Annotated in this window: 94 protein-coding genes, 6 tRNA genes, 1 rRNA gene and 1 pseudogene (1 of these 102 running past the window's edge); 30 read left to right on the top strand and 72 right to left on the bottom strand. The window is 45.5% G+C overall.

The window, feature by feature from the left end; translation table 11 throughout:
* The 14 genes from fliF to MM817_RS09205 form a co-directional block, all read right to left on the bottom strand.
* On the bottom strand, positions 1-1,533 hold the 5' portion of the coding sequence (gene fliF, locus MM817_RS09270) for a flagellar basal-body MS-ring/collar protein FliF (RefSeq protein ID WP_241714067.1). The gene continues 6 nt to the left of window position 1, outside the view; 1,533 of the gene's 1,539 nt are visible here — the first part of the coding sequence; it begins with the start codon at positions 1,531-1,533; its stop codon lies off the left edge, out of view.
* A 27-nt stretch (positions 1,534-1,560) separates the two neighbouring features.
* Positions 1,561-1,854 carry a flagellar hook-basal body complex protein FliE gene (gene fliE, locus MM817_RS09265; protein ID WP_241714066.1) on the bottom strand — a complete coding sequence of 98 codons (294 nt, stop codon included), beginning with the start codon at positions 1,852-1,854 and terminating at the stop codon, positions 1,561-1,563.
* Positions 1,855-1,863: 9 nt separating this feature from the next.
* Complete coding sequence (gene flgC / locus MM817_RS09260) at positions 1,864-2,298, bottom strand: flagellar basal body rod protein FlgC (RefSeq protein ID WP_241714065.1); 435 nt, start codon at positions 2,296-2,298, stop codon at positions 1,864-1,866.
* Positions 2,298-2,759 carry a flagellar basal body rod protein FlgB gene (gene flgB, locus MM817_RS09255; RefSeq protein ID WP_241714064.1) on the bottom strand — a complete coding sequence of 154 codons (462 nt, stop codon included), beginning with the start codon at positions 2,757-2,759 and terminating at the stop codon, positions 2,298-2,300. The genes flgC and flgB overlap by 1 nt, the downstream gene beginning before the upstream one ends.
* A 286-nt stretch (positions 2,760-3,045) precedes the next feature.
* Positions 3,046-3,825 carry a GTP-sensing pleiotropic transcriptional regulator CodY gene (gene codY, locus MM817_RS09250; RefSeq protein ID WP_241714063.1) on the bottom strand — a complete coding sequence of 260 codons (780 nt, stop codon included), beginning with the start codon at positions 3,823-3,825 and terminating at the stop codon, positions 3,046-3,048.
* A 15-nt stretch (positions 3,826-3,840) separates the two neighbouring features.
* Positions 3,841-5,217 (bottom strand): ATP-dependent protease ATPase subunit HslU, encoded by a 1,377-nt coding sequence (hslU, locus tag MM817_RS09245; RefSeq protein ID WP_272879876.1) that lies wholly within the window; start codon positions 5,215-5,217, stop codon positions 3,841-3,843.
* Between the two features lie 12 nt (positions 5,218-5,229).
* Complete coding sequence (gene hslV, locus MM817_RS09240; protein WP_241714059.1) at positions 5,230-5,766, bottom strand: ATP-dependent protease subunit HslV; 537 nt, start codon at positions 5,764-5,766, stop codon at positions 5,230-5,232.
* A 22-nt stretch (positions 5,767-5,788) separates the two neighbouring features.
* Positions 5,789-6,694 carry a site-specific tyrosine recombinase/integron integrase gene (gene xerA, locus MM817_RS09235; RefSeq protein ID WP_241714057.1) on the bottom strand — a complete coding sequence of 302 codons (906 nt, stop codon included), beginning with the start codon at positions 6,692-6,694 and terminating at the stop codon, positions 5,789-5,791.
* An 84-nt stretch (positions 6,695-6,778) separates the two neighbouring features.
* Positions 6,779-8,095, bottom strand: coding sequence for a methylenetetrahydrofolate--tRNA-(uracil(54)-C(5))-methyltransferase (FADH(2)-oxidizing) TrmFO (gene trmFO / locus MM817_RS09230; RefSeq protein WP_241714055.1), 1,317 nt, complete (start codon positions 8,093-8,095; stop codon positions 6,779-6,781).
* A 36-nt stretch (positions 8,096-8,131) separates the two neighbouring features.
* On the bottom strand, positions 8,132-10,225 hold the full coding sequence (gene topA, locus MM817_RS09225) for a type I DNA topoisomerase (RefSeq protein WP_241714054.1): 2,094 nt from the start codon (positions 10,223-10,225) through the stop codon (positions 8,132-8,134).
* Positions 10,226-10,338: 113 nt separating this feature from the next.
* Positions 10,339-11,502, bottom strand: a complete 1,164-nt coding sequence (dprA, locus tag MM817_RS09220; RefSeq protein ID WP_241714052.1) for a DNA-processing protein DprA — start codon at positions 11,500-11,502, stop codon at positions 10,339-10,341.
* Between the two features lie 235 nt (positions 11,503-11,737).
* Positions 11,738-12,637: a succinate--CoA ligase subunit alpha gene (gene sucD, locus MM817_RS09215; RefSeq protein WP_241714049.1), complete on the bottom strand. Its 900-nt coding sequence runs from the start codon at positions 12,635-12,637 to the stop codon at positions 11,738-11,740.
* Positions 12,638-12,649: 12 nt separating this feature from the next.
* Positions 12,650-13,807: an ADP-forming succinate--CoA ligase subunit beta gene (gene sucC / locus MM817_RS09210; RefSeq protein WP_241714047.1), complete on the bottom strand. Its 1,158-nt coding sequence runs from the start codon at positions 13,805-13,807 to the stop codon at positions 12,650-12,652.
* A 155-nt stretch (positions 13,808-13,962) separates the two neighbouring features.
* On the bottom strand, positions 13,963-15,177 hold the full coding sequence (locus MM817_RS09205) for an MFS transporter (RefSeq protein ID WP_241714046.1): 1,215 nt from the start codon (positions 15,175-15,177) through the stop codon (positions 13,963-13,965).
* A gap of 188 nt (positions 15,178-15,365) precedes the next feature.
* Here MM817_RS09205 and MM817_RS09200 point away from each other — a divergent pair, with 188 nt between their 5' ends.
* From MM817_RS09200 to MM817_RS09190, 3 genes are all read left to right on the top strand, one after another.
* Entirely contained in the window at positions 15,366-15,788 is a 423-nt protein-coding gene (locus MM817_RS09200) for a hypothetical protein (RefSeq protein WP_241714044.1), read from the top strand.
* Between the two features lie 278 nt (positions 15,789-16,066).
* Positions 16,067-17,635 (top strand): YifB family Mg chelatase-like AAA ATPase, encoded by a 1,569-nt coding sequence (locus MM817_RS09195; protein ID WP_241714042.1) that lies wholly within the window; start codon positions 16,067-16,069, stop codon positions 17,633-17,635.
* A gap of 124 nt (positions 17,636-17,759) precedes the next feature.
* Positions 17,760-18,677, top strand: a complete 918-nt coding sequence (locus tag MM817_RS09190) for a patatin-like phospholipase family protein (protein WP_241714040.1) — start codon at positions 17,760-17,762, stop codon at positions 18,675-18,677.
* On the opposite strand, the gene MM817_RS09185 is transcribed toward MM817_RS09190, so the two are convergent.
* From MM817_RS09185 to MM817_RS09130, 12 genes are all read right to left on the bottom strand, one after another.
* Positions 18,674-18,955, bottom strand: coding sequence for a YneF family protein (locus MM817_RS09185; RefSeq protein WP_241714038.1), 282 nt, complete (start codon positions 18,953-18,955; stop codon positions 18,674-18,676). The two genes, MM817_RS09190 and MM817_RS09185, sit on opposite strands and share 4 nt — an antisense overlap.
* A gap of 26 nt (positions 18,956-18,981) precedes the next feature.
* Positions 18,982-20,031, bottom strand: a complete 1,050-nt coding sequence (locus tag MM817_RS09180; RefSeq protein ID WP_241714036.1) for a ribonuclease HII — start codon at positions 20,029-20,031, stop codon at positions 18,982-18,984.
* Positions 20,032-20,063: 32 nt separating this feature from the next.
* On the bottom strand, positions 20,064-20,912 hold the full coding sequence (gene ylqF / locus MM817_RS09175; protein ID WP_241714034.1) for a ribosome biogenesis GTPase YlqF: 849 nt from the start codon (positions 20,910-20,912) through the stop codon (positions 20,064-20,066).
* Between the two features lie 65 nt (positions 20,913-20,977).
* Positions 20,978-21,322, bottom strand: a complete 345-nt coding sequence (rplS, locus tag MM817_RS09170; RefSeq protein WP_241714032.1) for a 50S ribosomal protein L19 — start codon at positions 21,320-21,322, stop codon at positions 20,978-20,980.
* Positions 21,323-21,469: 147 nt separating this feature from the next.
* Positions 21,470-22,222, bottom strand: coding sequence for a hypothetical protein (locus tag MM817_RS09165; protein ID WP_241714030.1), 753 nt, complete (start codon positions 22,220-22,222; stop codon positions 21,470-21,472).
* Positions 22,219-23,886 (bottom strand): hypothetical protein, encoded by a 1,668-nt coding sequence (locus MM817_RS09160; RefSeq protein ID WP_241714021.1) that lies wholly within the window; start codon positions 23,884-23,886, stop codon positions 22,219-22,221. Before MM817_RS09160 ends, MM817_RS09165 begins: the two co-directional genes overlap by 4 nt.
* Positions 23,883-25,085, bottom strand: a complete 1,203-nt coding sequence (locus tag MM817_RS09155) for an O-antigen ligase family protein (protein ID WP_241714019.1) — start codon at positions 25,083-25,085, stop codon at positions 23,883-23,885. Before MM817_RS09155 ends, MM817_RS09160 begins: the two co-directional genes overlap by 4 nt.
* A gap of 75 nt (positions 25,086-25,160) precedes the next feature.
* On the bottom strand, positions 25,161-27,452 hold the full coding sequence (locus MM817_RS09150) for a glucosaminidase domain-containing protein (RefSeq protein ID WP_241714017.1): 2,292 nt from the start codon (positions 27,450-27,452) through the stop codon (positions 25,161-25,163).
* Between the two features lie 76 nt (positions 27,453-27,528).
* Positions 27,529-29,019, bottom strand: coding sequence for a hypothetical protein (locus tag MM817_RS09145; RefSeq protein ID WP_241714015.1), 1,491 nt, complete (start codon positions 29,017-29,019; stop codon positions 27,529-27,531).
* 45 nt (positions 29,020-29,064) lie between these two features.
* Positions 29,065-29,562 carry an acyl-CoA thioesterase gene (locus MM817_RS09140; RefSeq protein WP_241714013.1) on the bottom strand — a complete coding sequence of 166 codons (498 nt, stop codon included), beginning with the start codon at positions 29,560-29,562 and terminating at the stop codon, positions 29,065-29,067.
* A 123-nt stretch (positions 29,563-29,685) separates the two neighbouring features.
* The gene (gene folB, locus MM817_RS09135) at positions 29,686-30,072 is read right to left on the bottom strand and encodes a dihydroneopterin aldolase (RefSeq protein WP_241714011.1); all 387 of its coding nucleotides are present in this window, start codon (positions 30,070-30,072) and stop codon (positions 29,686-29,688) included.
* 40 nt (positions 30,073-30,112) lie between these two features.
* Positions 30,113-31,399: a BaiN/RdsA family NAD(P)/FAD-dependent oxidoreductase gene (locus MM817_RS09130; protein WP_241714009.1), complete on the bottom strand. Its 1,287-nt coding sequence runs from the start codon at positions 31,397-31,399 to the stop codon at positions 30,113-30,115.
* 135 nt (positions 31,400-31,534) lie between these two features.
* Between MM817_RS09130 and MM817_RS09125 the strand changes: the two genes are divergently transcribed.
* Entirely contained in the window at positions 31,535-32,695 is a 1,161-nt protein-coding gene (locus tag MM817_RS09125) for an aminotransferase class I/II-fold pyridoxal phosphate-dependent enzyme (protein ID WP_241714266.1), read from the top strand.
* 39 nt (positions 32,696-32,734) lie between these two features.
* Here the strand turns inward: MM817_RS09125 and MM817_RS09120 are convergent, their stop codons facing one another.
* The gene (locus tag MM817_RS09120; RefSeq protein ID WP_241714007.1) at positions 32,735-33,766 is read right to left on the bottom strand and encodes an S-layer homology domain-containing protein; all 1,032 of its coding nucleotides are present in this window, start codon (positions 33,764-33,766) and stop codon (positions 32,735-32,737) included.
* Between the two features lie 417 nt (positions 33,767-34,183).
* On the opposite strand from MM817_RS09120, the gene MM817_RS09115 reads away from it, so the two are divergent.
* From MM817_RS09115 to MM817_RS09095, 6 genes and pseudogenes are all read left to right on the top strand, one after another.
* The gene (locus MM817_RS09115) at positions 34,184-34,396 is read left to right on the top strand and encodes a hypothetical protein (RefSeq protein ID WP_241714005.1); all 213 of its coding nucleotides are present in this window, start codon (positions 34,184-34,186) and stop codon (positions 34,394-34,396) included.
* The gene (locus MM817_RS09110) at positions 34,389-34,655 is read left to right on the top strand and encodes a spore coat protein CotJB (RefSeq protein WP_241714003.1); all 267 of its coding nucleotides are present in this window, start codon (positions 34,389-34,391) and stop codon (positions 34,653-34,655) included. The genes MM817_RS09115 and MM817_RS09110 overlap by 8 nt, the downstream gene beginning before the upstream one ends.
* Before the next feature lie 201 nt (positions 34,656-34,856).
* Positions 34,857-35,798, top strand: coding sequence for a manganese-dependent inorganic pyrophosphatase (locus tag MM817_RS09105; RefSeq protein WP_241714001.1), 942 nt, complete (start codon positions 34,857-34,859; stop codon positions 35,796-35,798).
* A 292-nt stretch (positions 35,799-36,090) separates the two neighbouring features.
* Complete coding sequence (locus MM817_RS16960) at positions 36,091-36,222, top strand: hypothetical protein (protein WP_272879872.1); 132 nt, start codon at positions 36,091-36,093, stop codon at positions 36,220-36,222.
* A 245-nt stretch (positions 36,223-36,467) separates the two neighbouring features.
* Positions 36,468-36,656, top strand: a pseudogene (locus MM817_RS09100) (glutaredoxin family protein); the annotation flags it as partial.
* A 133-nt stretch (positions 36,657-36,789) separates the two neighbouring features.
* Positions 36,790-37,911, top strand: coding sequence for a GerAB/ArcD/ProY family transporter (locus MM817_RS09095; RefSeq protein WP_241713999.1), 1,122 nt, complete (start codon positions 36,790-36,792; stop codon positions 37,909-37,911).
* Here MM817_RS09095 and MM817_RS09090 read toward each other — a convergent pair.
* Genes MM817_RS09090 through MM817_RS09080 form a run of 3 tightly spaced genes read right to left on the bottom strand, consistent with a single transcriptional unit; the run spans position 37,848 to position 40,707 of the window.
* The gene (locus tag MM817_RS09090; protein WP_241713997.1) at positions 37,848-38,423 is read right to left on the bottom strand and encodes a hypothetical protein; all 576 of its coding nucleotides are present in this window, start codon (positions 38,421-38,423) and stop codon (positions 37,848-37,850) included. The genes MM817_RS09095 and MM817_RS09090 overlap by 64 nt on opposite strands.
* Positions 38,420-38,596 (bottom strand): hypothetical protein, encoded by a 177-nt coding sequence (locus MM817_RS09085; RefSeq protein ID WP_241713995.1) that lies wholly within the window; start codon positions 38,594-38,596, stop codon positions 38,420-38,422. Before MM817_RS09085 ends, MM817_RS09090 begins: the two co-directional genes overlap by 4 nt.
* 29 nt (positions 38,597-38,625) lie before the next feature.
* A complete protein-coding gene (locus tag MM817_RS09080) occupies positions 38,626-40,707 on the bottom strand; it encodes a type IA DNA topoisomerase (protein WP_241713993.1) in 2,082 nt (693 codons plus the stop codon).
* Positions 40,708-40,874: 167 nt separating this feature from the next.
* On the opposite strand from MM817_RS09080, the gene MM817_RS09075 reads away from it, so the two are divergent.
* The gene (locus tag MM817_RS09075; RefSeq protein ID WP_241713992.1) at positions 40,875-41,105 is read left to right on the top strand and encodes a hypothetical protein; all 231 of its coding nucleotides are present in this window, start codon (positions 40,875-40,877) and stop codon (positions 41,103-41,105) included.
* 3 nt (positions 41,106-41,108) lie between these two features.
* Here MM817_RS09075 and MM817_RS09070 read toward each other — a convergent pair whose 3' ends face one another.
* From MM817_RS09070 to MM817_RS09040, 7 genes are all read right to left on the bottom strand, one after another.
* Positions 41,109-42,389 carry a sensor domain-containing diguanylate cyclase gene (locus MM817_RS09070; protein ID WP_241713990.1) on the bottom strand — a complete coding sequence of 427 codons (1,281 nt, stop codon included), beginning with the start codon at positions 42,387-42,389 and terminating at the stop codon, positions 41,109-41,111.
* Positions 42,390-42,446: 57 nt separating this feature from the next.
* Positions 42,447-42,932, bottom strand: coding sequence for a glutathione peroxidase (locus MM817_RS09065; RefSeq protein ID WP_241713987.1), 486 nt, complete (start codon positions 42,930-42,932; stop codon positions 42,447-42,449).
* Complete coding sequence (locus MM817_RS09060; protein WP_241713986.1) at positions 42,919-43,860, bottom strand: EAL domain-containing protein; 942 nt, start codon at positions 43,858-43,860, stop codon at positions 42,919-42,921. The genes MM817_RS09065 and MM817_RS09060 overlap by 14 nt, the downstream gene beginning before the upstream one ends.
* Before the next feature lie 270 nt (positions 43,861-44,130).
* Entirely contained in the window at positions 44,131-44,613 is a 483-nt protein-coding gene (locus MM817_RS09055) for a helical membrane plugin domain-containing protein (RefSeq protein WP_241713984.1), read from the bottom strand.
* On the bottom strand, positions 44,606-47,566 hold the full coding sequence (gene fdhF, locus MM817_RS09050) for a formate dehydrogenase subunit alpha (RefSeq protein ID WP_419723380.1): 2,961 nt from the start codon (positions 47,564-47,566) through the stop codon (positions 44,606-44,608). Before fdhF ends, MM817_RS09055 begins: the two co-directional genes overlap by 8 nt.
* A 445-nt stretch (positions 47,567-48,011) precedes the next feature.
* Positions 48,012-49,448, bottom strand: coding sequence for an MFS transporter (locus tag MM817_RS09045; RefSeq protein WP_241713979.1), 1,437 nt, complete (start codon positions 49,446-49,448; stop codon positions 48,012-48,014).
* A gap of 78 nt (positions 49,449-49,526) precedes the next feature.
* Entirely contained in the window at positions 49,527-50,594 is a 1,068-nt protein-coding gene (locus MM817_RS09040; RefSeq protein ID WP_241713977.1) for a rod shape-determining protein, read from the bottom strand.
* A 275-nt stretch (positions 50,595-50,869) separates the two neighbouring features.
* Here MM817_RS09040 and MM817_RS09035 point away from each other — a divergent pair, with 275 nt between their 5' ends.
* The 3 genes from MM817_RS09035 (at position 50,870) to MM817_RS09025 (ending at position 53,452) form a co-directional block, all read left to right on the top strand.
* Positions 50,870-51,439, top strand: a complete 570-nt coding sequence (locus tag MM817_RS09035) for a manganese catalase family protein (protein ID WP_241713976.1) — start codon at positions 50,870-50,872, stop codon at positions 51,437-51,439.
* 159 nt (positions 51,440-51,598) lie between these two features.
* Entirely contained in the window at positions 51,599-52,723 is a 1,125-nt protein-coding gene (locus MM817_RS09030) for a M20 family metallopeptidase (protein ID WP_241714262.1), read from the top strand.
* Between the two features lie 12 nt (positions 52,724-52,735).
* Positions 52,736-53,452, top strand: coding sequence for a creatininase family protein (locus MM817_RS09025; protein ID WP_241713974.1), 717 nt, complete (start codon positions 52,736-52,738; stop codon positions 53,450-53,452).
* 189 nt (positions 53,453-53,641) lie between these two features.
* Here MM817_RS09025 and MM817_RS09020 read toward each other — a convergent pair whose 3' ends face one another.
* From MM817_RS09020 to MM817_RS09000, 5 genes are read right to left on the bottom strand one after another with little or no spacing between them, the layout of a single operon-like run.
* Positions 53,642-54,856 (bottom strand): ABC transporter permease, encoded by a 1,215-nt coding sequence (locus MM817_RS09020; protein WP_241713972.1) that lies wholly within the window; start codon positions 54,854-54,856, stop codon positions 53,642-53,644.
* Positions 54,843-55,682 (bottom strand): ABC transporter ATP-binding protein, encoded by an 840-nt coding sequence (locus MM817_RS09015; RefSeq protein WP_336605161.1) that lies wholly within the window; start codon positions 55,680-55,682, stop codon positions 54,843-54,845. The genes MM817_RS09020 and MM817_RS09015 overlap by 14 nt, the downstream gene beginning before the upstream one ends.
* Positions 55,679-58,084 carry an HlyD family efflux transporter periplasmic adaptor subunit gene (locus MM817_RS09010; RefSeq protein ID WP_241713962.1) on the bottom strand — a complete coding sequence of 802 codons (2,406 nt, stop codon included), beginning with the start codon at positions 58,082-58,084 and terminating at the stop codon, positions 55,679-55,681. The genes MM817_RS09015 and MM817_RS09010 overlap by 4 nt, the downstream gene beginning before the upstream one ends.
* On the bottom strand, positions 58,074-59,372 hold the full coding sequence (locus tag MM817_RS09005; protein WP_241713960.1) for a sensor histidine kinase: 1,299 nt from the start codon (positions 59,370-59,372) through the stop codon (positions 58,074-58,076). The genes MM817_RS09010 and MM817_RS09005 overlap by 11 nt, the downstream gene beginning before the upstream one ends.
* A gap of 4 nt (positions 59,373-59,376) precedes the next feature.
* Positions 59,377-60,051, bottom strand: coding sequence for a response regulator transcription factor (locus tag MM817_RS09000; RefSeq protein ID WP_241713958.1), 675 nt, complete (start codon positions 60,049-60,051; stop codon positions 59,377-59,379).
* A gap of 273 nt (positions 60,052-60,324) precedes the next feature.
* Here MM817_RS09000 and MM817_RS08995 point away from each other — a divergent pair, with 273 nt between their 5' ends.
* Genes MM817_RS08995 through MM817_RS08985 form a run of 3 tightly spaced genes read left to right on the top strand, consistent with a single transcriptional unit; the run spans position 60,325 to position 65,899 of the window.
* Entirely contained in the window at positions 60,325-60,810 is a 486-nt protein-coding gene (locus MM817_RS08995) for a MarR family winged helix-turn-helix transcriptional regulator (protein WP_241713956.1), read from the top strand.
* 47 nt (positions 60,811-60,857) lie between these two features.
* Positions 60,858-62,768: an efflux RND transporter periplasmic adaptor subunit gene (locus MM817_RS08990; RefSeq protein ID WP_241713954.1), complete on the top strand. Its 1,911-nt coding sequence runs from the start codon at positions 60,858-60,860 to the stop codon at positions 62,766-62,768.
* On the top strand, positions 62,765-65,899 hold the full coding sequence (locus MM817_RS08985; RefSeq protein WP_241713952.1) for an efflux RND transporter permease subunit: 3,135 nt from the start codon (positions 62,765-62,767) through the stop codon (positions 65,897-65,899). The genes MM817_RS08990 and MM817_RS08985 overlap by 4 nt, the downstream gene beginning before the upstream one ends.
* A 146-nt stretch (positions 65,900-66,045) precedes the next feature.
* Here MM817_RS08985 and MM817_RS08980 read toward each other — a convergent pair whose 3' ends face one another.
* Positions 66,046-66,462 carry a DoxX family protein gene (locus tag MM817_RS08980; protein WP_241713951.1) on the bottom strand — a complete coding sequence of 139 codons (417 nt, stop codon included), beginning with the start codon at positions 66,460-66,462 and terminating at the stop codon, positions 66,046-66,048.
* Between the two features lie 369 nt (positions 66,463-66,831).
* Here MM817_RS08980 and MM817_RS08975 point away from each other — a divergent pair, with 369 nt between their 5' ends.
* Positions 66,832-67,155: an antibiotic biosynthesis monooxygenase family protein gene (locus MM817_RS08975; RefSeq protein WP_241713949.1), complete on the top strand. Its 324-nt coding sequence runs from the start codon at positions 66,832-66,834 to the stop codon at positions 67,153-67,155.
* Between the two features lie 96 nt (positions 67,156-67,251).
* Here the strand turns inward: MM817_RS08975 and MM817_RS08970 are convergent, their stop codons facing one another.
* Entirely contained in the window at positions 67,252-67,740 is a 489-nt protein-coding gene (locus MM817_RS08970; protein ID WP_241714258.1) for a DUF5110 domain-containing protein, read from the bottom strand.
* A gap of 686 nt (positions 67,741-68,426) precedes the next feature.
* Between MM817_RS08970 and MM817_RS08965 the strand changes: the two genes are divergently transcribed.
* Complete coding sequence (locus MM817_RS08965) at positions 68,427-72,614, top strand: AAA domain-containing protein (RefSeq protein ID WP_241713947.1); 4,188 nt, start codon at positions 68,427-68,429, stop codon at positions 72,612-72,614.
* A 676-nt stretch (positions 72,615-73,290) separates the two neighbouring features.
* On the opposite strand, the gene MM817_RS08960 is transcribed toward MM817_RS08965, so the two are convergent.
* Together MM817_RS08960 and MM817_RS08955 are read right to left on the bottom strand one after the other, a co-directional pair.
* Positions 73,291-73,584, bottom strand: coding sequence for an SLC5/6 family protein (locus MM817_RS08960; protein ID WP_241713945.1), 294 nt, complete (start codon positions 73,582-73,584; stop codon positions 73,291-73,293).
* A gap of 272 nt (positions 73,585-73,856) precedes the next feature.
* On the bottom strand, positions 73,857-74,381 hold the full coding sequence (locus tag MM817_RS08955) for a GNAT family N-acetyltransferase (RefSeq protein ID WP_241713943.1): 525 nt from the start codon (positions 74,379-74,381) through the stop codon (positions 73,857-73,859).
* 181 nt (positions 74,382-74,562) lie between these two features.
* Here MM817_RS08955 and MM817_RS08950 point away from each other — a divergent pair, with 181 nt between their 5' ends.
* A complete protein-coding gene (locus MM817_RS08950; protein WP_241713941.1) occupies positions 74,563-74,763 on the top strand; it encodes a hypothetical protein in 201 nt (66 codons plus the stop codon).
* Between the two features lie 169 nt (positions 74,764-74,932).
* Here the strand turns inward: MM817_RS08950 and MM817_RS08945 are convergent, their stop codons facing one another.
* The 5 genes from MM817_RS08945 to MM817_RS08925 all read right to left on the bottom strand — a co-directional run bounded on the left by MM817_RS08945 (position 74,933) and on the right by MM817_RS08925 (position 81,239).
* Positions 74,933-76,252, bottom strand: coding sequence for an MFS transporter (locus tag MM817_RS08945; RefSeq protein ID WP_241713940.1), 1,320 nt, complete (start codon positions 76,250-76,252; stop codon positions 74,933-74,935).
* A 218-nt stretch (positions 76,253-76,470) separates the two neighbouring features.
* Positions 76,471-77,571, bottom strand: a complete 1,101-nt coding sequence (gene nagA, locus MM817_RS08940; protein ID WP_241713937.1) for an N-acetylglucosamine-6-phosphate deacetylase — start codon at positions 77,569-77,571, stop codon at positions 76,471-76,473.
* A gap of 70 nt (positions 77,572-77,641) precedes the next feature.
* On the bottom strand, positions 77,642-78,376 hold the full coding sequence (locus tag MM817_RS08935) for an SIS domain-containing protein (protein ID WP_241713935.1): 735 nt from the start codon (positions 78,374-78,376) through the stop codon (positions 77,642-77,644).
* A gap of 17 nt (positions 78,377-78,393) precedes the next feature.
* A complete protein-coding gene (locus MM817_RS08930; protein WP_241713933.1) occupies positions 78,394-79,800 on the bottom strand; it encodes a sugar phosphate nucleotidyltransferase in 1,407 nt (468 codons plus the stop codon).
* A gap of 17 nt (positions 79,801-79,817) precedes the next feature.
* A complete protein-coding gene (locus MM817_RS08925; protein ID WP_241713932.1) occupies positions 79,818-81,239 on the bottom strand; it encodes an APC family permease in 1,422 nt (473 codons plus the stop codon).
* A gap of 193 nt (positions 81,240-81,432) precedes the next feature.
* Here MM817_RS08925 and MM817_RS08920 point away from each other — a divergent pair, with 193 nt between their 5' ends.
* From MM817_RS08920 to MM817_RS08910, 3 genes are read left to right on the top strand one after another with little or no spacing between them, the layout of a single operon-like run.
* Positions 81,433-82,188: a PIG-L deacetylase family protein gene (locus MM817_RS08920; RefSeq protein ID WP_241713930.1), complete on the top strand. Its 756-nt coding sequence runs from the start codon at positions 81,433-81,435 to the stop codon at positions 82,186-82,188.
* A 50-nt stretch (positions 82,189-82,238) separates the two neighbouring features.
* Positions 82,239-83,090, top strand: a complete 852-nt coding sequence (locus tag MM817_RS08915; RefSeq protein ID WP_241713928.1) for a MurR/RpiR family transcriptional regulator — start codon at positions 82,239-82,241, stop codon at positions 83,088-83,090.
* Between the two features lie 21 nt (positions 83,091-83,111).
* Positions 83,112-84,206, top strand: coding sequence for an ROK family protein (locus MM817_RS08910; protein ID WP_241713926.1), 1,095 nt, complete (start codon positions 83,112-83,114; stop codon positions 84,204-84,206).
* A gap of 158 nt (positions 84,207-84,364) precedes the next feature.
* On the opposite strand, the gene MM817_RS08905 is transcribed toward MM817_RS08910, so the two are convergent.
* Genes MM817_RS08905 through MM817_RS08890 form a run of 4 tightly spaced genes read right to left on the bottom strand, consistent with a single transcriptional unit; the run spans position 84,365 to position 91,056 of the window.
* A complete protein-coding gene (locus tag MM817_RS08905) occupies positions 84,365-85,954 on the bottom strand; it encodes a class I adenylate-forming enzyme family protein (RefSeq protein WP_241713924.1) in 1,590 nt (529 codons plus the stop codon).
* 6 nt (positions 85,955-85,960) lie between these two features.
* Positions 85,961-86,536 (bottom strand): acetone carboxylase subunit gamma, encoded by a 576-nt coding sequence (locus MM817_RS08900; protein WP_241713922.1) that lies wholly within the window; start codon positions 86,534-86,536, stop codon positions 85,961-85,963.
* A 12-nt stretch (positions 86,537-86,548) separates the two neighbouring features.
* Complete coding sequence (locus MM817_RS08895; RefSeq protein ID WP_241713920.1) at positions 86,549-88,852, bottom strand: hydantoinase/oxoprolinase family protein; 2,304 nt, start codon at positions 88,850-88,852, stop codon at positions 86,549-86,551.
* A complete protein-coding gene (locus MM817_RS08890) occupies positions 88,849-91,056 on the bottom strand; it encodes a hydantoinase B/oxoprolinase family protein (protein ID WP_241713918.1) in 2,208 nt (735 codons plus the stop codon). Before MM817_RS08890 ends, MM817_RS08895 begins: the two co-directional genes overlap by 4 nt.
* A 187-nt stretch (positions 91,057-91,243) precedes the next feature.
* Between MM817_RS08890 and MM817_RS08885 the strand changes: the two genes are divergently transcribed.
* From MM817_RS08885 to MM817_RS08875, 3 genes are all read left to right on the top strand, one after another.
* Positions 91,244-92,410 carry a helix-turn-helix transcriptional regulator gene (locus MM817_RS08885; RefSeq protein ID WP_241713916.1) on the top strand — a complete coding sequence of 389 codons (1,167 nt, stop codon included), beginning with the start codon at positions 91,244-91,246 and terminating at the stop codon, positions 92,408-92,410.
* A gap of 84 nt (positions 92,411-92,494) precedes the next feature.
* Positions 92,495-93,418, top strand: coding sequence for a phosphogluconate dehydrogenase (NAD(+)-dependent, decarboxylating) (gene gnd, locus MM817_RS08880; protein WP_241713913.1), 924 nt, complete (start codon positions 92,495-92,497; stop codon positions 93,416-93,418).
* Positions 93,419-93,522: 104 nt separating this feature from the next.
* Entirely contained in the window at positions 93,523-94,554 is a 1,032-nt protein-coding gene (locus MM817_RS08875) for a LacI family DNA-binding transcriptional regulator (RefSeq protein ID WP_241713912.1), read from the top strand.
* Here MM817_RS08875 and MM817_RS08870 read toward each other — a convergent pair.
* Positions 94,537-96,048 carry a gluconokinase gene (locus MM817_RS08870; RefSeq protein WP_241713910.1) on the bottom strand — a complete coding sequence of 504 codons (1,512 nt, stop codon included), beginning with the start codon at positions 96,046-96,048 and terminating at the stop codon, positions 94,537-94,539. The two genes, MM817_RS08875 and MM817_RS08870, sit on opposite strands and share 18 nt — an antisense overlap.
* A gap of 57 nt (positions 96,049-96,105) precedes the next feature.
* Entirely contained in the window at positions 96,106-97,389 is a 1,284-nt protein-coding gene (locus MM817_RS08865; protein ID WP_241713908.1) for an MFS transporter, read from the bottom strand.
* Between the two features lie 405 nt (positions 97,390-97,794).
* Here MM817_RS08865 and MM817_RS08860 point away from each other — a divergent pair, with 405 nt between their 5' ends.
* Complete coding sequence (locus MM817_RS08860; RefSeq protein WP_241713906.1) at positions 97,795-99,942, top strand: cation:proton antiporter domain-containing protein; 2,148 nt, start codon at positions 97,795-97,797, stop codon at positions 99,940-99,942.
* Between the two features lie 105 nt (positions 99,943-100,047).
* Here the strand turns inward: MM817_RS08860 and MM817_RS08855 are convergent, their stop codons facing one another.
* Together MM817_RS08855 and MM817_RS08850 are read right to left on the bottom strand one after the other, a co-directional pair.
* On the bottom strand, positions 100,048-101,406 hold the full coding sequence (locus tag MM817_RS08855) for an MFS transporter (protein ID WP_241713904.1): 1,359 nt from the start codon (positions 101,404-101,406) through the stop codon (positions 100,048-100,050).
* 410 nt (positions 101,407-101,816) lie between these two features.
* The gene (locus tag MM817_RS08850; protein WP_241713902.1) at positions 101,817-103,076 is read right to left on the bottom strand and encodes an MFS transporter; all 1,260 of its coding nucleotides are present in this window, start codon (positions 103,074-103,076) and stop codon (positions 101,817-101,819) included.
* 351 nt (positions 103,077-103,427) lie between these two features.
* On the opposite strand from MM817_RS08850, the gene MM817_RS08845 reads away from it, so the two are divergent.
* Positions 103,428-103,619: a Spo0E family sporulation regulatory protein-aspartic acid phosphatase gene (locus MM817_RS08845; protein ID WP_241713900.1), complete on the top strand. Its 192-nt coding sequence runs from the start codon at positions 103,428-103,430 to the stop codon at positions 103,617-103,619.
* Between the two features lie 204 nt (positions 103,620-103,823).
* On the opposite strand, the gene MM817_RS08840 is transcribed toward MM817_RS08845, so the two are convergent.
* Positions 103,824-105,209 (bottom strand): MFS transporter, encoded by a 1,386-nt coding sequence (locus MM817_RS08840; RefSeq protein WP_241713898.1) that lies wholly within the window; start codon positions 105,207-105,209, stop codon positions 103,824-103,826.
* Between the two features lie 267 nt (positions 105,210-105,476).
* Here MM817_RS08840 and MM817_RS08835 point away from each other — a divergent pair, with 267 nt between their 5' ends.
* Positions 105,477-106,271, top strand: a complete 795-nt coding sequence (locus MM817_RS08835) for a G1 family glutamic endopeptidase (protein WP_241713896.1) — start codon at positions 105,477-105,479, stop codon at positions 106,269-106,271.
* Between the two features lie 90 nt (positions 106,272-106,361).
* Here the strand turns inward: MM817_RS08835 and MM817_RS08830 are convergent, their stop codons facing one another.
* From MM817_RS08830 to MM817_RS08810, 5 genes are all read right to left on the bottom strand, one after another.
* Positions 106,362-107,315, bottom strand: a complete 954-nt coding sequence (locus MM817_RS08830) for an ABC transporter permease (RefSeq protein WP_241713895.1) — start codon at positions 107,313-107,315, stop codon at positions 106,362-106,364.
* Between the two features lie 64 nt (positions 107,316-107,379).
* Positions 107,380-108,261, bottom strand: coding sequence for an ABC transporter permease (locus tag MM817_RS08825; RefSeq protein WP_241713893.1), 882 nt, complete (start codon positions 108,259-108,261; stop codon positions 107,380-107,382).
* Between the two features lie 75 nt (positions 108,262-108,336).
* Positions 108,337-110,082, bottom strand: a complete 1,746-nt coding sequence (locus tag MM817_RS08820; protein ID WP_241713892.1) for a peptide ABC transporter substrate-binding protein — start codon at positions 110,080-110,082, stop codon at positions 108,337-108,339.
* A 171-nt stretch (positions 110,083-110,253) separates the two neighbouring features.
* The gene (locus MM817_RS08815) at positions 110,254-111,219 is read right to left on the bottom strand and encodes an ABC transporter ATP-binding protein (protein WP_241713890.1); all 966 of its coding nucleotides are present in this window, start codon (positions 111,217-111,219) and stop codon (positions 110,254-110,256) included.
* A complete protein-coding gene (locus MM817_RS08810) occupies positions 111,216-112,196 on the bottom strand; it encodes an ABC transporter ATP-binding protein (protein ID WP_272879867.1) in 981 nt (326 codons plus the stop codon). The genes MM817_RS08815 and MM817_RS08810 overlap by 4 nt, the downstream gene beginning before the upstream one ends.
* Before the next feature lie 255 nt (positions 112,197-112,451).
* Here MM817_RS08810 and MM817_RS08805 point away from each other — a divergent pair, with 255 nt between their 5' ends.
* Positions 112,452-114,467 carry an acetoacetate--CoA ligase gene (locus MM817_RS08805; protein ID WP_241713888.1) on the top strand — a complete coding sequence of 672 codons (2,016 nt, stop codon included), beginning with the start codon at positions 112,452-112,454 and terminating at the stop codon, positions 114,465-114,467.
* 173 nt (positions 114,468-114,640) lie between these two features.
* On the opposite strand, the gene MM817_RS08800 is transcribed toward MM817_RS08805, so the two are convergent.
* The 7 genes from MM817_RS08800 to MM817_RS08770 all read right to left on the bottom strand — a co-directional run.
* Positions 114,641-114,715 (bottom strand) — tRNA-Cys (locus tag MM817_RS08800).
* Positions 114,716-114,724: 9 nt separating this feature from the next.
* Positions 114,725-114,797: transfer RNA gene (locus MM817_RS08795), tRNA-Phe, on the bottom strand.
* A gap of 36 nt (positions 114,798-114,833) precedes the next feature.
* Positions 114,834-114,906 (bottom strand) — tRNA-Met (locus MM817_RS08790).
* An 8-nt stretch (positions 114,907-114,914) separates the two neighbouring features.
* A tRNA-Thr gene (locus MM817_RS08785) sits at positions 114,915-114,990 on the bottom strand.
* Between the two features lie 4 nt (positions 114,991-114,994).
* Positions 114,995-115,069, bottom strand: a tRNA-Gln gene (locus MM817_RS08780).
* A gap of 7 nt (positions 115,070-115,076) precedes the next feature.
* Positions 115,077-115,160, bottom strand: a tRNA-Tyr gene (locus MM817_RS08775).
* A gap of 61 nt (positions 115,161-115,221) precedes the next feature.
* Positions 115,222-115,343: ribosomal RNA gene (locus tag MM817_RS08770) — 23S ribosomal RNA — on the bottom strand; the annotation flags it as partial.

The following is a 115,343-nucleotide window of genomic DNA, read 5'->3' as shown; positions in this document are numbered from 1 at the left end:
ATCAGACAACCAGGTCCGTAATAATGAAGCAAACGCATCCGGTTTTTTCACCGCCAACTCCTGTAACTGTTTAGACAATGTCACGTCTTCAGGCTCTGGCGGAGGACTTGTTAAAGATGCAACAGACAGAGAATCTAATGCATCATCTGTAAGTCGTTGACGATTGCGTGAACGCATCACCAAAAATGTCGTTAACCCACCACCGAGTAGCAATAATGCTGCAAGTCCACCAAATGCCAGCGGAGAGTTGAAAAAGTTTGGTGCAACAGGTGTATTTCCTTGTCCTGGGGCAAATGGTATGCCAAGTACAGTTACACTAGGAGAAATCTTCCCCGTCGCCTGTTGACCCATAGAAGTAAGAACATAGGATTGAATGCTTTGCGTCAAAGCGCTTGTCAACTTAATGGAATTCGCATTGATTAACACACTCACTGTATATCCTTGTATTTGCATAGGATCAAATGTTGTCGATGTATCCGTATAACTATTGTCGTAATTATTTGTAGACGAACGATCAGCAGATGACGAACCAGATCCTGAACCAGATGTGCCATAGGTAGGAATATTAGGATTTTGTGTGGCTTGTCCTGCGATACCACCCGCACTACTTGAAGCACCACCAGTGCTAGAAGACGATTCCGCCTGGTCAGATAAGATCGGACCTTGTTTGACAATATGTTGTTGCTGTTTCACAGCATTAAAAGTGACGTTAGCATGCACGACAACTTCGACGTTCCCTGGGCCAACTAGTTTGACTAAACTAGACTTTAATTCACTTTCCATCGACTGCTCAAGAGCAGTACGCATGTTCAATTCATTAGTTAATTGGCTTGAGGCTCCGATACTAGCGGCATTCATTGAAGTTGAAGATAGATCATTTCCGTATTGATCAATAACAGACACTTGATTGGCGTTTAAGCCTTGGACAGCATGTGCAACGAGCTGTTGAATACCAAAAACCTGACTTGGCATAAGAGACGCACCCGCTCCTACAGTGACTAGGACTGATGCTTTTGCACCCATATCGACACTTGGATCAAGAAAGGTCTGTTGTTGCGGAACAACAATATTCACTTGAGAACTCTCAACGCCATTAATGGAGTCAATGGACTGTGCAATTCGTTGTTCTAGTACATCGAGCGTCTGCAAATCAAGCTCTTGCGACGTCATCCCAAAGAGATTACCTTGATCGAAAATTGATGAATAATCAATCGTTCCACTTGCCGGAAGACCATTCATAGCCATGTCAATGCGGACTTTATCAGCATCTGCAGCTGGTACTAAGATGCTATTCCCTTGCAATTGATACGGAATCTTCATTTGGTCTAATTTTTGTGTAATTTGACCAGCTGACTTCGCACCTAAATTAGAAAAGACCACTTGATAATTAGGATTTAAAAAAATAAATGAAAGAATAATAATCGTTAAAATGAAAAATATAGCGATTAGCAATACATTTCTACGTTGTCTGGACTCCAGACCCTGATAATAGCTCTTTATACGCGCTATCAGGTTCATGAAAACTTCATTCATCCGCTTATATCCACCTTAGCCCTAGCCTTAAACCTGCATATTCATGATCTGGTCATAAGCTGAAATGGCCCGATTGCGCACCTGGACGGCCATATCTACAGCTAACTCCGCCTTAGTGGCTGTCGTCATCACACTCGCAATATTGGGTGAAGTCCCACTTGCAAGACCTATACCCTGCTGTTCTGCCTGCGTCACAGAAGCATTCACCGACTGAAGCGCATGACCTAAAAGGGATGAAAAGGATCCCGAACCTGCGGAAGGAGCACCAGATTGTAGCGGTAAAGTTGCCAAAGAACCAATACTACTTATAGGTTGAATCATCTATGTGTCCTACTTTCCAATCGAAATTGACTGAGTATCCATCGTCTTTGCCGCATTAAATGCAGTCACATTTGCCTCATACGCCCGTGTAGCAGAAATCATATTCATCATCTCAGTACCGATATTGACATTTGGCATTTGAACATATCCATTCACAGCATCTGGGCTACTCGGATCATAGACTAATTTAAAAGGTGCAGGGTCAGAAACAATCCCCGATACTTGCACACCTTGCAAAGTTGATCCCGTTGCGTTACCTAAAGCAGAAGAAAAAGAAGCTGACCCTGGAGAGAAAACCACTTCTTCTGCCCGATAGGGTCCACCTGCGGGAGTGCGCGTCGTATTTGCATTTGCAATATTGTTAGCAATAACATCAAGCCAGGTGCGATTGGCTGTTAAGCCAGAACCGCTAATCGACATGCCATCAAATAATCCCACACCCATCAACTCCCTAGAATAGCTGTGCGAAGCATTGAAAATTGATCGTTCATATCCTGAACTAACGCCCCATACCCTACCTGATTTTCAGCTAACGCACTCATCTCTGCATCCACGTTGACATTATTGCCATTCCCACCGATCGCTGTTGAGGAATCCGTTGTCACCACTGGGGACACAGTTCCAAGCGCTGTAGCACTGCCTACATTTGTTCCTATATCGCGTGTATTATTTGCCTCGAGCGACAACGGTTGGACAACACCTGTACTTATACCCATGCTTTGCCCACTTGCCGCAAGTTGACTTTGCAAAATCGAATCAAAATGTACTTGCTCTCTTTTATAGCCTGGCGTGTTTACATTAGCAATATTATTGGCATAGACTTGTTGTCTCAATAAACTTGCATTTAACGCAGATTGCATCGAATTCATATACGTTGTATCAAGCAAGCTCACGTGTATCTTCACCTCCATAAATCCTAACCTGTATTCAACCCTAACAAGCTCAATATATAACATTCAACATAAGAAACAAAAATCCTGCATAAGAATCGACTCATTGCGACAAAAAACAAGCAAAATCAACTTTATCTTAACCACAAATAACAAACGAGTCGCCAACACCGGGAATACCAGGATGGCGACTCGTTTGTTACAACAATAGAGTAAGCTAATGCTTATATACTATTCCGACCCATGCAAGCAATCGGTTTATCACTACATCGTCGTTGAATGTTCATAAATGCTGATTAGCCTACCTATTGCGAACTTTATCCAATTGCGGCAACAGCTTATCATTCAAAATACGTATATAAGTACCCTTCATTCCGAGTGATCTCGATTCAATAACGCCGGCACTTTCTAACTTCCGTAACGCATTGACAATGACTGAGCGAGTAATTCCCACACGATCTGCAACCTTACTTGCCACGAGCAACCCTTCGCGCCCATCCAACTCTTCAAAAATATGCTCAATCGCCTCAAGCTCACTAAAGGAAAGTGAATCAACAGCCATTTGCACAACTGCGCGCGACCTTGTATCTTCTTCCATCTCATGTGCACGTGACCGCAAGATCTCCATACCAACTACCGTTGCGCCATATTCACCCAACAGCAAATCTTCATCCGTAAATTCTGCATTAAAACGAGCTAGGATCAGCGTTCCTAAGCGTTCTCCACCGCCAATAATCGGCACAATAGTTACATATTTTTTTGAAAACATTTGCGTGATGGCTTCCGGAAACACACAAAATGGATCTTCATCATCAATATTTGCAGCAGTTACATCGTGCCGCAATAATTGCGTATGGTAATCTCGTGGGAAAACACGTTGTGAAAGAACCTCTTCATTCGTTACTGATTTTTCAAATTCGTGCACAATTGAATACCCCAAAATCTTACCTGATCGCGACACAACAAAAACGTTTGCCGCGATAACTTCCCTCATCACTTCAGCAATCTCCACGAAATCAACAAACTGTCCAGCACGTTGCAACAAGCGATTAATCCTTCTCGTTTTAGCTAACAAATCCATTATAAACTCCCCCTATCATAAAATGTATTGACTCAAATCTCGATTTTGTGCAATTGTACCCAACTTTTCTTCTACATAAGCTGGTGTAATGATCACTTCAGTAATTCCAATATCAGGTGCAGCAAATAATAAATCACCAAGAACCCGTTCAACCAAGGTATGCAATCTACGGGCACCAATATTTTCAGTAGTCGCATTCACTTCAGTTGCAAACTCTGCGATCGTACGTACAGCAGCTGGCGTAAACTGAACGGCAACATCCTCTGTTTCCAACAAAGCTGTATACTGTGTTAATAACGCATGCTCAGGTTCAGTTAAAATGCGTTCAAAATCATCTGCTGTTAAACTATCTAATTCAACGCGAATGGGAAACCTACCTTGCAATTCCGGAATCAGATCGGATGGTTTAGCCATATGAAAAGCCCCAGCTGCAATAAACAAGACATAATCAGTCTTGACAGGTCCGTGCTTCGTCATAATCGTGGATCCTTCAACAATGGGTAAAATATCGCGCTGCACACCTTCACGGGAGACATTTCCACCCTCCACGCCCGATCGAACAGCAATTTTATCAAACTCATCGATAAAAATAATGCCACTTTCTTCTGCGCGACGAACAGCTTCGCTGATCACATCATCCATGTCAATTAATTTTTGAGCTTCTTCTTGTTCCAATAGTTTTCGCGCTTCAGCAACAGTGACCTTACGCACTTTTTTGCGACGCGGCATAAAACTACCTAATACATCTTGAAGATTCCCTAAATTTTCTCCAGTCATGCCGGGCACCATGTCCATCGATGGAGTGACTTGACTCTCCACCTCAATTTCCACCATCTGCCCTTCCAATCTCCCTGCCATCAAATCTGCGCGCAAATTCTCGCGCTGACGAACAATATCATCGGATACTTTGCGTTTCCCTTGGGCACCAGAATACAGAACCTCAAGCGGATTGCGAAAATGACTTGCTTCGGCATCAGGTACAAGCGCTTCTAATAATCGTTCATTCACTTGGAAATCCGCATTAAATCCCACATCTTGTAATCGTTCGCTTTTAACCATACGAATAGATGTCTCAACTAAATCTCTCACCATCGAATCGACATCGCGACCAACATAGCCGACTTCCGTATATTTTGTCGCTTCCACTTTCACAAAAGGAGCACCTGTTAATTTTGCAATACGCCTGGCAATCTCAGTTTTACCTACACCCGTAGGTCCGATCATAAGAATGTTTTTAGGCGTCACTTCAGTGCGTAATTCCTCAGGTAAACGCGCACGTCGATATCGATTGCGCAATGCAATAGCAACCGACTTCTTAGCTTCTTTTTGCCCCACCACATACTTGTCAAGCTCTGCCACAATTTGAGTCGGAGTTAAATTTTGCATCTTCAACCCTCCCCGTCCCTAGATCTCTTCGACAATAATTTGATCGTTCGTGTACACACAAATTTCACCCGCAACTTCAAGTGCTGCGCGCGCCATCTCGCTTGGTGACAAAGTAGCATGTCGCAAAAGAGCACGTCCAGCAGCAAGTGCGTACGCCCCACCTGAACCAATGGCACAAATCCCATCATCTGGTTCAATGACTTCGCCCGTACCCGAGATCAGTAGTAAGTGATCTTTTGACAAGGCGATGATCATCGCCTCAAGTTTGCTTAACATGCGATCTGTTCGCCACATCTTTGCAAGTTCTACTGCTGCGCGAGGCACATTGCCATGATACTCTTCAAGTTTTTTTTCGAAGTGCTCAGATAAGGCAAATGCATCAGCAACGCTACCTGCAAAGCCAACAATGACCTGATTGCGATAAAGTCGTCGAACTTTTTTTGCCGATTTTTTCATGATCATGGTATTGCCAAAAGTCACTTGTCCATCTCCTGCCATCGCCCCGCCGTCAGCGGTTTTAACGGCAAAAATAGTAGTGGCATGAAAATCACCCATTGCCTGTACTTCCCCTTTCACATCAAGCGCGCGGATGTGATAACTCGTACACTCGCATTAAATGTTCCTTTGCGGTATGTGTGTAGATTTGCGTTGAAGATAGACTCTGATGTCCCAACAGTTCTTGTACTACTCGCAAATCAGCGCCACCTTCTAGTAAGTGCGTAGCAAATGTATGTCGAAAAGAGTGTGGCGTAATATGTTTGATCAATGCGATTTGTTGCACATATCGATCCACAATTCTCCTAACCGACCGATCGCTCAGTCGAGAACCACGGTGATTCACAAATAATGCAACCTCATCTACCTTAGCCAAACTTGGTCTTGCATGATCTATATAAGATCTAAGAGCCATTTTTGCACCTGATCCATATAAGACAATACGCTCGCGATTACCTTTACCAATCACTGACACAAGCCCGCTATCCATCCTCAAATCAGCTAAGTCTAACGCCACACATTCCGCAACCCGTACGCCTGAGGCGTACAAAAACTCAAGAATTGCGCGATCTCGTATACCTAATGGCTGTGTACAATCAGGTGCACGTAACAGTTGAAAAATCTCATCGACATACAAAAACGACGGTAACTTCTTATCTAGACGAGGAGAACGAATCGCTTCGATCGGTGATACTTGCAACCCTTTAAGGAGTCGCATAAACCGATAAAACGACCGCAATGCACTCATATGACGTGCAATCGAACGCTTACTGAGTTCTTTTTCGACCAGTTGTGCTAAATACTGCCTAATCATTATGGGCGTCACTTGGCTTGGTGCTGTTTGGCACCAAACAGCAAATGATAACACATCACTGATGTAGGCAGATACAGTATGGCGAGAAAGATTGCGTTCAACATCAAGATGCAACGTAAAGTCATGAATATTTTTTTCCCATTCTTCACTCAGTTGCATTTGCGCATCGGACATCTAGGACACTCTCGCTTTTAGTTGGCACACTGTATCTCAAAGTCAGCAAACGTATCGTACCACGCAAACAGATACACCTGCAAGCTAAACAGCTATGATCTGCATAAAATTCTGAATTGTATCGAGTGATTTTGCCACAATTTTTTCGTTTTTTTCTTTTTTGCTACGAAATTTCTCTTCCGGAAGCGGTAACAAACCAAAAGTTGCATTCATCGGTTGAAAATGGTTCGCATCTGCGTGCGTAATATAATGTGCAAGACTTCCGATTGCTGTTTCTCTAGGAAAGACAAGTGTATCTTGTCCGTTAGCCAATCGCGCTGCATTCATACCTGCAACCAATCCGGAAGCTGCAGATTCCACGTACCCTTCGACACCCGTCATTTGACCAGAGAAAAAAAGAGTTTCACGTTTCTTCGTTTGATAGGTTGCACTCAAAATTTCAGGTGACTTTAAAAAAGTATTTCGGTGAATTACTCCATAACGAGCAAATTGAGCATGCTCCAATCCAGGAATCATACGAAATACACGCGCCTGTTCTCCCCACTTTAGGTGTGTCTGAAATCCTACCATATTAAAAAGTGTAGCAGCTGCATTATCTTGACGAAGTTGAACGACAGCAAACGCCTGACGACCCGACCGCGGATCCAAAAGTCCCACAGGTTTTAACGGCCCAAATAACATCGTCTTGCGTCCGCGTTTCGCCATAACTTCAATCGGCATACAGCCTTCAAAATACACTTCTTTTTCAAATTCCTTTAACGCAGTTGTCTCAGCCGTAATCAATGCTTCATAGAAATCTTGAAATTGTTCCTCAGACATAGGGCAATTGATATACGCAGGTTCCCCTTTATCGTATCGAGAGGCCATAAATGCAATCGACTCATCGATGCTATCACGCTCAAGAATAGGTGCTGCGGCATCGTAAAAATAGAGAGAATCACGCCCTGTAAATTCCAAAATGGCATCACTTAAACGCGCAGACGTCAATGGCCCTGTGGCGACGACCACAATGCCGTCTGGCAATTGATCTACTTCTTCTCGACGCACGGTTATGCGCGGGTGTTCAGTCAATGTGTTTGTAATAAACTCAGAAAAAGCTTCGCGATCCACTGCAAGTGCTCCTCCTGCAGGAACGGCATAACGATCTGCCGCCCGTATGATCAACGAATCAAGCCGTCTCATCTCTTCCTTTAGCAATCCCACTGCATTTGTAAGACTAGCGGCACGAAGACTATTCGAGCACACTAATTCTGCAAAATCCGTACTCCGATGTGCAGGTGTCGACTGAACGCCACGCATCTCATACAACGTTACATCAATGTCCTGCTTAGCCAATTGCCATGCCGCTTCAGAGCCAGCAAGACCGGCTCCAATGACTGTTACAGAATCATTTGTCTGCATCTTTTTCACCTCTTGACCACAACCAATATACCTTTTTTAATGAGTCTCTTGCGCAACTTTCTCTTCATAATGACAGTCTGGATTGGAGCAAGCAATCACTTCTTGACCTAACTTACCTTTGCGTTTTTTTACGAGCGGTTCCCCACAAAATGTGCATGCTACGCCGGTAGGTTTATCCCAAAGTACAAAATTACATTCCGGATACCCACTGCACCCATAAAATAATTTGCGTTTTTTTCCTCTGCGTTCCACGATCGGCTTCCCACAGCGAGGGCAGTTCACACCCACTTCTTTGACAATAGGTTTTGCATTCCTACAATCAGGAAACCCAGGACATGCTAGAAACTTACCAAAACGACCATGTTTATAAACCATTTGCCTACCACATTTTTCACAGTACTCATCAGCGTACTCTTCTTCTAATTCAACATGCTCCATCGTTTTTTCTGCTACTTCTAGATAACCTTCAAGGCCACTGTAAAATTGGTCAAGCATCTGCACATAGTTGCTATCGCCATCTTCCACATGATCCAATTGTTGTTCAAGTTGCGCAGTAAAATCAACATCTACAATAGTCGGGAAAAATTCCTTCAGAAGATCTACCACAATCTCCCCTAGTTCAGTTGGAACAAAGCGTTTCTCCTCAATTAATACATACCCACGCCTCTGAATCGTATCTACAGTAGGTGCATACGTACTTGGTCTTCCTATACCAAGTTCTTCCATCGATTTAATCAGACGCGCTTCCGAAAACCGCGGTGGTGGCTGTGTAAAATGCTGCTCTGGTTTCAATACAGGATGAGGAGTGATCACTTGATCCACTTTTAATTCTGGTAAATACCCTTGCTCATCTTGCTGATCATCCGTTGATTCTGTGTAGACTTTAATAAACCCTGGAAACTTAATTTTAGATCCAGTGGCACGAAATACAGCATCTTGTGCGCCAATATCTACACTCAATGTATCAAGAACGGCCGAAGCCATTTGACTAGCTACAAAGCGATCATAAATTAATCTGTATAGCCGCAATTGATCTCGGGACAGGACTTCTTTAAGAGAATCAGGATGATAAGTCACGGAAGTCGGTCGAATCGCCTCATGAGCATCTTGTGCGTTTTTCTTTACGCTATATTCACGTGGCGTTTCTGGAACAAAGGCGTCACCATACGTTTCGCGAATATATTCTCTCACTTCTGCAATTGCAGTATCTGAGACACGCGTTGAGTCTGTCCGCATGTACGTAATCAAACCTACGGCACCAACACCTGGAAGTTCCATGCCTTCATACAATTGCTGCGCTACTGCCATCGTTTTTTGTGACCGATAAGAAAGTTTGCGAGCAGCCTCTTGCTGCAAGCTACTTGTAATAAAAGGTGCAGATGGATTGCGCTTACGTTCACTTGCCTTCACAGACTGCACAATGAACTGCGACTCACCAATATGACTGAGGAGTTCATTGACTTCCTGCTCTGAATGTAACTCTACTTTGCTTTTTCCATAACTGTGAAACTGCGCTTGAAATGATTCTCCATCACTTTGACAAAGTGCGTGTACAGTCCAGTATTCCTCTGGTATAAACGCCCTAATTTCACGTTCTCGATCGACAACCAATCGCACAGCCACTGATTGCACACGACCAGCAGAAAGCCCACGCTTCACCTTTTTCCACAACAACGGACTGATCCGATAGCCCACTAGGCGGTCAAGAATACGCCGTGCTTGCTGAGCATGTACCAAATCCATGTTGACTTTGCGCGGATGTTTAAACGCTTCTTTAACAGCTTGCTTAGTAATTTCATTAAACACGACACGACAAGGTTTATTCGGATCAATTTCAAGACTTTGTGCGAGATGCCAAGCGATAGCTTCACCTTCTCGATCAGGGTCAGCCGCAAGATAGACAGCTTTGACCTTCTTGCTAGAATCACGCAATTGTTTTAATACATCGCCTTTTCCGCGTATAGTAATATACTTTGGTTCGAATTCGTGTAAAACATCAACACCAAGTTGACTCTTCGGTAGATCGCGTACATGTCCCATCGACGCCTTAACTAAGTATCGAGCCCCAAGATATTTCCCAATAGTCTTAGCCTTTGCTGGCGACTCGACGATGACCAGATAGTCTGCCATCGTTCTCCTCCTCGCCTCCCTAAGTTCACCACATCTTATCACTGTCCTCTAAGAGTATGCAAATTCTTTGAAAAAAAGTGATTGTAACATAGCGGATTTGAGTTGGTAGCATCTTATGTACTTAAATTTGTATGTCCAATGAGATAATACCGCCCATCAAGTTCGCGACCAATCACTTGTCTGATCTCTAGTAAAGCAATGACTGTGTGAATAGACTGCGTACAAGTGTTATCCGCCTCAAGTACCATTAATAATTCTTCGTATAGCATAGGTGCTGCAGCCAATTCTCTTATGATCAACTGCTCTACTTGTACAATGTCCTCTACTTCTTGATCTTCGACAAATTGTTTCCGTTGTATAACGGGATCATCACGCCGCTCGCTAGCACAGATCAGACCGTGTTCCACTTGCATGCCAAGAGTGCTCAGAGTCAAGGCCGGATGTAGCAGAGGGGTTGCACCCTGTGAAATAAGTTCATTCGTTCCTGCAGAGGATAGACTAAATACAGAGCCTGGAATAGCGTACACATCGCGATTTTGTTCAAGAGCAAAAGCTGAAGTAATAAGTGCTCCACTTTTTGCACCCGCTTCAACAATAATTACGGCTTTGGACAGGCCACTAATAATCCGGTTGCGCTGAGGAAAGCGATATCGTTCAGGCCCAGTCCAGGGTAAAAACTCACTGATGACAGCTCCTCCTGTCTCAATAATCTGCTTGGCAAGTTCTTGGTTTTGAGCTGGATAAATAACATCAATGCCTGAACCTAATACTGCATACGTTCGACCATGTGCCAGAAGCGCCCCACGATGTGCAGCTCGATCGATACCAAGTGCGAGGCCAGAAACCACACAACAATCACCATGCACCAGCATCTGAGCAGTTTCAAATGCTGCTCTTTTTCCGTAGGCCGTACATTTTCTCGTACCAACTACAGCGACACGCTGTTCATTTGACACAAATCTACCCTGATAAAACAACAACGGTGGAGGCGTTTGAATTTCACGTAATGCAGCAGGATACTCCACATCTTCCTCCATAATGAATTGATAATGTTTTAAAATTCGCTCTGCATCGTTACGATGTAACCCTTGAACTAACGCATGTCTAAGCGCTTGTGCCTGCTCGTCAGTGAGTCCACAAGCTGACCAATCTTCACTACGATAGTCCATGGCTAGTGCATAGTCGGGCACTTTACGATGGATCTCTCGCGCCTTTGTCACACCTAACCCTGTAACCCCAAGCAACGTTAACCAATATAACAGTTGCAATTCGCGCATGCGCCTCACCCAATCCGAGATGTTATCTATACTTTGAGATGGCAATGTCTACTTGCACATAGTGTCCTATACTCATGATTCCAGCACCACTCCTATGGAAAGAAATCACTATTTTTTGCATACATACACAAAAAAACCGACCTTAGATGATCTAAGGTCGGTGTAAAACAACTTTGCTACTGGTTTTCCTTTATAAAGAACTCTTTATAAAGTCATTCCGAAGCATGCTTTGCGACTAAGAACGACACTTTTCTAACAAATTGCGTTGTTCGAGCATCTTCACTAATGTAGATCCCATTTCAGATGGCGTGTTGGCCACATGAATACCTGCCGCTTGCATCGCTGCAACTTTTTCATCTGCAGTACCTTTTCCACCAGAAATAATGGCTCCAGCATGGCCCATGCGTTTTCCTGCAGGTGCACTGCGTCCAGCAATGAATCCGGCTACAGGCTTTTTCATGTGCTCCTTAATGTAGGCTGCAGCTTCTTCTTCTGCGGTACCGCCAATTTCACCAATCATGATAACCGCTTCTGTGTCAGGATCTTCATTAAACATCTTCAATACATCAACAAAGTTCGTTCCATTGACTGGATCTCCGCCGATACCCACAGCAGTCGATTGTCCTACGCCCTGAACAGTTAATTGATATACCGCTTCATATGTTAATGTGCCACTGCGACTAACTACGCCTACATGGCCACGTTTGTGAATATACCCTGGCATAATTCCAATTTTGCACTCATCAGGTGTAATAACACCCGGGCAATTTGGACCAATGAGGCGAGTACCTTTTCCATCAAGGTACCGTTTGACTGTAACCATATCGAGAATTGGAATACCTTCTGTAATACAAATCACTAATTCAACGCCTGCTTCTGCAGCTTCTAAAATGGCATCTGCAGCAAATGCTGGTGGAACATAGATCACTGATGCATTGGCTCCAGTGCCCTTTACAGCTGCTTCGACCGTGTCAAATACCGGCACCCCTTCTACTGTTGTGCCACCTTTACCGGGCGTCACACCACCGACCATTTGTGTTCCGTATTCTATCGCTTGTTTCGTGTGAAACAAGCCTGTAGCACCCGTAATTCCCTGGGTAATGACGCGCGTATTTTTGTTCACCAAGATACTCATGGGAAACTCCTCCTACTTCACGAGCTCAACAATTTTTTGTGCTGCTTCTGCTAAAGAATCTGCGCCTACAATAGGTAATCCTGATTGACTCAAGATTTCTTTGCCAAGCTGCACATTCGTTCCTTCTAATCGAACGACAAGTGGACGATCGATGCCCACTTGGCGAGCCGCTGCTACCACTGCATTGGCAATAACATCACACTTCATAATGCCACCAAAAATATTGACAAGAATACCTTTTACACCTGAGTCTGAAAGAATAATTTTAAATGCTTCCATGACTTTTTGCTCTGACGCACCGCCACCAACATCTAAGAAGTTAGCTGGCTCACCACCGTAATATTTAATGGTGTCCATCGTTGCCATAGCCAAACCTGCACCATTGACCATACATCCAATATTGCCCTGTAGTCCAATGTAGCTGAGATCGAATTTTGAAGCTTCAACTTCGCGTGGGTCTTCTTCATCAAAATCTCTCAATTCAACAATGTCTTTATGGCGAAATAATGCATTATCGTCAAAATTAAGTTTCGCATCTAACGCTAGAACTTTTCCGTCACCAGTTACAACAAGTGGATTGATCTCTACGATAGAACAGTCTTGATCGACATACGCTTGATATAATGCCACCATAAACGCCGCAGCCTTGTTAATCAATTCGCTTGGAATATGTATGGCATAAGCGAGTTTACGGGCTTGAAATGGACGCAATCCAACAGCTGGATCCACGACTTCACGAAAGATCTTCTCTGGGCTGTTGGCAGCCACTTCCTCGATCTCCATACCGCCTTCTTCTGATGCCATCATAACAACGCGACCAATGGCCCGATCGACAACTAATCCAACATAATACTCTTTTTTAATGTCAGTCAATGACTCAATGAGTAACCGACGGACAACTTTACCTTCAGGACCCGTCTGATGAGTGACGAGCGTTTTACCTAGTAATTCTTTTGCGTATTCGCGCGCTTCCTCATTGGACTTCGCAAGCTTTACGCCACCTGCTTTACCACGACCACCAGCATGGATTTGTGCCTTAACCACCGCACGACCACCAAATCGCTCTGAAACCTTGACTGCCTCGTCCGGGGTAAATGCCACCTCCCCATCTGGAACTGCTACGCCATACTTGCGCATAAGCGCTTTGGCTTGATATTCATGAATATTCACGATGCTTCCTCCCAACCTGTTTCGGATCCTCAAGTGTGTATATCACCGGAGACATCCAGGTCCATTCGCACAACTTAAAAGATAGACTACTAAGTACAGGAATTCAACTCGATTTTCACCCAATAAGACATTGTTTTATTGTGCGGAACATTTTTTCACTCCACAATAGACTCCCCAGATCGCACCACTACTGACTTTAAGGCAATTTCGTAAAAAATAAACATACATAATAAAACAATTCCTGTAGCTGCAAATTCCCAACCATACTGTTTGAACGCTAACAATTCACCCCCTATCCAAACAGACAAAATGCTTCCAATGCCTCTCGTTAATCCTCTGTAGGATTGCATAATTGCTCGCTGTGCATCCATTACTACCCCAAGTGCAAGACTATCGATCGTGGGTGCATAAGTCATATTAATCATTGAGCGAAACATCAATAAAAAGACAAAGAACAACAATGGAAGGTGAAATACGATACCTATGTTTAGAATAAACGCTCCTAGTAACAGTGGCCCGAGAATCTGCTGTGGAGAAAACCGATCAAGGACCATAGGACTAAGAAATGAACCTAAAAAAAGTGCGAATTCATTGATCGCAATCACAAAGCCGATCGTCGTGGTAGTCAAACCAAATTGCCCTGCTAATATTAAATTGAGATAAGGCATGGCAAAGCCATAGGATAGTCCTGATAGAAAAGCAAACACACTAAACAAGAGAACAGGACGTGATGGCCGCAAAAAACCTTTACGCACCATATGCGTCTCTTGTGGAATAGAAACTTCACTTAGTTTGCGCCTTGCAAGCGGAGTAATACAAAAAATGATTCCACCAAGTAAAAGTGTGGATTCATAAGGAGTACCAATACGCGGTAACCATAGCGGTAGCCACCCGCCCACTAAACTGCCAATGCCAATCATCATCATAAAATTAGCGAAGATTACTGAAATAGCAAAATCTCGCTCCTTATCCGACACATAAGCTGCAACAACTGCAAATTCGGTGGCTCCGACCATCGCCTGCCCAATGGAAAAAATAAGTGAAGCGATACAAATAAGCAGAAATGAGGAGAAGAGAGGTTGTAGAACAGCTCCAAAGGCGAGTAGTGTGGAGCCAATCACAAGCATCCGCTTTCTACCAAAGCGATCGGCTAGCCCCCCCATTAACACTGATAAGACAGTCGTTGCCAGCGGATTTATAGATGTGATAAATGCGATTGCACCAGAACGAAACCCCAACGCGAGTAAATGCAGATTGAATAATACACCAATAATACCAATTGAAAATCCATAAATGCCATCCGTCCATAGAAACAGTTGCATGTCTGGTGATAAACGTTTAACACGACTAAAGTATTGTGCAATATACACGACAATCCTCCATCAATTAGCTAGATAATCACAACCCTGACCACATGTTGACATGACTATGCAATAGGCAACAGGGGAAGTATATTCATAAGCCAAAATAACTATCTAATTTTTTTGTTTTTTTGCTCTTTGCTCATTGTAATTCACGTGAACCCTGTTATAATACAAAAAAGGGGAGGGGAAGTTTTATGGATTTCTGCTGCGGCACTACAATGTCACTACGCTTCGCATCACTTACTACGGATGGAGGCGCACAGATCGCCGATGTTCCCTTCCTATACTGTCACAGTTGCGGCCACACGGTGGTAGCGCCAGAAGTGGAACTTGATGTGACGATGTACACACATTATTGCGATACAGATGGTGTGAAACAAGCGACACTTCACGACGTGGTAAACAAAGAAAAACTACAACATATCGCTGCCCAATATCCAGCCTTTACAGGGCCATCACACCTTACGGTGTCTGAAGAACAGATCGACCACATGCTTGACGTTTGGAATTTTGCAAAGCAAATCGATGATCAAGAATGGCTTGCTGAGATTAAACTCTCACTTGTAAAACTCCATAAAGTTCGTCAAGATAGTCAATTGTTACAACCACAATCCTAAACGTTATGGCGACTTAGCATAAAACCTCTTACACTAAAGACAAAGCAAAGAGTATGTACTTATAGTGGTTAATAGAGAGGGTGCACATCGTACGATCAGCGTACATCAGATACGCTTCAGATGGTACCCTTTTCTTTATCCTCTATAGATATTAGTGCGAATGTAGCCTAGTGTTATAGAACAGGGATGCGTACCTGCCTTGTCCAAAGTCACTAGCGCAAGTTTGCGACATACGCATACATTTGCGCTTATTATTTTGTCTAAAAGAGGTGGCTTTCGTGTATTCTGTAACTCATGGCATTGCTCTTTACGGAATTGAAGGCATCATAGTAGGCGTAGAAGCAGACGTACAAACGGGACTTCCAAGCTTTGAAATGGTTGGGCTTGCTGCCTCTTCTATTCGTGAATCTAAAGAAAGAGTTCGTTCTGCTCTGATTAATAGCGGTTTTACATGGCCTCGAGGACGCCTCACCGTAAGTCTGTCTCCTGCCGACTGGAAAAAAGACGGTAGTGGACTTGACCTACCCATAGCTGTGGCCATACTCATTGCCTCTGAACAGATGCCCCCCATACCGCATCACACCATTCTCCTAGGTGAGCTTGCATTAGATGGCAGTATACGCGCATTTAGAGGGCTATATGCTGCCGTGAAGTGTGCACAAGACCTTGAAGCTAAGACCATCATTCTACCTGCCACCGACGACATCGATCAACTCCCCGTTGAACATTTCATACAGCGAATGGGCGCATATAGTCTCTCTGACGCTGTTTCGATCTTACAGGGACACCCTCCGTTGAAACGCAATGAAACAGACGACTCAAGAAACCACCAACACCATTTCCCACACCAACCTGTCGCAAAGAGTGTTAAAACAGGTAGTACAGATAGTCCCCTACTTGATTTTAGTGAAGTGGCCGGACAAGACCTAGCCAAGCGAGCACTGCTCATTAGTGCAGTAGGTGGACATCATATCCTCCTCTATGGTCCACCTGGATCTGGAAAAAGCATGCTAGCAGAACGCTTTCCATCTATTTTACCAAGTCTATCGTCTACTGAGTTCGCTGAATTAAAACATATTTACAGTATCGCAGGTTTATCTATAACTGAACAGGTAAGCAGGCCTTTTCGAGCCCCGCATCATTCGATCACAGTACAGGGATTACTAGGCGGTGGTACACATCCTAAGCCCGGAGAAATCACATTAGCACATCACGGTGTTTTATTTTTAGATGAATTGCCCGAATTCCCACGTTTAGCATTAGAAGGGCTACGTCAACCCCTAGAGACCCAACACATTACTGTGAGTAGATCTGCCTATACTACGACCTTTCCCTGCGACTTTCACATGATCGCTGCGATGAACCCTTGCCCATGTGGTTATCACGGTTTTTCTTCAGAGCTTCACCAGTGTACATGTAACGACCGAGATATCGCACGCTATCGAGCAAAGCTATCAGGCCCATTACTAGACCGTATCGACATGACCTTGTGGATTACCCCAGTCTCTGCTTCTCATTGGCATGATACAGAAAGACATACGCGTGAACATTCTGCCACTATGCTTTCAAAAGTCATCGCAGCTAGAGAATTTCAAGAACACAGGAAGAGAACACTACAAACAAATACATCTCCTATCACACCCATGGATCGCTTGCAAACTTTACTGTTTGATTCGCCTAGTGTTCACTTACTCATACAATCCGGTGACCGCTTGCAGTTATCTTCTCGCAGTCTCATGAAGATTGCACACGTATCACGATCCATTGCTGACATAGAACAGAGTGACCACGTCGCTGTAACACACGTGGCGGAAGCTCTACAATATCGCACCTATACAACAACATAACATAAAGGCAAACATAGATTCATGATGAAAAGTGGAGCATGAGCGCTCTTTTGGGTATACTTAAAGGATATTATCATACATGATAACGCACACGACAATTACTGATGATACGAGGAGCCACGCCATGAAAATCGGCTTAGCACTTGCAGGCGGAGGAGCATCAGGTGGAGCTCATATAGGAGTAATACGAGCGCTAGAAGAAGCACATATTTCCATCGATATGATCGGTGGCACAAGTAGTGGCGCTATGGTAGCAGGCCTGTATGCCTCAGGCACTTCAACAACAGAGATGCTCACTCTTTTGCCAAGCCTAACACGTCGGCATATCGACATTGACTTTGCCTTACTTCCACGCTTGTTACGTCGCCAATATCCTGGTGGCCTCCTACGAGGTAACCGCTTATACCAATTCATAGAGACAGCAGTAGAAAAAAAGCAGATCCAAGACATTGCATGTCCACTAGCCATCATTGCAACAAACTTGCAGACAGGACGAGAGGTTGTCTTCTCATCCAAAGAGTGCAAAGCACCAGTTGTCACTGGCATTGCAGATGAATTTCACTTCCCTCTTTGGGATAACATCGTAGAGATACCATTAGCCAAAGCCATTCGCGCGAGTATTGGTATTCCTTTTGTGTTTCAACCAATCGAAATAGGTGACATGATACTAGCCGACGGTGGACTTGTAGATAACTGTCCTGTGCGACCTGTTCGAGCACTTGGTGCAGATGTGATTATCGCGGTGGATACCATCACACCATTTTTGCGACTGCGCGGAAAATTGATGCTAAAAGTGCGCAACTTAGCTCAACAAGTCGTCAATATCGGGTTAGCTAGACACGCCGCACTCAGCGCTCTCGATGCAGATATATTTCTCGCACCACCAGTTGGCCCTATCGGCGCACTTGATTTCCCACGACTCACATCTGTAGCTGAACTTGGATATGAGTACACAAAAAAGCGCATTCCGAGTATTCTTCATGCGCTTTCAGCATATTCATCATCGGATAGTGTTCAACTCATGAGTTCACATCAAGATTAACGTTTTTTAGATGACTGAGTTTTTGTTTGCGGTTTTGCGGATTTCTTTTTTAAGCCACCAAATAACGGTTTAGGTTGCGCACTCGCCTTTTTCATCTGCTGTTTGACCACTTGCATCTGACGCGGATTTAAATTCATGCCCATTCGTTTAGCCATTTGGGCAATATCTTTGTCTTCCCAATCCATATTTGCCATACTGCGACGTAAATACCATGCCGCTAAGAAAAATCCTCCGACGAGTCCAACAACTAATCCGATTACCAAAAATAGCCACTGCATGAGCTAACTCTCCTTTGGTGCATCCATTAAAATGCATCCATATAATGTTCAGTTCGTGGAAATTCGCGATTCCCGTCGAAGGAGACGGCGACAACATCAAAACGCACATCGGAATGAATGACATGTTGCTGCATATAGGCTAAAGCAAGTCGTCTTAATTTGATCTGCTTTACAGCATTGACCGACTCTGTGGCACTTTCTAAGTTTTGTTGTGCATGATGCCCTGTACGGGAACGCACTTCAACAAAAACAACAAATGTGCCATCGCGCATAATCGCATCAATCTCGCCAAAGTGTGTACGCCAATTCCGTTCAAGAAGTTGATAACCTTTACTCACAAGCAATGAGATAGCTACAAGCTCTGCAGATGCACCCGTTATCATACGGCGATCCACGACAGCTTCCTCGGTATTTACACTCTTTGAACAAGCTTTCACAGGTGCAAAAGTCATACGATGAATAGGACTTGGACCATAATGAGCAAGCGCCTTCACATGTTCTGGTGTTCCATATCCCATATGCCTCTCAAACCCGTACTCAGGATAGAGCTTGGCATACTGTTCCATGATGTGATCCCGAGTGACCTTCGCTAAAATAGAAGCAGCGCCGATCGACTGACTCAAACGATCCCCATGAATAATCTTTCGCTGTCGTAAGTCAATCGAAGGAAGAATACATCCGTCCACGAGAACCATATCAATCATCTTATGCTTTGCAACTACCTGTCTTAACGCAATCCGCATAGCTTCATAAGTCGCCTGCAACACATTGTACTGGTCAATGTATTCTTGGTCAATAACCCCTATGCCATAAGCCAGTGATTTTTTTGTGATTAACTCAAAAACGGACTGCCGTTCTTTTGCATTTAATTGCTTTGAATCGTACAAAAGAGCGTCTGCGAGTGTATCTGGCAATACGACTGCGGCAGCCACCACAGGTCCTGCCAGTGGCCCTCTGCCCGCTTCGTCGATCCCACATAAATGAGAACCAAACTCAGAGCGCGCCATTTGGTCGTAGGCATATACATCTGCACACATATGTTCAAGTTTAGCAGCACGTATACCTTTTGTGCTCATCGTTTGAACTCCTCCATCACTCAAGTACGACCTTACAAGCGATCAAAGGAGACTCTCCCTAACATCCCCGTTTGAACATCGCGCAACAACAATTCCGACGCATGAATGATATCTGGCGTGCCACCATGATGTAACGCACCACGACTCAGCGCCACTTGCATAAGCATAGTTTCTGGCTCACATGATGGTTCTATCTCTACATGATAACGCTTAGATAATTCTAAAGGATAGTTCATACATAACCACGATAATAAATCTAACGCTATCTCGTCCACTCGTAGCACAGAAGACTTAATGGCACCAGACCATGCAAGGTGTTTAGCCACTTCAGGATCATCAAACTTAGGCCATAAAATTCCCGGTGTATCGAGCAACTCGAATTTTTTACCTGTGCGAATCCACTGTTGCTGGCGCGTGATCCCAGGTTTATCACCTGTTTTAACAACTTTTTTACCCACGAGGCGATTAATTAACGAAGACTTTCCTACATTAGGAATGCCAAGCACCATGGCCCGAATGGCCGTTCTACGAATACCCTTTTTCGCCAATTTGGCAAAGACGGGAGCTGTCACCTCTTGTGCAGCACGTAAAATCAGAGGTATGCCATCCCCTTTTAGAATATCGACGGCTACAGCCCGTTCTTGTTCACACCCATTCCATAAAGCAAGATATTGCTGTGTAATCATCTCATCTGCCAAATCAGCTTTGGCTAATATGCGAACAGATGGCTTTGACTGCGTGAGCTCTTCCATCATCGGATTTCTGCTAGAATTAGGCAATCTGGCATCGACAACTTCTAGCACTACATCGACAAGTTTTAGTTGTTCTAAGACCTCTTTGCGCGCTTTGGCCATATGCCCTGGAAACCATTGAATACTCACAAGGCAACCCCCAAATAGAAAAGCGAGGACTTGGCTGCTCCAAGTCCCCGTTTTGTTCCGAGTCGTTACAGTAGTTCTTTGATACGAGCTTTCTTACCGCGCAAATTACGCAAGTAATACAATTTCGCACGCCGAACCTTACCGCGACGGACTACTTCAAGCTTATCGATCTTAGGCGTATTGAAAGGAAATGCACGCTCCACGCCAACACCATAAGAAACCTTACGGACAGTAAACGTCTCACTGACACCTGTTCCACGACGCTTGATGACAACACCTTCAAACACCTGAATCCGTTCCCGTGAACCTTCTTTTACTTTCACATGGACGCGAACAGTATCGCCTGGGCGAAACTTAGGTAGATCACTGCGCAATTGCTCGGAAGCGATCTCGCGAATTAATGGATGCATAAAAACCCTCCTCCCGACAGGTGTTCTTACTGGTTTGTTCAGTAGCGGACCACCCTGATACCAGACGCCATTATATCACATTTGAATCCAAATGGCTAGTATTGCACAACAAACCATCGATACAAATAATATCCCAAATCTAACACTTTAGGGTTGTTCAATTTGCGACAACAAATCCGGTGGAACTTTGATTTTTAATTTTGGGTTATTAAATCCAAAATATAGTTCCGTCGCATCAAATGCAGTAGTCCCTAAGCCTGGAACGCCCACTGTCGACTGCACTTCCACCTGACGCAAGATGTGATCCGTGGTATCTACCCAAACGGTATACAGTGCCTCACGTGGAATTGTACGTTTGTTAACGTCGGCACTTGCACCGATCCCGCCCAATAGCGACCCACTCGCCACAGCCTTAAACTGATAGACATTGCACAACCACGTAACAACTGTCTGTTGTGGTAGCTTATATACAAGCTTTGGTGGCGAGTCTGTGATCAACTGACTAAGCGAATTCCACGGAGTTAAGTCTGTGATCGGCTGCATCGGAGACCACCGATTCCCATCCTTTTCATATGCGAAACTTCCATCTTGATAGATCTGATAACTACCGCCGCCGATCGACTCATCCATCGAGATCGTCCCTGGTAGTTTTAAAGAACCATAAAACTTCACTGTCTGTACATAGCGACCTGTATGAGCTTGCATCGTCGCTTTCAGATTATAGGAAACGACATCACTCATGGTAGAAATAGCCGTGGAGATATCCGATAAGCCATTAGGATCGACAGTTCTCTGTACCGTAGCCTTGTTAATCAATGATGGATCAGACACTAAATTACAGCCGGTCAATAAAACAGACGCTCCAACCACAGCTAACCAACGCCATTTACTCTTCTTCACGATATGGCCCCCTTTCGCGTACGAATGCGACGAAAGAGTCCGACGATAATCGTCAAGGCATACCCGATATCAACAAGCAATAACCACGGCACTCGCTGAAAACCAAGTAACATGATCTCTTGATGTGCATAAACTGAAGACAATAACTCAGGTCTAGATTGAGAAGTAACATGCGCCAATTGCATATCGACAAGATTGCCATAATACACGCGAAATACGCGAGAAAGTTGCCCGTGTGAATACACATACCCACCAAGATAACGCGTGGAAGATGGGCTGAGCAAACTTGGTGCATTCGCAATAATCCAATCTCCATTTTTGTGCGGCATCACCGTTTCAAAACGGAAAGAATCCCGTCCACTCACCCATAAGCGATCCCACGTCCCTGCACTAGACAGTCTAAATATCTGCGCTGGCACTGTGTTCACTAACAGAGAGTCTTGTCCACTGCCATTTAAATCCGCAAAATCCACATCAGTAGTCAAAGGATGGAGATAAGATCCAGGCAAACTCGCAATCAATCGAGGTTGCTCTGGAGGCAGCGAAAGAACTTGGATCACATTATTCCCCTCTACGATGATCTGTGGATTCGGATCGACGCTAAGCGGTAATATATGATGCACACCTAAAATAGCTACACCCTGCGTCTTCACATGTACTGGGACGCCCTGATAAGTCCCTGTCAAATAGCCTCCTTGCAACGACAACCCATCCGTAACATCGATTTGATGTCCCGTAACCTGCTCCCAGTTATTCGCCTCAGACGAAGCTGTCTGCAAGCTCAAATCAGCCAATGACTGAGCCGCAGTTCCAGGACTCAATAGCGTGGAGAGTAGTGAACCTGGATCAGATGAAAGCGAGAGATACATACGAGTACGATCTTCTAAATTCAAAAAATGCGAAGTCATAAAAGGAAAATCAACTAATCCTAACGACCAAAACGGCAATTGGACAAGTTCTTGCGGCGTTGCATAGTGCGTGATAAAGCGCAATCGTCCAGGACGAATCGCCATGACATCATAAGAATGTTGAAGTTCTACAATGGCAGAGCGAATCGTCGTTGCAGATTGTGGATTGGTATTGAGCATGTGTATAAAATCTTGTGCCTCATCTTTAATCGGCCGATGACCACGCAAAGTAATGATCTCCTGTGCTCCCGGACGCAAGGGATCAGATACCGTAGCGACAGGCAAACTAGCTACTTGGGGATCAGGACTTGCCAAATGCCCAATATAACGCACATTAAAAAAGGAGAGCGTCCGTAAATCGTGTAATGGAATAAAAATCTGAACAATCGTTAACGCGATAACGACCAAGAACAGCCGCAGTGTTTTGATACCCACTAAATAACGACCAAGTGCCAAAACAAGTACTACAAAAACAACAAAATCTATAATTCGCCAAGTGAGTGATTCACCAGCAAAGCTAGAAATCCCAACGCCGACCATGACGCAAAATAAAGTAAATCTCACAACTACCTTGCGATCGCGTTTCGGAAATGCATACATAAAAAGTAGACTAGCCCCAATGACTAACAGTACGCCAAGATAAGAATACTGAAGGGTCCACGCTGTAAAAACAAGTTGATAAAACAACAGTGTCCAAAGCGCATAGAGAATCAGAAAGGGAGTCGTCAACCAACGCCTTAATGCGAAGTTAGTCACCGTTCCGTCTCCCCTTCCGCTCCATAAATCAGCACTAACGTACCTACCATCCAAAATAAATAGTTCATAGATGGCACTTCAAAAATATTTTCTACAGCATTATGTGACACAACCACAATGAGCGAACTAAACACGCCGATCATTAAATACCGCATTCTGGGATCGACCGTTCGTTTCAGTACCCGATAGACATCGCGTAAATACACAAAGAGTAGACCAAGATAAGAAAGCAGACCTAATAATCCCGTTTCCGCAAGCGTCTTCGCATAATAATTATCTACATAGATAATCCCAAAATACTTAGAAGCCACCGCACCACCATATCGACCTAGCCCAGCTCCAAATAATGGATCTTTGCGCATTTGGTTATAGGCATGACCCCAACGATCGATACGACCACTTTGTTCCGTCTTCACCCAGTACACAGGAGATAAGAATTGATCCATACGCGCATGGATAGGAGGAACAAAGAAAATAGCTAGCACAGTCAATACGACTGCAATGATGGTTAACCGCTTGTCCACCAACCACGTAAACACAAGTGCTCCCACAAAAAACGCAACCCATGCCCCACGGGTAAACGTAAATACGAGGGTAATCATACTAATAATCGCGGCGGCAATATAAAAAATACGTGGTCCTTTTCTTTTTTCATAGAGAGCCAATCCCGCGGCATTAGGCGCAATAAAAGCCACATAGGATCCAAAAATATTAGGGCTACCAAACAATGAGTACACCCTCGTACGAACATGTTCACCTAAGTTAATCCACGAAGATGGAATGGGTGCTTTCATGACATACTCATAGACTCCGTGAATAGCCATTAAAAACCCGATAAGAACCATGAATTTTAGAAGTGGAATAATATCCTCTCTGTCAACCACATAGGGTAAGACAATGGAGAATAGCATATAAAGATAGTCAACGCGCCAACCTGCAAACGCAACAGTTAAATAACCAACATCCATCAGAATATATGCTAACCCAAGAACTGCCACAAAAATAATATATCGCTGTGAAGGATACATCTTTCTTTTTGTACCTGACATTCTTGCGCGAATAGCATAAAAAGCAAGCAAAATAAAAACTAATTTATCCCAGGCAGCACCAACGATTCCCCATGGATACACATGCAAAAAATAGTCCGCCACTGGAAAGGCCGCTAATAGATACAGCGGCCATTTAAGCCGCGGCGGCAAAACACTTTCCCCCAAATGATTTCACCCCAGATCATTTCTAATGCATTTCACAGTACGCCACATTATAACACATGACTAATGAATAACCTGAACATACTTCGAACTTACCCAGCCCGTAATTCCATTGCCATCCATGATCTTATCCCAGCCAGTAGACGAAGCTTGTAACAAAACGACATATACACCGTTTGTCAATTGATCTACAGTATCTGTGGTCGTCGTAGGATTGTCAACTGAATTGACAGCCAGATAACTTCCGTAGTTAATGCCTACAACTTCCATCATGTTTTGTAAACTCACATCGTTCCAATTAACAAAGCCTGTCTGTCCATTGGCCAATTGCACTTCATCCCAGCCCGGAGAATCTCCAAGCACAGTAAAATTTGTCCCTGTAGGGATCGATCCTATAATCGACGGTTGAGACGTCGTCGCATCTGCAGGAAAGGAGTAAACACTCATTGCAGAAGTGGCTTGTCCAATGGCACCAGTCGGATATGGAAATACCTTGCGAGTGGCCTGTTCTCCCATCAGAGGCTCACTACCGATCGTCGTGCTATAAGGTTGCATCTCAGCCATAATGCGAGCAATGCTATTTGCCCAATAAGGATCGGTCGCATAGTCCACATTCATGCCATCTAAGTTTGCCCCATTATAAAACGATCCATTTGCATTGAGATAGGAATTGCGCACAAACCACGCCTGAAAATTAATATCATACTCAATGGAGCGAAATGTTGCAGCAGCATCAGGGTTCGTTGTGTATGCCATATAGCCAAATAAATTATCTCGGTTTGTAGCAAAATACGATGTTCCCCATGCAGATTCAATAATCGCATGAGCCACCAAATACTGTGCATTGACGCCATAAGTATTTTGCGCCTCAATGAAATATTGTCCGGTATTTTGCAAAACACTGTTTGCTGCAGCATTTTGTGAGATAAAGTTATTAATTTGTGTAGCAGTTAAATTCGATTGCGTTTCGAGATTCATCGTCTGATACGGATTTTCCCACTGTCCAACATAGACATCACCTGTAGGAAGCACTTCATACCAATGATTGTAGTCATTGGATACATACGTTTGTCCAGCTGTCATAAATGAGGGTGCAGGTGCAAGCGGAATACTAACAGAACCCCAGTTATCGACGACTAGCCCATTTTCAACGGTAAATGTATCTCCATACGGCGATTTCACACTCGTCGGATAGTTAGAATACACCACCGAGTTGTTCTCACTATCGATAACTTGAACATGATCTAACGTCTGCGCATAAGCAAGTGCAGCTGCCTGCGTATCAAACGACCGAACAAGTTGAAGATATTGGTATACTCCGTATGTACCAGAGGAAGTCCACACGATATGATCTGTACTCAGTTCAACAACGACTGAACTTGGCACTGTTTTTGCTAAGGTAATAGCAGAAGCTTCATCAACGAAAGATTGAATAGTCTTACTTCCCACCTCAACTGCGTATGCAGGGACATTGGTGTAGATCACCGCTTGTGTAGCAATGGATTCCACTGTGACATTGGATAATCCCTGTGCAAATGATAAAGCATCACTTTGATCAGTAAATTGCTTTAGCAAAACGCCGTTTTGGTACACATTAAATCGCGGAATATCATCCCATACATCTTTGCCACTCGCGATGTCGATCACTTCACTTTGCTGACTTTGCTCAGCATATGTCTTGGCGTTATTCAGTGTACTAAAGGATTCCGTAAATTGTTGATTAATCAGGACGCGATAGGCTGCACGCCATAAAGTTTGATGGGTGTCACCACTAACTACAGACGCCGTTTGCATGCTACGAGCAGCTGTAAGCGCCGCTTCGTACGTTTGATACATCGATGTCGAACCTTGAGAAACCACTTCGTAGTTTTCTGAGTTACTCCATACAACAGCTCCCGTGATGCGACTGAGTACCATCTGTGACGGAGTACTCTTTGCCACGGCAATAGCCTCAGCTAGAGTGGAATATGTCTGCGACTGAGAAATGTTGCCTAAAAGAAGGGATGATTGCGAAGAGACAACCGCATAAGGGTGAACAATATTAGTGTATACAATAGATCCATTCGTCCCACTTACAACAACGGCATCCTTTTCCCCCTTAGCAAACGTCGTAGCCACAGCCGCTGTCGAAAAATATTGTTGCTTGGCGACCCCAGCCAAAAGATAAGATACAATATATCCCGACACATCACCAGAACTTGCATCCCTACTTTGGACAGGTTGATTTTGCAATGTCCAATGCCAATGAGGAACTTGTTGCGCGGATAAGACATCTGCCTTGGCACTAATCGGTAAACCAACCGCCATGATCCCTGTAAGAAGTGCGGCTAAAATCGTCGAGCGTTGTCGAACCATACGTATTTTCCCCTCCAGCATCTATTATGTCGATGCCGGAGGAATTCTGTCAATGATAGACTCATAGATTTTAGTTTTATGAGTTTTGCGCCACAACAAATGCCACGTTTGTCTCTAGTGGTTGCACCTGATAAGGAATGGGTGTTTGACTTGACACTAGCCCCGGTTTTCCCCCAGACACGTGTTGGATTACATAGGAATAATGAAAGTGATCAGCTAATAATTGTTGCTCTGCCGATTGCAACGATAAATGTTTAATATTAGGTACAATGCCGTCACCCTGCGGCACAGCTACTTGTAAAGTTACCGAACTTCCAGCCTGCGATAGAGTAATCTGTGAAGGTGACGACGCAATGACAGCCCCAGGTTTCATACTTCCTTGAAGTGTTACCGATTGCAATGTGACAGAATGAAATCCATGTGTAGCAAGTAATTGAATCGCAGCACCCGCACTCAATCCAGTCACCGACAAAGAAGCAGGTGTAGTACTAGTAACGGTTGTCTTTGGTGCAGGAGTTGCAGATGATTGCGCTGAAGCGCCGTTTCCACTCCCCCCTCGCAACAGAGAAACTCCACCATAAATAATACCTATTGCGACAAGTACACTTACAACTAAAATAATCATGACACGAGAACGTGAAACAGACCGTGTTTCATCCTGATCAAACTCGTCCTCTTCATCATCAAAATCGTTAGTGTCCACATCCTGCACAGTAGACTTGTGGCGACGTACTGGCGTGTTTGCAGAGCTCAACACTTCTTTGCGCGAATCCTGCAGTGGATCCACAGATTTTGCAACTTGTCGCGGGATGACAATCGTCTCCATCGACGCTTCCTGTCGCGGTTCCTTTTCGATAGGTTGTACAATGTCTGGATCACTTTGAGATGAGGCTGCTTGTAGAGCGATTTTGCGACGTTGCTCTTCAATGAGCATGGCTTCTAAAACCATCTTCACATCTGCAAATGTCGTACATGGAGTTCCTTCCCCTTGCAAACGCAAAAGACCCATGCGCAACACCGCAGAACGTTCAAGCACACGATTGGGATCTTCAGATTGATTAATTCTTTGCTGCAATCTAGAGCCAAAAAATTGCGTCATTGTAGCGACATATTGGTCATTCGAGACATGCGGTTCTTTAGATGCTTGCGGCAACAACCCTAAAAGATGTGGCTGCATCCCATCCCAGATGATCTGCTGTTCAGAAAACCGAAAACGAACTCCAGATGCTAAAAGTTCTTCAACTGCATCGGCTATCTTCACAAATGCCGACAACAAATCATACCGTGAAAGATCAGGTAGTCCAAACACATCTTCCTTGCGGCTCTCAAAAACACAATAAAACGCATCGTCGCGCGGCAATCCATCAAATAATTCTGCAACATAAGCATGCGAGACGCTCACACGTCTCGCTAGCCACTCATCCATAGAATAACGATCCAGATAATGACTAGACATCGCCGCAACGAGCACTGGTCTCCCTAATCGACTATCAAAACCCTTAGCAATATTCCAACCGTCACACTTGGCATCAATTGAGTTAACATCATAACGCTCAGATAACTTCATGGTGCGATGCATCCTCCTCGCCATGTAGACAAAAGCCCATGATCATTAATGAGCGTAAGAAATTTCTGCGGCCGCCCGATCTTTTCGCCGTTTCAGTCGCGTTTCCCGGCGTTCTGCAGCTGTGTTATAGTGCCACCATTCTTCATCCACTTCGGGCAGTATCGGCGGAACGATAGCAGGTTTGCCATCCTCATCAAGTGCAACAAAAGTCAGATAAGAAGTAGCTGTTAGCCGCTTTTCACCAGTCATCAAATTTTCAGATTGAATACGACAGAAAATCTCCATCGATGTATGATGTGTCCAAGTGACAAAAGCCTCTAATTGAATAGCTTCGCCCACTTTAATAGGTGCGAGAAAATCCAGACTATCACTAGAAGCAGTCACAACCGCCTTGCGACAATGCCGCATCGCAGTAATGCTAGCAATCTTATCCACATAAGCCATGACTCGCCCACCAAATATCGTACCGTGTAGATTGGTGTCTGGCGGCAATACAAGATCAGTCATATAAGTGCGCGATTCACTCACTCGTTTGCCTTCCATAGTTATCCCCTCACTACCATTTGTAAGACTGAAATCGTCGGCCAAACAGTCGATGTAAACGTTAAATATCCCACAACTATAACAAGAAAGGCCATGAATACCCACATTGCTTTTTTCATTTTTCTATTCCCCCATGTATGAATGATGAGTTCGAGAGCGTTCAATCTCCACACCCACTGTTTCAAAAATCCCTGCAATAGGTGCCCCTGGTTTCTCCATATGTACAACCACAGTATGTACGATGGGATAGCAGCGCAAAACAGTATTTGCAATATCTTGTGCTACAGACTCCACCAGTTTCCTTTTACGCCCCTCAACCACTTCTTTGACTCTATTATACACATCTCCATAGTCGACTGTTAGCGTTAGATCATCATGCAATGCGGCAGGTTCAAGATCACAAAGAAGCCGAAGAGAAATCACAAACCGTTGTCCAAGTCGCTGTTCCTCAGTGAAGACACCATGGTACCCAAAAAACTCCATATCGCGAATAAAAATGACATCTGCCATCTTTGCTCTCCTTCATACAACGCTCTATATGCATTATACTTTATTTCATGTACACCTGAGATGCCGCATGTAATCCTGCCACATAACCTGTAGAAAAAGCTACAGTAATATTGTACCCACCTGTATGCGCGTGTACGTCCATCACTTCCCCCGCAAAAAATAATCCTGATTGTAACCGAGATTCCATCGTACGCGGATCAATTTCTTTTACAGTCACTCCACCACCGGTAACGGTAGCTCGTGTTAAACCAAGTGTATCGGATACATGAACAGGAAAAGCCTTAAGATAGGCAACAAAATCAACGAGATGCTGTTTGTTAACTTCAGCCATCACTTGATCCGCAGGCAATTGTAGACGATCGATCACATAATTAGCAAGGCTTGTCGCCGTTACATCCTTTAAAATTGTACGCAAACTTTTCTTAGGCGCAGCATGTCCAATCGCCACGATCTGATCAATCAACGACTGTGCAGACCTGTGTGAATCACTATCAATGGTCAACAAAAGTGGTTGCTTCCGATGTTTCATCCAACTTTTTACCGCATATTGACTCACTCGCAACGCAGCAGGGCCCGATATTCCAAAGTGTGTAAATAAAACATCGCCTTCTTCTGTCGCTATGATTTTGCCACGCGGATCATGCAGGCGAAGAACTGCCTCGCGAATCGCTAATCCCTGCAAGTCTTTGCCTTGAATCACAGGATCATGAGAAACCAACGCAACCGATGTCGGATAAGGATCGACAATCGTATGTGAAAAATGCTGTGCAAACGTGTAGCCATCTCCTGTAGACCCCGTCTCTGGAACGGAACAACCACCTACAGCTATAACCACCGCATGCGCAATAAACGCGCCTCCAGACTTCATTTGCACAGTAAATTGCCGATCCGCTTCACTGTATAGCACACGTTGTACGATTGCTTCGAGCACAATATTCACTTTCTGTTTTGCAAGCTCTTGCAAAAGTGCGTCAAGTACAGTCGATGCTTTATTGGTCACAGGAAACATTCGCCCGCGATCCTCTTCTTTTAATGGGACACCTAGTTCCGTGAAAAACGCGATAATATCTTCATTTGACCATTGATTAAAAACACTATGTAAGAACCGACCATTGCCGGGTATGTTTTCAATAATATGATCAGTTCCTCGCGCATTGGTAACATTACACCTGCCCCCACCAGAGATCAATAACTTGCGCCCAAGGCGATTCCCTTTTTCAAGTAAGGTCACCTGTGCACCATTTCTTGCAGCACCAATCGCTGCCATCAAACCAGCAGGTCCACCGCCAATCACGATCACCGTTGTCTGCTCCAACTCGTTAATCAATTGCATCATCTTTTCTGGTTTTTATAAACAATAAACTCAACCCCAATTTTTTATGATGTTCAAGCCCTTTTTATTGCAATTTCGCGTAATATAGTAGGATGTATATGAATATGTAGTGGAGGGATCACGTTGCAAGTGCAAGCGAAACGTCTATCAACCATTTCTTCAGCCGTTTTTTTTGAGCTTAATCAGTTAAAACTGGAAGTTGCAAAAAATGGCATGCCCGTGATCGACCTTGGCATTGGATCACCAGATATTCCACCAGCTGACCACGTCCGCGCAGCTTTTGTAGAAGCTCTCCACGATCCAAGTATCTTTAGATATGCGACCACAGAAGGTTCAGAAGAATTTCGTCACACAGCTGCTGCATTCTTACATGAGCGCTATGGAGTAATGGTCGACGCACAAACAGAACTACTAACGGTGATGGGTGCACAAGATGCACTATCCCATATCTCGCTTGCAGTTGTTGATCCAGGTGATATTATCTTAATACCCGATCCCTGTTACCCTATATACGAAGTGACTGCTCTACTAGCAGGAGCCATTCCTTATCGGATGCCACTGCGCGAAGAACATGATTTCTTGCCAGACTTAACAGCGATTCCAGCAGACGTGCTACGCAAAGCAAAGCTGATGATACTCAACTACCCAAGCAATCCGCTCACAGCACTTGCATCCGCTTCCTTCTTTTCAGAAGTAGTCGAGTTTGCTTTGCGCCATGACCTTTTGGTTCTTCACGATGCCGCCTACATCGAACTTACTTTTGACGGCAAACAATCCCCTTCATTCTTAGCTACACCCGGCGCAAAAGAAGTGGGTATAGAACTCCATTCCTTATCAAAGACCTTTAACTTCGCAGGTCCGAGACTTGCATTTGCCGCAGGCAATAAAGACATGTTACAAGCGCTGCGCATCGTGAAATCAAATATCGACTATGGTGTCTTTCGCGCAACGCAACATGCAGGGACTGTCGCATTGCGCGATCACCCTGAAACACACATCACACATATACGTTCATTATACCAGACAAGACGAGACGCCTTTATGAATCCATTGCGACAAGCAGGTTGGGATCTCTATCCCTCCGAGGCGACGATGTTCGTGTGGCTAAAAACTCCGTCCCACATGACTTCGCGCGACTTTGCCAAACACCTGTTACAAACAACTGGAGTCGCTTGCGTACCAGGCGTTGGTTTTGGAGAAGAAGGCGAACATCACGTTCGATTCGCCCTTGTACAACCAGACCACATCCTCACAGCTGCTGCAAACCATATGATTGCAGCATTCCAATAAAGCATAGCCAAAGAGAGGCGGATCGATGCCGTCTCTCCACTATTTTCCTGTTTGTTGCTCCAGATAAATGCGAAGACGGTTGAGCCAATCAGCCGCTTGCGCACGCGTGATCCCTTCATCAGGCTTAAAAAGACCATCTTTATACGCCGTAATAATCCCGCGTGATAAAAGATCACTGACCGCACCATAAAACCAATCGTTAGGTTTCACATCTGCAGGCATACCAGAAACATAATAACTAGCTCCGATATGAGTTGGCGTGACCGTATCGATAGGCCCTCGTGGAGCTGTAGCAACAGGGATCTTGGATTGCGGTGGAATCGGTGCACCTGCTACTGGCATAGTTGCTGCGCGTGGTGCTGGAAACTGTTCAATCTGACCTACAGCTTGCAACTGCATGGAATTGGCCGATTGCAGATCCCAAAAACTAATTCCTTGTCCACCCTGCGCATGAACGGCTTGTGCAAACTCCTCTATTTGAGAACCTGTAACAGATCCATACGCTTGGCCAATAGGTGCAAAAGGCAACTTATACTCCTGAAGCTCAGAGAAGCTCTGCGACACTGCAGCCTCTGGCGTCATCGCAAATTCTCCCCAATAAATTTGTGGTAAACAGACATCGCAAAACCGACTGAATTCAGCATACGGAAATGTCTGATGATCACTTGGAAAAGCAAACGGCGAATAGCCCATAATCAGATGAGGATAATGGCTACGGATAATTGTACACAACTGAGTAGCTGCATCTGCTTGACCATCGAAACTTTGCTCAGCATCGAGTACATACCAATCAGCCCCCATATCAATAACCGTCTGCGCCGCAGTACTTTCTCCTAACACGTCATTGCCATAGACGTATCCCCAGGCAGCAACAGTAAATCCAGCCGCTTTTAGAGGCCCGAGCACTTCCTTAAATTGCGGCCATACAGTGGAGCCATCATGCGCTTTGACCAAGAACCCAGAAAGCCCCATTTGTTTCCCTTGTGAAATTATGGTGTCGACATTCCCACCAAACGTCTGATCCACTTCCCAAATCCACATTTGTTTCCCACTATATAATGCCGAATTCATGTGCCTCACCTCCATGCGATTCGATCATACGAATCGCTTTACCATTTACAGTACAGCGAAGATACCGAATCGTTGACGGCTGACACATAAAAATGACAACTTGGACGCACATAGTTAGTCACATGTCCGGATGCGAGCCTTGATCAACAGCGCATATACCCTTGCGCTGACATCCCTATAACGGGTGTGTAAGCTTCATCTGTATTCTGATCATGTGCGATGTCCTCATCTCCAAGCACACACAATATATGTATGAGTTTCAGTAGCTATCGTGAATGATCATGTATGTCCTAATTGTATAAGATTGTGAACAGGCTCTATAACAGTTTCATTCATCGTAGAGAATCTTGTCTACTTGTTGTCCCATGTGCATATAGTGCAATGCAGACGGCACCCTATGCCAAAGGAGGCATAACCATGAATGCACGATGGCAAACCGATCTACCCTACCACAGCCCCTATGATCCATGTCCCATGCGTGGACCCAAACATTTTATCATCCCCATCAATCAATTTCTCATCTATCAACCACGACGTCTCAAACAATATGCCTACCGCGAGGCATTGCGGCACGGATCTCTGTGGCCCGATCTAACGAGTGATTATAAGGGGAGAAACCCATATGAATGAACCTCTGACAAGTCATTTTTACAATTCATTGCATGAAATACAGTCCATCGACTTTGTGCTAAATGAACTTCATTTATATCTAGACACCCATCCAGCAGACGCATCTGCACTGGCGCAATTTGAGCAATTTTTGCGGCGCAGACACGCATTAGTAGAACCTTTCGAGAAAAAATATGGTCCACTCATAGCAGGCACCACGGATACGACAACACGTACATCATGGCCATGGGCAGAAGGCCCTTGGCCTTGGCAAGTCTAGCACACGAACACAATCTCTAAAAAAACATCACAACGAGGTTGAAGTCTCAGCTTCCGCCTCTTTTTTTCATGCCTTATAAACCATATGCCAGAACCACCCTGAGCACCCATGCGACGCAAAAAGAATAGCTATCACTTTGGCAAAACACTTCATTTTATGAGATACTTCATGTACATCTAAAATGATAATAAGAGGTGCCTAATGAATAAAACACTTATTTTTGGTCATAAAAATCCTGATACAGATGCGATCTGTTCTGCACTAGCTTATGCACAACTAAAAAATCAGTTAGGGATCTCTGTGGAACCCGTTCGATTAGGATCTGTAAACGAAGAAACCCAGTTTGCCTTAGACTTTTTTCATGTGAAAGAACCACGTCTCGTACATACGGTGGCAAACGAAGCAAACGAAGTCATCTTAGTCGATCATAACGAACGTCTTCAAAGCGCATCAGATATTACTGATGTGCTCGTCATCGAAGTGATCGACCACCATCGCATTGCAAATTTTGAAACAAGTCAGCCACTTTATTATCGAGCAGAACCAGTAGGATGTACAGCTACCATTTTAAACAAACTATACAAAGAACACGGAGTTCCCATACCAAAAGACATCGCAGGTCTCATGGTCTCAGCGATTATCTCTGATACTCTTCTCTTCAAATCTCCAACCTGCACAGAGCAAGATGTCGCCGCTGCACGCCAATTAGCAGATATCGCCGAGATTGATCTTGAAGAGTACGGTTTGCGTATGCTAAAAGCTGGAGCCAATCTAAGCGATAAGCCCATTGGCGATCTCATCGCGATGGATGCAAAGGACTTTCAAATGGGTCATGCAAAAGTAAAAATTGCACAAGTCAATGCCATCGACACAAATGACGTCTTTTCTCGTCAAGCTGAGTTAGAGGCAGCACTTGAAAAAGTCATTGCCAGCGAACAACTAGACCTATATCTGTTCGTCGTCACTGATATTTTAAACAATGATTCGATAGCCCTCGCACTTGGACGTGAAACACAGGCAGTAGAACAGGCATATCAAGTCACCTTAGTCGATCACAAAGCACTCCTAAAAGGGGTTGTATCTCGCAAAAAACAAATTGTCCCTGTATTAACCGATCGATTGACAAAAGCAAGCCGGGCCTAATCAACGATCTACTACGTACAAGCTCATGGAGAAAAAGACCAGTCCCACGAAGCGAAGCTTCACGTGATGACTGGTCTTTCATCATGAAATAACATGGATATGGATATAAAATAGCATTCGACCTTATATAGTAATCATGAAAGCGACACCATTTTATGGTGATCCTGTGATTTAGCCTTTCTTATTTCAAGCGCCCAATTTTCACTCTTGTATCTAAACAGGTGTTGACTAATCGCTATTGTTATAATACACTTTAAATAACAAAACGCGAATATTCTGAGGAGGGATTCTCATGCAGGAGAATGAACAACAATTGGCAACAGAAGACACATATCAGATGTGCGCAGTATGTGGAAGCGAATTGCAACAGTATGAATGGCACTATCAAGAATGCGATCGCTGCTTAACTCAAGTAGAAGAGTAACTTTACTGATGATCATGACAGCCTCCTTCAGACATCTACCGTGTCTGAAGGAGGCTTTTGACTTTACCACAGGCGCTTTCATATACACCATACAACTGCTAAGTGATCAATACGTTAGATGAAGTGATGAATATTTTCACCCTTTAAAAGGCTAACTAAGATATACTAAGGATGAATGTGTAAGGAGTGACGATATGAGTAGCGAAGTCATTATGTACGTCGTTCCACTTTGACCAAAGTGTGCGCTTGCAAAGCGTTTCCTTTCGGCGAAAGGGATCCCGTATGAAGAACGCAATATTCTAATGAATAGCACATACCGCCGCGAGATGAAAAAACTTGCGGACGTGATGACTGTTCCCGTGACGGTGATTGGGAAAGAAGTCCTCGTAGGCTATGACCCATCTGCATTCGACGCAGCAGTAAAACAGTTGTAGCCATCTGGCTACAACTGTTTTCAGCATTCATTGGTTATGGATTCAATGAAATTAACCTCACAACACACGCCGCATATAAAAAAGAAGATAGGGAAATATATACCTACTATCATGTTGCTAAGGTGGATATGTTTTGATCAAAGACGGCCATATCAGCCCCTTTCAGTTAATCGCTCTATTTTCGATTCTTCTGTTTGGCAAACAGTTAGATCCAAGCGTTTTGTTATTTATTCATTGGGGTCATAACGCACCTGAATTGTTTTTCCTCATAGCGCAAGTTTCAATGATAGCACTCATTTCATTAATGCTCCCATTATTTAAAGATCCGCACAAAAATTTATTTGACCATTTTCATGATCTTTTTGGACCGATATTTGGTTCTATGTTAACCTTACTTATTTTTATCATGGTTCTCCTTGATGTTTCTACTAGTGTTGTATTTGATTTGGAGCAAATTCGAACGGTGTTCTTGCCCACTACTCCTGCAACTCTGACACTGTTTATCTTAATTACTAATATGGTTATCCCTTCTTATTTTGGCATCGAAGTAATGGGTCGATCAAATCTTCTTGTATTTTTTGTTATTAGTACTGTTTTGATTATCTGGAATTTACTAATGTGGCCAATGGCTAATGTGAATAATATCCCCCCGATATTCGGACCCGGAATTCCTCAACTTCTGAAACAAGGCATACTCCATTCTGGTTTTTTTATTGAGTTTATTGTATATCTCATGATGAGACCCTACGTACGCAGTTATACAAGCTTTAAGCGTTCATTTTATCTAGTGGCTATGATCACTTTAGTGATTGGCATGTTTCGCTTACTACTGGTTCAACTCATCATGCCTTACCCAGTAGACGATCAGGTATTCTTTCCCTTCATTGAAATAGTAAAGTTAATCTATGCAGGGAAATTTTTCGAGCATCTTGAAGCTGTGTATACGGTTGGTTGGCTTGTCCTTGCTTTGGCGCGCTTAAGCTTTATGGTCTATGTTTTAGTAATTAGTGCTGCCACCTTAGCACGCGCACATAATCATCGACGGTTTATCCCGTCCATAGGTGCACTAATATATTATATTGCATTACTCAATACTTCATTATCTGATGCCATTGATTTTACAGATGTCGTTTTAGTACAACGCTTTTCACTGATCTATGGATTCATCTTCACACTTTTTATCGCAGTGAGTTACGCCAAACTTTTGAAAAAGAAATGGGCGCAAAAGAAACAAATAAAACCACAACCTACATGATGTATCATACAGGAACAGCAATACAACAAGATATGCCCATATTCACATGAAAAAAGCCTTCCATAATGGAAAGGCTTTATCATAAGTGTACGATGTGGAAGAGAGAGATCAAAAGTAGTAGATCCGTTACCTTCAATCGATTTCATTTGTGTAACGCCACTACTCATGGATGAAGATCCCATACTACCTGTCGATGAACTTTTACTTGCACCTTTAACAATACAAGTAACTTCAGACGTACCCGCACCCGTTGGACTATGGACCAAGACAGTAATTTGTTTGGACGAAGAGCCGGACACCGTAGAAATCCATGGATTTACCGTAACCGTATTGCCAATGGGAGCCGCATTCTTGACACCAGATGATGTCCACCAAGCATCAAGCCCCACAATAGAACGCATAGCTTTAGCATCATCACTACTTAAATGACCAACCTTTACTCCAACCATTTCCATCGTGTTGACCGGTTGCCCATACAGTACAACAGTGGCTTGTCCTTTAGCATTGGTCATGCTACTAGCACTGGCAATATAGGGATTGGATTGGCTGGTTCCAGAGAGATACAAACCGCATTTTGTGATATTTCATGATCATCACGAACTTTATCGCAAACATACGGAGCTCCACAGGGACCAAACTCACGTACAATCCATAACACGCGTTGACACAGTTCACCTGATTTCAAGCATAACCACTCCTAAAAGGCATCCTATCTTACTTTCGAGGCATAAAAGAAAATTCCACTTTCCCCTCTACTAGTTTCAATTGGGCCTGAAAACTCTTACCCGCTTTTGACTGAAATGAGAGCGGCTTCGTGATGCCATCTGTCACTAACTCCAACACATCATTCACGGTTACACGATGCCCAGATATCGTCTTCCATACCGTAAACCTACATCCGGTTTTCCAGGCGCTACACCCAAACGCCTTAGGCGATTCCTTTAGAGCAGCACCACAGAGTGGACAAACGCCGATCTGTGCCGAGTGATCCGGAGTCACGACCATCGCGTGCGCCGTCATGTGCCCTATCATGTCTCGCGTAAACGCGTGAATTTCCTGTATAAATGTCTCTCTTGGATACTGACTACGCTCCATTTGTTTGAGTTTAGCTTCCCATGCACCCGTCAATTCTGCAGATTTTAACGAGACACTGGGGATCGCATGAATGAGTTCGCGACCTTTGGCAGTAGCATGCAGTTGCTTTTTTTGAAGCTCAATCATCCCGTCCCGTTTAAGTTTTTCTATCGTAGCGGCACGAGTAGCAGGTGTTCCTAAGCCACGCTCTTTCATGGCTTCTGCTAACTCTACATCATCGATCTGTTTACCCGCACTCTCCATAGATGCAAGAAGAGATGCCTCCGTAAAATGCGCCGGTGCCTTCGTCTGCTTACTTAGCACTTTAGCTTCTTCTACCTGTGCCATCTGTCCCCGTTCAACTTTTGGCAAAAGAGCGACCTGTTCATCATCTGCTTGTTTCAAAGTAGACTCCTCTTCTGTGGATGACTCCAGAGCAGAGCGCCAACCAGAACTTTGTAGCGTTTTTCCAAACGTGCGAAACCACTCGTCATCAACGACCGTTTCAATAATCGTTTGTGACCATATCGCATCAGGTAAGAGCGCACAAAAGGTCTGCCGTAAGACCAATTCATACACTTTGCGTTCATCACCCGTCAGTGATCGAGGTGGTTTTTCAGTCGGAATAATGGCATGATGATCCGTTACCTTTCGATCATTCACCACACGGTGACCAGGTTTTGCTTTTATTTGATCGAGCAAAGGCGTCAATGACGGAAGAAAGGCAGCTCCTGCACGCAGTCGTGCAGGCAGCGTTTGCACGATATCTTGACTAATATAGCGACTATCTGTCCGTGGATACGTGAGCACCTTATGCGTCTCGTACAGTGCTTGTGCCATTTTCAACGTATGATCAGCCGTCATGCCATATCGTTGGTTGGCCTTGCGCTGTAGCGCAGTAAGATCAAAGAGTTGCGGTGCTTGTTCAGATTTAGCATGAGTGTCTACTTTTTCAATTCGTCCCACTTGTCCGCGCACTTTATCGGCAATCACAGAAGCTATCGCCACGTCATCGAAGCGAGTCTGCTTCTCTTTGGTCCATTTTCCAACGTACACCCCAGCCGGAGTTTGAAAGGTTGCTTCTACTTCATAATACGGGACAGGTATAAACTGTTCAATCGCCACATCGCGTTCGACAATCATCGCAAGTGTGGGAGTCTGAACGCGCCCAACCGGAAGTTTCGTTCCCCCTTGAACGGTCATGCACCTTGTCGCATTGATGCCAACCATCCAGTCTGCTTCACTACGCGATACAGCAGCTTCATAAAGTGAATGAAACTCCTCATTGTCGCGCAAATGTAAAAAAGCTTCGCGAATCGCTGATTCTGTCATAGAAGATAACCACAATCGCTTGGCAGGTCCCTTGTATCCTGCATGTCTCGCAATAAGTTCGTAGATCAGTTGTCCTTCACGCCCTGCATCAGTTGCCACAATGACTTCCTGTGCTTGCTTCAATAGCTTCGATACCACGCGATATTGTGCCTTCGCATGTTCCAACACAACGAGGCGAAATGGCTCTGGCAAGATCGGCAAATCTGCCATTCGCCAAGATTTGTACCTCATATCATAAGCATCTGCATCAGCTAATCCAACAAGATGGCCCACGGCATAAGTGACCGTATATTCACCTGCAGTCATATATCCGTCATTTCGCGTGACCTTTCCAAGAACCGCTGCAATATCCCGCGCAACGGAAGGTTTCTCTGCTATAACTAATCTCATCACACGAAACGTCCTTTCAACTAAAGATAGATCCATAGGCAGTTTCATAAACTATATGGCGCAAAAGTATCTATGTACATAAGTCATATCTTCGAGTAACACAACATGCAGATCGTGAAAAAGTGTGATTTAATGAAGGTGCATCATCGATAGAATGGAGTGATGAGATGAATATCGTATCCTTATCTAAAACACAACTAAATCCGATCTCTCTGCCTGGCATGGGGAGGAGCATCGAACTGGTAGGATTGTCGCCATCAGAAGTGTCCGATCTACAAGCGATGTATACCAATAAAGACCTGTTTGTAGAATTTACAGAAGAACCCGATCAGCAAGTGCCCGTCATCAATATATGGGTGAACCCACATTCCGCAGAGATCACTCTATTTATCAAGTAAGCCTTAAAAAATGAGTGGAATACATCGATCCTCTGTAACGATGCAATTTCTACCCGATACTTTGCCGCGATATAGTCTTTGATCGGCCAAACGATACGCATCTTGAAAATTCATTACTTCACGGCGCAGTTCGACGACACCCGCAGTCATTCCTAGGCCATAAAGATGAAGTGGACTGGTTTGAACCCAGTTCACTACTTCTCGTTCAATGCTATCGCCAAACGTTACCTCATGGAGTACAAAAACAAATTCATCCCCGCCTAGTCGAGCACACCAATCTCCTTTGCGAAGGACCCTTTGCAAAGAAGAAGCTACCCTTTGCAAAGCCACATCCCCTATGGGGTGACCTGATTCATCATTGAGTTGTTTGAATCGATCTAAATCAAACAACACAAAGACGGAAGGTAAAGCCGAAGACTCAGAAAAATAACTTTCCATATGTTCTTCCAATGCTCTTCGGTTCCAAATCCCTGTGAGTGGATCTTTTCTAGCTAGTTGCTGCAATTGACTCCTTTGATGAACCACAGTTCCAGTCAAATGATAAAAATCTAAAAGAGCGTGAAACATCGGTGGCATAGGAGTATCTTTTACACTAAATAAAAACAGAATTTCGCGCAATTCATCGAATGCAAAATCATAGCGATTGACAATTGCAGCATCGAGATCAGGGATATATCGCGTGTTCTCACCATGCATATCGCGAAGGATCTCCTCTTCGATCCCGCGCAATGTAGCGTCTAGGATCGTGGGACTTCCAAACTGCTCTATGAGATGAATATTTCCCGTTCTCGTATCGTGCATAAACAGAATGCCGCCCTTAAAGTGAAACAGTTGCAAGAAAACATCTCGAAATTGACTCCATAGCTGTTCTAGCGTTTCTACTAAAAGGACATTTTTAGAGATGGCAAATAACCAATGCAAAATCTCCGTTTCGCGTTGGACAGCCTGAAAACTTTCAGAATCATTCACGGGCAAGGCAAAAGTCAATACCCCTTGAAAGACCTGTAACCTATCAAATAACGGAAAACTAAATACATCATAGGGAAATCCAAAATGCCCATTCTCTTCTCGATGAATGCGAAAAGAGTGTTCATGCCATACATGATCAGCCACAGAGGAAGACAACACCACATCGTCTAACGTCATCCCCACTGTCAACGGAAAAGGGAGATAGGACGATGGCTTCATCCATCTTACGACCCCTTGATCATCAATGTAATGTACAAACATGGAATCAGGTAATTCGTTAATCACATGCTCAAGATCAGCTAATACTGGAAACATACTGACTCCTTTCAACAGTTGACAGTCAACCATTGTATACGATCATCTATAGTCAATCTAATCCATCTTCAAAAAACGCGAAATATCTCCATAAAGGGATTGTGGCCTCATGAATGGCGCATAACGTTTAATGACATAGCCATGTCGATCGACAAGAAATTTTGTGAAATTCCACTTAATGGATGTAGTCCCGAGAAACCCCGGAGCCTGCTTTTTTAGATACACGTATAAGGGATGCGCATGATCGCCATTAACATCAATTTTAGAAAATAAAGGGAATGTTACTTGATACGTTCGTTCACAAAATGCAAGAATATCTTTCTCTGAACCCGATTCTTGATGCATGAATTGGTTACAAGGAAACCCTAAAACAGAAAAACCACTTTGACTAAACCGTTGATGCATGTGCTGCAAACCACGATATTGCGGAGTGAATCCACAGGAACTTGCGGTGTTGACAATCAATAACATCTGTCCCTCATACTTCGCCAGGGAGACTTCCTCACCTGTAATCGTCTTTACAGGATAATCATAGATACTCATTATACTCCCCTTTTTTCTTAAAGCTATGATTCGGCCTACCATAGAAATATCCCTGTTGCCACTGATAGCCATGCTGTTCGAGCCACAAACCCTCTTCTTGCCGTTCAATGCCTTCAGCCAGTATGGTGATATTCATTTCTTTTGCCAATTCAGCCAGACGTATAGCCACCTGTTGTTTGTCTATTTCTTCATCTACATGAGATACAAATGCACGATCTAATTTTACAATGTCTGGATGCAAGTCCAAAATCGCATCCAATGGATGATAACCTTGCCCTACATCATCTAAAGCATACCGAAAACCCTTCTTGCGATAGAATTGTAAAATACGTTTTAAATGATCGACATCCTCAACTTTTTCAGTTTCTACAACTTCAAATATAAATTGTTCTGGTTGTAACGATGTTTTTTCTATAGCTGCCACCGTTGTTTGCAAACAATGCTCCGGATCATAAATGGCAGTGGGAATAAAATTAATAAAAAACAAAGAATCAGACGGAGCCTTTTGTGCTGCCTGGATTGCTGCTAACCGACAAGCTTTATCTAATTGGAAGATCTGATCCTGTGATTTTGCCGCTTCAAATAAAGTGTAAGCAGGGATTGTTTCCCCGTTTTCAGTAAGACCTCTCACCAGAAATTCATGTCCCAATAACTCAATTTGTCTTTTTTTCACCTGAACGATCGGTTGATACATCATGCGCAATCGATCATGATAGATAATATCTCGAATCCACAATAGTGAAGATTGCCTTTCAAGTTCAGATACATCGATCCTATCACCAATGACTAAGCGACCGTTTGGTAGTATCTCCGCATGTTGTATTTCCCATAAATAAACTTTAAAACGCTCTTTCCAATAATCAAAATCCGCAAAAAATAGGTGCCGCGCAATAAAAAAAGCATCTGATTCATATACTTGTATATCCATCTCACGTCTCATGTCATGACGCAAAGAGTCTATCCTCTCATCATTCGACACATGAATATAAAACCCTTCCTGACTCACGACACAACTACCACAAGTCACCTACTGGTTCACCTCTTTTTTGTTTTCACAAGCATCATAAAACCAATCCTAGCTCATCTACTCTATACCCGCAATCGTTTTCATCATTAATCGATGACACCTCATGCAAGTAAGTCCACATCTACACAGACAAACTTGCATGAGGTGCACATCATCGCTCGCTATCCATCCCTAGTTGCGCGAGAGTTCCTTGCCAAATCCTTTAAGGAAAGCCAGCATAAAACTGAGTCCTTTAGTGACATCTGGATCATTCAAAGATTTTGCTAGTTCAAAAACGCCCGTCTTATGACTGTGATTCAACGTTTCACCAGCTCCATCTAAGCCTACAACGACAGAATTCATTAACTTACTTGACACTTCCGGGTCTATCTTTGTCAATACACCAGCTACATTCATCGCGTTATTGACCATCGTGGTCGCTTCTGGACGAAGCGTCTGGTTCACGAGAATCTTCGCCACTTTCTCCTTCGCTTGAAGAAGTGAGTACATTGCCTCTAAGATACCACTTTCATGTAACTCTTGCACAATCTTCATAGTTTCAACAAGGCTATCTTTGTTTTGCGTAAGCATCAAAAGAAGTTCCTGTAGACTCTGCTCCTCCAACTGTTCGGGAGTTTGTGCCACCCGTTCGATCTGTTGAATCAGTTTAGCCATGCTGAGGCCCCCTATGAAGCGGTTCATTGACCGCGGCGATCGGTTCGTATCGATCACTTGCCCATTTCCGTTCCACCTGAACACCCACTTGCGGTGTTCGCTGTGCATTGCGTGGATTATTTTTGGGTAGCGGATTTTTACCTTCTACTTCTAGTATGTGCATGCGCACTTTCATTTGCTTGTACGCAGGTGTATGCGTGCGTACATCAACAGAATTGCCTGTTAGAACATTAATCGCATGTTCATGGCTAGCCGAGTGCATCGGTACATAGAGCGTAGTCCCTTTAACGCGATCAGTCACTAAGGCGCGTAGTTTAATTGCACCATAAGGCGACTCCAGGCGCACCAGTGTCCCCGTCTTGACGCCGCGTTCTTCAGCTAGCTCTGTAGAAACTTCGACAAATACCTCTGGCAACTTATGCTGTATACCTGCTGATTTATTAGTTAAATTGCCTTCGTGAAACTGCTCCAATAAGCGACCATTGTCAAGCGCTAGATCAAACTCAGCAGGATACGTTTCACTAGGAATGTAATCGGTCAAAGCAAATCTCGCTTTTTTGTCTGGAAAATGGAACCCATTTAAATACAAAACCGGTGTGTTAGAACCATCAGGTGAACCCCAGTGAAAACTATTCCAACCAGCTAATACATCATAATCACAGCCTGAGAAAAACGGCGTGAGACTAGCCATCTCTGCAAAAATCTCACTTGGATGTTGATATCCCCAGTCGTGACCCATCCGCTTCGCAAGTTCCGTCAAGATCATCCAGTCCGCTTTTGCCTCTCCGAGTGGCTCTAAAGCCTGATACAAGCGCTGCACGCGGCGCTCCGTATTCGTGAATGTCCCGTCTTTTTCGAGCGAAGGCGCACCCGGTAAAATAACATCTGCAAATTGAGCCGTCGTCGTCAAAAAGATCTCCTGAACCACTAAAAAGTCTATTTTAGCAAGCATTTCTTGTGTGTGATTGGCATTTGAATCAACCCATGCCATATCTTCACCCGCAATATACATCGCTTTTAGCGTACCGCGTTGCACACCTAAGAGCATGCTAATATTGTCTAAACCAGGTTGTGCAGAAATATCTACACCATATGCCTCTTCAAACTTATGGCGAATGTCATCATCTGTTACCGATTGATAGCCCGGGAAAATGTTCGGCATTGTACCCATATCCGCTGCACCTTGCACGTTATTATGACCGCGCAAAGGAAAAGCTCCGGCATTGCGTCGACCCATATTGCCGGTCAACAGCAACAGATTAGCAATCGCCGCAGATGTATGAGAGCCTGCGATGTTTTGCGTCACACCCATACCCCAACAAATAGCTGTTCCATCCGCTTCATGGATCGATGTGGCAAGCTCAATGAGCGTGTCTTTTGATATTCCTGTCATCTCTTGTGCATAATCAAGCGTGTACGTCGCCAGAAGCTTCATATACTCATCAAAGAAATTGACATGCTGCTCGATAAATGCTTGATCGTGCCATCCCTGATCCACGATGTACTTTGCAACGGCCGACAGCCACACAAAGTCAGTCCCCTGTTTAGGGCGAATAAAGAGATCGGCACGATCTGCCATTTCATGTCTGCGCAAGTCGACAGAAATCAATTTTTGACCATGCAACTTATGCGCACGTTTAATCCGAGTGGCCAGCACTGGATGTCCTTCAGCTGGCGCACAACCGACAAGAATCACAAGCCCTGCACCAGCGATATCCTCGATCGTCGCAGTATCTCCACCAATGCCCCCTGTTTGTTGCAGCCCATCAGATGCAGGAGATTGGCAATACCGCGAGCAATTGTCCACGTTATTCGTTTCAAAGACTTGGCGCGCCATCTTTTGAATCAAATAATTTTCTTCGTTTGTCATCTTGGATGAAGAAATAAAGCCGATCGCATCCCCACCGTAGGTCCGTTTGATAGCGCCCATTTTTTCTGCAATCAAGTCATAGGCTTCATCCCATGTAGCTTCGACAAATACATCCCCTTTGCGAATCAAAGGCGATGTGAGACGCTGATCTGAATTGACGAAATCCCATCCAAACTTTCCTTTTATACATGTAGAAATACTGTTGACCGGAGCTTCTTCACTCGGCTCAATTTTGAGAATCTCTCTACCTTTTGTCCAAACGTCAAATGCACACCCAACACCGCAGAATGTACAGACCGTCTTCGTTTTCTTCGTTCTCGTCTCGCGCATCGCAGCTTCTACTTCAGAGACCGCAAAAATGGTTTGATAATCCGGTTCAACCGCCTTAACCAAATCAATCATCGGCTCTAGCATGTCATCGCCAATGCTTGTCATAAAACCGGCTTGTCCTAGCATCGACGTCTCCATCAGTGCATTACATGGGCACACAGTCACACAGTGTCCACACGAGACACAAGAAGATTCATCAATCGGCTTGCCACCATCCCACAGCACGCGTGGCATATCACTTTCCCAATTGATACTCAGTGTTTCGTTCACTTGGAGATCCTGACAAGCTTCTACACAGCGCCCGCAAAGAATACACTGATCTGCATCATAACGATAAAATGGATTGGACAGATCTTTTTCATATTCTTTTGGACGATAAGGTCTTGTTTGGTGCGTAACCTCAAGCATCTCTGCTGTGTTATGTACCTTACAGTTCCCATTATTGTTATCACACACCGTGCAATACAGTAAGTGATTTTCTAAAATGCGGTCCATCGCCTCGTGTTGCGCACCGCGCGCAACATCTGAATCAGTGACAATATGCATGCCATCTACGAGAAGCGTAGAGCAAGCTCTCATAACCTTCCCGTCTACTTCACACATACAAGTATCGCAACTTTGAATAGGCCCGAGTACTTCAGAATAACAAATATGCGGATGTTCAATCCCCTGCTCGATCATATAGTCAAGGATTCTGGTTCCTGTCGGCGCCTCTTGTGGTTCAGAGTTTAATGTAAAATGCACAGTTTGCAAGTATAATAATCTCCTTTCTTTCAAACCGTTACTTATCATTATATAGCTTTATGTCCTCCATGTACTTTTAAGAGAATGTCGAATATGTGAATTCAAACAATAAAACATAGGTTACTTATTCTTTTTCGTGATGAAATCTGGACAAATAGGCAAAGATTTGAAGGTTTTTCGAGTATAGGGGACAGGAGCGGATACGCTTAGCGTGGACCAAACGTACTGTAGGATTATGCCGCATCCAAGAGGAGTGTTGTCGCGATGGGTACATTTGGTGGATATACGCAGTGGGCCGTAGTGTTTCTAATCATCTTCGTGTTATTTTTCTTACTAGTACCAGCATTTGGTGCAGGTACAACAGGTATGGGCGCTTACTAAGCTCGCTTCAGACGTAGAAGGAGACCCACAATAGTGAGGGTCTCCTTGCACAAAAAAATTTCATGAAAAACAGTTACGAACGCGAGGGGTGCAAGGACTCCTGTTGGCTAGGTACGCTTCCCCGCAAACTAACCATGACGGTGCCAAGCACCCCAAGCAAAAGTCCAGCTACAAAGACAAGATGAAATCCGCGCAAAAACATAGCCGTAGGATACACTGCGCGCGAGCCGACTTGCGTTTCTAATAGTAAGACAGCAAACGCAACACCAGTCACCCGTCCAAAATTGCGGACCGTTGCCAAAAGGCTACCCGTTAATCCTGTTTTTTCAACAGGGACCGACTCTAACACGACCACGTTATTGGGCGATGTAAATAACCCCAATCCCGCACCAAACAACGCCTGATCCAGCACAATTTCCCCATAACTAGACCCTCTACCAAGAAGCGCCATCAACCCTAACGCACCAGCAGTTAATGCCATCCCGGCAACCGTCGGCCACCTCGGCCCGATGCGATCACTGAGCCAACCGCCAAGTGGCGCAAATACAATCATGACAATCGACTGTGGCGTGAGCAATAACCCAATACTGCCAATCGGCTCATGCAGGACTTGACGTAAAAACAAGGGCAATAAAATAGCTGGAAACATAATCATCACATACGATAAATAGCCAGCAAAATTACCGATTGTAAACCGGGCCGAACGAAACAAGCTCAATTCAATCAGCGGCATCTTGATATGCAAAGAACGTCTGACAAACCAAAACCAACTCAAAATACTGACGACAAGACTGCCGACACTCCAAAGACTCAGCCACCCCCAATCCGTTCCGTTGGAGATAAACAGCAACAAACTCATCATGGCAAGAATAAACCAGCTAGAACCAATCCAATCAAATTCAGCCATATTCTTATTGGATGATATCCGTCGCAATACAAAGATACTCATCAGCACAGAAATAACGCCAAACGGCGCATTGACCCAGAAAATCGATCGCCACCCCGCACTTGCAATCAGTAACCCACCTACAGCAGGTCCAACAATCGTGCCGATGGCAACCACACTACTGATCAGCCCTAAAGGTCGTCCCCGTTGACCGGCTGGAAACGTATATGCCACAATGGACATCACATTACCCATGATCACCGCACCACCGAGCGCTTGAATCAGCCGATATAAGATGAGCTGCTCGATACCTGCAGCCGTCCCACAAAGAATCGAACCCAAAGTAAACACGGAAACCCCAGCAATAAACATCTTCTTGCGATCGACGCGGTCCGAAATCCCCCCGATCACAGGCAAAATCGCTGTAATCACCAGCAAATAGCCAGAGATCACCCACTGCAAAATCCCCGTGCTTACCTTGTACTGTTCCTGTAAGATTGGTAAAGCGACATTGACGATACTACTATCTACATTCACCATAAATGTACCGATAACGACCGTCCCAAAAATGAGCCACCGATAAGCCGGCGACTCCGAAAAAGGCTGCTTCAATGACACGGCCATAGCTTCTTCACCCTTCTGCTGCATGATGCTTCTTATCTTACCAAAAATCGCCCTCCTTCATGCTCTTTTCATCCACAGTTATGACTTGCCTATCAGTTTTTGTACTTGTTCACGCCATGATTGCTTGTCCATAGATAGATTGGCAAAAAGTGACGGGATCTTCGATCCAGACTTTGACGATCCTACACGACCACTTGTCCTCTTTGCGCGCATCAAGCCACGAATCACGCACGTCTCTGGGACATCCGCAACGATAATAGGCACTTCAGTGCGAAATGTCAGATGCTTCAATACATTCACTTCATTGGCACCGCCGCCTACAAGCACGATGCCACGATCCATAATATCGCCTACCAGTTCAGGTGGACAGGCCTCGATCGTTTGCACAATGAGACTGACGATCGTTTCGTAATAATTGACCAACGAGTCCTTCACAACCGTGCTTGGGATCTTTATTTCTTGTGGCAATCCTGTTTCCAAATGACGCCCTTTCACAGCAAACGACGGAGTCTCTGCCGTAGTATCAGACTGGCATTTTAAGTTTTCCGCCGTATGAACTCCAATCAAAAAAGCCAATTCTCTTCGCACCCAATTCATAATTTCCTCATCCACAGTGCGCCCACCGATACTCACTCTACGACTATCTACAATGCCGCCTAACGATAAGAGGGCAACTTCAGTAGAACCCGCACCTAAACTCACCAGTAAACAACCAGTTGGCTGATCGATTGGCAAATTCGCCCCAATAGCTGCCGCAACGAGTGTGTCAAATAATTCGACACGCCGTGCACCAGCCATACGTGCCGCCTCTTGTAACGCTCGACGTTCGACTGGAGTGAGCATATTGGGTACGGCAAGCGTGATATCAAATCGCCTCGCCCATTTATTAGGAATCAATTGTTCAACAATATATTTCAACACAGCGACCGTACCATCAAAATCCTTTACCGATCCCCCGTAGAAAGGATGGGTAACCGTGACTGAATCCGGATGGCGTCCCACCATGCGTTCCGCTTCTGCACCTATAATGAGCTTTCCATTTTCCTTGCGTGCAATCGTACATGGCTCGCTAATGATCCTTTGCTCACCCGCAAGTCCTGCGCGAAAGTGTGATGTTCCCAAATCAATCGTTATTTGAAGTGTCAATGATCATTCTCCTACCCTAGGTATTTTGGCAATTCATCGTTGTGGGAGTGAGGAAGAATGGTGCTATAAAAAGTTAACACTCTTATAGTTCGTCCAACCATGCAGTTTTTTGTCGGTCAGTGACGACCGAACTCATCAAAGAGGATGAAACGTAGGCCATCCATGGTAGGAAACCGAGTCACATTTGCGAGAGAGGCACACAGATAGGCAGCATATGTACAACCCCTACTCGCATATCCATTCCTGACGGCATTTTGTAGCGGGAGTGATCATGCGTGTGGGTGTATGAGAAGAAACTGCAATATCCAGTAAGAGTCAGCACATGCAATCCGCGCCTCGCTCGTTATTTACTCGAACAGTATGGAGGGGCAGATGGTGAACTCGCCGCCGCACTCCGGTATTTGAATCAGCGCTTTACCATTCCAGACAAAGTAGTGGGATTGCTTACCGACATTGGAACAGAAGAATTGGCACACCTCGAAATGATTGCAACTATGGTATATAAGCTGACAAAAGACGCTACGATCGAACAAATGCAAGCGGCAGGACTTGGCGAACACTATGCCAATCACGGCATGTCACTTTTTTACGAGAATGCCGCAGGCAATCCCTTTACCGCCACATACATACAGAGCAAAGGCGATCCCATCGCTGATTTGTATGAAGATATAGCGGCTGAAGAGAAAGCTCGCGCAACCTACCAGTGGCTCATCGACTTAACTGATGACGTAGATCTCAAAGACAGCCTCGCCTACTTGCGGCAACGTGAAATCATTCACGCCATCCGTTTTCGTGAAGCGGTTGAGATCTTAAAAGACTATCAAGATGAAAAAAAAATGTACTAATGATCATCTGCCATTGTATGTACACACTGTATACACAGCGCATCATTCTGCAAAAAAGTCATTACCTCCCCCGCTTTCTTTTACTCTTGTCGGAATGCATAGCACACGCTATGATGACGTAGAGTACCAGATATAAGGGGGGGCTTCGTGTTGTCTGACATGCTAAGTTACTTACTAGCACGCGAAACAGAGATGGAGCAAACACTAATCACGCTCATGCAGGCAGAGTCCCCATCGACCGACAAATCACTGGTCGATCAGTGCGGACAAGTACTTCAAGCAGAATTTACTCGATTAGTGGGCGGCTCTGTGACTCGTATCTCGCAAACGCATACAGGAGACTGCTATCGTTGTACATATGGAGAAGGAGACGAGCAAATCCTGATCATCGGTCATTTTGATACGGTATGGGATCAAGGCGCACTCTCCATCGAAAAGCGCGATGGCATCCTCTACGGCCCAGGCGCGTTTGATATGAAAGGTGGCTTAACAGTTGCCCTTTACGCCATCCATGCGCTTGCTGCAAACCATGTGACAGGTAATCGTAAAGTCGTTTTTCTAGCCACCTCTGATGAAGAAATCGGGTCACACGCCTCGCGCGAACTCATTGAAGCAGAAGCGAAAAAAAGTGTTTGTGTCCTTGTCCCAGAATCAAGCATTCCACCAAACGGTGACATCAAGACAGCGCGCAAAGGCATCGCAGATTTTACTATTACCGTCAAAGGCATTCCCTCTCATGCCGGACACGATCCAAGAGCTGGCGCAAACGCCATCGAAGAACTAGCGCTACAGATCGCTGATCTACGTCAGTTAACCGACATCGATGCAGGGATTAGCGTCAACGTCGGCCTCATATCCGGCGGAACGCGCGTCAACGTCAAAGCCGAGCATGCACAAGCAGGAGTAGACCTGCGCTTTATGACCAAAGAGCAGGGAGAAGCTGTCGCACACAAGATCATGAACCGCACACCGTACATTGCAGGTACGACAATTACAGTCACAGGTGGCATTAACCGCTATCCACTAGAACGCACAGCACAAGGCGTAGACTTATTTGTACAACTGCAAAGCATCGCACATGCACACGGTTACGAAGTCAACGAAGGACTTTCAGGCGGTGGAAGCGACGGCAACTTCACCGCAGCACTTGGCATTCCGACAGTCGATGGATTAGGACCTGTGGGCGATGGTGCACACGCGCGCAACGAGCACGTAGTCGTCGCAAACCTTCCCTATCGCGCCGCATTACTTGCCGACTTTTTGCGCACAAACATACATAGATAAGAGGGCGATACCATGTACATGCACGAGTTAAACATGACATCATTCACCGACTTTGCCCAACGAGTCGACACCGTTCTCATCCCGATTGGCATGATCGAAGCGCATGGCCCACACTGTTCACTATCCACAGATATCCTGATCCCGCGTGAATTTGTACGCCGTTTAAATCCACTCATTGGTGATCGCGTGTTAATGGCACCTGAAATCCCATATGGCCACTCCTTTGGACTCGCTCCTTTTGCAGGTACCATCGATATTCCTGGTGAAGTATTTGGTGCCTACGTCTTTGAAGTGGCCAAAGCGTATCTCAAACAGGGGATGCAAAACGTGGTCCTGTTCAATGGGCATGGCGGCAACATGTCGAGCCTCTCCCTAGTCAGTGAAAAACTGGCCGATCACGGTGCCACCGTCCTTACGATCAACTGGTGGGTCGATTATCGCGCAGAGATTGTCAAGTATGCACCCGTTACGGGCCATGCAGGCGAAGACGAGACGTCTGCTGTCTTAGCCATTGATCCAGCACTCGTCGACATGCGCCTTGGCGTCTCCAATCACACGATCACCACACCATCGAATCTTAAAATGAAAGACATGGGCAAACAGTCCTATCCGCAAGCATATTCAGGCCATGCAGGTGCTGCCACCGCAGAAAAAGGCGAGCAGATCTACACCGCCCTACTTCCAAAAATCATCGCCGATATCGAACAAATGTGGAAGTACTCACGATAAAAGTTCATGGCTACAGCATGCGACTTTCAGCGTTTGGCAAGCATGTTGTTTTCAAATAACAAATAGCAAGCAGCGCATAAGAAAGCGGGCCTTCCCCATCCTGTGGGATATCAAGGCCCGCTTTTTTCATCCTATGAACACTTGCTACGTTCACTCATGCTTATAGCAAACTACCACCAGCACACCCTCTTACTCGTAGCGCAGCGCTTCAATCGGATTGAGCAGGGAGGCTTTGCGTGCCGGATATACGCCAAACAAGACACCGATCAACACAGCAAACGACACAGAGAGCATGACAGCTACAGGTGACACTAAGTTGCTTTCCTTCATGATGATCCCTGCCACCTCCGCTCCCCCGCCACCGAGTGCTACGCCGATCAACCCGCCGCCTACACTGAGCACCACCGATTCGACGAGAAACTGCGTCATAATCACTCGCCGCTTAGCGCCAATCGCCTTGCGTATCCCGATTTCCCGCGTGCGCTCTGTGACAGATACCAGCATGATATTCATAATCCCAATCCCCCCGACGAGCAGCGAAATCGCCGCCACACCGGTAAGCAGATCGGTCATCTCTTGACTCACACTTTGCAAGGCACTGAGGATCGTCGCTTGGTTCATAATGGTGAAATCATCTGCCTGCCCAGGTCCTAAGTGGTGCAAATTACGCAACGTCGCTTGAACCTCTTGTTGCGCTTGATTCATCGCCGTTTGCGAACTCGCTGAGACATCGATGGAACTGAGCACATCGGTCCCCGTAAAGTCATTCATCGCCGTTGTCACCGGAATCATCACCCGATCATCTAGGTTTTGAAAGCCATTGGATCCTTCCGATGCCAGCACGCCAATCACACGAAACGGAATCCCGTTGATATCAATGGTTTGCCCAACCGGACTCTGATAACCAAAGAGTGTTTGTGCCGTTTGACTGCCAAGCACCGCCACTTGTGCACTCGTCGCGACCTCTTGCGGCAAGAAAAACCGCCCTGACTCCACAGGTGTAGGCTTCACTAAGGGGTAGTTCGCAGATGTACCTTGCACCGACGTCGATGTATTATTGCTACCGTACACGATCTGCGCATTTTTTTGCACAAGTGGCGCTACCTGTGCGACATTGGGATCATTGGCCGCAATGGCCGCGGCATCGGCGTACACAAGCGTTGTCGAACTACCCGCACCAAAACTCACTCCACCTGCAGAACTCGATCCTGGCATGACTGTCAACAGATTGGATCCGAGCGATTCCACTTGGGTAGTGACTGCGTTTGTCGATGATTGCCCGACAGCTGAAAGAGCAATGACAGACGCCACCCCAACAATCACACCTAGCATCGTAAGCAGAGCACGCATACGATTGGCGCGAATACTGCGAAAGGCGGAGCGCAATACTTCAGTGAGTGACATAGCTCCCACCTCGTTTCGTGTGAATGACCGTTTCCTTTTGCATCGAAGAATCCTCCGATGCATGCGGCATATCCATACTCCTCACGTGACTTACTGTCCCGTGGCTGTCCATCATGCGTACAGACGGTGCGGCTGTATCAGATTCGATCATCCCATCGCGAAACCGCACAATGCGCTTGGCGTGTGCACCCACCTCATCTTCATGCGTGACAATCACGACCGTATTCCCCTGCGCGTGCAGCTCCTCGAACAGCAGCAAGATCTCTTCCGTGTTTTTCGTATCGAGTGCGCCAGTGGGTTCATCCGCTAACAACAGCAAGGGATGATTGACCAGCGCACGCGCGATGGAGACGCGTTGTTGTTGACCGCCAGATAATTCGTTGGGTCGGTTGTGCATGCGATCCTGTAAACCCACGCGCTCTAGTGCCTGCATGGCGCGCTCGCGCCGCTCCTTGGGCGAAACGCCCGCGTAGACCATGGGCAATTCCACATTCTCGAGTGCCGATGTACGCGCAAGCAGATTAAAATTTTGAAAAACAAAGCCAATCTTCAGATTGCGTAGCGCAGCTAATTCATCCTCGTGAAGCGTGCTGACCAAATGCCCGTCAATCGCGTACTCTCCAGACGTAGGGATATCTAAACAGCCAATCAAGTTCATCGTCGTTGATTTACCCGACCCAGAAGGCCCCATAATCGCGACAAACTCCCCATGATCGATGACGAGGTCGACTCCGTTTAATGCGCGCATCACTTGGCCACCCACCTGATATTCGCGCACAACTTGTTGCATGAAGATCAGTGGAATGCGTTCCTCTGCACTCATCATCCACGACCGCCTCCAAACCCGCCACCACCAAAGCCACCGCCGCCAAATCCGCCATGTCCTCCTTTAAATGAAGGCGTACTTGTTGAACTCGTAGCACTTGCAGGCGCAATCAAGACAATTTTTTCATTAGGCGTGAGTCCTGCTGTAATTTGTACGTTATTGGTACCAAAGATCCCGACTTGTACGGGTTGAAAATACGTGCCCTTTGGTGCACTCGGTCCTGCAAACCCTTTAAACGCACCCGTTTTTCCAGCGTTCCCAGTTCCGCTTCCAGTTGCACCACCAGTACTATTGGCACCGCCTACAGCTATACCACTCCCCGCTGCGTTTGTAGAAGATGGACTTGTGCCATTGGCACCAAAGCCCTTCCCGTATGACCCTGACTTCCCTTTCTTTTTCCCATGTCCACCGCCATATCCACCATCACTTCCATAACCACCGTAGCCACTTGTCGTAGCAGTCCCACTAAACGATCCATGCCCTCCAAATGCAAACGTACCAGCAGGTCTTGTGCCTACTACATAGACACCCTCCATCGTGCCCACTTGTTGTAGCGCGATCGCTGGAATCTCCACCACGTGGTTGGCTGTTGCCGTTTGGATCGTGACACTAGTCGCCATACCCGAGAGTAGTTGTCCAGATGGATCATTGACAACTGCCATCACCGTATAATTTGTAACATTATCCACCACCTGTGGCGTGGGATACACTTGTAGCACCGTACCCGTGAAGGTCTGATTAGGCAATGCTGATACAGTCGCTTGGATCTGATCACCTGCTTTGACCGATCCAATACCCGCTTCTGGCACCTGAATATTTAACTCCATCTGATTTTTCGTATCACTTTGTAAGGTCATCACAGGCGCTGAACCATTGACCAGTTCACCTGCCGTGTCATTAATCGCTGTAATCACCCCGGACATCGGAGCGCGTAGCGTCATATCCGCTTCACTGACATTTGCCCCTTGAAGGGCAGCTTGGGCAGAACTCAGTTGCGCCTGTGCAGTCGTCACTGCCGCCTGGCTCTCTTCAATCATAGCTGGGGTAGACGGTTGTTCCGTCTCTTGCAACGACGCCTGTGCGCTTTGCACCGCAATCTGATCTTGTTCCACAGTATTTTGCGCTTGACTGACCGCCTGCGCACCTGATGTGCGATCATTGTAGAGCGCTTGGGCTACTTGTAAGTCCTGCTGTGCCGACTTATACTGCGTCTGCGCCTCCGTGAGACTGACTTGTGCCGCCTGTACACTCACTTGCGATTGCTGGGCTAAATTCGTACTGCTCGCAGGCATCGCATCCGCTACATTTTTTTGTGCTGTGGCTAGATTGGATTGTGCATTGGCAATGGCCGTCTGATCATTTTGGACGGTTTCCTCGCCCGCATTGTACTGTTCTTGCGCCTGTTGAAGATCCGTGTATCCCGTGTTGAGTTGCTGATACTCTGTATCTGCCGCCTGCATCGCCGAAGAAAACGGGTTCGCTGCATTGGGATTGGTCGTTTCCCCTACAAATTGATTGTAACTAGCCAGTTCCGACTGGTATGCCTGATAGGCCTGCTCCACTTGCGCTTCGGTGATCGATCCGTATTGCGTCTGTGCGGTACTCAAATCTTGACTGAGAAGTTGCAGATTGGTTTTTGCAAGAGCTAACTGCTTTTGTGCAGAGGTCACCGCTTGCTCATCTGTACTCACGATTGCTTGTAGTGCTGTCACATCTTGTGGCGTTCCCCCTCCATCGAGAGACGCCTGCGCTGCAAGTTGTGTCTTTTGCAAATTCACTTGTGCCGCCTGCACCGCCACCTGATCTTGTGCCACCGCGTTTTGCGCACTGACGAGTTGTTGCTGCGCACTCGACCGATTATTATAGATCGCCACTTCATCTTGATACTGCTGTTTAGCCCCAGCTAACGTAGCATTGGCCCTTGCAACGGCCGCTTGTGCCACGGCAATCGTCGCTGCAGTAGGGCCTTCCTGTGTGGCCAGTAGCTTTGCCTGTGCCTGCTCCAGATTGCCTTGCGCCGCAGTGACCGCCGCTTGATCTTGTGCCACCTGTGTCGTTTCCTGCGTATCATCTAGCGTAGCTAGCACCTGACCTGCCGTTACCTTTTGTCCTATGCTCACATTGACCGTCGCAAGCGTCCCCGTCCCACCACCGTCAAATGACAAATTCACCGTCGTAGCCGGTTGCACCGTCGCTGCCGCAGACACCGTCTGCACCACATTGCCATACCCTACTGTATAGGTTGAATACGCCGGCGTCCCTGATTGTGACAGATCTTTGGCAGCCACTGTCGCCCCCGTGCCAAGCACAATGACAACAGCCAACGCACCATATACCCATTTGCGATTTTTTCGTCCAAATACTCCCTTGCCCCCGTGTTGCATGCCTAAACTAATGCTCATCTGGCATAAACCTCTTCCCCACTTGAAAGTACACGAGCATGGTCGTGCCCTGATTGACTTCACTTTGCACAGTCAATTTGCCATGATGCGTATCCACAATCCACTTCCCAATCGCAAGTCCAAGCCCCGTACCCTCCGTGGACCGCGCCTTATCCCCGCGATAAAAACGATCAAAAATATAGGGCAAATCAGCCTTTGCAATCCCCACACCCGTATCAGATACTGACAACTCCACTGCAGTTTCCGTCCGCCGACACAGCACGTTGATTCGTCCACCTTCAGGCGTGTATTTGAGCGCATTGTCTAGCAAAATCCACACCAATTGATGAAGTCGCTTCTCGTCCCCTAGCAGCACCACATGTGGCTCGATGTCAAAGGTGATATGTAACCCTTTTTGAACACAAAGCACTTGAAACAAATCTTCAATGCCCGCTAACATTTCCGACACATCCACCGCTTCTAGCGAAAGTTCCAGTTGATTCGAATCAGCCCGCGCAAGCGTCAGCAGATCCTCCACAAGCTGATTCATCCGCCGCGCCTCTTTATCAATCGCAGAAATTCCACTAGCCTCTTGTCGCACCGTATGATCCGGATGCCGCAACAAGAGCTGCGCCTGCGCCTTGACCACTGCAAGTGGCGTGCGCAATTCATGCGATGCATCAGATACAAAGCGCTGCTGTTTTTCCCACGACTCGCGAATCGGCACAAGCGCCCGTTGCGCCAAAAACCAACCTGCAGCAATAGCCGCAAGTAACCCTGCACTAATAGAGAATAAGATCAAGACCAACAGCGCATGTAATTCACGCGTCTGATCATCGATATTGCGGATAATTTGCACCGTCCCACCACGAGGAAGAAAAGCGGCATCCTGCGCAGAGATCCCCACATTGAGTATGCGAAAATCATGGCCTTGTACACTTTCATTGTAGGGGTGGCGCTCACTGAGAGCAGATGCGATCGCATGTAACCCACTTGCCGAAAACGTGTTTGCCGGTTGCTGGAAAATCACCTGATGTGTCGCACTCCACACGATAATCACCGTTGGCAATTGGCCAAAATGCGGTTGCGTCGAAGCAAAGTGCAACTGCGCCTGTCGCAAAGGCCAGTGCGCAAACGGATACTTTGGTCCATGCAACATCATCTGCGCATTGACCTGTAACGTGTGATCGACCTTTTCATAAAGCCGCTCTTTTGTAAACAAATACAACACACCAGATATCGCAACGAGAATCACCGCAAAAACAACGGCATTTAGCACCGCCAATCGCAAACCGACGCGCGAAAACATCCACTTATGACTCCTTTAACATAAACCCAACGCCACGCACCGTTTGCACGTAGTCGTCACAACCATAGAGCGCTAATTTTTTGCGTACATAGTGAACATACACATCGACCACCGCAGAACCAGAATCCGAATTGAACCCCCACACGCGATAAAAAATCTGTTGGCGCGTGAGAATTTGCTCCGCATTGACAAGAAAATATTCAAGTAGTTCATATTCTTTAACCGTGAGATGAAGGGGGTTTTTATCTACAAAAGCATCATGCGCTTGCGGACTCATGCGAATCCTGCGATACGCAATCTGATCTTCTTGAAAGATACTCCCTTTGCGCCGCGATAGCGCACGAACGCGCGCCAATAACTCCGCTACATCAAAAGGCTTTGTAAGATAGTCATCCGCACCATAATCAAGCCCGATCACGCGATCTTCCACACTATCGCGCGCAGTCAAAAACAGCACAGGCGTCGTAAGACCTGCCTTGCGAATCTCTTTTAGCACGTAATGTCCACTTACATCAGGTAACATAATATCTAAAATCATGACATCATACGATGCATCAAGTGCCCGCTCTAACCCTGTGCGCCCGTTATGACACACCTCCGTTTCAAACCGTTCATCAAGCAGTGCCGCTTCGATGACACTAGCAACATCTATATGATCTTCCACAATCAGTACGCGCATCTGCCACCAAAACTCCTTCACAAAAACCACAATCTTGTGCCTACATGTAGTATGAACGAGTACTTTTAGAATTCTATTTAAAAAGCTTGAACAAACACGTATCATGCTTACATCCACAGAATAATCAAGGAAAATAAGCTTTCCAATTGTGCCTGATTTCGCAACAAATGAGAACGAACCTTGACAATCGTCTGCAAATCTCGCATATTTGCAACGTAACAGTTATAACAGACTCGTTGTAATTAAGAATAATAGGTAGAGAGGGCTTCGAGTATGATCCACAAGATGAGACTACTTCAACTTCTACCAATAAGTCTTGACCGGATGCATCGATTGATCCGCATGACGGTGAAACAAGAAATTCACCGTAAAGTAGGCATTCCTGAACTTCGCATCATCGACTTTATCGCTTTTCGTATGATTAGCCGCCACCCAGGACTTACGATCAAAGAGTTGAGCACACGACTGGGAATCGCCCAAAGCACCGCATCTGGCATGGTCGAACGCTATGAGCGGATGAAACTTATCCGTAAAATCATCAACGAAGAAGATCGTCGGTCTTATCGCTTATATCTTCCAAAAGATTCAGAAGCCGTCATGAAAGATCACATTCAAGTCGTCACAGATGATCTCTTTGCAACGTTGATTGATCAGCTGAGTGACGCTGAGCGTGAAGGACTGCAAGTAGGACTAGCCGGACTACTGCGCGTTGCAGACGAACAACTCGCTTTGTTCACAGAAGATACCAATCATTGCTAATAAACACACCGTACAGAAGATCGATGAGACAGGGGAGCACACTGCACATGAAAGATCGCTATCATTTAAAAAGGATTATACCAACCCTTATCCTCACCACAATGGTTGGGTCATTGCTTTCAGGTTGTGGCACGAGAGGACCCGCACAAGCAGCTTCATTGCCACCCTTACCAGTGAGCATTGAAACAGTTGCACTATCACCTGTAGCATCACAAAACACATATCTTGGACAAGTAACACCCTATATTCAAACCAATGTATCACCCGCCATATCAGGCGTACTGTCCTCCGTAGATGTTCGCGCAGGCCAAGTGATCCAACAAGGTCAAGTCATCGCAACAATAAACACCAGTCAACTCCAAGCACAATTAGCACAAGCACAAGCAAGTGAAGGCGTATCGGAAGCCGAACTGACTTCATCGATGGAATCCAATCAAAACTCGCTCAAACAAGCACAAGCGTCTATTCAAACCGCACAAGCCAATTTAGCTCAAGAACAGACCAATGTAAACAACACAATTACATCCAATCAACAAGCAGTCAATACCGAATCACAACAATATCAAGATGCTCTGGCACAATTTGATAGTTCTGTCGCAGCCGAAGAAAAAGCCGTAGCAGTTGCCGAACAACAATTAAAAAACGCCCAGTCTAGTCAGCAAAACACAATTGCACAAGCACAGAGTCAATTAGATACGGCAAAAGCAAACCTAGCCGCTGCCACAAGTCAACAAACGACAAGCATCGCAACCGATGAGGCCAATGTGAGTGCAGCACAGCAAACGCTAGCCACTGCACAAGATGCTTTGACACAAGCACAAGAAGATAGTCAGTTCCCTACTTCAAATGCCATCTTACAAGCACAAAGTACCTACGATCAAGCAAAAACAGCACTTCAAAACGCAGAGAACCAACTCTCACTTGAGCAGTCGAGCGGTGCCGTTGCAGAAGCGAAGGCGAGTTACGCTGCTGCTGAATCCAACTTGAAATCAGCGCAAGATGGGCAACCGATTGCCGTAGCACAAGCCCAGTTGGCTGCAGCACAACAAGCACTTCAATCTGCCCAAAATAGCAAATCACTCACTGTCGCACAGGCCCAGCTCGCACAGGCAAAGGCAGCCTTAACTTCTGCACAATCTTCTGCACAAACGAGCATCGCAACATCGAAATCACAGTTACAACAGGCTCAAGTTGCCTACCAAACTGAACAAACCAACACACAGTTGCCAGTTAGCCAGGCACAAGTTCAATCAGCTCAAGCAGGAGTTCAAGTCATCTCCGCCCAGATTCAAAATGGACAAATCCTCTCACCGATCAGCGGTTATGTACAATCAGTCAATGACCAAGTCGGAGAAGGGGTAGGCACGTCTGCTGACATTGTCACCATCGCATCGATGAGTCCAGAGATGGTCACCGTCAACGTCCCCGAATTTGATATCAACAAAATGCAAGATGGCACGAAGATGGTGGTCACGGTACCTTCATTAAATGAAGTCTTGCACGGACATGTCATCGCCATTCATCCAGAACTTTCGACAAGCACAATGGCCTATCCAGTAGACATTGAAGTGAGCGGATCAAACGCCCCACTTTTACCTGGACTTGAGGTACAAGCCGTCGCATCCTCTAGTAACGCGCACCTTGGCATCATGGTGCCAGCAGATGCTGTCCTCAACTTGCAAAGTGGCGCCAATGAAGTCTTTACAGTGCAAAATGGCGTAGCCCAATCACAAATTGTGCAAGTCGGTGCCATGACGCAAAATGAATACCAAATTACGAGCGGCTTATCCCTTGGGCAAGAACTTGTCGTACAAGGACAAAATTTATTGTCTCCTGGCAATCAAGTGACTGTGGTATCCATCAATGGAAAAGCAGTCAAAGGATTACCTACACAAGCATCGACAGAAGCAAAGCACTACACCAAGCATCATCCTAAGAAAAAGGGGACATCGTCTTGAAAATCGCAGACTTTTCCATCAAACGATCGGTAACGATCACCATGATCATGGCTGCGGTGATCATGATCGGCGTGTTCTCCATTTTTCAGCTTCCAATTGAACTGGAACCGTCCCTTGATATCCCTGTCGCCTCTGTCGCCACAGGATGGCCTGGCGCGTCACCAACCGAAGTGGAGCAACAAGTCACGCAGCCGATCGAAAATGCCCTGCAAAGTTTGTCAGGTGTTTCGGAGATCGACTCTACCTCGTCTCTTGGCAATAGCCAAGTCGTCGTCCAGTTTAACTATGGTGTTAGCATCGATCAAGAAGTCAACGACATGCGAAGCATCGTCAATCGGGTGCAAGGGCAACTTCCAACCGATGCGACCACACCGATCGTACAACAGTTTAACCCAAGCAATAAACCAATTATCACGATTGCTCTGTCAGGAAAAGAGCCATTGTCAGCCATAACAGAACTCGCCAATAATGTTGTAGAGCCGGTCTTTGAACATCTAAACGGCGTCGGATCTGTAAGCGTCATCGGTGGCTTGACCAGTCAAGTCAACGTTCTTGTCGATCCACATCGACTCACGTTGTATCACGTAACCATTGGACAAGTCATATCTGCCATCTCTTCTGGCAATCAAACAGTAGATGCAGGCGAAGTCAACAAAGGCAACCAACTCATTCCACTGCGCGTCAAAGGGCAGATCACCTCACCCGATCAAATTGCGCAGATTCCGATTAGTAGCGGTCAAGCCAATCTAACGGTCGGCGATGTCGCGACGGTGCAAGATGGCTATGCAGATCAGACGTATATTTCCACCTTAAATAGTCAACCTGCAGTTAGCTTTACCATTACACAGGCGACCAATGCCAATACCGTACAAGTTTCACAAGAAACGGTCAAAGCACTCGCTCAATTGAAACGCCAACTGCCACCAGGCACAAAACTCACGATGATCAGTGACTCGGCAACGACCATTCAAGGCACCATCTCAACAGTTGTCGAACACACGATTCTCGGATTTATCTTCGGGATTCTCATCATGTTGCTGATCTTGCGCTCGTTGCGCACGACATTCATTATTGCTGTGGCGATTCCCATCGCGATGATTTCAACATTTATCTTGATGTACGCAGCAGGGCTCACGATCAACTCCGCCACACTCGGCAGTCTCGCAGTCGGTCTAGGGTCGCTGGTCGACTTTTCCATCGTCGTACTCGAGAGTATCTTTCGAGCGCGACAGCGAGGGCTCAATGCCATTGAGGCTGCTAAACAAGGGACATCTGAAGTCGGACTAGCCGTTGTCGTAGCCGCAATGGCGCAGATCTCCGTTTTTGCACCATCGATCTTTGTGCCAGGCGTTGCCGGACAGTTCTTTGGTCCTATCGCCATGACCGTGAGCTTTTCTCACGTGGCAGCACTCTTTGTCGCCATTACCTTTACGCCGATGCTCGCTTCCAAGTTTCTCAAAGGCAAACACTTTGAGATGCCAGAGACGATCCCTGGGAAGACGGCTCCGTTTCGACCATGGGTCTTATTTGACTGGTCTGGGCGTGCCATGTATGATTTCACCCAGCTCTATCGCAAACTACTCAACTGGAGCTTGCGGCACCGCTTCACCATCATGGGTGGCGCCATCGTCATGGTTGTAGCTAGTTTTATGCTCGTCCCGCTCATTGGCTTTGAGCTTGCACCGACGATCAACAGCAATCAGATTAGCATCACAACAACACTAGCCAATGGCACCAACTTAGCGACAACCACGGCCACAACGACACAACTCGAACACCTGGCACAAGCACACATGCCTGATGTAAAATCAGTATTTACGCAAATTGGAAGCACCTCTTCACAGAACTTAGGGGCAACCAATACGTCGACGATTACAGTTACACTCGGTTCAAAAGTACACAATCTCGACAAAGTAGCCCATGATTTTAACCGCTATATCTCTGATATTCCTGGCGCACAGATTATTGTACAGCCACTTTCCGCCACGAGTAACGGACCGTCGACTTCAGGTGTCCAAGTAGATGTGCAAGGTCCAGACTTGCAAACACTGTCCATCTTGAGTAACGAAGTGGCACAGATTATGGAGCGCACACCAGGGCTTGAATATGTGGACAATACGCTTGCCACAGGAACGCCAGATTATGAGTTAAACATCAATCAAGCCGCACTACAACAGTATGGTCTCACCGAACAAGAAGTAGAAACAACGCTGCACGACGCCTTCCAAGGGGTCAATGCATCCACTTACTTTGTCGGGGATAACCAGTACAACATCAATGTTCAGTTACCGCAAAGCTTCTCGCGCAACATCTCTAACCTTTCGCAAATATTTATCACGAACGGTCAGGGCGAGATGATCCCACTTGATGATGTGGCGACACTCACCACATCACAAGAACCACCCGTCATCGATCACACCAACGGCGTGCGTTCCGTAACGATCAATGCAAGCGTGTATGGCGTAACCTCAGGCCGCGCGCAAGGCATGGTCAGTGCACAGATTAAACATCTGCACCTACCAGCCGGATATTCGATCAACTTTGGCCAACAAGGCAAATTTATCGGTCAAGCCTTTATGGACTTAGGTATTGCTGTACTGTTCTCCATTGTCTTGCTCTACATGGTGATGGCTAGCTTGTTTGAGTCATTTATCACGCCATTTGTCATTATGTTCTCGCTCCCACCGACATTTATTGGTGGTGCGCTCGGATTATTTTTGACCCATCGATCACTCAACATCGACTCCTTTATTGGCGTCATCATGGTCATGGGGCTGATTGCCAATAACGCGATTGTGCTTGTAGACTATGCCAATCAGCTACGGGATCGAGGTCTACCGCTTGTCGAAGCACTGAAGGAAGCCGGCCCCATTCGGTTGCGCCCTATCATGATGTCCACGCTCACGACAGTGCTTGCCATGCTTCCACTCGTACTTGGCTTTGGTACAGGTGGTGCCACACTCGCATCCATGGCAACCGTAATTTCATTTGGATTGCTGTTCTCCACGCTTGTCACGCTAGTTCTCGTGCCTGTGGTGTATGTCACGGCAGACAACAATTCCAAACGATTCAAACGTATCTTCCGCAAAAAAGGAAGCTCCGTCGATCCATCGATCACACCCGGTATGTAACTACTATCCAGCACAAGAACAAGGCCCACTCCGTCACGTGACAGAGTGGGCCTTGTTTTTCTACTTATAAAAGCTAACGCATGGGAGTATCGCGCCATACGTAGCTTTTGTAAAGGCCTTGTTTTTCTACTTATGTAAGCTGGCTGTTATATCGAAAATGGATAGGTAAATTGTCCTGGACCCACCAACGCAACGCCGATCACAACGGCAATTAACACCAGATTGTATTCAAAACCACCGCGATCCATCCAGTAACCGTTGGGTCCATGCACCGCAATAATCGCATCAATCATGACAATCACAATGAGTGTTGAGCCGATCAGCGTCATAAACCCTGCTGCAAACAGCAGCCCTCCCACTAATTCGAAGAGTCCAGCGGCAACTGCAAAAAACATACCTCGCGACTGAATCCCAAGCGACTCAAGCCACTTCCCTGTATTTTGTGGGCCAGCGCCACCAAACCAACCAAATAACTTTTGTGTGCCATGCCCCATAAACGTAAGTCCTACTACCAATCGAATGATCAATAATCCTACATTGACCTCCAGACCGTTATGAATCATATCGCATCCCTCATTACCTATAAAATCAATACGTAGACATGCCTCCATGTAGTATAAACCTTTTACTATTTATGAAACCACCTACACCCACCAGTTAGTACCTTGATGGAAGCAATCCATCACATACTCTTTTGTAGTGTAGACACATAAGAAGGATTTATACCGCGCGAAACAAGATCCCCGGATCCTCCCCATCACACAATAGACATCTCACCTTTGCACACGCCTTGTGTGACAACTATGGATAATCACTGTTATCAGGGGTTTCCCCGATACACGATCATGATAGTAACTGCTACACTTACTTTGTTGCACAGGTTACGGGGCATGCTACTACGTAGATAGAGCTCCAGAGGAGGTACGATCACGATGTCCGATCTTACACAGGGAATTGCAGTTACACCAAAACCACCATACTACGCCGCTATTCTAACCGTAGTTCCAGGAGAAGATGCTACAGGTTACGCCGCCATGGCTACACGCATGATTGAGATGGCAAAGTCCCAAGAAGGCTTTTTAGGCGTCGAAAGCGCAGAAGCAGATCTTGGCATCATCGTTTCCTATTGGGAATCGATGGCATCTATTGAATCCTGGGGTCGCAACGCTTTTCACCAATCCGCCAAGACACTTGGCAAAGAAACCTGGTATCAGGCGTTTCGCACCCGCATTTGCAAAGTCGAGCACGAATATTAGAATCCGCGCGATCACACCAAACGATCGATACATGATTCACTATGTGTGAAAGACTTCACACATAGTGAATCATGTGGCATGTACATCAGACAACGATCACGATCTCTGACGCCGCCACACAAAGCGAGCTTTCATGACATCAGCAGGTAGTTTGACGAGAACTTCTCCTGCATCCATATCAATTGCATACCCTTTTGACATACTTGTCAACTGCTCGACCGTAACACAGGTAAATCCTTCTACAGCGATCTGCTCCACAGCGCGGATTCGCGTAAAACAAAAGACCCGTGAGCGATAGGCAGGAAGATATCCCTGTTGCAAATAGCGATAGGTTACACTCGCCCCGTCATCCACAGTAGCCTCATAAGTAACTTCGAGTTCATTGTATAGCCCCGACTCATGATCAAACGAAATACCATCATCTTCATATAACACATACGATTGCGCTGCTTCCTGCGGATCACCATAGATGACAAACTGCAAAGACGATACACAGTCAAACTGCACCGCAGATTGCACCGGATATTCCGGTAAAATAGCACCTTGTCTTACAAATAGCGGCATTTCGTCAAGCGGTGCATTCACCAAGACATAGTGCTCTCAAACACTGCGAAGATTCCCCGTTCAGACAACCCCATACCGTTGCACACACTATAATTAGTTCGCATCACGAGTAGATGTGCTGCATAATTGGTGTAAAAAAATCACATGAGAGCAGAAATCTTCAATGACTAAGTCTAGCTTTCGAGGGTTGAAAATGAAGAAGTACGTTGAGATTGGGTACGGGTTTACGTGTTTTGCTAGTTCATTTAGATGATATCTGCATTAGTAAATAAAGTATTTATTAGAAAAAAGAAATATTAACCACGGTTAAAATCTTGTTTGGAATTGCAGGGGCTTGTATGAAATATAATAATGAGCTGGATTTGATTTACGGTATATCCAACACACTCCCCTCACTTCATTCTTGATGGGAAGCGCTATGATGACGTCCATAAATATTGAAACAATTTCTTGTATCAAACCCACACTTCCTCGATTGTTTTTCCTGGTGCTTATTCTATAACCACGGCGTACGCATTCGTTATTTGACCGCCAAATGTTTCTTATGTCTCTTTGACTGAATCCTGGAACATTTTCATATAATCTTTTGATGAACCTTTTACTGTGATTTCAATTTGGTATTACAATATTTTTACTATATAATCTTAATTAGGTAAAATTAAACAAAATTTACGCGCAATTGTTTTTGATAATAGAGGGGTGACTTTGTGCAAGATATTTTAGAACTGTATCGAGACCGGCTCACGGATTTAACAAAACGGAACACAAGCCTTCGCTTGTTAAAGCTGGCTAATAAAAATCATGCTGACGTCTTCTCACTTGCAACTGAGGAGTCTAAAGATAAACCTATACGCGTCGCCGAAGAAGTGATGATGCAAAAATCACAAATCGTATTGATTTCAGCAGTTGGACAGTCAAACGATGATCTCGTTGTGAACCGAAAACTCACAACACTCAAACGCGAAATTGAATTAATTGAGCAGGAGACGGGGGCTAACACATTCCATGTCGCCTATGGTTTTTTAGAAGGTACCGTCGGAGAAGATTTTTATCGAAGCCCTATCCTTCTGTATCCTGCACACATTTCAAAAAGGAAAGTTCAGGGTATTATGCATTGGGTTTTTGAACTAGATGCTGAAAACCCCCCATTTCTAAACCCTGTACTGGATTTGTCATTGAATCGGTTTCTTGGAGTAAATCTGGGCGAAGCCGTCAAAACTATAGGAGAGGAAATACCGACAGAAAATGTTATTGCATGGATTCAGTCGGTATTTTCTGCTGCAATGCTGAATCTTTCCCCGTATTCTTCTACATTGGCTCCGTTTAAATCCTTAAGTAGCAAAGAAATTCCTACAGGTAAAGTGGCACTTCAACTTCAGCCTTATATGATATTTGGAAAGTTTCGACAGTCTACAAGTAATTTATTGGTTGATTATGAAGAACTTCTTAAAAATCCACCATCTGAAGGGTTGTTGTATCGACTCTTAAACGAAGAACCAGCAGAAGAGCAACTTGCTGAAGTGAAGTCAGTTATCCTCAATGAGCAAAAAGAGTATGGAACATATTTTGTTTTGCAAACTGATGCGAGTCAGGAAGCTGCAGTCATTGCATCTCGTGAACGTGATGGTCTGATTGTGCACGGACCACCGGGTACTGGGAAGTCACAAGTTATTGTCAATTTGGTAGCTGATCGTCTCGCTCGTGGGCAGAAGGTCCTTGTTGTGTGTCAAAAGCCTGTAGCGCTTGAAGTCGTCTATAATCGGTTGGCTTCCATTAACTTAAACCATCAGATAACTCTCGTTCATGACGTGCATAGAGACAAAGCTGCAGTCTATGGGAAAATCGGTTCGATCTTGCAACGCGATATCTCAACCAGTGTCACCGAACTAGAGAGAATGTCCAATGAAATGGATGATTTGGCAGACAAACTTAACTCGATCGCGAATTCGTTGCACGCCGATAGACCATTTGGAAAGACACTTCAGTATTTGTACGCAAACGCAAAGTGGGACCCAAACTTGATAATCGCGGTTTCCGATTTGGCGAATGGCATGACGTATGAAGAACTGCAAAAACGTCTTCTCGAAATCCGTTCAATTTTGGCACTTATGCAAAAGTTCGACCACGCCAATTATGCTTGGGCGAGAAGAAAGTCGTTTGCAAAGTTTAGTAATCAACATCACATGGAGCTCGAAGAGGTAAGCAACCGGCTCCGCGTAGCGGTTGAACGTGGTAACGAAATTCGAATACAATTCGAGTTGCCCAATACACCGCAGTACCTAGTTCAGAACCAAGAAGCACTAATGGGGCTAAAACAAGCAGTTCAAATCATAGGACACAGTAACCTATTCAAGCACATTCATATGTTCTACTTCGATGAAGATAAGGAATTTGAGCATTCTGACCACGTGGCTCGCGTCAAACAAGTATTTCACATGATCACGCAACAGATAAAACATGCTCAAGAGCTCGGCTCGCCGATTATACATATGTCCGAGACCGATGCTAAGTACTGGGCAAAGAAGATTGATGATTTTCTTGCGCTTCAACAGAAAATCACACGCTTTGTATCTTCCTCGTGGTATGGACTGAAACGTGAAGTTCAAACATACTGCACAAAAAGTGGTGTTCTATTTGAAAGTACGTCGATTTTGAAATATCGCCAGTCGATTGAATCCTATTTAGTTTTCCAATCACTTCGTGAGAGCATCGTGAAATTACATTTTTACTCGGACGTACCGATAGTGAATGACGTTGATATCTGGGAAGAGTGGAGTCGTAGAAAGCAGCACGCCATTGAGTTTTTAAACAAATACGTTGAGGCGCAGGACTGCTTCGACAAATGGTTACCCGATTTGGTTACAAAAGAGGACCTAGACAAGTTAGCGAATGTTCAATTTACAACGATGGTCGAATCGCTCCTAGAAATGGTTGCCCTTTGGGAGCGAATCAGCCAGGACCTTCAGATCTTGAAAAAATATTTGTCCGACGATACAGTTTCGGAACTACGCGACATGGTGGATCAGGGTATTTTTCATGTCTCTCGATTTGCGGAACTTGCAGAGGGCGTGAGCAATTTTGACAGTCTACAGCGTCTCGATCAGATGAAAGATGGCCTTGATGGAATAAACCAGAAGTTATTGGAACGTTGTCGGAAAAAGGCACCACTTGAATCTACGCCTAGCGCATCTGAACTGTGGAACGAAATCATTGAAAACAGTTTCCTCCATGCTTGGATTGACGCTGTGGAAGCGACCGACAAACACATAACAGATGTGTCAACGGAACTATTTGAACAATCGCGCAGTCGATACAGTTCGCTACTCAGGGAAAAACGACGGTTGGTACCAGAGTGGATTGATCGTCAACTGGCGTTAGAAGTTTCAAATGTGCGCGGACAGGCAAGAACCACGCTTAAACATGAAGCAGGTAAAAAACGCCAAATCAAACCGCTTCGAAAGGTATTAAAGGACTATACGTCAGACGTATTAAAGCTTGTGCCTTGCTGGCTGTGTACACCCGAAGCTGTCAGTGCCATTTTCCCAGCGGAGAGCGGATTTTTTGATTTGGTCATTTTCGATGAAGCATCACAGTGTCCAGTTGAGAACGCTATTCCTGCGATTTATCGCGGAAAGCAAGTAGTTGTCGCTGGTGATGAAAAGCAGCTACCACCCACAAATCTGTTTCGTATATCTGACGATGATGAATTTGAGGACGAGGACGATGATTTTGTGCGAGATAATCACAGAAAGGCATCACATCTACTGGACTGGAGTAAGCCGAAGATGGCAGACCAATGGCTCACATGGCACTACCGCTCGGCACATGATGCCCTGATTAATTTCTCTAATTACGCATTTTACGGCAAGCGGATGCAGACAGCTCCTATTGTGGGATTCGGCAAAGAAAAACCAATCGAGTTTATTCGCGTTAACGGTAAGTGGATTGGTCGGCGAAACCAGGAAGAAGCAGATCGTATCGCAGACCTTGTAGTCGATATTGTGCAACATGACGAATTTAATCCAACGCTAGGAATCATTACATTTAATAGTGACCAAGCGGAGCTCATCAATGATATTTTAGATGCCCGTGGACACAATGACCCAGCGCTTTATAATTTGATTGAGCAAGCACGGACACGCAAAGAAGGCGACCAGTTCGTCGGATTGTTCGTGAAAAACATCGAGAATGTACAGGGCGATGAACGTGATATCATCTTGTTCTCTGTGGCTTACGCGAAAGACCAAGACGGGAAGATGGTAAGTCAGTTCGGTACGTTATCACAAGATATGGGGGAAAATCGATTAAATGTTGCCATAACACGTGCAAGGCTGAAAGTTTACATCGTTTGTTCGTTTGAACCAAGTGAATGGACACGTGTCGAGACATATTCAAGGGGACCGAGGTTGCTTAAACGCTACCTTGAGTACGCAAAGGCAATATCCGATGGTGACGAGAGACGGGTGAATACGGTATTGGAAGGAATTCTGGATGCGACAGCTGTCCAATCCATCGAAAATATCTCCATTTACGACAGCCCATTTGAAGAAGAAGTGACTACGGCTCTTCGAAAGTTGGGCTATACGGTACAGACCCAAGTTGGCTTTTCAGGGTATCGTATTGATTTGGCGATTGTCCATCCGGATGATCCTGAGCGTTTCATACTGGGTGTCGAATGTGACGGGGCAATGTATCACTCATCTCGCGTAGCTCGCGAACGCGATTTGTATCGACAGCGGTTCCTAGAACAGCAAGGTTGGTCTATTCATCGTGTATGGAGCCGTAATTGGTGGAAAACGAGACAAGCGGAAATTGATAAAATCCAACGTGAGGTAGAACGGCTTCGAGGAGGCTCACGTGCACAGGTCAAGGAGTTTTTGAAAAACTCTATATAAATCCGAAAAATGCAGCATAATTACAAAGCGATTTGATGGGTATCCAGTCGCTTTGTAATTGTCGTCTTATTGGATTACGAGAGCGAACATGATAACACATGAAGATTTTTTAAGAGCAAATCTTTAATGCCAACCTAGTTATGCTAAGTTAAGCCCTTCACATTGATATATATTTTGTGACACACTGGGTGACATAACATACAAGTGACAGCTAGTCCCTCTAATCTAGAATGGATGTATCGAAAGCAAGCATTGTAATTAGGCTGATGATAGGAATGTCACAATACACCATTACCGCGCATGATAAAATTTTAAAAGTTTTGTTTCTGAAGATACAGGAAATTCCATTGGCTCTATCAAGTGCTGAAAGAGATGATCCATGCCCTAGCATTAGATCATTTGCAATTGCAACCGTATAAGTGTTCGGAGAAACGCCATGTTTATCTAAATGGCTTCCATCCTCGTCTTCTTACTACACGTGTAGGTGCACTTACACTGCTTGTTCCGTAGCTTCGCAACGGGAACTTCTCTTCAGAACTATTTACCTGCAATCAGCTTAATGAATAAGCGTTGCTGCTGTGCTTGGTTGGAGATGATCAATTTTTATCCATATTCAGAGTTTCTCCTAATATGGAAGCGTGATGATATTCATGATATCCTCGTCTAATTCTTCGGGCTATGTTAGCAAAGAGACGATGATCAGTGTAGCGATAGCAAGGAGTATTGCAAGCGTTGCTCCGAAAAATCCACCTGGATTGTAGTTCGCCACTTGAAACCAGATAGACGTAAAGATGCCAACGAACGCTGCAGCTACTGCACCTGCTCCTGTGGCGCGGCGCCAGTTGTGGCCTATGGCAATCGATGGGACAAAGACTGAGGCGAGGATCGACCAGGCAGCCGCACCTGCAATCCCAATCAGACTGTTCCAGTAGTAGGTGACGACTAGGGCGAGTACGATGACAAAAAACATCGTGATACGTCCGAGCATCAAGCCTTTTCGTGCGGACAGTTGGATGCCTAATGTCTGTTCCACGAAGTCTTGGGAGATGGCTGCCGCCCAGATGCTAAAAATCCATTGATCAGGCCTTTATTTCAACAGAGTGAAGCATGCATTTGCATCACAAGGCTTGGCGTTACAAAAACAAATCCCCAGCACCATACACAAACTTCTGCTCATCCTTCATGTATGTGCTGGCTTTTGCATCATGATTCGTACCCGTGTCATGACGCGTTATCCACCACTCACCCGAATGACGTCTCAAGATCCCACCAGACATATGCGCTCTCCGAAAGCTGTTGTTCACCGATCTGCGCCTCTTTTGAAAGGAGATAGGTGGCACCTAGGTTCTCATAAAAGTGTCTCGCGCGATTTTCCGAAAACACCCATACGATCATCGAGCGGTGCTTTGCCTGTAGGAGGTCTGTGGCAACCGCTTGTACGAGTTGCCGACCGGTTCCCTGTCCCTGATACTCAGCTAACAAGTAGACTGAATACAGTTCCCCGCTACACTCAGGTTCTTTGTCGCGATGAGGTCCACCCATCGCAAAGCCGACTACTTTTCCTGCCTCATCTTGCGCGACGTATACGATGCGCTCCTGACTCCCACTAAGGATGACATGCCAGCGCGCTTCCCGTTCGTCGTATGACATAGCAGAAAGAAATGCGTCCGACACGATCCCACCATACGTGGAGCGCCAGCTTTCCACGTGAACGATCGCTATCTCTCGCGCATCACTTACTTGCGCTTTGCGTATGAGCATCGCCATTGTGCACACTCCTTGTAGACCGAATGTTTCGCCATCTATTCTTGCATGCATTTGCATTGTCCGCTTCAAGTAGAACAAAAAAAGTGTACATTCGCTACGATTCTACAAACACCGTCAATGACATAGGCTTAACAGTAGCTTATGCTTATAAAGAGCAGGTTTTGATGAAAGGGGAACGTCCATGGTTACTTCAAACGAAGCATTTATTGCGTGGGCCAAAGAAGTATTCACAGAAACAGAGTATCAGCAATTTACCAAACTCATGCAACTACGCGAGGACCCGAACCCCGAAATGGCCGCATTTGCCAATGAAGAACTCATCGCACTTACAAAAGATGTACACAACAGACAAGAGCTCCGTTCCAGACTCTTTGCACGCTAATCGTGCATCCCCATAGCCGTCAGATGGAGATACCATAAGTTGATCAATTATACAACCTACACGCCCTTCCTCATGTGCGAAGGGCGTGTAGGCCGTTATGGTGCACAGGATCGTACACGTAGCTACCTCTGATGCTTCGGTCACATCGACTTGTGTTCTCTACTTTCCCCTACTGCTGCACAGATGACCGATCGGTTGCCATTCCCTTGGCGCGATCTTGGCGCATCAGTAAAGTCAACACGGCACCTACGATGAGAAATGCCGCGAGCACATACATGGCACTGGTCATACTTCCTGTGCTTTGCTTCACTGCGCCAATGATATACGGTCCAAAAAATCCACCTAAGTTCCCTACCGAGTTGATAAAAGCAATCCCCACTGCAGCCGTAGCCTCAGTTAAAAATAGCGATGGCATCGCCCAAAATGGACCGAAAAATCCATAAATACCAGCCGTCGCTATCGCTAGCAACACGATCGAGACCCAAGCATTTGTCGTCATACCAAGCAGTACAAGCGCGATCGCACCTACCACTTGCGTCAGCGCAGTATGCCAGCGCCGCTCCCCACTGCGATCTGAAGACTTTCCGATCAACACCATGCCAATCCCGGCTACAACATAAGGAATCGCTGTGAGCCACCCGATCGTTGATAGTGAATACGAGCTAGACAGCGCCTTCACAATCTGCGGCAACCAAAACCCGATGCCATACAGTCCCGTCACTAAGCAAAAATAAATCAGCGTCAACATCCACACGCGACCATCCGCCATGACTTTCCACATCGACATCGAGTGGCGTTGCAACTTTGCCTCACGCTCACGAGTCAACTCACCGAGCAGCCAATTCTTTTCCTCCTGCGTCAGCCACTTGGCATCATTGGGTCGATTGGGCAGCACCCACAGCGTGATCACACCAAAGATGACTGCAGGAATGCCCTCTAAGATATACAGCCAGCGCCACGGTTGCAATCCACCCCAGTGGACATGCGCCAAGATAAAGGTAGACACCGGACCCCCGATGATCCCTGAAAGTGCAAGCGCTGTCATGAAAAACGCCACTGCTTTTGCTTGATCCCGCGCGCGAAACCAAAACGTCAGATATAGGATAATACCAGGAAAAAAGCCCGCTTCTGCGGCGCCCAACAAAAACCGCAACACATATAATTCCGTGACATTTTGCGCAATCGCCGTAAGCGAGGCCACAATCCCCCAACTCACTAAGATTCGCATAATCCAGATTTTTGCGCCAATTTTGTGCATCATGATATTGCTTGGCACCTCAAACAAAAAATACCCAATAAAAAAGATCCCCGACACAAGCCCAAATGCACTCGCACTAATCGAGAGTGCCGTATTCATCTGCAATGCCGCATACCCCGTATTGACCCGATCCAAAAAAGAGATAATATAGAGGACCACAATAAACGGAATAATCCGATTGTGCACCTTGCGCAATGTCGAACGTTCAATCTCAGCTATATTCACACTCACGACTAGCCCCCCTTTATCTGTTGCATCAACCGATTGCACATCTCCCATCGCGAAGCCTGTGCCTCTCCTTTCTCATAAGTATCACTTTGAACCAGAATACTATGAATAGACGTGCTATTTCATTGTTCCTCACTCTATCATGAATATCATTCTCGTACAAGATGAAAATGAAAGCGCATTGCATGTTCAGAGAAGGTGTTCTTTCACTTGCACAGGATTCATTCCCCACCAATCACCGTCTGCATGATATCACCTTGGCTTGTAAGAAGAACGAGATCTGCATCATACCCCAGTTCAATCTTTCCTTTACTATGTAAGCCCAACTTACGTGCAGCATTCTCACTGGTCATTCGCTGTGCATCGGCAAGATGGACTAGCCCATAGGATTGCACCAGAGAAAACGCCTGCCCCATCGTTAGGACACTACCTGCTAGTGTGCCATCTTCTAACTGACATTGACCACCTTGCACCTTCACCGTTTGACCACCAAGATCATAGAGTCCATCACCCATAGCCGTAGCGCGAATGGCATCGGTAATTAACATCAAGCGCTCTGAACCGATCGAGCGCACCAAAGCTTTAATCATCGCAGAATGCACGTGAATTCCATCACAAATAAGATCAGCCGTATACTCCTGATCCTCAATCACATGGCCAATCGGTCCTCCTTCACGATGTAACAAAGGTTCCATCGCGTTACACAGGTGGGTGACATGACTAAAGCCGGACAGTTTAGCAAGTGCTACATCAACTGCCTTAGCACGTGTATGACCTGCTGCAACAATGATTCCCGCTGCGCGCGCAAGGCGTGCTACATCATGTGCATGCGGACGTTCAGGGGCCATCGTTATCATTTTTACGATGCCAGTATCAAACCATCGACTAGCCATCTCACTTTGCGGATCAACTATGCAGTCAAGCCTCTGTGCACCCGCACGGTCCGGATGAATAAAAGGCCCTTCTAAGTGCACCCCGATCACCTGTGCGCCCTCGTGTCGCATAGTCATGTAATGCTTGGCCTGATGCAGTACTTGTGTAATCTGCGCATCTGACTCCGTAACCGTCGTTAAGAGCATGGAAGTAGTGCCATAGCGTGCATGAGTTTTCGCTATCGTCTCATAAGCTTCAATCGTATGATCCATCGTATCAGCACCACCACCACCATGCACATGAATATCGATAAATCCCGGCACGATTAGTGGCAGCGAGTCCTCTGTTTTTGCAAAAGTTTTTATCTCTACAATCTTGCCGTCTTGTAGGCGCACATGCACCGTCTGTAACGTGCCATTTGCCAAAATGCGATTTCCTTCAATATGCATGGCATGATCCCATCCTCTCACGGCCGGCAGTCCATACTGTCGCGTACCCATCGTAGCTCTAGACTGAAAATTACAAATGTCGAATCTGTGTTCGGTATTTCGTGATTATGCGTTCATTATGATCACTTTCAACGCCATTACTACTCACATATACTTCAGGTACTTTGCCATGCAAAATGCAATATTCCATTGCTTGTAAACTAATCATGTTCATGATCAATGTGCCGCTTATCGTTGACGTTGCTCCTACGTCTGTATCTAATCCATCGATATGAATGCTGGAATCCCCTGGAATACCACAGTTATCAATCACAATGTCAGCACACTCGAAGAGGTGCTTTCCAGACGTGTGGCGCGATGGCCACATTTTACTATGACGAAGATTCGTAAGTGCTATGACGCTCATTTTGCGCGCTTTGCCTGCTAATGCCATGTCAATGGGAACTGCATTGCGACCAGAGTTTGAAGCAACAATCAATACATCTCCAATTCGTACAGGATATTGGTCAAGCAAAGTCTCTGCATAGCCTTCTATCCCTTCTAAATAGGAGCTTTTAGCAGCACCTTCATGCAACATAAGACCCGTATCTAGGATTGGTACCATCCGCACTAAACCACCTGCACGGTAAAACGCCTCTTCTGCCAACATATGTGAATGACCAGTGCCAAATACGTACACCCATTGCTCGCGAATCAATGCATCACCCACCATAGTTGCCGCCTGATTCAACGCGCTGGTCTGCGTTTCAATGACTGCACGAAGTTGTTCTAATACTACATCAGCATACCGCTCTGCAACATTCATCGTAAATTCCCTCCACTCTACCATCCATAAAGATGTGTGCCCCATTTTTTCTTAACGATTACTTGTTCAACGTACAAGAGCGTCTCTGATGGAACATCTTCTTGTAAGACAACACCTGCCCCAATCACACTTCTCGTGCCAATTTTGCACCCTGGCATCAAAATCGCATTGACCCCCGTTCGACAGTGGTCACCTATGTAGACTGCATGGGCATAGTAACCTGCATGCTCGCGTCGTCCTTTGATGCGCTGCGGTGTTTCCCCATCGTCAAATCGCAATGTCCCACACACTGTCGCTGCACCTAAGTCACTCCCTTCTCCGATAACACCGTAAAGCTCCATGTAATGGTACAAATACACACCAGGAAAGGCTACTCCTGAAAATTCTGCCCCATGCCGCAACACTCCGCGATCTCCAATCGCCGAAGGACCTGTAATAAGACAATAGTCTACGATCTCAACGTTGCGTCCAATTGCCACATTTCCACGTACGATCGCACCATTATCGACTACACTACCATCTCCTATCCAAGCATTTCCTTCAATAAGGACCCTTGGACCAATGCGCACATGTTCGCCTAATACAACATGCCCCCGTATGTCCGCTTCTGGAGAAACGTAGGAACTATCTGGTATTACAGAATGTGTAAGTTGCGATGCTGCCTCATCCATTACACGCGCATTGGCCTCAAGGATATGCCATGGCTTATCTAAATCTATGCAATACGTTTGTGCATAGTAGGCCACAAACGTACCACCGGCTCCAATGAAAGTATGCAATGTTTCAATGAGATCTGCTTCTACAGGTGGCATGACGCCAACCTGTACACAAGTCATATGATCGGAAGTTGCACGAAGATAAGGAATGATGCGCTCATCGAACACATAAGCACCAGATAAGCGAACATTCACATCACTGCGAGGATGTGCGATGACTCGAGATACTATTTTTTGATCATCTACATATGCGCATAGCCAATCTTCTGAACGCTCATTTAAAAGAGCAGAGACCAGGAGCGCTTGCTCTCGCGTCTCTTCATAGCTCTGTATGAGCTGATAGATATTCTCCACAGGTGTAACGATGTCCCCATAAAGTACTAATGTGGGTTCACGCATGATGTCATCTATGACATAGCACAGTGCATCTGCAGAACCATCATGACTCTCGACCATGACATAGCGAATAAGTAACTTAAACTTTAAGCGATGCGTGATCCTCTCCACTTCAGCACGAATGGCAGCCATACCTCGTTGATCAGCTATGATGATCAACGTTTGGATCCCGACTTGTTGCAACTGCAAAATTTGTCTGTGCAACACCGTTTGGTTGAACACCGGAAGTAAGCATTTCGGTCGCACATCAGAGTACGGCCACATTTTAGTTCCGCGCCCTGAAGTAATCATGACCCCTTGAATTGGTTTCATCCTTTTCAGCTCCATTTCTATCCATCTATTGAACTAAACATGTAACCTAATTGGCTAAACTGATCTGGGTCTTTCAGCTTGATATGCCATGCTATCATAACCCCAATGACAGCATACAAGATGGTAAGATAAGTAATAAGATTAAATGGCCAACTGGGTATTGGTACAAGACTTGTCACCAAAGGAACAAACATAATAAGGGCCCCAAGTGATGGTGGCACAAGAGCTTTCATCCACCCCATCTCAAAGTGATTTTGCTCCTTCCACCATAATCGCATCCACCCAATATTGGCTAATACATAGATTGATAACGCAACCAAACCTGCGGCAGCCGTTATGTAGCTAAAGGCTACGGGGTAGGGATTTGCAGGGATTCCCAATCCTAAAACCAGAGCGGCTGTGGCAAACGTAAGCGTCCACATCGCATTTCTAGGTGTATCAAAGCGTGGATGCAATTGCCCAAACCATGGAAAGATGACTTTATCACGCCCCATGGCGTACATAATACGAGATCCTGCATTCGATGCTGCAAGCGATACACCAAAGGAAGAAACCATACCTGCTACATCGATGGCAATGACCATCCAGCTTCCTACATAATGTTTTGCTAGCACACTCAGCGGAAGTGTCGCTTGTGCAAGTTGTGCCCCACCATGCACCCCATATCCAATCGCAATCGCATAGGAGACGACAACGTAAAGCAACCCCCCAAGTAAAACAGCCACTAAAATCGCGGCTGGGATCGTTCGATAGCGATCGCGGGCTTCCTCTGCAACTGTTATCGATGCCTCAAATCCTGCAAATGCTCCCACGCCGTACAACATGCCAAACAAAATGCCGATCATCCCTCCATGCGCTCGTTTAGGTGAGAAAACGGCCAGTGTATTACCTTGTGCACCGCCATGAATGATAATAATCAACGCTAAGGTAAAAACAATCAATGATTCTACAATAATTAATACGAGATCAACTCGAGCAGACACTTTTAATCCTCTAATAACCATCCATAAAATGATTGCCATTGCAATGAGTGAGAGTATGGCCCAAGGAACGTGAATACCAACTGCTTGAGTCAATAGTCCAGAACCAAAATATCCAAACACAAGCATATTGGCAGGAAAGGATAACCCATATGCGAAAAATGTAAGCCAGCCAGAAAGAAATCCAGTCATTTTATTAAATGCTAGACTCAAAAAAGCATAGGATGAACCTGCTGAAGAAAATCTACGTGCAAAATAAATCAAGGAAGAGGCCGTAAAAAAAGCAGCAATCATTGATAGTAAAAAGGCCAACGGCACACCTGTGCCGGTAAATTGTGCCATGGCTTGTGGAGTAAAAATCACACCTGCTGCAGGTGCCATATTGCCAAAAGAAATGGCTAGAGCACCCCAAAAGGAGATCGTCCCCGCACGTAATATCTGTGTGGATTTGGCTTCCAATTACATTCACCCCATTCTCACTTATTTTTTCTGTTCATGTGCACGTTATGAGCTATTTCTGTGTGCACTTATGAAACTTGTAGTAATCCTTCACAAAATGATATTTTTAAAGTAAAATAACATGTGTCTATTTAGAAAACAATATATTTTTTGTGAAATCAAAAATAACTTGATTAGACAGGAGGAACAACCAATGGATTTATCTCAACTCTTACAGATTCCCGATATATTTTCTATGAAAACGATTTTAGTCATCCAACCTCATGCTGATGATGCAGAAATCGGAGCTGGTGGTACACTCGCTCGTGTAATCGCAGACGGTGCTCGCGTCGATTATGTCACAGTAGCAGATGATCGCGTTGGATCGCGTGATCGATCGATTTATCCTGAGCAACTCGCTGAGTTGCGTATAAAAGAACAAGATGCCGCCATGGAGGTCTTGGGCATCAATAGCAATCGCTGGCTAGGTTGGCGAGATAGTGAAGTCTTGCCTACTCATACGCTTCGCGGTCAATTTATCAGGGCCATTCGAGAGTTAAAACCAGATGCTGTCATGACCATCGATCCATGGCTTCCTTATGAGGCGCATCCAGATCATCGATATACGGGGATGATCGCGGCAGAAGCTGCATTTCTTGCTGCGCAACCGTATGTCAATCCGGAACATTTACGAGATGGACTTGAACCACATGAGGTCACAGCGGTAGCTTTTATGGGGACTTCCAAGCCAAATGTATTTATTAGTATTGATAACACGATAGAAACAAAATTAACTGCTGTGCGTTGTCACAAAAGTCAATTTGAGCACACGTGGGATTTCTATGAATCATATCTTACCTATCTAGCAAAACAGTGGGCACAACAAGCACAAAAAGAAGGGTATATGGAGGCATTTAAAGTATTAACTCCCCTTCAAATGCACTATAATGTTCACGCTGAATCGATGTAACAATACGCTTGATATTGAATGCGATTTGACTTTGGGGAGGAGGTACTGCCATGGAGTCTGATAACTTTAATTTATTGGCACGTGTGAGCCAGACGCACTTTCGAAAAGCCGAGGGTAAAGTGGGTGCCTTATTACTTGAATCACCTGAATGTTTTTATCAACTATCCATTAGTGAAGTGGCGACACGTTCACAAACAAGTGAAGCAACTGTGATTCGTTTTGCAAAAGTATTAGGCTTTTCTGGATTTCAATCTTTGAAAATCTCTCTTGCTCAGGAAGTGGCTGTCGCAAACGATATACTTAGTTCTGGTGTTGTTCCCACTGACGATTGGCAAAAGGCTCTTCTCAAAGCCATACAGATGTATCAGGTAACGTTATCTGAAACAGGTGACCTCCTTCTACAATCTTGTATACCATCTGTCCTAACTGCCATTGAATCGGCAACGATGATACTCATTACAGCTGTAGGTACTTCTGGCAGCGCCGCCTCTATGCTTCAATATAAACTCTCGCGTCTCGGATACCGTGCCTATTACCATGCTGACCCACATAATCAAGCATTACAAGTGTCCCTGTTACATGAAAACGATGTAGTCATCGCCTTATCTGCATCTGGAACTACTAAAGATACGGTTGATGTCATGAGATTAGCCTATGAACAAGGTGCTAAAACAGTTGCCGTTACGCAATATGCAAAGTCGCCACTGACTAGCTTTGCACAGGATGTTTTACTGACTACAGGGCGTGAAACGGCGATCTCGTCTGGAGCTGTATCTACTGCAATATCTCAACTAGCAGTTGTCGATGCTATTTTTATTGGACTCATGCTGCATCATTTTAACGATGCAAATGATAAGCTACGTCACACGGCAAGCACGCTTGCTCGCGATCGTAAGTTTTAATGTAAAGGTGATTGAATGGGTATGCGATATGGACTAGTGGATATTGGAGGAACAAAAATTCAAGTTGCTGTCAGTGATGGTCAGCGCATTCTTAAGCAAATAACCTGCAAAACGCAAGATCTAGTCCAACAGCAAGACAACGCAAATCAAGCCGATGATTTGCGCGCGCACGCTATCCCAAACTACATAGAGAGGACGTTAACTAGTCTCCTTCATTCAACCCATCAAGGTGAAAAGATTAATCTTTGCGCCGTAGGTGTCAGTGTCCCAGGTCCGATCGATCATGAAGGTGGTATCGTGCGCTATGCTAGTCATTTACACTGGGACAACTATCCACTCGCTGATATGTTATCTAAACGCCTACAGGGAGTCCCCGTATATATAGAAGATGATGCCAATTGTGCAGGATTAGGCGAGATGCGCTTTGGAGCAGGGCAGCACTCGGAACATATTCTGTATATCACAATTAGTACGGGCATTGGCGCGGCACTCATCTTACATCGCAAGTTGTATCGTGGACATCTTGGTGCAGCTGGTGAGATTGGACATATGACAATCGAGCCCGATGGACATTTATGCACTTGTGGCAATCGAGGGTGTCTAGAAACCATCGCATCAGGAACGGCTATTGCAGCACAAGGTAATCAACTCTTAGCACACGATGCAAACCACCGCTTGCATCAACCATTAGTCGGCACTCACTTTTTAGCACAAGACAGCTGTGACATGGCAAATACTCATAACCTTGCAAGTACACCTTTCTCGCGATCGCGATCAGTATACACATATACTGGTCTGACAGCCTCCGAAGTCTTCGACTGTGCAAGAGAAGGTGATCCAGACTGTCAACTCATTGTCAATAAAGCAGGACGCTCTATAGGTATCGCACTTGCAAACATAGCTCATATCATCAGCCCAGAAACCATTATCCTAGGTGGTGGCGTAATGAAACAATCTGACTATCTGTTACCGATTATCATCGCTGAAATGGAATCACGTCTCCTAGCACCCTTTCGCAATCGCATTCATATTCAAACCAGTCATCTCGCAGATGCTGCCCCACTCTTTGGCGCACTCACCATGATCTTGGATCGCTTCTCACCGACAAATCCTTAATCAATTGTTCTCCACCTTTGCTATTCAACGTGTCTTCAACTTTAAGAGACCGATATTCAATTTTAAACATCAAAAGCAACCCGCCCACCACAGGCGAGTTCCTTGTCGGTTGTCTGGGATGACGATCGCTCCATGCAAAATGATCATCGATCCCATACTTAGTGAATCGAACGTTGCTCGTCTTTCCAAAACTGTTCACGTAGCTTCTTCTTGTCCACTTTGCCGTAAGGTGTCAGTGGCAGTTGCTCCACAATGACCACTTGTTTGGGACGTTTATATTTTGATAAGTGGTCATTGCAATGCTCGGCTACTTCTTGCTCTGTGATGGTCATCCCTGGTCGCGCGACGATCCATGCAAAAACTGCCTCTCCCCAGTCCTCATCTGGCACACCTATAACTGTAGCGAGAAGAATATCCGGATGCTTTTGTAAAACAGACTCAATCTCGCTTGAGTATACATTCATTCCCCCAGAAATAATGACATCCTTTTTACGATCGAGTAAAAATAAATACCCATCTTCATCTAGGTAGCCAATATCTCCTGTGTGCAGCCAGCCATCGCGCAACGTCTGCTCCGTTTGTTGCGGGAGATGGAGATAACCTACCATGTTGTAGGGGGTATGTACCACCACTTCCCCAGGCAAACCTGGTTGTTGTATTTCACCTGTTTCACTTAATACGCGAAGATCAGCCATTAGCACGGCTTGACCACAGCTTCGTAAACGATGGGCATGAGGTCCAGTCACTTGGTGATCCTCTTTGCGCAATCGCGTAATAAAATTCGGTGCCTCTGTTTGACCATATAACTGAGTAAATACAGGTCCGAACACCTCGAGTGCTCGACTGAGTCTACTTTGCGTGATGGGCGCTGCTCCGTAAAGGATCGTTCGCAAGGATTGCAGATCGTACGTCACACCTTCGCGCAATCGCTCCTCTATCCGATCGATCACGCGATAGATCATCGTCGGTACCATAAAGGTAAGCGTCACCCGCTCTGTTGCAATGCGCATAAGAACTTGATCCGGATCAAATTTTCGTTCAATCACATGGACCGCGCCCTTTGCCAATCCAGCGGTCATGACCATCCCCGCACTGTGTGGCAAAGGAGATGTAAGAAGGATTCGCTCGTTGTCTTGCATCTCAAGTTCAATGATATGTGAGAGCACATTGGCTACTAGATTCTCTTGGCTATGCATGACTCCTTTTGGAGCCCCCGTCGTACCACCTGTGTAGACGATCAGGGCTATATCGCGAGCCTCCGACTGCACTTCAATATCCGTGTCCACTTTGCCTGCAAGCCATGATTCCCAAGCGATCACGCCAGGCCCGCAGACATGTTGTGGCACCATCCCAATCACACTTGAAAGCTCTGGGAAGTTCCCGCGCCGCTCTTCAATCTGTTGTACAAACTGCTCACCTGCAATCAAAAGCTGTGCCTTGGAGTCATGTAAGATATGGCTCACCTCATGAATGCTTAACATATCATTTAGCGGTATTCTCGTTGCACCAAGTAAGATCAGCGCCATATCGACTACTACAAACTCGATGCTATTTGACATCCATACGGCAACAAGAGATTGACGTTCTACCCCTTGATCGATTAGCGCGTGGGCAACACGGCAACTTGCTCTATATAATTCACGATACGTCATAATCGTATCTTGATAAATGAGAGCCGTTTGTTCGCCGTAACGTTTTATTATGCGTCCAAATCGTCCAGTGAGTGTCTTCTCACTTTCCCAATCCATCGTCTATCACACCTCACGCTGCGCGAAATTATCCGCGATATACTGTGTCGTAAAGTCTTCAAATTCATGCGGATCAACAGGAAGCGATCTCATCAACCAATCTCTATAGAATGTTTGCAGATCAGGAAGTGCATCAAAGACAGGTGGATAGCCTGGTGGCACGGCCTCCACGTCAAGTAATGCAAAACAACCTGGACAATAATATTCTCGTATTTCATGCCATCCTTCTGTAGCATGCATACCTTGTGGATAAAGTTCTTGAAAAGACTCCTCCGATCGGCGAACATATACATTAGCTTGCACTTTCCAGTTTACTCGGTACTCTGTAAACTCATGTCCACACGTGCACTTGACGATAGCTTGACGTTGCTTACCCGTCTCTTTTGCTACGATCATCAAGTGGTCCGTAAGAGGTAATAAAATGGGCTCCGTCCATGCAACTTTTCCTTGTACATACGTGATTAAGACATCAAATGCATGTGGATCTTTTTCATCGGCAATCACTTGAAATAATTCTTTTGAAGACATGCAACCATCTAACATGGACCCCATGCGCTTAATCTGTTCTTTTGTAACCTCCACTCTCATCACTCCCTAGCGATCTAAGTATTTTTCCAGTTGTTCTTGCGGACGCACGACCCAAAATACGTGCTTGCGATCCATATAAACGCGATAGTGAGGCGGAACGAGTAGCGTTGTAGCAGATGATTCTACAAGGCACGGTCCAACAAGTACATTCCCTGGCTTCACAAGTTCCATATCGTAAACATGCGCCTCCATCATTTCTTTACCCCAGTACAGAGAGCGCGTCTCTTTGACTGTATCTTGTTTTGGATCTTGACCACACAGTTCACTATTCATCAACGTTGGTGCAATGCTATCGTAGTAACCAGATAAAATTACACGCGTAATTTGATATCCAAAATCTGTACTGCGTGCCGCTCGCGCATACACTTTATCGAAACTTTCTTCAAAGATCTCGATCATCTGCATCAGAACAGTTCCATCTAACCCTTTTGTTAGATCAAAGTGGTCTAAGGTAACTTCCAAATCATCGAGCATTCCTGCGTAGCGCATGCGAACAGATGCTACATAACGCAATCGCGTTCGCGACAACCCTTCGCGCTCCGTCTCATGTACAATTAATGCTAAGAGTCCGTTCCACAACTGGCCAAGTTTTTCTAGTGCATGCATATTAAGCACCATGCCCATCGCTTGTTCAAATGTTGACCCAGCGTCCACCCCAGCGTCCACTAAGGATTTTACTTCCAATGGCAGTATCCCATAGGCGCCTTGCATCACGTCTTTTGCTAAACCTTTAGGTTTGACGTTTGCCGGTGGTGGCAAAAACAGATCTGTAGAAATCTCTTGACGCATGCCATACTCGCCACAAGCTGCGCCAAATGCTGAAAATCCCGGTGCCCAGGAGGGAATCATGACACCTGCTAGATTTAACCCATCTGTATAGCCAATTACATGAAGTGGGCCACCTCCACCATACCCTGCCACGTGGAAGATCTCAGGGCCAAAACCCATACCAAGCATCACTTGTTGAAGGTGTAACTTTAATGTCAGGTTTGTCAGTTGATGCACTCCCCAAGCGGCCTCATAAACATCGACGCCAAGCGGTTTTGCCACTTGCTCCGTAAAGAGTTCAATTGCTCGTTCCCGATCAAGTTTAACTTGACCTCCAAGGAAATTATCGGGGTTGAGATAGCCTAAAATCAGATTGGCATCATTGACTGTCACCGTGTCAACGCCACTTGCCGGAACACAGACACCCACTCGGTATCCAGCACTATCAGGGCCCAAGCGTACACGCTGTGTCACAGGGTCGACGCGAACATATGACCCGGTTCCTGAACCAATCGAGTCCACTGCAACCATCGGTGTATTGACTAAAAACTGATCAATCATGCCGGTATCACGTAACAACAAGTCTCCATTGAGAATCGTACCTACATCAAATGTCGTTCCGCCAACATCTGTCGCTAACATGTATTTAATATCATAGGCCTTACCCAAAAACTTACTTCCAAGAACACCGCCAGTCGGTCCAGAGTTGACTGTATGAATCATCTGATCAAAGGAAGTCGATACGGTCGTTCCGTAATTTGTCAATAAACGAACGCTCGCTGAACTGCCTTGATTGCGAAATTCCCCTTCCAGCTCTTTTAGCTGTACTCGCGATGGTTCTGCCGCATAGACTTGGATCACCACTGAATTAATGCGTCCAGCCTCACCAATAATCGGATGGACTTTGTGTGAGAGAAAGATCGGAATCGAAACACCGCGGCGATCAAGCACCTCTTGAACCAATTGTTCGCTTCGTATTTCGTGATCAGTTGCAATGAAGCTATTGAGATAACAAATCACGATCGCCTTTGCCCCTTGATCAATCAAGTGCTCTGTGGCCTCGCGTACATCTTCTTCATAGAGGGGGATCATCTCATGACCACTAGGCAAGATGCGCTCTCGTACGCCATGAATAAACTCCCTTGCAACGAGTGGTTCTGGATGAAAGTGCGAGACGGCGTGTAGACGTTCTTGCAAGGATAAATGATGCCAGGATTGACGTGCGCGTCCAAAACGCAAGGTATCTTCAAACCCTGCACTTGTCAGAACACCGATCGGAGACGTTCCTGTGCGGCTAATGATGCGATTGAGCATCAATGTTCCGGTATAGACGACCATTTCGATACGGGAGGCCACTTCAGAGATTGTTAAGTCCCACTGTTTTGAAGCATCGCGTAATGAATGCATAATCCCTTCGCCAACTGCATCGGGTGTGGTCTGTGACTTGCCAACCACAAACTGTCCTTCTGTATCGATTAAAATTGTATCTGTCATGGTCCCACCAGTATCGATGGCTAAGATTTTTGTATCGTGCTGATTCATGATGGATCCCCCCATGACAACATAAATTCTTGTGGCAATTGCCATGTAGCAAGGAAACTTGTTTCCCAAAAACGTTTCCCAACTTGTGAAAGATCGCGATACATCTCACGCACAGGACCAATGAGTTCACCACTTTGCAAGCGTTCGCGCTCAAACTGATAGAACTCTGCAAAGGGTACACTGCGCGATTGTCGACGTTGCCTCATTTCATGTCGCAGTTGCTGACTTGCCTCAATATCTACGTAATTATTGCCAAGTTGATCACAAGAAACGACAATACCATAAACATCACTCATCACGCGCAGTGTATAGATTCCCTCCTGTAGATCTTTTTCACAAGCAGCTAGCGAGCGTTCAAGCGGATCTCCATAGCCTGACCCACCTGTATATTTCATATAGACTAAGTCACCATCAGCAAAGGATCGTGGATAATACGTCGCGTAGGGCAAGCGGTCAATTTGTGATGCCACTAGATGATCATCTATCTCTGGATGATCGGGATGATCGCCGCGCGGATATTCCTGCTGCTTGGCAAATCGTTCTACTATATCTGTCCCATGTGCGTGTAATGTGTAGGCGCTATAGGCAGGATAACCGCCGGCATTGCCTGCATTAGGAAATACTTGGCCCATATTCACACTAAACACAGTCGCACTTTGTACTCCATAAAGTAGCCCCATTGTCTCAAATCCGCTACCCCCGCGACGGCGACCATATCCTGCTGTATCTGGCTTTAATCTGCGCGAAAGATAGCGAAGACCGACTTGCAGACGCTCCCAATCTTCTACATCGCCCATATCTGCTTCTGGATTAAACATCGCATAACCATGATCCAGTCCATCACGAACAGGATTGGCGCCAAAGCCAACACTCGATATTTCAAATGTTGTAATCGGAGCATACATCTGTTGTGGTTCTCCAGTTAGACCACTCAATACCATGCCACCTTGCGTTGCATCTGCAGAAAGTCCATATCCCGCTGTACCTTCCTCGATGTAGCCGCGACCAAAAAAGCTTCTTTGCAAATTTCGATAGAGTCCTGTATAGATAGGGATCGTTAAAAACCAAGGCGTTTGCCGTGACAGGTCATATACTTCGTTGTTATTGAGCCACGTGCCTTTTGGACGATAAGTTTCTAATCCCAAGTTAAATCCTTCATTGACGACTTCGCCATAACCAAGCATCTGAGTTAGTACAACCCAAAGTGCGCCTAGTACAGAAGATAATGCAGTATTCCAAGCAAATGCTCCATATCCGCTATTGCCTTCGTAATCTACTTTTAAGCTCCCATCTGGTCGCACATTGACTTCAATCGGTAAATGATGCAAAATATCACGTTTTGCTTGTGGTTGCCAGGCTTCTTTGGCAAACGGTGTATCTGCAAAACTCACCGCACGAAACCGTCCTGGCACTAAACGCTCGCGAGAACGCGCCAAGAAATTGCGCCGTGAAAATTCGATCACCTCACGTGAGATCTGATGATAAAAGTCGAGTCCGTACTCTTCGATAAACGCAATGACGTTGCGCTTAATCATCTCTGATCCAGAAATGCGCGCTTTTTCATCTAAATCATAATAAAGTGGTGTTCTCACACCTTGTCTGGATCGTAGCAAGTAGTGCGGATAGAGTCGATCTTGTTCGCCAATCTTTTCATTGGTCATATAGAGTCCATCTTCATAACGAGAAGTCGCAGCGACAATATCGTGACCAGGCGTGATACCACCAATATCAACTTGGTGAGTCACACCACCTGACCATCCGACGAGTTCTCCATGATAAAAAATAGGCAATATCGTGTGGATATCTGTCGTATGCACGTTACCTAACATCGGATCATTATTGGAAAAGATATCTCCATCCCTTATGCCAGGAAAGGATTCATAGCCATCACCAATCATCGTTTTAATGTCTTCGCTCATCGTATGCACATGGACGATAATACCCGTTGATAATGCTACAGCATCACCATCTGGTGTATATAGTGCAAAACAGGTCTCGCCAAGACTGCGAGTCAGTGGTGATGCTGCTATGTGTACAGCCACCTCACGTGCCGCTACCGCTGCCGCCACGAGCTTCGTCACAGCCTCTTCCCAGCGAAATGGATCTTGATTACGTAGTGATAGCGTTCTAAGACCTGCATAGTAACCGCTTTCTTCTGTGCGTTGTACATTCTCGTTCAATAGATCCCGAAGAGAATCCGCCACATGTCTCACTCCCTTCTTCAATGATTCCATCGTATCGAATCCCTATCTACGAGGCATCCCTTATGTGCGGTGCATTTCTTCCCTCATTTAAGGTGTTGACTGTATAATTAGAATTGGTATACTATTAATTGCGTTCATTTTATTTCTTCTCCGTATGAACATAGTCTTTTATCTATGGGGGGTATATATGTCGCTTTCGATTCCATCCCCAGTACCTCCAAAAGCACTGATACGCTATATAGTAGAACGCATTAATATCTATGCATCGGAGCTCCTCACTACTTGGTCCTTTCAAGTGTCAACCGATGGATTTTCCCCCACCACACAGCACTCGCTTTATGTCTTATTGCGCTTTATGTTTGTACATATGGAGGAGCTATTAAGCTCTTCAGCAGAACAAGCAGTCATTCTATCTGACATCAAAGATCTTTTACAACGCACGGATCCTCAACTCGAGGCCACTGATCTTTACTATCTTTTAAGCAAAGTTGAAAGATACCTATTGGATCTTGGGAGACATTACGAAGGAACAGGGGAAAGTGCATTTATACCTTGGATTCATCAAGTTTTTTTGCGGCTTGGCTGCGAACTGATGCAGTCACTCGATGATCGTGCTACGAATAGATACATGCCATCTACCGAACAGTGGCTGATGCGATCACTGCTCGCTTTAGATGACGTATTGCTCGATAGTACGGATCTCTGTGACATGATTACTGCGACCTTGCACGCACTTTGCTCCACGACTCAATTAGCTCGTTGTTCATTTTTCCAATACATGCCTATCACACAGTCTTATGTAGGAGTAGCTGCATGTAATCTCCCACTGTCAGATATTCGTTCCATTCACCAACCTGTAGGCGGAGTTCCACAGATCTATGCGATGATGAATCACTGCGATCCACAGTTTATTGAACAGGCAAGGGACTTTTTGCCACAAGAATATGTCCACCAATTTCAGCTAACCTCGCTCTTACTATCGTCTATCATCTCACCAAAAGGACAGCCACTAGGAATCATCTTCATGGACGCTGGAGGTTCTGTGTTTGCACCGCAACCCTTCCAATTACACTTTGCAAAAGCTGTCATTGAACGCTTTGGAAAAATCTCATCCACTCAACTACGTCCTGATCGAACACTTCACACGCGACACAGTTCTGAAGTTTTAACAGCTCGAGAAACGACCATTGTACAATGCATTGCACAAGGGATGGAGACGCGAGACATCGCAGCGCAGCTGTTTTTGAGTGAATATACCGTGTCTGATCATGTGCGAGCTATACTACGCAAACTCGATGCCAAAACGCGCGCGCAGGCTGTCGCCAAAGCTTATCACCATGGTCTCCTTTCATAACTCCCATGTACACTTGTGCCATTATAGAAAATGCGGCATAGGTGGTACAATATTTGTGAGTATACGTGAATAGGAGAGTTATCGATGCACATTGGATTAGTTGGCTTAGGAAAGATGGGATTGAACCTTGCGCTCAATTTACAAGAACATGGACATATCGTCACGGCGTACGATGCATTTCCGGGTGCGCAACAGGCCTATATAGAGCAAGGTGGACAAGTCGTTGCTTCATTAGAAGCATTAGTGCAGTCGTTGCCTACGCCGCGCGTTTTGTGGTTGATGGTGCCTGCAGGTGATCCTGTGGACCAAGTACTCGACACGTTATTTCCGCTTCTTGCGCCACAGGATATCGTGATTGACGGTGGCAATTCACATTATAAAGATTCGATACGTCGTGCACAGGCATTACATACTAACGAGTTGCACTATATAGATGTAGGAACATCGGGTGGCATGGAGGGTGCACGCCTTGGCGCCTGTTATATGATCGGTGGAGACGAGACGATATTTTCATCCATTGAACCACTGTTTCGCGACTCCTCTGTCGATGGCGGATACCTCTATACTGGCCCCGTCGGTAGTGGCCACTATGCAAAAATGGTACACAACGGCATCGAATACGGCATGATGGCGGCTATCGGTGAAGGGTTTGAGATTTTATCGAAGAGCCCCTATGCATTTGATTATGCCAAACTCGCAGATGTGTGGTCACATGGATCGGTCATTCGCGGGTGGTTGATGGAATTAACTGCAGAGGCATTTCACGCGGACCCACAGCTGACAAAACTCAAAAGTGTCATCGGATCCTCTGGTGAAGGGAAATGGACGGTAGAAGAGGCGTTAGCGCTTGGCGTGTCGAGTCCGATTACAGCCTTAGCTTTATTTGCACGGTATCAGTCGCAAGAAACGGATCATTTTTCAGGTAAAGTAGTCTCGGCATTGCGCAAAGGATTCGGTGGACATGCGGTGACCGAATCAAGCGAAGCCTCTGAAGATTCATCTAACTAAAGTCACTGCTTGTAACATCTGGTGGCCGAGAATGTGCGGATATTCGTCGGCCACTTTTGTGCTTGATCGTATTTGTGCATTTTCGTAAAGGATGGGACGCCAAGATGACTGACACGCCTCACAAAGGACTGACGATTCGCGATGTTGCAGAGGCATCTGGCGTATCGATCACCACTGTATCTAGGTACTTAAATGGTCGCTTTGAATCGATGAGTGACAACACGAGACGCAAAATTGGAGAGGTGATCGAGCAACTGCATTATCGACCCAATCCGCTTGCGCAAGGGCTAAAAGGCAATCAAACGCGGATGATCGCAGTAATTGTTGTCAATATTAGCTATCCTTTTTGTGTTTCCCTCATTCGCGCATTGTCCAATGCGCTCTCGTCATCTGGCTATAATCTGATCGTGTGCGAGACAGGTGGTCGAGGTGAACGTGAACAAGATATCATCGAGTCTCTCTATGCGCAGCGTGTGGACGCCATGGTGATACAAACAAACGGTGACAATAATCTGCGATTAGCACATATCGCAACGGAAATGCCTGTGATCTTGGTGGATCGTCAATTTGATATACCTGAGGTCACGAGTGTCATTACCAATAACGAGGAGGTTTCCTTCTCTTTATCTACCCAATTATTCCAGGATGGATATCACAATATCCTCTATGTCACGGAGCAAGTGGCCAGTATCAGTACGCGGATGGAACGATTGACTGGTTATTTACAAGCCTGCGAAAAGAACCATCGCACACCGTGGATTGGCTGGATCACACGCGATGATCTTACGAGCATCGAGCACGTGGCGCGTTCTGTCACTGAGCGGTTACACCAAGGCCCGCTCGCTGTGTACACGGGCAACGCTTTACTATTAGAACAGTTGTATCCTCACTTACGCGCACTGGATTTAGTGATTCCCCATGACCTTGGCATCGCTACTTTTGATGAACCTGACTGGATTCAACTGATTTCTCCGCGCATCACCTATATAAGACAACCCATAGATGACATCGGCATATGGACTGCACAGCGTATCCTGTCTGCTTTAAAAGGAGAACCGCTCACTCCACTTGCCATCCACACGATCCCATCTACGATTATTCCTGGAGCGGCAACTGCTTTATACAGAGGGAATTAAGTGCTTAACGAGCATCTGGAAGTGTGCGAAGCGCAGCGCATGTCGCCGTGACTCTAGATCGTCTGGAACAATGGTACGCGACTCCATATGGGCTCCCGCAGTTTTGATCAATGTGCGTGTGATAGCTTGCAAATGGGTAGCTGAGTGAGCCATCCGTGCCATAGCGATAGCACCTTTTGTGGAAGCGTCATCTGCTTGTGCCACGCGGACAGGGATTGAAAAGATATCGGCTGTCAACTGCTGTACCCATGCGTGTTCAAACGGTCGCCCGGAAACAACTAGTATCGATGGTTGCTCGTCCATCGCGACCATCAGTTGTTCTGCGATCCACCGTGCGTTGTAGAGAATGCCTTCCATTGCGGCACGAAATAGATGTGCCGGTTGATCGGATGCTTTGAGGCCGATAAAGGACGCTTGTGCATTCTCATTCCATAGCGGTGCTCGTTCCCCTGCCACATAGGGCAAAAAATAGAGATCATCGAGTAGGACATGCTCTGCTTCTGCAAATAACGCGGTCAATCGCTCATCGAGCGTGCCCTGATCGCCATGACCACAGTGATTGGCTACCCATTCTAAGACGATCCCCCCGCTATTGCTAGGACCGCCGACAATATACGTTGTATCATCAAGGATATAGCAAAATGGGCGTCCGATCGGATCGCTGACGATCTTGTGACTACCGGTTCGCACAGCGAGACTCGTCCCCATGGTCAACACCATGTTCTCTGACTCTGTGATGCCTAATGCAAGATTGGCAAGCACTCCGTCTGATGCGCCAATCGTCACTGCTGTAGCTTTTGACACACCAGACGTCTCGATACCCGACATGTCCATCCCGTGACGGGTATACGTGGTCGATACGATACGGGACAAGGAAGACGCAGGGATCGCAAGCTCCGTGAGTGTCTCTTCATCCCACTGTCTTGTGCTCAGATTCATCAGCCCTGTGGCACTGGCGATCGATTCATCCACGACATATTCTCCAAATAACCGCCACCACAGCCATTCTTTACATGAAACAAAGCGATGTCCTGCTGCAAATAATGCTGGTTTGTGCGTACGCAACCATTGCAGTTTCACAGCTGGAGTCATCGCATGAACGGGGGTCCCTGTACGGCGATAGCGACGTGCACCCGCATCAGTGGTATGCAACGCCTGTGACACCTCTTTTGCGCGCAAATCCATCCACGTATACAGTGGTGTCAGTGGATTACCTGCATCATCGATGACCATCAAGCTGTGCATCGCGGCACTCATGCCGATGTGAGTGATCGTTCGGCCACTGGCCTTGACTACTTCCCCAACTTCTTTCACTACCGCTTGAACCGCACGATATATGTCATACGGATCTTGCTCCGCCTGCTGTTCCTGCTCACTCACTGTGTCAATCGTGCGCACAGCACGCGCGATTGACACCCCTGATCCGTCTTCCGCTAGTGCCTTAACCGATGTTGTCCCTATATCGATACCAACCAACACTTCACTATCACTCATGACTATACACCTCTGTTTTCACTCAGAAAGCCGCTAAACATCTAGCGGCTATCCCATTCAATCGACAAATGGACTTTTCATGGGTTCGATCGTACCCAGTAAGAAAAGATAGCTTGCAATGCCTATTAATAATACAATTGCAGCTACAACAAATCCGAGTGCAAAAGAACCTGTGTCTCCTGCAATAAATCCGGTGACGATGGGAGCCAGTATCCCCATGACGTTATTGACAAAATTCATGATACTTCCTACAATGCCCACCGTCCCTTTAGGCGCAATCAGAGCAGGAACACTCCATCCGATAGGCGCTGAAAAGGCTAACCCAGATAATGCAATCGTAATCCACACAATCGCAACATTTGCGTTTGTTGTAAATGCAGCACCCGCAACGGCAAGTCCCATAATCATCCCGATAATCATTAAAGTTTTACGCACACGCGATGGATTGTGCCCTTTTTTGATTAACGTATCAACGAGCCACCCACCGATCAATACATCAGCCAGTGTTGCAAAAATCCAAGGTACAATCGTGTACCCACTCGATTTTAATACAGACATGTGCATCTGTGTTTCTAAGTAGCCAGGCAACCATGTCAAGAATAGATAAAATGAATAGCCGTAAGCAGCAAAGCCAATGGTCAAACCCCACACTTTACGCCGCGCTAATAAATAGGAAAGATTTTTCCCGATGCCACCAGGTGCCTCTCCACTTTCCTGCGCGCCACCTTCAATAATATACCTGCGTTCTACATCTCCAAGTGACTTTGATTCTTTAGGATCGCGATAAAAAATCCAATAAGCAGCAGCATAGAGCAAGCTCAAGACGCCTGTTAACCAAAATCCACCGCGCCAGCCCCACTCCGTCACAGAATACGCAACGATGGGAACCCCAATGACATTGGAGAATTTAGCTGCAGCGTCAAAAGAAGAACTGGCAAGTCCTCGTTCTTGCTTAGGAAACCAATACCCAGTTGCCTTGGATGCACTGGGAAACGCGGGTGCCTCAGCCGCACCTAAGAGCACACGTGATATGATGATCAGTCCCATCCCACTAACCATGGCTGTCATAAAAGTTGCAAGCGACCACAGGATCATACCCACCCGATTGATCCACTTGACTCCAACCTTATCTAGTAATGCGCCCACTGGAATTTGCAATAACGCATACGACCAAGCAAATGATGATAACAGAATCCCCATTTGCCCTTTACTTAGGCCGTATTGTTGCATCAGTGGTTTTGTCGCAACGGAGATATTCGTTCGATCAAAATAATTAATGATAATCCCAATACCAATTAAAATAGCGATTCTCCAGCGCACATTCCCTAAGCGACGACTCATCGACTAACCCCCTATCTACCTTTTTTACCTACTCGTTTCCCTACTATCCATGAACACATCTAAACCAACTAAATCCCTACAAGCACCTCACTTTCCATCATGATCGCATTTCTAATAAAAGCATCAACATAAGCGCTTACATTAGCGCTTATGAGAGGTATAACGTTTTAGTAAAACGTTATACCTTATTCGCAAACATCATACTATAGACATGAATGTAAGACAATAGATTCTTTCAATTCATCGTTCAAGTGTGTGCTAACATCACGTTCATGGTACGATACAATATACGGTACAAATGTTAGCATTCTATGTTTCATTGTACGCTTATGTAATGAAGAAACTGGTTTTCTATAAGCTTACTCCTCATGATGCTCTGATCATGTTTACATATAGGGGGATACCATGTTAACGTCCATTGAAACCCTCCGTTTTTTACTAGAACTGATCTTGCTATTAACAGTTGCTAGAGGGCTTGGCGAGATCGCACGCAAACTGGGGCAACCACAAGTGATTGGAGAATTGTTGGCAGGAGTGGTGCTTGGCCCATCGTTATTTGGATGGGTGCTACCCTCTGTGTATCAATCCATATTCCCAAATAATGAAATTCAATCGTTATTGATCCAAGTCATATCTGAACTCGGTGTCATCTTGCTGCTTCTGTTAAGTGGCATTGAAGTCGATATTCCTCTCGTAAAACGCAAAGCAAAATCAGCCCCCATCATCGCATTTGGAAGCTTACTCGTCCCATTTATCAGTGGATACGGCTTAGCGTATATTGTTCCGGTCTCTTTAATCGGTCAACCTTCAGAGCGCCCAATCTTTGCATTATTTATTGCGACTGCTCTATCGCTCTCTGCTATTCCAGTCATTGTGAAGATCCTCTTAGATATGGATTTGATGAGACGAGATATCGGTCAACTCACGCTCGCCACGGGCATCATCAATGATACCGTCGGTTGGTTCCTTTTATCCATTGTGGCTGGCTTTGCGACGGCGCGAGTCCTGCCCATTGAATCCATCGCCATCTCGATTGTTGGCACATTGCTGTATGCTCTTTTTGCCTTCACTCTTGGTTATCGGATGATCCGCGCCTTTATTCGCTTTGTGGACGATCATTTTCCGCATGGCAATGCTACGTTAGCGGCTATTTTTATCATGGGTCTTATCGGTGCAGCGATTACACAAGCTCTCCATGTTGAAGCTTTTTTAGGTGCCTTTATCATTGGTGTCCAATTATCGCGGATACCCCGTGTCAAAAGAGCCGCTCGGGAACAACTGGAGACGATGACATTAGGCATTTTCGCACCCGTGTTTTTCGCAGTAGCTGGTCTTAAAGTCGATCTGCCAGCACTATTGACACCAGAGTTATTGCTCACACTTCTCGCGATTATCCTTGTCGCTAGCATCGGCAAATTTATCGGAACCTACCTAGGTGCCCGCTCCGTAGGTCTGCCCCATTGGACCGCGATAGCACTTGGTTCGGGGATGAACGCCCGTGGTGCGGTGGAAATTATCGTCGCAACTGTGGGTCTGCAAATTGGCGTATTAACTATATCCATGTACTCTATGATTGTGATCATGGCTGTAGTGACTTCAATTATTGCGCCGCCACTGCTCCGCTGGTCACTCCATCGATCACCTGTAGATCCGCAAGAGGAGGAACGGCTTTCCCAAGAAGGTCGTAAGGAGCGTAGCTTTCTTTATGGCATTCAAAAAATGCTCGTCCCGATTCGCGATGGGCGTTACGCGATGATGGCAGCCCAAGTCGCAAGTCACCTTGCTGGAGAGCGTGGCATGGATGCGACTGCACTGCATGTGCGCTCTTCTAGAGATCGCACAGCACAGGGTGCGACGGATACTAACACGACGATCACACCCACTTCTACGCAAGTGTCCTGGAGTATGCGGGAGATATCGGATGCGGATGGAGTCGCAAAGGCGATACTCGAAGAGGCTAAAAAAGATTATGATCTTTTAATTTTAGGGGCTTCTGCACGTCCATCACTCACTGGACTCTTCGGACAGGTCGTCGACAATATCGTCCAATCTGCCCCCTGTCCAACATGGGTATGGCGCATCCCACAACAGATGACAGCTATCGGTGATCCACAACGGATTCTATTACCGACAACGGGAGTCCTTGGCGATCGACGAGTGGCCGAATTGGCGCTTGCTATTGCACGAGACACAGGGGCTACCTTGATTGTGCTTCATGTCGTCAATGCCTATCCATTAACAGATCCATTTGGGGTAAGCGTTAGCGATCAAATACACTGGGAGACAGCACACGCAGAGGCTGCCATGCAATTCATGGAAGGTCTTGCGCAAGGTGTAACCGTACCGATCGAACGCAAAGTCATGTATTCCCGTGGCAATGCTGGAGATGCCATCACCAAATTTGCCATCGAACAACATTGTGACATGATTCTCTTGCATGCTGAACAGCGTTTCTCGGGTGGCGAACTGTATTGTGGCAACACAGTAGAACAAGTTCTACACGTAAGCGATCGCCCTGTCGCCATTTTATTTCCACCAGCCGTTTTGTTATAGATATCCTACCGTTTTGTTATAGATCCTAACCCCAAGCATTTGCATGCTCACCTCCGCCTCATGAGGAACGTGGAGGTGAGCTGCGCTAACCCAAGGCTATTGGATCTACCCGTTTGGTAAATCTTTACCTTTTGGTTCTGGTGCAAGCCACAAGGTTAGCCCCATACCTATAAGATCTAAGATGCCAAATACAATTAATGCTGCTGATAGCCCAACATGCGCCATAAAGATGGGCAATACTAAAATTCCCAATAGCGCCCCGACACGCGAAGAAGCTGTGGCAACGCCATGTCCCGTTGCACGGACTGTGGTCGGGAAAACTTCGCCTGCATAGACGTATGTCAATTGTCCAGGTCCCTGATCGACGATCGACAGAATGAGAAATAAACTTAAAAACAAGGAGAAACTTGGTTGATGCAAGAGACCAGTCACGATAAAGATGATACCAAGCCCCAAAAAACCCCATACTTGCAGTCGTTTTCGTCCCCAGCGATCGACTAGGAGCCATACAATGGCAATGCCCACCAGTCCAATTGCTTGCAAAGCAGTCGACGCAAGAACAGAAGAGGTGATCGTAGATCCTTTGATTGCCTTGAAAATAGTGGGAGTGAACACGATGGTCGCATAATTGCCTACGTCAAACAAAAACCACGTAAGCGATGCAAAGATCGTCATTCGCAGTATATCTTTTTGAAATAATCGTGCAAATGATGCTCGCCCACTCCCCGTTTGCGTAGGCATACCCGCATTGTCTTGATGATTAAGACGGACTCCTGCATCTGTTGCGATTTGATCAGCCACGGCCATACCTTTCGCAGTCTCACCTTTAGCGATCAACCAGCGGGGTGATTCAGGTATCGTGCGACGCCCCCACATGACTAACAAGGCTGGAATAGCACCCGATGCTAGCATAAAGCGCCAGGCATCTGGACCTGTTTGTAACAATAACAAACTGACTAAATAGGACACGATCGCACCTACGGTCCAAAATCCAATCGTCGTCACCATCAGGACACCCCGTTTACGTGTGGGTGCAAACTCTGCTGTTAGTGTGGATGAGATCGGATAATCCGCACCAAGTCCAATGCCTAAAAGAAAACGAAAGAGAATAAGTTCAACCATATTTTGCGAACATGCAGCTAAAATACTAAACACAACAAAAAATAGCAGATCTAATAAATACATCGTTCGCCGTCCAAAACGATCGGTCAAATTACCAAAGATGAGAGATCCTAATAACATGCCTACCACTGCAGCCGACCCTACTAAACCAACCATATAGGGTGATGGTTGAAATTGTGACTTAACAAAAAGAAGGGCAACAGAGATAATCGTCAAATCATATCCATCAAGAAATAAACCCATTGCAGATAGAAACGTTAAGCGACGAATAAACCGATTCATCGGAATTTGGTTAAAATCGACCGCTTGACCACTTGCAACTGTGCGATCTGAGCCTTCCAAACCTTGCACCTCCCTATTATAGATAGAAAAATCAGTTTATATGAACAGGCAAGATGAACACTCTTCATGCAAGATGCATCCACCTTATAGCTCGTTCTTTCTCTATCTTATATGTAAGCGTTTTCTGTTATGACATGCGCACCTCCATTTTTCTTCTCTATACGCCACGTCACACTATGCTCGCTGAAACTTTCTACTTTCTACTTTCTACTTTCTACTTTCTACTTTCTACTTTCTACTTTCTACTTTCTACTTTCTACTTTCTACTTTCTACTTTCTACTTTCTACTTTCTACTTTCTACTTTCTACTTGCGTTACGCGCAAAAACCACATTCGATCAGGGCATTTGCGCGTAGCTTACTAGCTTACTCTAATCGCTAACATTGTTGCCAGTTTCTCGTTCAAATCTGCTATACTCTGCCAGTGCTAGGATCGACATCTGACTCTAACTCGTCTTGTTCTCCAAAGGCATGTCGCTCTTTAATCGACAAGCTTCCTACGACGCCAATCGCACTAAAAAGTGTTGGAACAAGAAATGCAAGTGCAAAAGAGAATGCATGTGGATGTGCACCTGTACTCTGGCGTCCATTGCCACCAACCATATCAAGCACGGTGCCATACAAGACCGGCAATAAAACAGCACTCAGAAATCCTCCGGTATTTGCAAATCCTGATGTGATTCCCACTCTGCGCTTTGGCGTCTGGTCACGAACGACTGCAAATGTGAGTAGGCTTGCACCCGATCCAAGACCGATCAAGCCAAATGCGATACCCACAACAATCAGTGGCGGTTTCCCACCAAACAAAGGAACCGATAGCCAAGCAAGCGTAGTTAACACCTGCGTGACGATATACGGGCGTTTGCGACTTCCCAGACGATCTGAGATCATCCCAGCCAGTGGCGACCCAATGAGAGCTCCGATAAACGCGATTAAGGTAAACACGGTCGAACCCATTTCAGATAAGTGATACGTGTCGATAATATATGGCACTGCCCACAGTCCCATGAATCCTATATAGGTACCCACAGCCCCAAAGTGACAAGCAAATGTCGCCCACGCGTTTCGATCTTTCACAACTACGTGCAACGTCGCGCGCACAGGCGTCCGCTCCATGTGCAGTTCATTCTTTGGGAGAAGATGTGACTTAGCGTATCGAAGCACAACATAATTGAGTGCAGCAACCACGACCATCGCGATACCTAAAGAGAAAAATGGCAATCTCCAACCGATCGCCATCGTGAGTGCAGCAAAAGGAATGGTCGTCAAGAGTGCTCCGAAGTTTCCTGCCGTCGATGTGACAGCTAGCATGGTTCCAAATACCTGAGGCTTAAAATACCGCCCCAATATCAACACAATATTCACCCAAATGAGTGAATCTCCCAATCCCACAATCGCACGTCCTGCTAAAAGCCAAGCAAACGTGTGCGCAAGCGAAAAAATAACCGTACCTGTCCCATCAAGCAGCACACCCACAGCAAGTAGGCGCTCAGGACCGAATTTATCGCCAGATATGCCAACAGGAATCTGCATGACCATATACAAAAAATACTGAATAGACGACAGCGTGCCAAGCACCGCCGCCGTCACATGAAACTGCCGCTGCAGTGTGTTGCTAATCACACCAGGCCCCGTTCGCTGCATAAATGCCAGAAGATAGGATAGACTCACCAAAATACCTATCCATATCGTGATAGGAATGTGTTTAGACGCACGCTTGTATTCGTTGGATTCTATGTCTATCTTCTCCTTTACTCATAAAAAGCTACTAATAATCATGAGATTATCTTATATAACGGCACAATCATGATACACTGTTATTAGTTGATCATACTATGAAGTACCACTATCATTCAATTGACAACCCGGCGATAGCCCGATCACTTGATCTGTAGGATGTATGATCGAATAGCTTAGCTAAAAGCTTACGTCAAACAATTGTTGTATCCTCCAAATTTCGACAACTATTTGCTGTTATGTGTCGTAATATGAATTATCATGTATTTGCGGAGGTTCTTCCATTTGTTGATCAAGCGAACAGTCCGTCATGTCGTACAGAGACGAATTGAGTTTCTACGAAAAAAATTAATAGAGATGACAGAAGAAACAGGCAGTTTTACAGATGACAACGTCATATGCATTAGTCGTATGCTTGATCGCTATATCATTTTATACCATAAAATGAAGAAACGAAAAAAAATGCAGCGCGTATAACCCTTCTTTCTATCTCCTCACAATCAATAATCAATGATGATCGTTCTCATAATCATTGACTACCCTTTTAGCACTATCCATGCGATCCCAACTTCATGTCATTCACCGCGACCTTGCGAAAATTATTGCATAAAAAACCACGAATGATACCTTGGTTCAGGTCATTCGTGGTTTCTACTATTGAGGAATTATAAAAAATCAAGGTTACACTCGATCTTGTAATCGCTGATTATTCATCTCAGGCGCGATCCATACAGTAAGTACAAATCCAATCAGTGCACATGCGCCAAATAATAACAATCCACTACTAAGCCCAATGGATGCGATCATAATGGGAAATACAAATATACCGAGTAAAGCACCCAATCGTGACACCGCTGTAGCGAAACCATGTCCAGTCGCGCGAATTTGTGTAGGAAATACCTCAGCTGCATATATATACGTTGTCTGACCAGGGCCACCTTCCATAAACGCAAACACCACCAAAAATAGTGGAAACAAAACGATAAAACTAGGCTTACTAAAAGCCATCAATATAAATACGAGACCCATAACTAAAAAACCACTCGCTTGAATCACTTTACGCCCAATTTTATCCACAATAAAACACATAATAATAATAGCAATCATCGAGACAAACGGGAGAAAGGCAGAAGCAATCACAGAAGATTGAACCGTCGTTCCTTTTAATGCTTTGAGAATCGTTGGTGTAAATACAATCGAACCATAATCACCGACATCAAATAAAAACCATCCTAGTGCTGCAAAGATCGTCAAACGAATGACAGCAGGACTAAACAACTGACGAAATGCACCTCCATTTGAAGCTCGCATCCCCATGTTCGTTGTACCTGTTGTACCTGTTGTACCTGTTGCTTCCAGTTCCACCGTAAGGTGTGAGCTTTTCGCTACATCCATAACAATCTGATCCGCTTCTTTTTGACGCCCCATTATCGCTAACCAACGAGGTGATTCAGGAACTGAATGACGTAACCACATCACGATAATAGCAGGTATTGCACCGGATGCTAACATATACCGCCACGCATCTGGTCCAATATCTAGCATCGACAGTCCTACCAAATAAGCAAATAACGCTCCTAATTGCCAAAATCCGATCGTCATGGCAAGCATCAAACCTCGCCGCTTAGTAGGTGCGAACTCTGCAGTTAACGACCCTGAAATAGGATAATCTGCACCGATACCAACGCCAAGAAAAAAGCGAGCAATCCCCAACTCAATCATATTTTGAGATAGTCCAGCAAGAATAGAGAAAATAATAAATATTGCCATATCCCACAAAAACATTTTGCGTCTTCCCACGCGATCTGTGACATTACCAACAATCAGTGATCCTACAAACATCCCACCAACTGCCGCAGCGCCTACCAATCCTAAGACTTGTGGCGCAGGATGAAAATGTGGGGTAATAAAAAGTAACGCGACAGAAAGAATAGTCAAATCATAACCATCTAGAAATACACCCATTGCAGAAAGAATTGTGATTCTCGTGACAAACTTGCTAAGTGGCAGATCCCCAATGTCCCTAACAGGTGCAGACATAGTTTGCGGTGCAACTTGTTTATCCATGTGTCCACCTCCAATTCAAATAAAAAACCACAGAAACTCCCAGTCACGCAAAGTTTCGGTGGTTCTCAACGCTCTCACCTCATCATATTACCTTTTATGAAACCGTTTACTTACTATATATCAAATGTTATAGCAAGTAAAGAGCAATCATTCGTACTATTTATAAAAAAAAGTTTTATTGATGTATCATTAATTGATTGAATTGTAGTAAACTTTACTCGTTAACTAGTTATTCTTTTTACATTCTCATTCACAGGGGGCTATCCATTGGGCAAAGTTTCAACGATCATTGTTTCTGCAATGCTATCAGGTGGTTGCCTATTTAGCGTACCACTCGCTACACCAGTTGTTACAGCGACTGCAGGTATGATCCACGCACCGCGAATTGCTCTTAAACCAAATAGTAGCACTTCAACAAGTAGCTACGGCTGGTCATCAAGTAACTGGTCTGGCTATGCACTTTCAGGAACTGCCGGAGAATACAATAGCATTACAGGCACTTGGGTAGTCCCCACTGTTCAACCAAGTCGCGGATCAACCTATTCTTCAAGTTGGATTGGCATCGATGGGTTTAATAACAGCGATCTAATCCAAACCGGCACAGAACAAGATTACTATAGTGGATCTGCACATTATGATTCATGGTGGGAGATTCTACCTGCCTCCGAAACTGTCATAACCACGATGACTGTAAAACCAGGCGATCAAATGAGTGCCTCTATTAAAAATGATGACAACGGGGATTGGACGATTACTATCAATGATCTCACAGAAAATGAGTCCTTTACAACCACGCAAGCATACTCTGGCCCTGCAGAATCCGCCGAGTGGATTCAAGAAGCGCCCACCATCGGTGGACATGTCGCCACGTTAGCAAATTACGGAGAGACCACATTCAACCCAGGTACAGTAAACGGAGGTAATCCAGGATTTGTCGTAAGTGACGGTGGCGTGATGGTACAAAACAGAAAACAAGTATCCACTCCATCCGTTCCAGATAGTGACACTGACGGATTTAATGTTGCCTATGGTTCTACTGCTCCTGCCGCACCGACTTCCTAAGAAACTGATGAACCTAAATACACATCCCCCATTGTTCACATGGGGGATGTGTATTTTATTCTTATATCGAGTTAGGTTGACTCACTGAGCTTACTTATATTGAATACGTGGATCAGCAATGCCATACAGAATATCCGCTAGCAAATTGCCTACCAGTGTGATCACACCGATAAAAATGGTCACGCCCATGATAATCGGATAATCTCGCGATAAAACGGCGTCCCAAAACAGTAAACCCATACCTGGATAATTGAAGATCTCTTCCACAAATAGAGCACCGCTCAGTAATGCAGGTAGAGATAACCCAAACAATGTGATCAACGGCAGAATGGAGTTACGCAAAGCATGGACAAATACCACCCGAAATTCAGATGCACCTTTCATCCGTGCAGTTCGCGCATAATCCTGCAAAAGTGAATCCCACATCGAGGAACGCATGTACCGTGCCCAAGCAGCTACAGATACTAAGAAAAGAGTAGCCGATGGTAATATCAAATGCCGCACCCAATCAATGAAGCCTGGGTTAGCAAGTTGATTATTTACAATTCCGCCGGACGGTAACCATCCAAGCGTAATGGAAAACAAGATCACCAATAAAACACCCAACCAAAAACTCGGCATCGAATAAAGAAAGTAGTTAACGACAGTAGCCACTTGATCAAACCAGGAATCTTTATAGTATGCCTGTACCGAACCGATAAAAACCGCAAATAAATGGGCAGCTACAACAGCCACTACAACAATGATCAACGTATGTGGCATCGCTTGCAAGATAAGCGTAGTCACCGGTTCATTATACACATATGAAATTCCTAGATTTCCTTGTAGCAGATTACCTACCCAAATTAGATACTGATCCCAAAGTGGTTTGTTTAACCCTAGCTGTTTAGTTAACGCAGCCGCACGATCAATCGTGTAATGATTGCCCAAGAGCAAACGAACAGGATTCCCTGGCGCGATGTGAATCATCGCAAAACTGATCAGCGTGATACCGATCAAAGTCGGGATCGACTGTAGGATCCGCCGAACGATAAACTTCAACATAAAACGGCCCCTCCTAACGAAAATTGGTGCACATTCATAGCAAATCAGGCAATCTCTTCATGATTTACGCCTGACGAGTTTCAATTGCGCCCCGCAATCCGTCACCAATCAAGTTAATTGAGACCTGAGACAGCAAGATCATAATGCCAGGCGGATACAGCATCCACCATCCATTTTGAAACATATAATTCAAGCCATCACTTAGCATGCCGCCCCAGTTCGGAGTCGGTGGTGGTAATCCTAAACCTAAAAAGCTAAGCCCAGCCATAGCTAAAATCGCATCAGCAACACTCAGTGTTGATGCAACTAATACCGTACCAAGAAAGTTTGGCACCATATAGCGCATCATGATACGCCAAGTTCGAGTTCCAATCGCATGTGCAGCCTCAAGATATAGTTGATTTTTAATCACTAAAACTTCACCGCGTACTAGACGACTCACTCCAAGCCAAGAAGTCGAAGCAAGTACAAAGACCATCAAAAATAGATTGGGTCGAAAAACAGCATTTAGAAACAACAAAATAAAAATACTAGGGATTGTCATCATCGCGTCAACTACACGCATCATCACAGCATCCACCCAACCGCCAAGCATGGCGGCAACCATACCATAAAACGTGCCAAATACCATCGACACAATAGCCGATAAAAAGCCAACTTCAAGCGAAGATTGTCCACCTAACATAAGCTGCGCTAAAACATTATGACCCAAGCTATCTGTGCCAAGTGGAAACCGTGCTGAAGGTGACATCACAGTATCTAACACATGCGGTTCAATCGCACTCTTCGTATAGATGAGCGGACCGACAAAAGAAAAAAGAACGAGAGCTACAAACAACAATACGCCCATCCTCGTAGACCACAAGCGCCAAAACCGATTCATGAAGCTGGGGCGTTCAGAGACTGTATTATTTGTCATAGGTACTGTAATCGTCTGCTCGCTCATCGGGGCCCCTTTCGTCCGGAGTTCTTAGAACTCCGGACAGTGTAAACTGGCTTACAAAAACCATCTCTAATTCACTTAGTTACCAGACGAAACCCACCAGTATTGCATTTGTGGCAAGCTCGTTGCTGCATCTGCATACTTCACTGTGTTGTGTACGTTAGGAGCATTAACTCCGATAGCAGCATAGTTTTCGTTCCAAAGGAACGGTAAGATTTTTGCCGTGTAATCTTCGTATTTAAAGAAGACAGACATCGTTTGTTGTTCTGTTGGATAAGGTTGGTGCGTTGCTTTAATGAGTGCATCTTCTTCTTGATTAGAGAATCCCGTGCCAGATGGTGCTCCTGTAGCAAAGAGCTGACCACCTGTAGGATAGAAGCCAGGACCGTTATAGTCCCATCCAGATCCATTGGCAAGAGCCCATGTATGATTGGTGCTATCACTTGTCATACTAATGAAGTTAGCAAATGGTTCGCCAGCAAGCGTTACATCGACGCCCATTTTCGCCCAGTCACTTTGCATCAACTCGGCTGCATCTGTAGATGAAGTCGCTCCTGATACATAGATCATAGGGAACTTCATTTGTTGACTGCCTTTGGTCATCACACCATTGACTTCTTTCCAACCGTGTTTTTCAAGCAGTTGCATAGCAGCTTGAATATTATACGGATAGGGGTTGGTTGCTAGACTTGGGTCTAAGTATTTCGTTGCAGGCACTGTCGGGATTGGACCGTCAACAGGTGTCGCATAACCCTTAAATATGTCTTTTGCAATCGTTGCATTATCGAGACCCATTTGTAGCGCTTGACGTACATATAAATGATCAAAAATACTTGCGTAAGGCGAACCTTTGTACATATTCATCTCAGTCCAGAAAATACCAAAAGGATACGCGGAAGTAATCTTATCGCCCTGCGACGTAAGTGCAGGAGCAGATCCCAATTGCGATGGATCAAGATAACCCAAATTCACTTGATTGGTCTTTAGCGCTGCAAACTCTGCTGTCGAAGATGCTTCATAATCAAAGACGATCTTCTTCACAAGGCTCTTATGACCAGGATAGTTTTTGTTTGGAGCAATGACCCATGATTGACTTGGTGTTGCACTTACAGGAACAAATGGTCCATCAGTGACTTTATCAAACATGAGGTTAGCGCCATTTTCCCCAAGATAGGTAAGCTCTTTGGTCATGTTTTTATGAATATCCCACACTGCAGCAGGCATTGGAGTCAACTGGATAATGCCGTTGTAGATAAACCATTGCTGGTTAGCAGGCTTCTTCAGTGTAATCGTCACTTCATAATTGCCATTAGCCACGACACTTTGAATGCCGTTAGGAATTTCTCCAGTTCCAGCACCAACAAATGGCCACGGTTTAGGAGCATTCGGAGATGATGCAGCTTTAATCACATTCCATGAAAACAGTACATCTTTTGAAGTGACAGGTTGACCGTTTGACCACAGCCATTTTTTATGCAAGAAAATATGGTACACAGTTCCTGCTTTGTTGTACGTGATGTTCTTCGCAATCGACGAATTCCAATTGATCGAATAATTGTTATTCAACCACAACATTGGTTTGTATAATTGAACAACTAATTGATCGTTATTGACCGTGTCATTGGAAGACGGGACAATCGGTAAAAACCAGTTAAGTTGTGTTGCAGGTGACTCTGCAAAATTAATCACTCCACCTGCTGTAGGTGTCGAAGAACTCGGTGTACTTGTGGATGGCGTTGCTGAACTGCTACCACACCCTGTAAGTAATAAGGCAGTACCGGTTACCATGGCAATAGCTACAGACATTGATTTATTAAGTTTCAATCTGAATCCCCCATTCTCTATCTCTAAGCATAATTGCTGGTTTTTGACCTAGATTCCTCGCTTTGCTGTGAAAGAAGGTGAAAAGCCACAAATCATCGCTTATCGTGATTAACGATGGCAAGCGAGTCGCACTTTATCGCCTTGCATCTCCCCTTTCGTAGACTTCGTTCCCTACGCCAAATGACATGCAACAAAATGATTGGGCTTTGCTTCACGCCACTCAGGTATCTTTTGTGTGCAAACATCCTGTGTATAAGGACACCGTGTATGAAATACACATCCACTAGGTGGATTCGCCGGACTTGGCAAATCTCCACTCAAGATGATGCGATCCCGCTTAATCGACGGGTTTGGAATCGGCACAGCCGATAGCAATGCACGTGTATATGGATGTAGTGGGTCTGCAAATAAATCCTCCGACGTAGCAAGCTCAGCCATTTTCCCAAGATACATCACCATAATCCGTGTACTAATGTGCTTGACTACAGATAAGTCATGAGCAATAAACAGGTTTGTCAAGGAGAATTCTTTTTGAACATCCTCCAATAAATTGATCACCTGCGACTGAATAGACACATCCAAGGCAGCGACTGGCTCATCGAGAATCATCAGTTTAGGATTTAAGATAAGCGCGCGCGCGATGCCTATGCGTTGCCGCTGTCCTCCAGAAAATTCATGTGGAAAACGACTCGCATACGACGAATCGAGCCCTACTCGATCCAATATCGAGTACACTCGATCTTTGCGTTCTTTAGGTGTGTGGAGGCGATGAACCTCCAGCGGTTCGATCAGAGTCTGCATGACTGTGTATCTAGGATTTAAGGATGCATATGGATCCTGAAAAACAATTTGCATTTCGCGGCGCATCTCGCGCATATGAGATTTTGATAGTTTTAAAATATCTTTGCCGAGGAAGTTTATAGACCCACTTGTGGGTTCAACCAAACGCAGTATGCTTCGGCCAGTCGTTGACTTACCACATCCAGACTCACCTACAATTCCAATCGTCTCGCCTTTTTGAACGGCTAGCGAAACACCATCTACCGCACGCACAGCGCCCGTGTTACGACGCATGAATCCCCGCGATATCTGAAAATACTTCCTAAGATCTTTAATATCTAATAACACATCGCTCACGGCCGTTCCTCCTTCGAGTCATTGAGCCAGCACCGCGAGTGATGCCCGTCTTCAACAGCAAATAGATCGGGTGACTCGGTTCTGCACTTCTCCATAACCATCGGACAACGTGGTGCAAATGAACAACCTGCTGGCATGCGCGTTAGCGATGGTACGTTTCCGTTAATCGGTTCCAAGCGACGCTTTGTATCAGCATCGATCTTTGGAATCGCATTCAATAAACCTTTGGTATAAGGATGCTGCGGATTAAAGAAAATATCTTCGACCTTACCTTGTTCGACTATGCGACCCGCATACATCACGGCAACGCGTGCACACGTCTCAGCAACCACTCCCAGATCATGTGTGATCAATAAAATCGAGGTGTTAAAATCTGTCGAAATTTCTTTCATGAGTTCTAAAATTTGCGCTTGAATCGTAACATCCAAAGCGGTTGTCGGTTCATCTGCGATGAGTAACTTAGGTGTACACGCCATCGCAATAGCAATCATGATACGTTGTCTCATGCCCCCAGATAGTTGATGAGGGTAGTCTTTCAAAACTTCGTTTGGCCTTGGAATACCTACCTTTTGCAACAACTCTAGTGCTAATTGATAAGCTTCTTTGCGCGAGATTTTTTTGTGCAACAATAAAATCTCCGCAATCTGTGCACCTACTGAATATACAGGGTTGAGAGAGGTCATGGGTTCCTGAAAGATCATACTAATCTCACTACCACGAACCTTGCGCATCTGTTCAGGTTGCAAGGAAAGTAAATCCTTCCCATCATATAAAACTCGCCCATTTATCTTCGCTGATTTTGTCAGTAGTTGTAATATAGCTAATGACGTAACGCTTTTACCACAACCAGATTCACCAACTAATCCAAGCGTCTCACCCGGATCAATGTAGAAAGAAATATCGCGTACCGCCGGATAAAATTGTTTATTGATGTTGAACTCAACTGTTAGTGAATCAACATCCAATACATGCGACAATAGTAAACCTCCTACTAAAACAAATGAACTGTTACAAAGATTATCTATGATTACATCACATCTGTCCATCCTACAAGAACAGAAAATAATAGCACTAGGACCATCCACAAAAATACATCATGTAATTTAAGATTAGTGAATGTAATATAGATATTAATCTACTTCGAACTATTTGTAAAGATCATCAATTCCGCATATTGATAAGAGGAATCTGAATAATCATTACAATAAATTACTTATTGTGGGGGGATTTCTATGGATGTCATTACACCAGGTACATTACTCTGGCAACCTACCTCTGAAACTATCGAAAATGCAACCATTACTGGATACCAACAATGGCTACTTGATAATAAAGGCATTTCATTCGCTGACTATAACGAGCTTTGGAACTGGTCTATTCATCATCTAGAAGAGTTTTGGGAATCAGTTATCACCTATTTTGATATTCATTTGGATGGAACATATGAACATGTTTTATCTAGTCGCGAGTTGATTAATGCACGTTGGTTCGAGGGAACAAGTGTCAATTATGCTGAGCATGTCTTTTCCATGTCGCGCACAACTGACCCAGCAATCATTGCAAAATCAGAAGTGCGACCTGATATACAGACTATCAGTTGGAGTGAGTTAGAGCATCATGTCGCAGCTATATCGTCTTCACTTCGCCAACTTGGCGTGGTTGCTGGTGATCGAGTGGCTGCCTACCTACCCAATATTCCAGAAACGATCATTGCTTTCCTTGCATGTGCTAGCATTGGAGCGATCTGGTCGAGTTGTTCACCCGACTTCGGAGCACCTAGTGTGATCGCGCGTTTTCAACAGATTGAACCCAAAGTTTTGTTCGCTATTGACGGATATTCTTACAATGGGAAAATTTTCGATCGTCGTCCTCTATTAGTAGAACTGCAGGAAGCAATACCCTCCCTTTATGCAACCATCATCGTACCCTATGCATTCCCTGACGCACAGCTGTTTGGAGAGACCGATCGGATTCAGACCCTTCGTTATACAGATCTACTCAAACAGGATGCGCAATTGACTTTTGCTACTCTGCCCTTTGCGCATCCTTTGTGGATTCTCTATTCTTCTGGCACAACGGGATTACCTAAAGCTATTGTTCATAGCACCGGCGGCGTCTTACTCAATCACGTCACACAAGGTGGATTACAAAGCAATATTCACCCGGGTGATCGATCATTTTGGTTCACAACAACAGGTTGGGTAATGTGGAATTCAGTCGTCAGCAATCTCACTCTTGGCGCTACAGCCGTACTCTATGATGGCAATCCCTTTTATCCATCTGTCGATGTATTGTGGGCATTCGCAGAACAAAGTGGTATGACATCTATGGGTGTGAGTCCAGCATATCTCGGATACATCATGAAAAGCGGTCTATCACCACGGAAAGTTTATGATTTATCGTCGTTGCAATCGCTTTCTTGTACAGGGGCACCATTAACTCCTGAGGCGTATGCGTGGGTCTATCAACACGTACGTGAAGATATATGGTTAGCACCTATTAGCGGTGGCACTGATGTAGCTGCATTTTTTGTAGGAGGGTGTGTTATTTTGCCCGTACGTGCAGGTGAAATGCAGTGCCGGGCACTGGGTATTAAGATTGAAGCATACAATGAGAGTGGACAACCTGTAATTAATGAAGTCGGCGAGCTCGTCGTTACAGCTCCCATGCCATCTATGCCACTCTATCTTTGGAATGATGATGCACAACATACGCGGTATCGCGACAGCTACTTTTCTGAGTATCCTGGTGTATGGCGGCACGGGGATTGGATTCGCATCACAGAACACGGTAGCGCGATTATCTATGGTCGATCTGACTCCACAATCAACCGCCAAGGGGTGCGCATGGGCAGTAGTGAAATCTACCGTGCCGTGGAGGCACTTCCAGAAATCATGGACAGTCTGGTTATTGACCTAGAATATTTGGGACATCCATCGTATATGCCACTCTTTATTGTGCTACAGCCTGGTCTTACGTTAGACGAACAACTGATCAAGAAGATTCAACAGGTGATTCGAACAGAAGTATCGCCAAGACACATTCCAGATGCAATCTTTGCGATCAACCAAGTACCTCGTACACTTAATGGCAAGAAACTTGAAGTTCCCATCCGCAAAATACTCATGGGCTTTCCGATAGAACAATCTGTTGATTCACATGCGATGAGTAATCCAGATTCTTTAACGTACTTTATTCAATTTGCGACTACACTTGCTAAACGGTTTGAAATACCACACTCTTCGTGATGCTTGTACTTTTAAAACGAGCTACATCCCACTTCGAACAGGATGTAGCTCGTACTAGAAGTACTCATACTAAAAAATGCCCACATTCACTACTATCGGTGCATTGTATATCCATCGCAACGCATAAAACAAAAATAAGCTTCTCTATAATAGAGAAACTAAAAGTTCAAAATTGGAGGCGCCACCCGGATTCGAACCGGGGGATGAAGGTTTTGCAGACCTTGGCCTTACCACTTGGCTATGGCGCCAAACAAAGATGGCTCGGGACGGAATCGAACCGCCGACACGAGGATTTTCAGTCCTCTGCTCTACCGACTGAGCTACCGAGCCACACATAATCCATAACAATCATAAAAACATAAAAAGTTGCGGGGGCAGGACTTGAACCTGCGACCTTCGGGTTATGAGCCCGACGAGCTACCAACTGCTCCACCCCGCGTCGATATATGGAGCTCCCAACCAGATTCGAACTGGTGACCTCATCCTTACCATGGATGCGCTCTGCCGACTGAGCTATGGGAGCAAACTGGCTGGGGAAGAAGGGATCGAACCTTCGAATGACGGAGTCAAAGTCCGTTGCCTTACCACTTGGCTACTCCCCAAAAAATCTGGTGGAGGGGGTAGGATTCGAACCTACGAAGCTTTCGCAACGGATTTACAGTCCGCCCCATTTGGCCACTTTGGTACCCCTCCAGTATACCACAAAAGTGGTGCCTTCACAACTAGAGGTGAACTACGTGTCGTTCTCTTTGTTGAGGATAAGCCCTCGACCGATTCGTATCCGTCTGCTCCACATGTCGCCATGCTTCCACACCGGACCGATCTACCTTGTGTTCTTCAAGGGGTCTTACCTCGTCTTACCGAGCGGGACATGTC

The sequence above is a fragment of the Sulfoacidibacillus ferrooxidans genome (assembly GCF_022606465.1).
GTDB lineage: Bacteria > Bacillota > Bacilli > Alicyclobacillales > SLC66 > Sulfoacidibacillus > Sulfoacidibacillus ferrooxidans.
Note: the sequence above shows the minus strand (reverse complement) of the source record. Positions and strands in the feature narration are given on the sequence as shown.

Bases quoted from the DNA above. Each gene is read 5' to 3' on its own strand.
- fliE (WP_241714066.1), bottom strand. From the start codon at position 1,854: ATGATTCAACCTATAAGTAGTATTGGTTCTTTGGCAACTTTACCGCTA.
- flgC (WP_241714065.1), bottom strand. From the start codon at position 2,298: ATGGGTGTGGGATTATTTGATGGCATGTCGATTAGCGGTTCTGGCTTA.
- codY (WP_241714063.1), bottom strand. From the start codon at position 3,825: ATGGATTTGTTAGCTAAAACGAGAAGGATTAATCGCTTGTTGCAACGT.
- hslV (WP_241714059.1), bottom strand. From the start codon at position 5,766: ATGGGTGATTTTCATGCCACTACTATTTTTGCCGTTAAAACCGCTGAC.
- xerA (WP_241714057.1), bottom strand. From the start codon at position 6,694: ATGTCCGATGCGCAAATGCAACTGAGTGAAGAATGGGAAAAAAATATT.
- trmFO (WP_241714055.1), bottom strand. From the start codon at position 8,095: ATGCAGACAAATGATTCTGTAACAGTCATTGGAGCCGGTCTTGCTGGC.
- topA (WP_241714054.1), bottom strand. From the start codon at position 10,225: ATGGCAGACTATCTGGTCATCGTCGAGTCGCCAGCAAAGGCTAAGACT.
- dprA (WP_241714052.1), bottom strand. From the start codon at position 11,502: ATGCGCGAATTGCAACTGTTATATTGGTTAACGTTGCTTGGGGTTACA.
- sucD (WP_241714049.1), bottom strand. From the start codon at position 12,637: ATGAGTATCTTGGTGAACAAAAATACGCGCGTCATTACCCAGGGAATT.
- MM817_RS09200 (WP_241714044.1), top strand. From the start codon at position 15,366: ATGGATTTCTGCTGCGGCACTACAATGTCACTACGCTTCGCATCACTT.
- MM817_RS09190 (WP_241714040.1), top strand. From the start codon at position 17,760: ATGAAAATCGGCTTAGCACTTGCAGGCGGAGGAGCATCAGGTGGAGCT.
- MM817_RS09185 (WP_241714038.1), bottom strand. From the start codon at position 18,955: ATGCAGTGGCTATTTTTGGTAATCGGATTAGTTGTTGGACTCGTCGGA.
- MM817_RS09180 (WP_241714036.1), bottom strand. From the start codon at position 20,031: ATGAGCACAAAAGGTATACGTGCTGCTAAACTTGAACATATGTGTGCA.
- rplS (WP_241714032.1), bottom strand. From the start codon at position 21,322: ATGCATCCATTAATTCGCGAGATCGCTTCCGAGCAATTGCGCAGTGAT.
- MM817_RS09150 (WP_241714017.1), bottom strand. From the start codon at position 27,452: ATGGTTCGACAACGCTCGACGATTTTAGCCGCACTTCTTACAGGGATC.
- MM817_RS09145 (WP_241714015.1), bottom strand. From the start codon at position 29,019: ATGAAGTTATCTGAGCGTTATGATGTTAACTCAATTGATGCCAAGTGT.
- MM817_RS09140 (WP_241714013.1), bottom strand. From the start codon at position 29,562: ATGGAAGGCAAACGAGTGAGTGAATCGCGCACTTATATGACTGATCTT.
- folB (WP_241714011.1), bottom strand. From the start codon at position 30,072: ATGGCAGATGTCATTTTTATTCGCGATATGGAGTTTTTTGGGTACCAT.
- MM817_RS09120 (WP_241714007.1), bottom strand. From the start codon at position 33,766: ATGAATTCGGCATTATATAGTGGGAAACAAATGTGGATTTGGGAAGTG.
- MM817_RS09115 (WP_241714005.1), top strand. From the start codon at position 34,184: ATGAATGCACGATGGCAAACCGATCTACCCTACCACAGCCCCTATGAT.
- MM817_RS09110 (WP_241714003.1), top strand. From the start codon at position 34,389: ATGAATGAACCTCTGACAAGTCATTTTTACAATTCATTGCATGAAATA.
- MM817_RS09105 (WP_241714001.1), top strand. From the start codon at position 34,857: ATGAATAAAACACTTATTTTTGGTCATAAAAATCCTGATACAGATGCG.
- MM817_RS16960 (WP_272879872.1), top strand. From the start codon at position 36,091: ATGCAGGAGAATGAACAACAATTGGCAACAGAAGACACATATCAGATG.
- MM817_RS09090 (WP_241713997.1), bottom strand. From the start codon at position 38,423: ATGACCAATGCTAAAGGACAAGCCACTGTTGTACTGTATGGGCAACCG.
- MM817_RS09080 (WP_241713993.1), bottom strand. From the start codon at position 40,707: ATGAGATTAGTTATAGCAGAGAAACCTTCCGTTGCGCGGGATATTGCA.
- MM817_RS09075 (WP_241713992.1), top strand. From the start codon at position 40,875: ATGAATATCGTATCCTTATCTAAAACACAACTAAATCCGATCTCTCTG.
- MM817_RS09070 (WP_241713990.1), bottom strand. From the start codon at position 42,389: ATGTTTCCAGTATTAGCTGATCTTGAGCATGTGATTAACGAATTACCT.
- MM817_RS09065 (WP_241713987.1), bottom strand. From the start codon at position 42,932: ATGAGTATCTATGATTATCCTGTAAAGACGATTACAGGTGAGGAAGTC.
- MM817_RS09060 (WP_241713986.1), bottom strand. From the start codon at position 43,860: ATGGATATACAAGTATATGAATCAGATGCTTTTTTTATTGCGCGGCAC.
- MM817_RS09055 (WP_241713984.1), bottom strand. From the start codon at position 44,613: ATGGCTAAACTGATTCAACAGATCGAACGGGTGGCACAAACTCCCGAA.
- MM817_RS09045 (WP_241713979.1), bottom strand. From the start codon at position 49,448: ATGGCCGTGTCATTGAAGCAGCCTTTTTCGGAGTCGCCGGCTTATCGG.
- MM817_RS09030 (WP_241714262.1), top strand. From the start codon at position 51,599: ATGCTAAGTTACTTACTAGCACGCGAAACAGAGATGGAGCAAACACTA.
- MM817_RS09025 (WP_241713974.1), top strand. From the start codon at position 52,736: ATGTACATGCACGAGTTAAACATGACATCATTCACCGACTTTGCCCAA.
- MM817_RS09020 (WP_241713972.1), bottom strand. From the start codon at position 54,856: ATGTCACTCACTGAAGTATTGCGCTCCGCCTTTCGCAGTATTCGCGCC.
- MM817_RS09015 (WP_336605161.1), bottom strand. From the start codon at position 55,682: ATGATGAGTGCAGAGGAACGCATTCCACTGATCTTCATGCAACAAGTT.
- MM817_RS09010 (WP_241713962.1), bottom strand. From the start codon at position 58,084: ATGAGCATTAGTTTAGGCATGCAACACGGGGGCAAGGGAGTATTTGGA.
- MM817_RS09005 (WP_241713960.1), bottom strand. From the start codon at position 59,372: ATGTTTTCGCGCGTCGGTTTGCGATTGGCGGTGCTAAATGCCGTTGTT.
- MM817_RS09000 (WP_241713958.1), bottom strand. From the start codon at position 60,051: ATGCGCGTACTGATTGTGGAAGATCATATAGATGTTGCTAGTGTCATC.
- MM817_RS08995 (WP_241713956.1), top strand. From the start codon at position 60,325: ATGATCCACAAGATGAGACTACTTCAACTTCTACCAATAAGTCTTGAC.
- MM817_RS08990 (WP_241713954.1), top strand. From the start codon at position 60,858: ATGAAAGATCGCTATCATTTAAAAAGGATTATACCAACCCTTATCCTC.
- MM817_RS08980 (WP_241713951.1), bottom strand. From the start codon at position 66,462: ATGATTCATAACGGTCTGGAGGTCAATGTAGGATTATTGATCATTCGA.
- MM817_RS08975 (WP_241713949.1), top strand. From the start codon at position 66,832: ATGTCCGATCTTACACAGGGAATTGCAGTTACACCAAAACCACCATAC.
- MM817_RS08960 (WP_241713945.1), bottom strand. From the start codon at position 73,584: ATGTTTTTTGTCATCGTACTCGCCCTAGTCGTCACCTACTACTGGAAC.
- MM817_RS08955 (WP_241713943.1), bottom strand. From the start codon at position 74,381: ATGGCGATGCTCATACGCAAAGCGCAAGTAAGTGATGCGCGAGAGATA.
- MM817_RS08950 (WP_241713941.1), top strand. From the start codon at position 74,563: ATGGTTACTTCAAACGAAGCATTTATTGCGTGGGCCAAAGAAGTATTC.
- nagA (WP_241713937.1), bottom strand. From the start codon at position 77,571: ATGCATATTGAAGGAAATCGCATTTTGGCAAATGGCACGTTACAGACG.
- MM817_RS08935 (WP_241713935.1), bottom strand. From the start codon at position 78,376: ATGAATGTTGCAGAGCGGTATGCTGATGTAGTATTAGAACAACTTCGT.
- MM817_RS08930 (WP_241713933.1), bottom strand. From the start codon at position 79,800: ATGAAACCAATTCAAGGGGTCATGATTACTTCAGGGCGCGGAACTAAA.
- MM817_RS08920 (WP_241713930.1), top strand. From the start codon at position 81,433: ATGGATTTATCTCAACTCTTACAGATTCCCGATATATTTTCTATGAAA.
- MM817_RS08915 (WP_241713928.1), top strand. From the start codon at position 82,239: ATGGAGTCTGATAACTTTAATTTATTGGCACGTGTGAGCCAGACGCAC.
- MM817_RS08910 (WP_241713926.1), top strand. From the start codon at position 83,112: ATGCGATATGGACTAGTGGATATTGGAGGAACAAAAATTCAAGTTGCT.
- MM817_RS08905 (WP_241713924.1), bottom strand. From the start codon at position 85,954: ATGGATTGGGAAAGTGAGAAGACACTCACTGGACGATTTGGACGCATA.
- MM817_RS08895 (WP_241713920.1), bottom strand. From the start codon at position 88,852: ATGAATCAGCACGATACAAAAATCTTAGCCATCGATACTGGTGGGACC.
- MM817_RS08885 (WP_241713916.1), top strand. From the start codon at position 91,244: ATGTCGCTTTCGATTCCATCCCCAGTACCTCCAAAAGCACTGATACGC.
- gnd (WP_241713913.1), top strand. From the start codon at position 92,495: ATGCACATTGGATTAGTTGGCTTAGGAAAGATGGGATTGAACCTTGCG.
- MM817_RS08875 (WP_241713912.1), top strand. From the start codon at position 93,523: ATGACTGACACGCCTCACAAAGGACTGACGATTCGCGATGTTGCAGAG.
- MM817_RS08870 (WP_241713910.1), bottom strand. From the start codon at position 96,048: ATGAGTGATAGTGAAGTGTTGGTTGGTATCGATATAGGGACAACATCG.
- MM817_RS08865 (WP_241713908.1), bottom strand. From the start codon at position 97,389: ATGAGTCGTCGCTTAGGGAATGTGCGCTGGAGAATCGCTATTTTAATT.
- MM817_RS08860 (WP_241713906.1), top strand. From the start codon at position 97,795: ATGTTAACGTCCATTGAAACCCTCCGTTTTTTACTAGAACTGATCTTG.
- MM817_RS08840 (WP_241713898.1), bottom strand. From the start codon at position 105,209: ATGGATAAACAAGTTGCACCGCAAACTATGTCTGCACCTGTTAGGGAC.
- MM817_RS08830 (WP_241713895.1), bottom strand. From the start codon at position 107,315: ATGTTGAAGTTTATCGTTCGGCGGATCCTACAGTCGATCCCGACTTTG.
- MM817_RS08825 (WP_241713893.1), bottom strand. From the start codon at position 108,261: ATGAGCGAGCAGACGATTACAGTACCTATGACAAATAATACAGTCTCT.
- MM817_RS08805 (WP_241713888.1), top strand. From the start codon at position 112,452: ATGGATGTCATTACACCAGGTACATTACTCTGGCAACCTACCTCTGAA.